At 37.2% G+C, this 115,343-nt stretch carries 99 protein-coding genes, 1 other RNA gene, 1 riboswitch and 1 other annotated feature (1 of these 102 running past the window's edge); of the genes, 90 read left to right on the forward strand and 10 right to left on the reverse strand.

What is annotated here, in order from left to right:
• Window positions 1-95: 95 nt before the first annotated feature.
• The 3 genes from J5J05_RS00265 to J5J05_RS00275 form a co-directional block, all read right to left on the reverse strand.
• Window positions 96-569 carry a universal stress protein gene (locus J5J05_RS00265; RefSeq protein WP_208558656.1) on the reverse strand — a complete coding sequence of 158 codons (474 nt, stop codon included), beginning with the start codon at window positions 567-569 and terminating at the stop codon, window positions 96-98.
• A 145-nt stretch (window positions 570-714) separates the two neighbouring features.
• Window positions 715-904: non-coding RNA, 6S RNA (ssrS, locus tag J5J05_RS00270), on the reverse strand.
• Window positions 905-1,010: 106 nt separating this feature from the next.
• Window positions 1,011-2,270, reverse strand: a complete 1,260-nt coding sequence (locus tag J5J05_RS00275) for a replication-associated recombination protein A (protein ID WP_208558657.1) — start codon at window positions 2,268-2,270, stop codon at window positions 1,011-1,013.
• Between the two features lie 185 nt (window positions 2,271-2,455).
• Between J5J05_RS00275 and gshAB the strand changes: the two genes are divergently transcribed.
• The 5 genes from gshAB to recD2 all read left to right on the forward strand — a co-directional run bounded on the left by gshAB (window position 2,456) and on the right by recD2 (window position 10,180).
• Window positions 2,456-4,738, forward strand: a complete 2,283-nt coding sequence (gshAB, locus tag J5J05_RS00280) for a bifunctional glutamate--cysteine ligase GshA/glutathione synthetase GshB (RefSeq protein WP_208558658.1) — start codon at window positions 2,456-2,458, stop codon at window positions 4,736-4,738.
• A 40-nt stretch (window positions 4,739-4,778) separates the two neighbouring features.
• On the forward strand, window positions 4,779-5,918 hold the full coding sequence (locus J5J05_RS00285) for a cysteine desulfurase family protein (protein ID WP_208558659.1): 1,140 nt from the start codon (window positions 4,779-4,781) through the stop codon (window positions 5,916-5,918).
• Window positions 5,919-5,951: 33 nt separating this feature from the next.
• Window positions 5,952-6,293 (forward strand): hypothetical protein, encoded by a 342-nt coding sequence (locus J5J05_RS00290; RefSeq protein ID WP_208558660.1) that lies wholly within the window; start codon window positions 5,952-5,954, stop codon window positions 6,291-6,293.
• 146 nt (window positions 6,294-6,439) lie between these two features.
• Window positions 6,440-7,564, forward strand: a complete 1,125-nt coding sequence (mnmA, locus tag J5J05_RS00295) for a tRNA 2-thiouridine(34) synthase MnmA (protein WP_208558661.1) — start codon at window positions 6,440-6,442, stop codon at window positions 7,562-7,564.
• A gap of 126 nt (window positions 7,565-7,690) precedes the next feature.
• Window positions 7,691-10,180, forward strand: a complete 2,490-nt coding sequence (recD2, locus tag J5J05_RS00300; RefSeq protein ID WP_208558662.1) for an SF1B family DNA helicase RecD2 — start codon at window positions 7,691-7,693, stop codon at window positions 10,178-10,180.
• 56 nt (window positions 10,181-10,236) lie between these two features.
• Here recD2 and J5J05_RS00305 read toward each other — a convergent pair whose 3' ends face one another.
• On the reverse strand, window positions 10,237-11,148 hold the full coding sequence (locus tag J5J05_RS00305; RefSeq protein WP_208558663.1) for a diacylglycerol/lipid kinase family protein: 912 nt from the start codon (window positions 11,146-11,148) through the stop codon (window positions 10,237-10,239).
• A gap of 157 nt (window positions 11,149-11,305) precedes the next feature.
• Here J5J05_RS00305 and J5J05_RS00310 point away from each other — a divergent pair, with 157 nt between their 5' ends.
• From J5J05_RS00310 to J5J05_RS00360, 11 genes are all read left to right on the forward strand, one after another.
• Window positions 11,306-12,187: a YitT family protein gene (locus J5J05_RS00310; RefSeq protein ID WP_208558664.1), complete on the forward strand. Its 882-nt coding sequence runs from the start codon at window positions 11,306-11,308 to the stop codon at window positions 12,185-12,187.
• A gap of 337 nt (window positions 12,188-12,524) precedes the next feature.
• Window positions 12,525-15,170 carry an alanine--tRNA ligase gene (gene alaS / locus J5J05_RS00315; RefSeq protein ID WP_208558665.1) on the forward strand — a complete coding sequence of 882 codons (2,646 nt, stop codon included), beginning with the start codon at window positions 12,525-12,527 and terminating at the stop codon, window positions 15,168-15,170.
• A 202-nt stretch (window positions 15,171-15,372) separates the two neighbouring features.
• Window positions 15,373-15,630 carry an IreB family regulatory phosphoprotein gene (locus J5J05_RS00320; protein ID WP_208558666.1) on the forward strand — a complete coding sequence of 86 codons (258 nt, stop codon included), beginning with the start codon at window positions 15,373-15,375 and terminating at the stop codon, window positions 15,628-15,630.
• 2 nt (window positions 15,631-15,632) lie between these two features.
• Entirely contained in the window at window positions 15,633-16,058 is a 426-nt protein-coding gene (gene ruvX / locus J5J05_RS00325; RefSeq protein WP_208558667.1) for a Holliday junction resolvase RuvX, read from the forward strand.
• A 20-nt stretch (window positions 16,059-16,078) separates the two neighbouring features.
• Window positions 16,079-16,423: a DUF1292 domain-containing protein gene (locus J5J05_RS00330; protein ID WP_208558668.1), complete on the forward strand. Its 345-nt coding sequence runs from the start codon at window positions 16,079-16,081 to the stop codon at window positions 16,421-16,423.
• A 194-nt stretch (window positions 16,424-16,617) separates the two neighbouring features.
• On the forward strand, window positions 16,618-17,700 hold the full coding sequence (gene mltG / locus J5J05_RS00335; RefSeq protein ID WP_208558669.1) for an endolytic transglycosylase MltG: 1,083 nt from the start codon (window positions 16,618-16,620) through the stop codon (window positions 17,698-17,700).
• Window positions 17,701-17,788: 88 nt separating this feature from the next.
• On the forward strand, window positions 17,789-18,424 hold the full coding sequence (gene udk / locus J5J05_RS00340; RefSeq protein ID WP_208558670.1) for a uridine kinase: 636 nt from the start codon (window positions 17,789-17,791) through the stop codon (window positions 18,422-18,424).
• A 182-nt stretch (window positions 18,425-18,606) separates the two neighbouring features.
• Window positions 18,607-19,080, forward strand: coding sequence for a transcription elongation factor GreA (gene greA, locus J5J05_RS00345; protein WP_208558671.1), 474 nt, complete (start codon window positions 18,607-18,609; stop codon window positions 19,078-19,080).
• A 149-nt stretch (window positions 19,081-19,229) separates the two neighbouring features.
• Entirely contained in the window at window positions 19,230-19,967 is a 738-nt protein-coding gene (gene liaF, locus J5J05_RS00350; RefSeq protein ID WP_208558672.1) for a cell wall-active antibiotics response protein LiaF, read from the forward strand.
• A 197-nt stretch (window positions 19,968-20,164) separates the two neighbouring features.
• Window positions 20,165-21,022 carry a sensor histidine kinase gene (locus J5J05_RS00355; protein WP_244244540.1) on the forward strand — a complete coding sequence of 286 codons (858 nt, stop codon included), beginning with the start codon at window positions 20,165-20,167 and terminating at the stop codon, window positions 21,020-21,022.
• The gene (locus tag J5J05_RS00360) at window positions 21,019-21,651 is read left to right on the forward strand and encodes a response regulator transcription factor (protein WP_208558674.1); all 633 of its coding nucleotides are present in this window, start codon (window positions 21,019-21,021) and stop codon (window positions 21,649-21,651) included. Before J5J05_RS00355 ends, J5J05_RS00360 begins: the two co-directional genes overlap by 4 nt.
• A gap of 69 nt (window positions 21,652-21,720) precedes the next feature.
• Here J5J05_RS00360 and rnjA read toward each other — a convergent pair whose 3' ends face one another.
• On the reverse strand, window positions 21,721-23,391 hold the full coding sequence (gene rnjA, locus J5J05_RS00365; protein ID WP_208558675.1) for a ribonuclease J1: 1,671 nt from the start codon (window positions 23,389-23,391) through the stop codon (window positions 21,721-21,723).
• A 401-nt stretch (window positions 23,392-23,792) separates the two neighbouring features.
• Between rnjA and J5J05_RS00370 the strand changes: the two genes are divergently transcribed.
• Together J5J05_RS00370 and J5J05_RS00375 are read left to right on the forward strand one after the other, a co-directional pair.
• On the forward strand, window positions 23,793-24,572 hold the full coding sequence (locus J5J05_RS00370; RefSeq protein WP_208558676.1) for a Cof-type HAD-IIB family hydrolase: 780 nt from the start codon (window positions 23,793-23,795) through the stop codon (window positions 24,570-24,572).
• 187 nt (window positions 24,573-24,759) lie between these two features.
• Entirely contained in the window at window positions 24,760-26,094 is a 1,335-nt protein-coding gene (locus J5J05_RS00375) for a DUF1576 domain-containing protein (RefSeq protein ID WP_208558677.1), read from the forward strand.
• 72 nt (window positions 26,095-26,166) lie between these two features.
• Here the strand turns inward: J5J05_RS00375 and def are convergent, their stop codons facing one another.
• Window positions 26,167-26,736 carry a peptide deformylase gene (gene def, locus J5J05_RS00380; protein WP_208558678.1) on the reverse strand — a complete coding sequence of 190 codons (570 nt, stop codon included), beginning with the start codon at window positions 26,734-26,736 and terminating at the stop codon, window positions 26,167-26,169.
• A 475-nt stretch (window positions 26,737-27,211) separates the two neighbouring features.
• Between def and pdhA the strand changes: the two genes are divergently transcribed.
• The 27 genes from pdhA (at window position 27,212) to pnp (ending at window position 58,554) form a co-directional block, all read left to right on the forward strand.
• Window positions 27,212-28,318, forward strand: a complete 1,107-nt coding sequence (gene pdhA, locus J5J05_RS00385) for a pyruvate dehydrogenase (acetyl-transferring) E1 component subunit alpha (protein WP_208558679.1) — start codon at window positions 27,212-27,214, stop codon at window positions 28,316-28,318.
• 2 nt (window positions 28,319-28,320) lie between these two features.
• Entirely contained in the window at window positions 28,321-29,298 is a 978-nt protein-coding gene (locus tag J5J05_RS00390; RefSeq protein WP_208558680.1) for an alpha-ketoacid dehydrogenase subunit beta, read from the forward strand.
• A gap of 181 nt (window positions 29,299-29,479) precedes the next feature.
• Window positions 29,480-31,159, forward strand: coding sequence for a 2-oxo acid dehydrogenase subunit E2 (locus J5J05_RS00395; RefSeq protein WP_208558681.1), 1,680 nt, complete (start codon window positions 29,480-29,482; stop codon window positions 31,157-31,159).
• A gap of 12 nt (window positions 31,160-31,171) precedes the next feature.
• Window positions 31,172-32,578, forward strand: coding sequence for a dihydrolipoyl dehydrogenase (gene lpdA / locus J5J05_RS00400; protein ID WP_208558682.1), 1,407 nt, complete (start codon window positions 31,172-31,174; stop codon window positions 32,576-32,578).
• Between the two features lie 146 nt (window positions 32,579-32,724).
• A complete protein-coding gene (locus tag J5J05_RS00405; RefSeq protein WP_208558683.1) occupies window positions 32,725-33,498 on the forward strand; it encodes an inositol monophosphatase family protein in 774 nt (257 codons plus the stop codon).
• A gap of 254 nt (window positions 33,499-33,752) precedes the next feature.
• Window positions 33,753-35,582 (forward strand): translational GTPase TypA, encoded by a 1,830-nt coding sequence (gene typA / locus J5J05_RS00410; RefSeq protein WP_208558684.1) that lies wholly within the window; start codon window positions 33,753-33,755, stop codon window positions 35,580-35,582.
• A 137-nt stretch (window positions 35,583-35,719) separates the two neighbouring features.
• Window positions 35,720-35,983 (forward strand): DUF1507 family protein, encoded by a 264-nt coding sequence (locus J5J05_RS00415; RefSeq protein ID WP_208558685.1) that lies wholly within the window; start codon window positions 35,720-35,722, stop codon window positions 35,981-35,983.
• A 97-nt stretch (window positions 35,984-36,080) separates the two neighbouring features.
• Window positions 36,081-36,416 carry a YlbG family protein gene (locus J5J05_RS00420; protein WP_208558686.1) on the forward strand — a complete coding sequence of 112 codons (336 nt, stop codon included), beginning with the start codon at window positions 36,081-36,083 and terminating at the stop codon, window positions 36,414-36,416.
• 8 nt (window positions 36,417-36,424) lie between these two features.
• The gene (rsmD, locus tag J5J05_RS00425; RefSeq protein ID WP_208558687.1) at window positions 36,425-36,982 is read left to right on the forward strand and encodes a 16S rRNA (guanine(966)-N(2))-methyltransferase RsmD; all 558 of its coding nucleotides are present in this window, start codon (window positions 36,425-36,427) and stop codon (window positions 36,980-36,982) included.
• Complete coding sequence (gene coaD / locus J5J05_RS00430) at window positions 36,979-37,485, forward strand: pantetheine-phosphate adenylyltransferase (protein ID WP_208558688.1); 507 nt, start codon at window positions 36,979-36,981, stop codon at window positions 37,483-37,485. The genes rsmD and coaD overlap by 4 nt, the downstream gene beginning before the upstream one ends.
• 5 nt (window positions 37,486-37,490) lie before the next feature.
• Window positions 37,491-38,579: a SepM family pheromone-processing serine protease gene (locus J5J05_RS00435; protein ID WP_208558689.1), complete on the forward strand. Its 1,089-nt coding sequence runs from the start codon at window positions 37,491-37,493 to the stop codon at window positions 38,577-38,579.
• A gap of 104 nt (window positions 38,580-38,683) precedes the next feature.
• Complete coding sequence (locus tag J5J05_RS00440) at window positions 38,684-39,334, forward strand: helix-hairpin-helix domain-containing protein (RefSeq protein ID WP_208558690.1); 651 nt, start codon at window positions 38,684-38,686, stop codon at window positions 39,332-39,334.
• A 98-nt stretch (window positions 39,335-39,432) separates the two neighbouring features.
• Window positions 39,433-39,930 carry a ComE operon protein 2 gene (locus J5J05_RS00445; protein WP_208558691.1) on the forward strand — a complete coding sequence of 166 codons (498 nt, stop codon included), beginning with the start codon at window positions 39,433-39,435 and terminating at the stop codon, window positions 39,928-39,930.
• A 58-nt stretch (window positions 39,931-39,988) separates the two neighbouring features.
• Window positions 39,989-42,292, forward strand: a complete 2,304-nt coding sequence (locus tag J5J05_RS00450; RefSeq protein WP_279633258.1) for a DNA internalization-related competence protein ComEC/Rec2 — start codon at window positions 39,989-39,991, stop codon at window positions 42,290-42,292.
• 31 nt (window positions 42,293-42,323) lie between these two features.
• Window positions 42,324-43,370: a DNA polymerase III subunit delta gene (holA, locus tag J5J05_RS00455; protein WP_208558693.1), complete on the forward strand. Its 1,047-nt coding sequence runs from the start codon at window positions 42,324-42,326 to the stop codon at window positions 43,368-43,370.
• A 172-nt stretch (window positions 43,371-43,542) separates the two neighbouring features.
• Window positions 43,543-43,794, forward strand: coding sequence for a 30S ribosomal protein S20 (gene rpsT / locus J5J05_RS00460; protein ID WP_208558694.1), 252 nt, complete (start codon window positions 43,543-43,545; stop codon window positions 43,792-43,794).
• 119 nt (window positions 43,795-43,913) lie between these two features.
• Window positions 43,914-45,899, forward strand: a complete 1,986-nt coding sequence (uvrB, locus tag J5J05_RS00465; protein ID WP_208558695.1) for an excinuclease ABC subunit UvrB — start codon at window positions 43,914-43,916, stop codon at window positions 45,897-45,899.
• 305 nt (window positions 45,900-46,204) lie between these two features.
• On the forward strand, window positions 46,205-46,750 hold the full coding sequence (pyrR, locus tag J5J05_RS00470; protein WP_208558696.1) for a bifunctional pyr operon transcriptional regulator/uracil phosphoribosyltransferase PyrR: 546 nt from the start codon (window positions 46,205-46,207) through the stop codon (window positions 46,748-46,750).
• Between the two features lie 200 nt (window positions 46,751-46,950).
• A complete protein-coding gene (locus tag J5J05_RS00475; protein WP_208558697.1) occupies window positions 46,951-47,871 on the forward strand; it encodes an aspartate carbamoyltransferase catalytic subunit in 921 nt (306 codons plus the stop codon).
• 9 nt (window positions 47,872-47,880) lie between these two features.
• Window positions 47,881-49,155: a dihydroorotase gene (locus J5J05_RS00480; RefSeq protein ID WP_208558698.1), complete on the forward strand. Its 1,275-nt coding sequence runs from the start codon at window positions 47,881-47,883 to the stop codon at window positions 49,153-49,155.
• A gap of 12 nt (window positions 49,156-49,167) precedes the next feature.
• Window positions 49,168-50,247 carry a carbamoyl phosphate synthase small subunit gene (locus J5J05_RS00485; protein WP_208558790.1) on the forward strand — a complete coding sequence of 360 codons (1,080 nt, stop codon included), beginning with the start codon at window positions 49,168-49,170 and terminating at the stop codon, window positions 50,245-50,247.
• Entirely contained in the window at window positions 50,240-53,422 is a 3,183-nt protein-coding gene (gene carB, locus J5J05_RS00490; protein WP_208558699.1) for a carbamoyl-phosphate synthase large subunit, read from the forward strand. Before J5J05_RS00485 ends, carB begins: the two co-directional genes overlap by 8 nt.
• Window positions 53,423-53,445: 23 nt before the next feature.
• The gene (locus J5J05_RS00495; RefSeq protein ID WP_208558700.1) at window positions 53,446-54,372 is read left to right on the forward strand and encodes a dihydroorotate dehydrogenase; all 927 of its coding nucleotides are present in this window, start codon (window positions 53,446-53,448) and stop codon (window positions 54,370-54,372) included.
• The gene (gene pyrF, locus J5J05_RS00500) at window positions 54,365-55,075 is read left to right on the forward strand and encodes an orotidine-5'-phosphate decarboxylase (protein ID WP_208558701.1); all 711 of its coding nucleotides are present in this window, start codon (window positions 54,365-54,367) and stop codon (window positions 55,073-55,075) included. The genes J5J05_RS00495 and pyrF overlap by 8 nt, the downstream gene beginning before the upstream one ends.
• 1 nt (window position 55,076) lies before the next feature.
• Complete coding sequence (pyrE, locus tag J5J05_RS00505) at window positions 55,077-55,703, forward strand: orotate phosphoribosyltransferase (RefSeq protein WP_208558702.1); 627 nt, start codon at window positions 55,077-55,079, stop codon at window positions 55,701-55,703.
• A gap of 168 nt (window positions 55,704-55,871) precedes the next feature.
• Window positions 55,872-56,141: a 30S ribosomal protein S15 gene (gene rpsO, locus J5J05_RS00510; RefSeq protein WP_208558703.1), complete on the forward strand. Its 270-nt coding sequence runs from the start codon at window positions 55,872-55,874 to the stop codon at window positions 56,139-56,141.
• Window positions 56,142-56,424: 283 nt separating this feature from the next.
• Complete coding sequence (gene pnp / locus J5J05_RS00515; RefSeq protein WP_208558704.1) at window positions 56,425-58,554, forward strand: polyribonucleotide nucleotidyltransferase; 2,130 nt, start codon at window positions 56,425-56,427, stop codon at window positions 58,552-58,554.
• A gap of 64 nt (window positions 58,555-58,618) precedes the next feature.
• On the opposite strand, the gene J5J05_RS00520 is transcribed toward pnp, so the two are convergent.
• The gene (locus J5J05_RS00520) at window positions 58,619-59,605 is read right to left on the reverse strand and encodes a biotin--[acetyl-CoA-carboxylase] ligase (RefSeq protein ID WP_208558705.1); all 987 of its coding nucleotides are present in this window, start codon (window positions 59,603-59,605) and stop codon (window positions 58,619-58,621) included.
• A gap of 220 nt (window positions 59,606-59,825) precedes the next feature.
• On the opposite strand from J5J05_RS00520, the gene J5J05_RS00525 reads away from it, so the two are divergent.
• From J5J05_RS00525 to cls, 3 genes are all read left to right on the forward strand, one after another.
• The gene (locus J5J05_RS00525; RefSeq protein ID WP_208558706.1) at window positions 59,826-61,505 is read left to right on the forward strand and encodes a ribonuclease J; all 1,680 of its coding nucleotides are present in this window, start codon (window positions 59,826-59,828) and stop codon (window positions 61,503-61,505) included.
• Between the two features lie 17 nt (window positions 61,506-61,522).
• A riboswitch (TPP riboswitch) is annotated at window positions 61,523-61,628 on the forward strand.
• A 90-nt stretch (window positions 61,629-61,718) separates the two neighbouring features.
• Window positions 61,719-62,288: an energy-coupled thiamine transporter ThiT gene (gene thiT / locus J5J05_RS00530; RefSeq protein ID WP_208558707.1), complete on the forward strand. Its 570-nt coding sequence runs from the start codon at window positions 61,719-61,721 to the stop codon at window positions 62,286-62,288.
• Between the two features lie 202 nt (window positions 62,289-62,490).
• Entirely contained in the window at window positions 62,491-63,945 is a 1,455-nt protein-coding gene (gene cls, locus J5J05_RS00535) for a cardiolipin synthase (RefSeq protein WP_208558708.1), read from the forward strand.
• A 148-nt stretch (window positions 63,946-64,093) separates the two neighbouring features.
• Here the strand turns inward: cls and J5J05_RS00540 are convergent, their stop codons facing one another.
• The gene (locus J5J05_RS00540; protein WP_208558709.1) at window positions 64,094-64,411 is read right to left on the reverse strand and encodes a hypothetical protein; all 318 of its coding nucleotides are present in this window, start codon (window positions 64,409-64,411) and stop codon (window positions 64,094-64,096) included.
• A gap of 622 nt (window positions 64,412-65,033) precedes the next feature.
• Window positions 65,034-65,080: a sequence feature (sodium ion sensor (DUF1646 type); this cis-regulatory element may regulate processes involved in with the transportation of sodium ions), on the forward strand.
• Between the two features lie 40 nt (window positions 65,081-65,120).
• Here J5J05_RS00540 and J5J05_RS00545 point away from each other — a divergent pair.
• The 23 genes from J5J05_RS00545 (at window position 65,121) to J5J05_RS00655 (ending at window position 88,462) form a co-directional block, all read left to right on the forward strand.
• Window positions 65,121-65,447, forward strand: coding sequence for a hypothetical protein (locus tag J5J05_RS00545; RefSeq protein WP_208558710.1), 327 nt, complete (start codon window positions 65,121-65,123; stop codon window positions 65,445-65,447).
• The gene (locus tag J5J05_RS00550) at window positions 65,434-67,389 is read left to right on the forward strand and encodes a V-type ATP synthase subunit I (RefSeq protein ID WP_208558711.1); all 1,956 of its coding nucleotides are present in this window, start codon (window positions 65,434-65,436) and stop codon (window positions 67,387-67,389) included. The genes J5J05_RS00545 and J5J05_RS00550 overlap by 14 nt, the downstream gene beginning before the upstream one ends.
• Before the next feature lie 29 nt (window positions 67,390-67,418).
• The gene (locus J5J05_RS00555) at window positions 67,419-67,892 is read left to right on the forward strand and encodes a V-type ATP synthase subunit K (protein ID WP_208558712.1); all 474 of its coding nucleotides are present in this window, start codon (window positions 67,419-67,421) and stop codon (window positions 67,890-67,892) included.
• 81 nt (window positions 67,893-67,973) lie between these two features.
• Complete coding sequence (locus tag J5J05_RS00560; RefSeq protein WP_208558713.1) at window positions 67,974-68,555, forward strand: V-type ATP synthase subunit E; 582 nt, start codon at window positions 67,974-67,976, stop codon at window positions 68,553-68,555.
• A gap of 13 nt (window positions 68,556-68,568) precedes the next feature.
• Entirely contained in the window at window positions 68,569-69,570 is a 1,002-nt protein-coding gene (locus J5J05_RS00565; protein ID WP_208558714.1) for a V-type ATP synthase subunit C, read from the forward strand.
• Complete coding sequence (locus J5J05_RS00570) at window positions 69,563-69,874, forward strand: V-type ATP synthase subunit F (protein WP_208558715.1); 312 nt, start codon at window positions 69,563-69,565, stop codon at window positions 69,872-69,874. The genes J5J05_RS00565 and J5J05_RS00570 overlap by 8 nt, the downstream gene beginning before the upstream one ends.
• Before the next feature lie 12 nt (window positions 69,875-69,886).
• The gene (locus J5J05_RS00575; protein ID WP_208558716.1) at window positions 69,887-71,671 is read left to right on the forward strand and encodes a V-type ATP synthase subunit A; all 1,785 of its coding nucleotides are present in this window, start codon (window positions 69,887-69,889) and stop codon (window positions 71,669-71,671) included.
• Entirely contained in the window at window positions 71,664-73,040 is a 1,377-nt protein-coding gene (locus J5J05_RS00580; protein WP_208558717.1) for a V-type ATP synthase subunit B, read from the forward strand. Before J5J05_RS00575 ends, J5J05_RS00580 begins: the two co-directional genes overlap by 8 nt.
• A 5-nt stretch (window positions 73,041-73,045) precedes the next feature.
• On the forward strand, window positions 73,046-73,675 hold the full coding sequence (locus J5J05_RS00585) for a V-type ATP synthase subunit D (protein ID WP_208558718.1): 630 nt from the start codon (window positions 73,046-73,048) through the stop codon (window positions 73,673-73,675).
• Between the two features lie 125 nt (window positions 73,676-73,800).
• The gene (locus J5J05_RS00590) at window positions 73,801-75,153 is read left to right on the forward strand and encodes a patatin-like phospholipase family protein (protein ID WP_208558719.1); all 1,353 of its coding nucleotides are present in this window, start codon (window positions 73,801-73,803) and stop codon (window positions 75,151-75,153) included.
• Window positions 75,154-75,249: 96 nt separating this feature from the next.
• Window positions 75,250-75,867, forward strand: coding sequence for a guanylate kinase (gene gmk, locus J5J05_RS00595; protein WP_208558720.1), 618 nt, complete (start codon window positions 75,250-75,252; stop codon window positions 75,865-75,867).
• A 1-nt stretch (window position 75,868) separates the two neighbouring features.
• Entirely contained in the window at window positions 75,869-76,081 is a 213-nt protein-coding gene (rpoZ, locus tag J5J05_RS00600) for a DNA-directed RNA polymerase subunit omega (RefSeq protein ID WP_208558721.1), read from the forward strand.
• Between the two features lie 201 nt (window positions 76,082-76,282).
• Window positions 76,283-77,476, forward strand: coding sequence for a bifunctional phosphopantothenoylcysteine decarboxylase/phosphopantothenate--cysteine ligase CoaBC (gene coaBC / locus J5J05_RS00605; protein ID WP_208558722.1), 1,194 nt, complete (start codon window positions 76,283-76,285; stop codon window positions 77,474-77,476).
• 13 nt (window positions 77,477-77,489) lie between these two features.
• Window positions 77,490-79,907, forward strand: a complete 2,418-nt coding sequence (gene priA, locus J5J05_RS00610) for a primosomal protein N' (protein WP_208558723.1) — start codon at window positions 77,490-77,492, stop codon at window positions 79,905-79,907.
• 24 nt (window positions 79,908-79,931) lie between these two features.
• Window positions 79,932-80,879: a methionyl-tRNA formyltransferase gene (gene fmt, locus J5J05_RS00615; protein WP_208558724.1), complete on the forward strand. Its 948-nt coding sequence runs from the start codon at window positions 79,932-79,934 to the stop codon at window positions 80,877-80,879.
• Window positions 80,869-82,224, forward strand: a complete 1,356-nt coding sequence (gene rsmB / locus J5J05_RS00620; protein ID WP_279633259.1) for a 16S rRNA (cytosine(967)-C(5))-methyltransferase RsmB — start codon at window positions 80,869-80,871, stop codon at window positions 82,222-82,224. The genes fmt and rsmB overlap by 11 nt, the downstream gene beginning before the upstream one ends.
• A 139-nt stretch (window positions 82,225-82,363) precedes the next feature.
• Entirely contained in the window at window positions 82,364-83,134 is a 771-nt protein-coding gene (locus tag J5J05_RS00625; RefSeq protein WP_341868488.1) for a Stp1/IreP family PP2C-type Ser/Thr phosphatase, read from the forward strand.
• Window positions 83,121-85,133 carry a Stk1 family PASTA domain-containing Ser/Thr kinase gene (pknB, locus tag J5J05_RS00630; protein WP_208558725.1) on the forward strand — a complete coding sequence of 671 codons (2,013 nt, stop codon included), beginning with the start codon at window positions 83,121-83,123 and terminating at the stop codon, window positions 85,131-85,133. Before J5J05_RS00625 ends, pknB begins: the two co-directional genes overlap by 14 nt.
• Window positions 85,134-85,159: 26 nt before the next feature.
• Window positions 85,160-86,074, forward strand: coding sequence for a ribosome small subunit-dependent GTPase A (rsgA, locus tag J5J05_RS00635; RefSeq protein WP_208558726.1), 915 nt, complete (start codon window positions 85,160-85,162; stop codon window positions 86,072-86,074).
• The gene (rpe, locus tag J5J05_RS00640) at window positions 86,074-86,724 is read left to right on the forward strand and encodes a ribulose-phosphate 3-epimerase (RefSeq protein ID WP_208558727.1); all 651 of its coding nucleotides are present in this window, start codon (window positions 86,074-86,076) and stop codon (window positions 86,722-86,724) included. Before rsgA ends, rpe begins: the two co-directional genes overlap by 1 nt.
• Window positions 86,725-87,375: a thiamine diphosphokinase gene (locus tag J5J05_RS00645; RefSeq protein ID WP_208558728.1), complete on the forward strand. Its 651-nt coding sequence runs from the start codon at window positions 86,725-86,727 to the stop codon at window positions 87,373-87,375.
• Between the two features lie 147 nt (window positions 87,376-87,522).
• Complete coding sequence (locus J5J05_RS00650; RefSeq protein WP_208558729.1) at window positions 87,523-87,888, forward strand: hypothetical protein; 366 nt, start codon at window positions 87,523-87,525, stop codon at window positions 87,886-87,888.
• 193 nt (window positions 87,889-88,081) lie between these two features.
• Window positions 88,082-88,462, forward strand: coding sequence for a PilZ domain-containing protein (locus J5J05_RS00655; RefSeq protein ID WP_208558730.1), 381 nt, complete (start codon window positions 88,082-88,084; stop codon window positions 88,460-88,462).
• 123 nt (window positions 88,463-88,585) lie between these two features.
• Here J5J05_RS00655 and rpmB read toward each other — a convergent pair whose 3' ends face one another.
• Window positions 88,586-88,774, reverse strand: coding sequence for a 50S ribosomal protein L28 (rpmB, locus tag J5J05_RS00660; protein ID WP_208558731.1), 189 nt, complete (start codon window positions 88,772-88,774; stop codon window positions 88,586-88,588).
• 294 nt (window positions 88,775-89,068) lie between these two features.
• On the opposite strand from rpmB, the gene J5J05_RS00665 reads away from it, so the two are divergent.
• The 13 genes from J5J05_RS00665 (at window position 89,069) to J5J05_RS00725 (ending at window position 104,309) form a co-directional block, all read left to right on the forward strand.
• Window positions 89,069-89,422, forward strand: coding sequence for an Asp23/Gls24 family envelope stress response protein (locus J5J05_RS00665; RefSeq protein ID WP_208558732.1), 354 nt, complete (start codon window positions 89,069-89,071; stop codon window positions 89,420-89,422).
• 53 nt (window positions 89,423-89,475) lie between these two features.
• Window positions 89,476-91,128 carry a DAK2 domain-containing protein gene (locus J5J05_RS00670; RefSeq protein ID WP_208558733.1) on the forward strand — a complete coding sequence of 551 codons (1,653 nt, stop codon included), beginning with the start codon at window positions 89,476-89,478 and terminating at the stop codon, window positions 91,126-91,128.
• A gap of 120 nt (window positions 91,129-91,248) precedes the next feature.
• A complete protein-coding gene (gene recG / locus J5J05_RS00675; RefSeq protein ID WP_279633260.1) occupies window positions 91,249-93,303 on the forward strand; it encodes an ATP-dependent DNA helicase RecG in 2,055 nt (684 codons plus the stop codon).
• A gap of 34 nt (window positions 93,304-93,337) precedes the next feature.
• The gene (plsX, locus tag J5J05_RS00680; RefSeq protein WP_208558734.1) at window positions 93,338-94,342 is read left to right on the forward strand and encodes a phosphate acyltransferase PlsX; all 1,005 of its coding nucleotides are present in this window, start codon (window positions 93,338-93,340) and stop codon (window positions 94,340-94,342) included.
• Between the two features lie 222 nt (window positions 94,343-94,564).
• A complete protein-coding gene (acpP, locus tag J5J05_RS00685; protein ID WP_208558735.1) occupies window positions 94,565-94,804 on the forward strand; it encodes an acyl carrier protein in 240 nt (79 codons plus the stop codon).
• 239 nt (window positions 94,805-95,043) lie between these two features.
• Window positions 95,044-96,045, forward strand: a complete 1,002-nt coding sequence (locus J5J05_RS00690; RefSeq protein ID WP_208558736.1) for an ABC transporter ATP-binding protein — start codon at window positions 95,044-95,046, stop codon at window positions 96,043-96,045.
• 2 nt (window positions 96,046-96,047) lie between these two features.
• Window positions 96,048-97,040: an ATP-binding cassette domain-containing protein gene (locus J5J05_RS00695; protein WP_208558737.1), complete on the forward strand. Its 993-nt coding sequence runs from the start codon at window positions 96,048-96,050 to the stop codon at window positions 97,038-97,040.
• Between the two features lie 3 nt (window positions 97,041-97,043).
• Window positions 97,044-98,003, forward strand: coding sequence for an ABC transporter permease (locus tag J5J05_RS00700; RefSeq protein ID WP_208558738.1), 960 nt, complete (start codon window positions 97,044-97,046; stop codon window positions 98,001-98,003).
• A gap of 32 nt (window positions 98,004-98,035) precedes the next feature.
• Window positions 98,036-98,983 (forward strand): ABC transporter permease, encoded by a 948-nt coding sequence (locus tag J5J05_RS00705; protein ID WP_279633261.1) that lies wholly within the window; start codon window positions 98,036-98,038, stop codon window positions 98,981-98,983.
• Between the two features lie 19 nt (window positions 98,984-99,002).
• Window positions 99,003-100,856 (forward strand): oligopeptide ABC transporter substrate-binding protein, encoded by a 1,854-nt coding sequence (locus J5J05_RS00710; RefSeq protein ID WP_208558739.1) that lies wholly within the window; start codon window positions 99,003-99,005, stop codon window positions 100,854-100,856.
• Between the two features lie 168 nt (window positions 100,857-101,024).
• Window positions 101,025-102,116, forward strand: a complete 1,092-nt coding sequence (locus J5J05_RS00715; protein ID WP_208558740.1) for an ABC transporter permease — start codon at window positions 101,025-101,027, stop codon at window positions 102,114-102,116.
• 10 nt (window positions 102,117-102,126) lie between these two features.
• Complete coding sequence (locus J5J05_RS00720) at window positions 102,127-102,804, forward strand: ABC transporter ATP-binding protein (protein ID WP_208558741.1); 678 nt, start codon at window positions 102,127-102,129, stop codon at window positions 102,802-102,804.
• Window positions 102,805-102,818: 14 nt separating this feature from the next.
• Window positions 102,819-104,309 carry a phytoene desaturase family protein gene (locus J5J05_RS00725; protein WP_208558742.1) on the forward strand — a complete coding sequence of 497 codons (1,491 nt, stop codon included), beginning with the start codon at window positions 102,819-102,821 and terminating at the stop codon, window positions 104,307-104,309.
• Window positions 104,310-104,363: 54 nt separating this feature from the next.
• Here the strand turns inward: J5J05_RS00725 and J5J05_RS00730 are convergent, their stop codons facing one another.
• On the reverse strand, window positions 104,364-105,176 hold the full coding sequence (locus J5J05_RS00730; RefSeq protein ID WP_208558743.1) for a Cof-type HAD-IIB family hydrolase: 813 nt from the start codon (window positions 105,174-105,176) through the stop codon (window positions 104,364-104,366).
• 136 nt (window positions 105,177-105,312) lie between these two features.
• Here J5J05_RS00730 and J5J05_RS00735 point away from each other — a divergent pair, with 136 nt between their 5' ends.
• The 6 genes from J5J05_RS00735 to pyk form a co-directional block, all read left to right on the forward strand.
• Window positions 105,313-106,080 (forward strand): dienelactone hydrolase family protein, encoded by a 768-nt coding sequence (locus J5J05_RS00735; RefSeq protein WP_208558744.1) that lies wholly within the window; start codon window positions 105,313-105,315, stop codon window positions 106,078-106,080.
• 61 nt (window positions 106,081-106,141) lie between these two features.
• Window positions 106,142-106,483 (forward strand): metal-sulfur cluster assembly factor, encoded by a 342-nt coding sequence (locus J5J05_RS00740; RefSeq protein WP_208558745.1) that lies wholly within the window; start codon window positions 106,142-106,144, stop codon window positions 106,481-106,483.
• An 87-nt stretch (window positions 106,484-106,570) separates the two neighbouring features.
• On the forward strand, window positions 106,571-109,180 hold the full coding sequence (locus tag J5J05_RS00745) for an ATP-dependent Clp protease ATP-binding subunit (RefSeq protein ID WP_208558746.1): 2,610 nt from the start codon (window positions 106,571-106,573) through the stop codon (window positions 109,178-109,180).
• Between the two features lie 56 nt (window positions 109,181-109,236).
• Window positions 109,237-112,545, forward strand: a complete 3,309-nt coding sequence (dnaE, locus tag J5J05_RS00750; protein ID WP_341868486.1) for a DNA polymerase III subunit alpha — start codon at window positions 109,237-109,239, stop codon at window positions 112,543-112,545.
• Between the two features lie 236 nt (window positions 112,546-112,781).
• Window positions 112,782-113,744 carry a 6-phosphofructokinase gene (pfkA, locus tag J5J05_RS00755; protein WP_208558747.1) on the forward strand — a complete coding sequence of 321 codons (963 nt, stop codon included), beginning with the start codon at window positions 112,782-112,784 and terminating at the stop codon, window positions 113,742-113,744.
• A 104-nt stretch (window positions 113,745-113,848) separates the two neighbouring features.
• Window positions 113,849-115,343: the 5' portion of a pyruvate kinase gene (gene pyk / locus J5J05_RS00760; protein ID WP_208558748.1), read on the forward strand. The gene runs 263 nt beyond the window's last position; only the first 1,495 of its 1,758 coding nucleotides appear in the window; its start codon is at window positions 113,849-113,851; its stop codon lies off the right edge, out of view.

Consider the following 115,343-nt stretch of genomic DNA (forward strand, 5'->3'; position numbering starts at 1 on the left):
TTACGCAAGGTATTGAACCGCCGTGTACGGAACCGTACGCACGGTGGTGTGAGAGGACGGTAAATCAACTAATGATTTACCTCCTACTCGATTTTTTATTCATTAAAAGATTGAATGGTTTTATTTTTTAAGTCTGTTCTAACAACTAACACATCACATTCTGCATGTCTGATGACATATTCAGAAACAGAACCCACAAAGATTCTTTCGACAGCGTTTAGACCAGTAGCACCAAGTAAAATCAAATCTATTTCATGTGACTCAGGAATTTGTTTAGCTACCATGATTTTTGGAGATCCATATTCAAGCACGACAGTTACATCTTTTACGCCTTCTTTTTCGGCCTCGCTTTTATAATCTTGAAGCGTAGTTTCTGCTTCTTCTCGGGCATTATCTGCAATTGACCCATCAAAAGTGGAAAAAGACTGATACGCACGTGTATCAATAACATGTGCTAAAACGAGTGACGCATTATTCCGCTTCGCGACCGCAACTGCCTTTTTGAAGGCCTTTTCGGCGGATTTGGAACCATCGACTGCAACGAGTATTTTACTGTATTCTTGTAACATAGAAAATCCTCTCCTTTATGGTAAAGTATTTTATACCTTATTATACAAGAAAATCGAAAATAACCATAGTATTAGAAGTATCTAATTGATATAAAGACAAAATAAAAACCACCCTCAAAAATGGGGTGGTTTAATAGCTAAGTATAAGAAATCCGATGGTGCCGGTAGATTGTCGTATTTGGTTGAACCCGCAATATAAGCAGGTGGGCTTCACCAGCGAAATGTCTGACTACCAAGTGATAAGGCATGTCATAAATTCCTCTTTCAGAATCCCGGTTTTTAAAGAATATGTTCGGTCAACACATTAGCCGACAACGCGTACACCTCAGAAATCTTATATTTATAATAGCACCGATTAGATAAATTGTCAATAACATTAAACGATTGGTTAAAACAAATTGAGCGTGAATGTGCCATGTAATCGTTCGTATGATTTAAATTTTAATTAAATTTTTCGTACTGTTTAGCTAAAGCTTGTTCAAACTTACTACTTGCGTTTGGTTCGTAATAAGTCGCATTTTTTAAGTTGTCTGGCAGATATTGTTGCTCGACCCATCCATCAGGATATGCGTGAGGATACTTGTACGTCACACCGCGATTTAGTTCTTTTGCACCTTTGTAGTGACTATCTTTTAAATGGTTAGGAACGAAGCCGCTTTTTCCATTGCGCACATCGCTGAGTGCTTGATCAATTGCAGATATAGCAGAATTTGATTTTGGAGATAAAGCTAATTCGATCACAGCAGTGGCTAAAGGAATTCTGGCCTCTGGAAAACCTAATTTTTCTGCAGATTGTACAGATGTTACAGCTCTAGCTGCGCCAGCAGGATTTGCTAAACCTATATCTTCGTAGGCGATAACCATCAATCTTCTGCAGATAACTTGTAATTCTCCTGCTTCCACTAATCGAGCCATGTAGTGTAAAGCTGCATGAACATCACTACCTCTGATTGATTTTTGAAAGGCTGAGATAACATCATAATGTGCATCACCGTCTTTGTCATGAGTGAGTACTTTTCTTTGTAAACACTCTTCTGCTATAGACATAGTGATCGTTGTGTTACCTTCGCTGTCTTTGGTGGTAGATTCCGCGGCTAATTCCAATGCATTTAAAGCACTTCTTAAATCACCATTCGTTGCTCTTGCAAAGTGAGTAAGGGCTTGATTCTCTACAGTTAATTTTAAATTTCCTAAACCTTTTTCTTTGTCTTTTATAGCCCGTTCGAGTGCTGACTTGATTTGCTCTTCTGATAACGGCTGTAGTTCAAAAATTTGTGAACGACTTCTAATAGCAGGATGGATAGATATATAGGGATTCTCGGTAGTTGCACCAATCAATATAATACGCCCATTTTCTAAATGAGGTAGCAAAAAATCCTGTTTTGGTTTATCTAAACGATGAACCTCATCTAACAAAAGAATAACGGTACCGCTCATTTTGGCTTCTTCAGCAACGATTTGTAGATCTTTTTTTGAATCAGTTGCTGCATTCAACATGCGAAAAGCGTACTTAGTAGAACCAGCAATTGCGCTTGCAATACTTGTTTTACCTATACCAGGAGGGCCATATAAAATCATTGAAGAGAGGCGTTTTGCTTCGACCATTCGCCAGATGATTTTTTCTTTACCTACCAAATGTTCCTGACCGACGATCATTTCTATAGAAGTGGGTCGCATTCTATAAGCTAACGGTTGACTCAAACTAGCATCTCCTTCCAGTTTTCAATAAGGCTAGTATAACATGCACCTACAAGAATCTCTATTTACAATGAACGCTCGTTTGTATTTGCGGAAAACTCTTGCAATCTTCTACTGTCTCGATGCTACACTTTGTGATACTATGTATAGTGAATTAGTTCCAAAAAGGGAATAAAAGAGGGCATACTATGATGAATGTAAAAGAAATAATTAACGAAAACCTGCTAAACAAAATTGTTATGCAAGGTTCTTTTGGTATTGAAAAAGAAGGAATACGAGTAGATGAGCATGAGCATTTATCGTTGACAGATCATCCAGCTAGTTTCGGAGATCGATCGTATCATCCTTATATACAAACGGACTTCAGTGAAGCACAACTTGAGATTGTAACGCCACCAATGACATCTCTAACGGAGGCTTTCAAATGGATGAGCGCATTAAATGATGTGACTCAACGTACGATTAAAGACGAAGAATATATCTGGCCTTTTAGTATGCCGGCTGTTTTACCGGACACTGAACAGATTCCAATTATTAGAGTGAAAGATCAAAATGAAATAGCTTATAGAGAAAAACTTGCGGTCAAATATGGAAAGAAAAAGCAACTGATTAGTGGTGTTCACTACAATTTTGCTTTTTCAGAAGACTTTATTTCTAAATTGTATGAACAACAAAATGAATATGCTTCTAAACAAGCTGTTAAAGACGAATTGCACTTGAAATTAGCGAGAAATTTTTTGAGGTATCAATGGCTATTAACTTATCTATTTGGTGCAGCGCCTTTTGCGCATGATTCTTTCTTTGAAGAAGAAAAGGGAGAAGTCATTCTAAAAGATCCGATTCGTAGTGTGCGAAATAGTCGATTTGGTTATCATAATACAAATGATATTGTTGTTCGTTATGATGAAATCGATCATTACGTCGATGATATTGAGGCAATGGTCGGCAAAGGAATCCTCAGTGAAGAAAGAGAGTTTTACGGAGCCGCACGTTTAAGAGGTAAAACAAAAAAAATCAATCAGATGAAAACATCTGGAATAGAATATGTCGAATTCAGACCTTTTGATCTGAATCCCTATAGTAGTCAGGGAATAACGATGTCACAAGCGAAATTCATTCATTTATTTTTCATCTTGATGATATGGATTGAAGATTCGAAAGAAAGTTCGTTTATTGAAGAAGGTAACTTGAAGAATGAAACAGTTGCTGCTGAACATCCATTCAATAAAACGCAGTACCATGAAGAAGGTCTTGCGTTACTCACTAACATGTTAGCGATGGCTAAGGTGCTTGATGTAGATGTGGAGTACATGACTGTAGTCAATGATGCCTTGAATCAACTAGAAAATCCTGAACAAACATTGTCAGCTAGGTTAACAAAGGAAATGGCGTCTGCTGATCAGTATCTTGAAGTGGGTAGAAAACTGGGACAATCATATAAAAAAGAGGCAAATGATAAGCCCTACTTGTTGCGAGGATTCGAGACGATGGAAATGTCTTCTCAATTACTGATTTTCGATACGCTACAAAAAGGAATCAAATTAGAAGTGTTGGATGAAGTAGACCAGTTCTTGAAACTCACGCATAAAGGACATGAGGAATACGTAAAAAATGGGAATATGACAGCGAAAGATTCCTATATCTCACACTGGATCATGGAGAATAAAACCGTTACGAAAAAAATACTTGCTAGTAAAGGTTTTAATGTTCCAGGAGGAGAAGAATACCAGACAAAAAAAGAAGCAGTAGAAGCATTTTACAAATATGATAATCGTTCCATCGTGGTTAAACCAAAGTCTACCAATTACGGTTTAGGCATTACGGTATTCAAACAAGCGCCAAGTTTAGATGATTTTGAAGAAGCCCTAGATATTGCATTCAGCGAAGATACTTCAGTTCTTGTGGAAGAGTTTGCTGAAGGAACAGAGTATCGCTTCTTTGTTCTCAACGGAAAAGTAAAAGCTGTATTGCTGAGAGTGCCTGCAAATGTCACTGGAGATGGGGAACATTCTATTCGCGTATTGATCGAGCGAAAGAATCAAGATCCGCTCAGAGGAAGAAAACACAGAGCACCACTTGAAAAAATACAAATGGGTAATATCGAAAAACTTACGCTTAAAGAGCAAGGATATGACTTAGAAAGTGTGCCAGAAAAAGGTGAAATCGTCTATCTTAGAGTAAATTCGAATATTTCAACGGGTGGAGATTCAATTGATTTCACAGATGAGATGGACGAGAGCTACAAGAAATTGGCAGAGGAAATGGCGGTACCGTTAGAGGTGAAAGTTACGGGTGTGGATTTGATCATACCGGATTACACCAAACCAAGTACTGAAAATGAACCGGGTTATACTGTGATAGAAGCGAACTTTAATCCGGCAATGCATATGCACGCGTTTGTATCTGAAGGCAAAGGAAGAAGACTGACTGTAGAAATTCTCAAGATGCTCTTTCCAGAGTTATACAAATAGACGACCGTAAACTGAAGGAAAAAAGAAAGAACGTGAAAAAATGACTGAAGGAATTTATTTAGATAATGCAGCGACTAGCCCAATGTATCCTGAAGTAATTGACGTAATGATAGATGCTTTGCGTCATGATTATGGCAATGCTTCTAGTACGCACCGCTTTGGTAGAAGAAGTAGGGGATTGTTGGATGAAGCTAGAATGATTCTCGCAAAAAGTATTCAAGCTAAACCAAATGAAATCATCATAACAAGTGGTGGAACAGAAAGCGATAATACGGCCATACTGAAAAGTGCTGAGAAAATGAAAGATATTGGAAAGCACATCATCACAACAAATATTGAACATCAAGCAGTTTTACAACCCATGAAGTATTTGGAAGAGCATGGGTACGAGGTCACCTATCTACCCGTAGATCAAAAGGGTATTGTTAGTCCAAATCAAGTCCAAGAAGCCATCAGAGAAGACACCATTTTAGTCTCGATTATGTATGGAAATAATGAAGTAGGATCAATCATGCCGATAGCAGAAATCGGCAAATTATTAAAAGAACGAGATCCGAAAATTCTTTTTCATACAGATGCTGTTCAAGCGTATGGCACGGTCAAGCTGGATGTTGAAGACTTAAATGTTGATTTGCTTTCAGTGTCTGCTCATAAGATTGGTGGCCCTAAAGGTATTGGATTTCTATATTCTAAAGCAGGTACGGGGCTACCCAGTCTGTTGATGGGCGGCGAACAAGAAACAAAGAAAAGAGCTGGAACAGAAAATATTCCTGCTATCGTAGGCTTTAAAAAAGCAGTTGAAATGATGATGGATAACCTAGAAGAGCGTGTGCGTAACTATCAGCAGTTGAAAACCACTTTAATTGATCAACTGACATCAGAACGTATTGATTATCAAGTTAATGGATCATTGCAGCAGTCATTACCTCAAATTGTTAGTTTACATTTGGAAGGGTTGAGTGCAGAGAGGCTGTTAGTTAAACTGGACATCGCAGGCATCGCAGTCTCTGCTGGATCAGCCTGTACAGCTGGCACGATCGATCCTAGTCATGTATTGACTGCTATGTATCAAAAAGATCATCCAGCAATCAGCGAGACGATTAGAGTCAGTATGGGACATGAAACAACGGAGCAAGATATTTTAGCCTTAGTAAACCTGTTAAAGCTACAAACTAAATAAAAAAATCTAGTCAATGTAGAAAGGAAGAAAATGATGGCGACAAAATCGACAGACCAACTATTAGGCAGTAAAGACCAATACAAGGTTAATTCTGAAGCAAAAAGATATACCCTTAAAGATCATGGCTTTATCGAAAATAAGAAGGGTTCTTTCCAATATGAAAGAACCCTCAGTAGTACTGTATCTGATACTACTGCTCCCAAGTTGAAACTCACGATATCAAAAGACCTTAAAGAACTAAAGTTAGTAACCGTTACAGCTAATGGCTTAAAGAAGGTTGATATCTATAAAGATTCAGAAATGTCAAAAGCTCAAGCTATGGTTGAGAATATCCTTGCAACATTTGTTGAAGAATCAGTGCTAGAAAAAGTCTAAATAGACACATAACTTTCAATAGCCAATTAAAATACTTTTAGATATCTTGATTTCTTTCTTTAAGTAAGTATAATGATAAAGACTGAAACTGACGAACCTTCAATTCGTGTATAGTTCAGAATCTAAACTGAAATGATGGTGATTTTATGACTGACAACTCTAAAACAAGAGTCGTCGTCGGAATGAGCGGAGGAGTGGATTCTTCTGTAACAGCCTTGCTACTTAAAGAGCAAGGGTATGAAGTTATAGGAGTATTCATGAAAAATTGGGATGATACAGATGAATTTGGCGTATGTACGGCAACGGAAGATTATAAAGACGTTGCTTTAGTTGCGAACAAAATCGGAATCCCTTATTATTCAATTAATTTCGAGAAAGAATACTGGGATAAAGTGTTTACGTACTTTTTAAATGAGTATAAAAAAGGTAGAACACCAAATCCCGATGTAATGTGTAATAAAGAAATCAAATTCAAAGCCTTTCTTGATTATGCGATGGAACTAGGTGCGGATTATGTTGCGACAGGACACTACGCACGCGTAAGACGCGATGAAAATAACGTGACGCACCTACTCAGAGGGCTAGATAATAATAAAGATCAAACGTACTTTTTGAATCAACTTTCGCAAGAACAATTAGCTAAAGTGATGTTCCCACTTGGGGGAATGGATAAAAAAGAAGTCCGTAGAATTGCAGAAGAAGCAGATCTTGCAACGGCTAAAAAGAAAGATTCAACAGGTATCTGCTTTATCGGTGAAAAAGACTTCAAACAATTTTTGATGAACTATCTGCCTGCGCAACCTGGTAATATAGTGACGCTCGATGGTGAAGTTGTAAAACAACACGATGGGTTGATGTACTATACGATCGGTCAAAGAAAAGGTTTGGGCATTGGCGGAAACGGTACGTCAAATGAACCATGGTTTGTCATTGGAAAAGACCTTGAGAAAAATGAATTGTATGTTGGTCAAGGTTACGAACATCCAACACTTTATGCAACACATTTGGATGCAAGTGATTTTTCATTTACCAATGGAGACGAAAAACCGGAAACTTTCCACTGTACTGCTAAATTTAGATATAGACAAACAGATGTAGGCGTTACTGTTCACTTGGATAAAGAAAACGGGACAGCTCAAATTGAATTTGACGAACCAGCGCGCGCAATTACACCTGGTCAAGCGATTGTTCTTTATGATGGAGAAGAGTGTATCGGTGGCGGTCTGATCGATGCTGCATATAGTAAAGAAACAGAATTACAATACGTGTAAATTGATTGAAAGGATTGTTGGTCAACCAACAATCCTTTTTTTGACGTTAGAATCTTTCGATGAAGGTACTAGAAAAGTGGACTTGAATTCGATAGAATGGTAAAAGCGAAAACAAGGAGGGTCGATATGGAAGAGAACATACTTCAGTCAGAAGAACAACAAGAAAAATATGTGAACGGAGAGGTAGTCGCTATCTATTTTTCCAGTTCTTCTAACTTTTTTAAAGTGATGTTGGTGTCTGTGTCAGAAACAAATACAACGTATGATAGTACCCAAATTGTTGTTACCGGTAGTTTTGGGCAAGTACATGAAGGTGAGAGTTACCAATTTTTCGGAAAATTGACCGATCATCCAAAATATGGACTACAATTCCTAGCAGACCGATATGCTAAAGAGCAGCCTTCAAGTGGTCAGGCTGTCATTTCATACTTATCAAGTAGTCGTTTCAAAGGAATAGGAAAGAAAACAGCAGAGAGTGTTGTAGAGACACTGGGTGAGGGTGTATTAGATCTTATTTTAGATGATCCCGATCAACTGGACAAAGTCCCAGGATTAAATGACACAAAAAAACAAATGATTATGGACGTTTTGGAAAAAGAACAAGGAATGCAAAGAGTCGTATTGGCTTTAAACAAATACGGCTTAGGTAATCAACTAGCTTACAAAGTTTATCAAAAGTATGAGGGTAAAACATTAGCAGTTATCCAAGAAAATCCCTATCAACTCATTAAAGAGATAGAAGGGATTGGATTTAATCGAGCGGATTTGATTGCTGAAGAAATAGGGATTCAATCAGATGCTCCCGCAAGAATACAAGCGAGTATTTTATATTCCATCCAAGAATTGACACTGAGTGATGGTGACACTTATGCTTTAGGAAAGCCACTTTTGAAAAGATGTATTCAGGTCTTAGAAGAAAGCAGACCCTTTATTATCGATCCAGAATTAGCTGCGGATAATATTATTGAACTTGTACAAACACAAGAAATCATTCAAGATGATGATCGTTTTTATATTCCGTCTCTTTACGCTTCGGAGTGGGGAATTGCACATTCAGTCGAGCGACTCATTGAACATGCGAGTGATATCCCACACTCTATAAAAAAAATAAGTAAGAAATTAGCTAAACTTGAAAAGACATCGGGGATTACGTATGGTGAATCTCAAAAAGAAGCCATCCAAGACGCTTTGAAATCCCCAGTTTTTTTATTGACCGGTGGACCAGGTACTGGTAAAACAACTGTGTTGAATGGTATCGTTACACTTTTTGCAGAGTTAAATGATTTATCATTAGATCCTACAGATTATAAAGACGAAGCCTACCCCATTTTATTAGCTGCTCCGACGGGAAGGGCAGCTAAACGAATGAAAGAAACGACCGGTCTCCCAGCTTCAACCATTCACCGATTACTCGGATTGACGGCAACAGATGATGAAGAAGAGCTAGGAGAACATGATCGTAGTCTCAAAGGGAAATTGCTAGTGATAGATGAAATGTCTATGGTTGATACATGGTTAGCCTATCAATTGTTTAAAGCTGTGCCGAGCGATATGCAAGTGATTATGGTAGGAGACAAAGACCAACTGCCTTCTGTAGGACCAGGCCAAGTGCTTAGAGATTTTTTGGAAAGTGATGTCGTTCCGCAAAAGGAATTGAAAGATATCTATAGACAGGGGAATGATTCTTCAATTATTCCGTTAGCACATAGTATTAAAGAAAATCAGTTACCTAGCGATTTTCGAGAAAAGAAAATTGATAGAAGTTTCTTTCCGTGCTCAACGGGTAAAGTACTGGATATTATTACCCAGGTCGTTTCACGTGCGATTGAGAAAGGCTTTACTGCTCAAGATATACAAGTTTTGGCACCTATGTACAAAGGACCTGCCGGAATCAACACCTTGAATAAACATCTACAAGATTTGTTTAATCCCAATGAACATGGTGAAAAAAAAGAAATGAAATTTGTAGACAATGTTTATCGCATAGGAGATAAAGTGCTTCAACTCGTTAACGATCCTGAAAGAAATGTCTTTAATGGGGATATGGGCATGATTACAGGCATCATCCCAGCTAAAGAATCTGAAACTAAAACTGACAATCTCGTTATCGACTTCGAAGGTAATGAAGTAACATACCTTAGAAATGAATGGAACAAAATTACATTAGCTTATTGTTGTTCTATCCATAAAGCACAAGGTAGTGAATACAAGATGGTTATCTTGCCGATGGTCAATGGATACCGAAGAATGCTCAAGAAAGATTTGCTATATACCGCAATCACGCGAGCAAGCCAGTTTTTGATTTTATGCGGGGAAGAAGAAGCTTATAGAAATAGTCTCCATTCAACTAGTATGTTGCGAAAAACGACACTGAAAGAACGTCTATTGGCGGATACTGATTTCGATGTCGAAGAAGTCGTAGAAAATAAAAAGGAAACAGAAGAAATCGTAACTAAAACACCGATAGTGAAACCGGTCAAACAGGAAAAAGAAACGATAGCGGAAGAAAAATTGATCGATCACAGTCAGCCCAAGTATCTTACACCATTAATGGTGGAAAAGGATCAAGTGGACCCGCTTATCGGAATGGTTGATGTTACACCTTATAGTCAGTGAAAAAGCACACAGTATCGGTTTTCGATTACTGTGTGCTTTAGTTTGCACGCGTATAATTATGGCATCCAGAAATTTCTTTTTATTGTGCTGATCGCATAATCACCATGAATGTCTAACAATTCGCCATCTTTCTGACCGTGTTGAGTTGAATAGAATGTTAGTTGAGCATTTGGCAAGCGAAAGGCATGCATTTTTTTATGAGATAAGTGATTCTGTTTAGTGAGTACCTTAAACAATAAAGTGAGTAATTCTAAAAAAGTTACTTTTTCAGCTAGTACAATTTCTAGCAAGCTATCTGTTGGGTCAGCAGTAGGATGTATTGGAATACCGCCACCAAAAAATTTATGATTCACACATGCGACTAGTAATAAGTTAGAATAGCTTTTATCGGTTTCGGCAGACTCGATGTTCAAAGAAAATGTTCGTTGTTTGAAATAGGCAGCGATGATTGAAATGAAATAAGCAGCATGACCCGTTAGCCTTTTTAATTTAGATTTGGATAGTTGGTAATTAACCATTCCATCTATTCCGGCACCAAAACTATTCACTGCATAGAAATAACCGTCTTCGTGTTTGACCTTTATGATGTCTAATTGCTTAGAAGCACCAAGTGATAAGATCTCATCAAGAATGGCTTCGATTCCTATCATCCACTTGTGAGAACGTGCAAAATCGTTACCTGATCCGGTAGGGATATAGCCAATGGGTACACGTATATGATGCTTTTCTAAAGCATTGACTACTTCATTAAGTGTCCCATCTCCGCCAACAACCACCAGTCGTTCGTTTTCTAATAAAGCATCGCCAGCTAGCTTAGCTAATGCCGTAGCATGCTCCGAATATTCTGTGAGATGTATATGATAATCAACTGTATTTTTTAAACAATAGCGTTTAATGTCGTTTAAAGCTGTTCGTCCATTTCGAGAATGCTCATTTAAGATAAAGATAAGTTTATTTACTGGATTCATATCTTAGCTCCATTCAGTTAGTAAAATCAGTATACGTTATATCTTTTGGAAGTAAATAGACAATGATAAATTACTCATGAATCCGCCAACAGGGTTGAGAAAAGGGATTATATAATGATAGAATGACTCGAGCTACAATTAACTGAGGAGGCATTATATGTTAAAAATGGCAAGACGCTTTACCTTAAGTGCAATGGATTACGTTTATATTGTAATCGGATGCTTAATTACAGCAGTGGCATTTCAAGTGTTTTTATTGCCAAACGATATCGTATCTGGAGGAATAACAGGACTGTCAATCATTGCGAATAATCTATATGGATGGACACCTGCGATTTTTCAATATGCTGTTAATATTCCGTTATTAATTTTATGTTTCGTATTACTAGGGAAAGCAGCTGGTTATAAAACAATACTTGGAAGTATGTTACTGCCATTTTATCTGTTTTTCCTAGGAGACCTAACCCCTTTAACGACTGATCCGTTATTAGCGGCTTTATTTGGAGGGATATTTACTGGATTAGGTCTAGGGATTGTTTTTCGTGCGAAGGCAACTACTGGTGGAACAAGTATTATCGTTCAGATTCTTTATCAGTACGCACGCCTTCAATTTGGACTCAGCACGGTACTAGTTGATGGCACGGTTATTTTTCTAGCCTTGATTGTATTTGATCCAGAGACAGTCATGTATTCATTGATTTCTCTATTTATTATTTCTAGAACGATCGACTTGGTTCAACTTGGCTTTAATCGAAATAAAAATATCTTCATCATTTCAGATAATCCAAAAGAAATCAGAGAAGAAGTGTTGCATACCCTTCAAAGAGGCGTTACCAATCTTGGTGTACGTGGAGGATATGGAAATACAGAAAAAGACATGTTAATGGTTGTTATTCAAGAAAGAGAATTTACATTATTGAAAGAAGCGGTCTTAGAAGTTGATCCAGATGCCTTTGTTGTAGCGATGAGTGCTAGTGAGGTACTGGGGAGAGGATTCTCTTTACACAAACAATTTAACACGGACGATACAATCCGGTAAAATGATTGTTTAACTGAAAGGCTGATAGGTATTGACTGATGATAAAAACTAAGCTATACTCAGTCTGAATAAACTTTAGGATATAGTTCATGAACCAAGCTATTCAAGAGAGATTCTTGCAAAGGTGAAAAAGAATCATAGCACATCATCAACTGCTCCCTAATGGATTGTATGAGAAATCATGCCGTTTCTTGGCGTTAACAAGACTAAAGAGGTAATGACAGACTGAATAGAGTCATTGCAAACAAGGTGGTACCGCGCGTAGACGTCCTTGTAGCAATGAACTCTATTCAGTTTTTTTGTTGAAAAATTTATGAGATTGAAAGGATTGATCACTTTGAAAAAAGTAAATAGTGCCGAATTAAGACAACTGTATCTTGATTTTTTTGAAGAAAAAAATCATAAAATTGAAAAAAGTGCATCACTTGTTCCGATTGAAGACCCCTCACTACTTTGGGTGAACTCAGGTGTAGCAACCATGAAAAAATATTTTGATGGTACCGTAAAACCGAGTAACCCTAGAATCGCAAGTTCTCAAAAAAGTATTCGTACGAATGATATTGAGAATGTTGGAAGAACAGCAAGACACCATACATTATTTGAAATGCTTGGGAATTTTTCTATCGGAGATTATTTCAAGAAAGAAGCCATTCAATGGGCTTGGGAATTTTTGACTGATGAAAAGTGGATGGCTATGGATCCAGAGAAACTTTACGTTACTGTCTATCCGGAAGATAAAGAAGCACATAAAATCTGGAGAGACGAAGTAGGGCTAAGTGAAGATCATATTGTTGAAGAAGAGGGAAACTTCTGGGACATCGGAGAAGGCCCGTGTGGTCCGAACTCAGAGATCTTTTATGACAGAGGCCCTGAATATAATGATTTGACAGAAGATGATCCTGAGAGTTACCCAGGTGGAGAAAATGAAAGATGGTTAGAGATCTGGAATTTAGTTTTTTCACAATTCAACCATAAACCAGATAATACCTATGATCCTCTTCCAAATAAAAACATTGATACGGGCATGGGTCTTGAAAGAATGTTGTCAGTTATTCAAGATGTACCGACTAATTTTGAAACAGACCTGTTTATGCCAATCATTGAGCAAGTAGAAGAAATCTCTGGAAAACATTATCTTGAAGCACCAGAAAAAGGTATGAGTTTCAAAGTGATCGCTGATCATGTACGTGCAATTACTTTCGCTATTGGAGACGGTGCTTTGCCTTCTAATGAAGGCCGTGGCTATGTCTTAAGAAGATTATTAAGACGTGCAATCATGCATGGACGTAAGCTTGGAATTGAAAAACCATTCTTAGCGCAACTGGTTCCAGTGGTTGGAGACATCATGAAAGCACATTACCCTGAAGTAACTGAAAAAGAAGATTTTATAGCTAAAGTTATTCTAAATGAAGAAGAACGATTCCATGAAACACTTGCTGAAGGCTTAGGTAGATTGAATGAAATAACTGAGCAAATTGTTAGTGATAAAGGTACTGTGATTAATGGTTCAGATGCCTTCCAATTATATGATACATTTGGTTTTCCGATTGAATTAACAGAAGAGGTTGCGAGCGAAAAAGGATTAACAGTTGATCTTGATGGTTTCCAAGTTGAAATGGAAAAACAAAGAGAACGTGCGCGCTCTGCTCGTAGCGATGAAGGTTCAATGTCAGTCCAAAGTGATCTTTTAACAGCATTAGACAAAGAGAGTGAATTTATTGGGTATGGACAAGTTGTAGCGGATGGAACACTTGAAACGATTCTTTCAGATGAATCATTTAAACAGTCCATTGAAAAAGGTCAAGTAGCGAAATTGATTTTTGATGAGACACCTTTCTATGCTGAAAAAGGTGGACAAATTGGAGATACTGGCGTTATTAAAGACGAAAATGGAGAAGTCGTCGCGAATATTACGGGTGTGAAATCCGCTCCTGCTGGACAACCATTGCATGAAGCTGAAATTGTTGGGACGCTAAAAACTGGCCAAAGCTATAGCCTGGAAGTGCATCGCAGTCGTCGCCATTTAATTGAAAGAAATCATACGGCAACGCACTTGTTGCACCAAGCACTTAAAGATGTTCTGGGAGATCACGCTAACCAAGCAGGGTCACTTGTAACGCCTGAGCAGTTGCGATTCGACTTTACTCACTTTGGACAAGTGACACCAGAAGAGTTGAAAAATATGGAAGAAATCGTGAATCAAAAAATATTTGCATCTATTCCTGTTTCAACAGTTGTGACATCTATTGAAGAAGCTAAAAAATTAGGCGCAATGGCGTTGTTTGGCGAAAAATATGGTGATAAAGTACGTGTTGTCATGATTGGAGAATATTCTAAAGAATTTTGTGGTGGGACGCATGTCTCAAATACATCAGACATCGGTTTATTTAAAATCATATCTGAATCAGGTATTGGTGCTGGAACAAGAAGAATTATCGCAAAAACGAGTGAAGGTTACTATAGATGGATGGAAAATCAATTAGCATTACTTCAAGATACAAGCGGGCTTGTTAAAGCACAGACAATTGAAGAAGTGCCTAATAAAGTATCACAATTGTTAGCTGATTTAAAATCAGTAAATCAAGAAAACGAATCGTTAAATGCTAAACTAGCAAACGCGCAAGCGGATGATGTTTTCAAACAAATAGAGGAAGTATCAGGCACAACCTATATCGCGCAAGAAGTTCAAGTTAAAGATATGAACCAATTGCGTCAGTTAGCAGATAAATGGAAACAGGAAGCTTTTTCTGATGTACTGGTATTAGGATTGAAAAATGACGATAAAGTAAATCTAATTGTATCGATGAGCGATCGAGCAATAAAAGCTGGATTGAAAGCTGGAGATTTGATTAAAGCTATTGCACCGAAAGTTGGCGGCGGCGGCGGTGGTCGTCCGGATATGGCGCAAGCTGGTGGAAAGAATCCAGAAGGTTTAGCAGATGCGTTAGCGTCTGTCAGCGATTGGATTTCTGAAAAACAATAATTTCCTAAATGAGAAGAAGTAAGTGAGGTCCCTTATTATATAAAGTTTTCTTCTAGGGACCTGACAATACTTGAAAAGATAAAAGAATAAACCGCGTGAAAGGTCATTGTGCTTTCTACTAATTTCTTGTAAAATAATAACACATAAGCTTTATCCAAAGACAAAATTAAAGACTTTGCTTATGAAGTACGGAGGGAGATCAATGACTTCAAACGATCATACAGTACGCTTTAGTGTAGATAATAATCAAGAACACAATGTAGAAGATACACTCAAAATGGTGTATAAGGCACTTGAAGAGAAAGGGTATAATCCAATTAATCAAATCGTGGGTTATTTACTTTCTGGAGATCCAGCTTATATACCAAGACACAACGATGCTAGAAATCTGATCAAGCGACATGAAAGAGATGAGATTTTAGAAGAGTTAATGACAAAGTATCTGGAAAGTGATAAATAAGCATGCGTATAATGGGATTAGATGTCGGTTCTAGAACGATCGGCATTGCTGTGAGTGATCCACTGGGTTGGACAGCACAAGGGATAGAAATCATCAAAATCAATGAAGATAAAGGTGATTATGGTATTGAACGCATGAAAGAACTGGCTACGACGTATGAAGTCGAGCGATTCATTGTAGGCTTACCAAAAAATATGGATAGTTCGATAGGTCCGAGGGCAGAAGCGTCATTTCAATATGGTAAACTACTTGAAGAGACCTTTGGACTTCCAGTAGAATATCAAGACGAGCGTCTGACGACAATGCAAGCCAATCGTATGTTGATTGAAGAAGGAAATGCGTCTCGAAAAAAACGAAAGCAAGTAATCGATAAGCTAGCAGCAGTGATGATTCTGCAAGGCTATCTAGATCGACTAGCAAACAACTAATACTAAGGAGATGTTAAAAAATGGCACACGACCATAACCACGACCATGACCACGAACACGAACATGACCACGAACACGAACATGAACACGGTCACGAACATATTACACTGATTGATGAAGAGGGTAATGAAGAATTATTCGAAATTTTATTTACGTTTGATTCGGATGATTTTGAAAAATCATATGTACTTGTATACCCAGCAGGCACAAACGAAGGGGAAGAAGTAGAATTATCTGCTTTCTCCTATACAGAAGCTGACGGTGGACTTGAAGGAACATTGAGTTCTATCGATTCTGATGAAGAATGGGAAATGATTGAAGAAGTCCTAAATACTTTCATCGAAGAAGAAGACGAAGAAGCATAATAAATAAGAAAATAGCCATGAGAAATGATTAGTATGATTTCACATGGCTATTTTACTATATACATATGTAGTTACTGAAAATCTCATTAAAGATTTCCAGTAAAACGGAACGATTAGAAAATAACCTTTAATCTAAAGTGTGTATTGTGTATAATAAAACAGATATAAACATTTTGAAAAGGAATGGGTCAAATATGCCAGACCAGGAGTCAACACATACTGTACGTAAAATCGTACTGAGTATTGTAGCAATTCTGATCGTGTTACTTATCGTATTGGGCTTTTCGAGTTATCACTACTATACTTCTTCTCTAGAACCTTTAGATCCAGATAGTAATGAAGAGATACCTGTTGAAATTCCTATTGGTTCGTCCCGAACAGATATTGCCAGAATATTGGAAGAAAAAGGTATCATAAATAGTGCCTTTGTGTTTAATTATCATCTTAGATTTAATGGTGAGCAAGGATTTCAGGCAGGATATTACCTGTTTTCTCCAGCGCTGTCTTCTGACGAAATCGTTCAGAGTTTAAAAGAAGGCGGATCTCCAATAACTGAAGAATCAGCGGGTAGACTAACGATACCTGAAGGGTATACGGTTGAACAAATTGCTGTTGTGATGGATGATCAAACTGACTTTACTGAAGACGAGTTTTTCGATCTGATCAAAAGTGAATCATTTTTGAAAGAAAAGGTAGATGAGTTTCCTGATTTATTGACCAGTGCTTATGAGGCTAGGGAAGAAACGATCTATGCGTTAGAAGGATATTTATATCCGGCAACTTATGAGTTTAACGATGATACAACACTGGAGGAAGTTGTTACACAAATGATCTCCAGAATGGATCAAGTTATGGAACCTTATTATGCAGATATTCAAGACAAAGAGACGACCGTTCACGCTATCTTGACAATGGCATCTTTCATTGAAAGAGAAGGGATAACGTTTGAAGACCGAGAGATTATCTCTGGTGTATTTTATAATCGATTAGCGATTGATATGCCTTTGCAAACGGATGTCAGTGTGACATATGCGCTTGGTGAACATCAAGAGAGGATTACTTATGATGATCTTGAAACGGATTCTCCATACAATCTTTATCAGCATAGAGGCTTAGGGCCGGGACCGGTAAATAGTCCAGCAGAAGATTCTATTAAAGCGAGTGTCAATCCAGCTGAGACAGACTATTATTACTTTATTGCTGATCTATCTACAAAAGAAGTATACTTTTCTGAAACGTACCAGCAACATTTAGAATTACAAAATGAATTAAATTAAAGCATTGAGCCTTAATGGCTCAGTGCTTTTATTGAGAAAATCGAATCAACTCTGTCGTATGAGTGTTCACTTGAGAGGAAAATTAAATATGAAGAAAACTAAACCAATTGTAATAGGCGTAACAGGTGGATCAGGAAGCGGTAAAACGAGTGTAAGTCAGGCGATTTATAATCATTTCCCAGGGCGTTCTATTATGATGTTAGAACAAGATTCTTATTATAAAAACCAGGATCATCTTGAATTTGAAGAAAGATTAAATACAAATTATGATCATCCATTTGCATTTGACATAGATTTACTCATTCAACATTTAAATAAATTAGTGAATTACGAAAAGATTGAAAAGCCTGTTTACGATTATACTAAGCACACTAGAAGCGATGAAATTGTCGTGCAAGACCCTAAAGAAGTTATCATCCTTGAAGGGATTCTTATTCTTGAAGATGCTCGGTTAAGAGACATGATGGACATTAAAGTTTACGTGGATACGGATGATGATATTAGAATTATTCGAAGAATTAAACGCGATATTGAAGAACGTGCACGAACATTAGACCATGTAATCGAGCAATATCTTACAGTAGTCAAACCAATGCATACACAATTTATTGAACCGACTAAAAAACATGCAGACATCATCATACCTGAAGGTGGAAGAAATCAAGTTGCCATAGATTTAATGACGACAAAAATTGATACGATTTTCAAAAACCGTTCTCTTTAATTGAAAAATGCTTGTTATTTATTTCATAAAAAAACGCTTTACAAGATGTTAAGTTCGTGGTATCTTGATTCCATTGAGATTCTGATCTCGTGTTTGAATCGATATAGCAAAGTATAGTATACTAATCAGAATACATGTTTGATCAGGTTTATAACGAAATATATTATGGGGTGAAGCACGTGATGACAGAAAAAGTATATCCAATGACTTTAGAAGGTAAAGAAAATTTGGAGAAAGAATTAGAAGAATTAAAAACAGTAAAAAGAAAAGAAGTTGTAGAGCGTATCAAGATTGCGCGTGGTTTTGGTGATTTATCCGAGAACTCTGAGTATGAATCAGCAAAAGATGAACAAGCATTTATCGAAGGACGAATCAGCACTGTTGAGAACATGTTAGCAAATGCTGAAATTATCGATAATTCTAAAGCTAAGACAGATGAAGTTTCTCTTGGACGTTCTGTAATCTTTAAAGAATTACCAGATGGCATCGATGAAGAGTATACAATCGTTGGAAAAGCAGAAGCAGATCCATTTTCTGGAAAAATTTCTAATGAATCTCCTATCGCCCAAGCGCTTCTTGGTAAAAAAGTAGGGGAAAAGGTCGAAATCAGTACACCAGGTGGTTCGATGACTGTCCAAATCACGAAAGTATTTTAATAGAAAACTTATCAAGGAACAAAAGACAATAATCTTTTGTTCCTTTTTTTAATAACTCATACTTAAGGCTGATTTTTCTCAAACAGTAGTGCGGTAAGTACGATTATCGATTATACTATAGATACAATCAATCTTAAGGGGTATGTAAAATGAATCGTCCACTATTTAAATTAGTTATGGGCCTACTAGGAATATGGCTTTTATATGATATTTTTTCAAGTGCTTCTATACTTGTTTTGTTTGGATTAGGAATCATATTGATGGTATTTCCTGAAAAACTATTTAAAACGAGTCATAAGCAAGGAAATATATTTTGGCTGGGCCTAATACTGTTTGTATTGTCCATCCTTTTTACATCTGCAGCGTGGGTGATTTTAATCGTACTATTAATTTTTAAATTCGGTGAAGATCATAAGATGTTTAAAACGGTTAAAGATCCTTTGACAAAAAAACAGCCTAAATGGAGAGAAAAAGATTACGTTTCTGTTCAATTTAAAGAAGATCAAGAAGAGACACTTCAATTGCATAGAAAGAAATGGTTTGGCGACGATTCGATAGGATACGATATTTACGAGTGGAACGATATTAATTTTTCTAAAGCAATGGGAGATACAGTCATAGACTTAGGAAATACGATCCTTCCAAAACAAGAAAATATTGTCATGATCCGTAAAGGACTTGGCGATACAAAATTGCTTATACCAGAAGAAGTTGGCGTATCTTTAGATCTTTCATTGTTGATTGGAAAAGTGCGAATTGGTGAAGACCTGTTGGACTTGAAGAATGAAACGCTTAAATGGCAATCACCCGCTTATCAGGAAAGTTCTAGAAAAATAAAAGTAGTACTCAATGCCTTGATAGGAGAAGTTGAGGTGATTTTTATATGAAACAAAATGCCAAAGAATTTGCCAAATACTTCTTCTTGTTTTTCGCCATGATTTTTTTGTTCACCTTATTTATATGTTTTACTTACACAAATGAAGAATGGTTTTATATGATTTTTCAGTATACTTTTTCAGGATTCCCACTTATTATTTACCTAATTTCTTTTTCAGTTTTTTTAACCTTTACGATGCTAGCTTATATGAAATCATTTGAGAGAAAAAAGTTAAAAAAAGTAGAAGAAGGGTTGAAAATGATGTCTAAAGGACATTATTCAGCTTCAATTTTTCTAGATATGTACTCTTTGGATACCCCTTTACAAGTGAATAAAGAAATTGATAGACAGTTTATAAAATTACATGAAAAACTGATGCGGATGGCAGAAGAAGCGATTATAGCAAGTCAAAGATCCACTCAGATGAGTAATGAAACTAAAATTGAGATCTTAGAAAATGAGCGGCATCGTATTGCGCGTGAGTTGCACGATTCTGTTAGTCAACAGTTGTTTGCAGCTTCTATGATGTTGAGTGCTGTAAATCAACAGTCTGATGAACTGGATGAAAAATTTAGTATACAACTTAACTTAATTGAAAAAATCATCAATGATTCTCAGACAGAAATGCGCGCATTGCTACTGCATTTGAGACCGGTTAAATTAGATGGAAAAACGCTTAAACAAGGTGTTGAACAATTGCTGAAAGAATTATGTACAAAAATTAATACAGATATACGCTTTGAAATAGAAGATATTCGATTGGCTCATGGTGTGGAAGATCACTTATTTAGAATTGTTCAGGAGTTACTGTCTAATGTGCTAAGACATGCCAAAGCAGATGAATTGGAAGTTTATCTAAAAAGAGCACATGAAACAGTATTGCTTAGAATGATTGATGATGGTGTAGGATTTGATATGAACAAGAAAAAATCGGGTAGTTATGGATTGGAAAATATCAGAGAAAGAATTAATGGAATTGGTGGAGATGTGAAAATAATCTCTTTCCCTGAAAAAGGTACGAGTATTGAAATCAGCATACCAATTGTAGCAGGAGGAGAAAAATGATACGACTATTGTTAATTGATGATCACCAAATGGTTAGGTTAGGGTTATCATCCTATTTTTCAATTCAAGATGATATGACTGTTATTGGAGAAGCCGAAGATGGTCTTAAAGGTTACGAGATTGCATTGGAAGAAAAACCAGATATTATTTTAATGGATTTAGTGATGGAAGTAATGGATGGTATAGAGTCTACACAAAAAATTCTTGAAGAATGGCCAGAAGCAAAAATTATTATCCTAACAAGTTTTATAGATGATGAAAAAGTGTTTCCTGCCATGGAAGCTGGAGCATCAGGTTATCTTCTTAAAACATCTTCAGCTAAAGAAATAGCAGAAGCTATTCGTTCTACATATAATGGAGATCCGTATTTTGAGACAGAAGTTACTGAGAAACTAATCGAACACGAAAATAGTAAAGAACAAATTATCTTGCATGACGAATTAACTAATCGAGAAAAAGAAGTACTTCAGCTGATTTCACAAGGTTATTCTAATCAAGAAATTGCAGATGCATTATTTATCACATTGAAAACAGTTAAAACACATGTATCCAATATTTTATCTAAACTTCAAGTTGATGACCGGACTCAAGCGGCTATCTACGCCTTTAGACATGATTTAGTCGAATAAGAGTAGCATCAGCTTTTAAGAAAATAGACAAAAAACGCCAATTAGCATGAGCTAATTGGCGTTTTTTTATTATTTAGTTAAAATTACAGGCAAGATGATCGGTTTACGTTCTGTTTCAGCAAATAAGAACTGTTTGATATCTTCAATCAAGTCATTACGCATTTTATATTCGTTGACTTGTTTGAATTCAAATGAACGTTGGATACTCTCGAAAGCAACTTTTTGAGCACTTTGGATCAGTTTTTCAGACTCTCTCATGTAAATGAAACCACGAGAGATGATATCTGGTCCAGCCAAGACTGTACGCTTCTCAGTATCAATCGTTGCAACGACGACGACAAGACCATTATCTGAAAGTAATTTACGGTCTTTCAATACAACATTACCGATGTCACCAATACCAGATCCATCTATATAAACGTCTTGTGCGTTAAATTCACCAGCACGTCTAGCAGAGTCTTCGGTGAAAGCGACAATTTGACCATTATCAAGAATAAAACAATGATCTTCTGGAACACCTGTCTTCTGAGCTAATCCAGCGTGGATTCTTTGCATGCGGTGTTCACCGTGAATCGGTACGAAGAATTTTGGTTTCATCAAACGTAACATCAATTTTTGTTCTTCTTGTCCACCGTGTCCTGAAGTATGGACGTTATTGACTTTACCGTGGATAACATTTGCGCCAGCTTCTAATAGTTGGTTAATTACTCGATTAACGCTCACTGTATTACCAGGAATGGGTGAGCTTGAAAAGACCACTGAATCTCCAGGTTGAATCGTAATTTGGCGGTGTGTACCGTTGGCTACGCGACTTAAAGCGGCCATTGGTTCTCCTTGAGAACCTGTACATAAAATGAGGACTTCATTATCTTTATAGCGTTTCAGTTCATTTGGATGAATGAACGTACCTTCCTCAGCTTCGATATAACCTAGCTCTTGACCAGTTTCTAGAGAGGTTACCATGCTACGACCGAATACAGCGATTTTTCGACCTGTTTCATTAGCTGCTTTAACAACTTGTTGAACACGAGAAATATTCGATGCAAAGGTAGCGAATATAATTCTACCATCAATTTTTTTCAATAAACTTTGAATGGATTCTCCGACAACTTGTTCTGATTTGGTGAAGTTTGGAACTTCAGCATTTGTACTATCAGATAAGAGCGCTAGTACGCCTTCTTCACCAATTTTAGCCATTTTATGCAAATCTGCAGGTTCTCCAACAGGTGTGAAATCAAATTTGAAATCTCCTGTCTGAACAATATTACCGTTAGGTGTTTTTACAACAATACCGTAAGATTCAGGAACACTATGAGTCGTACGGAAGAATGATACAGAAGTTTTTCTGAATTTAATAACAGTATCTTCGTTGATCTCATTCAGCTCAGCAGAACGTAATAATTGATGCTCGTTTAATTTATTACGAATAAGTGCCAGCGCAAGTTTACCTGCATAAATCGGGATATTCAGTTGTTTTAGCAAGAAAGGAATACCACCTACGTGATCTTCATGACCATGGGTGATAAAAAGTCCTTGGATTTTATCTTTATTTTCAATGATGTATGAGTAATCAGGTATAACATAGTCAATACCTAGTAGATCATCTTCTGGGAATTTAATACCTGCATCAATCAGGATGATTTCATCCTGGAATTGAACACCATATGTGTTTTTACCAATTTCATTTAAGCCACCTAAAGCGAAAATTGCCGCTTCATTGTTTTTAATATTCGGTTTCATCATAAATCTCCTTTTAAAATTGTTTTCATTCAGATTGTATAGTTAGCGTTCATCCTATTCAGAACAAACTAATACAGCAAAGACTCGAATCTCCGTCTTTTTGTATAATATGAAAAAAAGCCACTTGGATGAGTGTCAATCATGACTTGGCTCGAATTTTCATTTTTCACTTTTAATATCCGTCCGATGAATTGGCCTATTTCAGCCAATGATTAGTATAATTTTACCATACTAGTATCAATAAGTATAGAAGAAGCGAATGACTGAAAATTACATTCTTACTAAACCACACTTATATAAAGAGATTTAATTAAATACATCAATTTACGGTTGTATGGAATGGATTACACGGGGTACACTAAGACTGTAAATAAAATCAGCATTTGATTAGGAGATTAACAATGAATAAAAAAATGATTTTTTTCGATATAGATGGCACCTTATTGACTGATGAAAAAACGATATTAGAAAGTACTAGAGAAGCGATTGCTACTTTACAAAAAAATGGTCATGAAGTTGCTATTGCGACAGGACGAAACGCTTTAATGGCTAAAGAATTGATAGATGAATTGAACATTCCTAATTATATCGTGTGTAATGGTGCAGCGGGATTCTTTCATCATGAGGAAATTTATGCTAACCCGTTAAATAAAGAAGCGATTGATCGACTGATCAATATTGCAGACAAACATAATCACCAAATCATTTACGAAACAGCAACAGATCTTAAAAGACGTAGCGAAACGATTAATGATGAAGTTGCTTTAGGAATGAAGCATGTAGGGTTTCCAGTTCCTGAAGTAAACCATCACTTCCATGAAAAAGAAACACTAACACAGATGTTGATTTTTTATACAGAGGAAGATAAACACTTATATGAAAATGGACAATTTCCTGAATTTAGATTTGTTAGATGGTACGAAGCAGGCATGGATATTTTACCTGCAGATGGTTCGAAGTATGAAACGATTGCCAAATTGACCTCGATGAAAGGTTTTGAAAAACAAGATGTCATTGCATTCGGTGATGGATTAAATGACTATGAAATGATTGCCAATGTGGGTCTAGGCATTGCGATGGGTAATGGAGAAACGATTGTGAAAGAAGTGGCGGATATGGTCACTGCTACGAATAATGAAGATGGTATTTTCAAAGCTTTAAAAGAATTAAAGTTGATTTGATTCTTTTTCACTAATTGAAGATACATTGCTGAAATAACTAATTTTTTCTGGATACACTTTGCTAAAAACATTCATGTTTTAGGATATTGCAACTAGGATAACCTTTAGATATAATTAAAGTTAAATCAACAATCGATATAACGGATTATAAAATGATAAATAGAATGATTTAGGAAGGGAGATGTTCATGGAAAAAAAGAAAACGATAAGCAAAACACTTGATAACCAACTCTCTCAAATTGAGAAATATTGGATGTTGGTAGGATTCAGCTTGTTTTTGATCGGGGTATCTTTTTTACTCGATTCACCTTCGGAAATTTTCAAAGGGCAAGGGATCATTTTAACGACTGCTTCCAATCTAACCACTGATTATTTTGAACTGACGAGTGTGGGAGCAACTTTCTTTAATTCGGGTATTCTCACGCTACACGCACTGGTGTTGATTAAGTTAACTAAAGCTGAAATCAATGGACCGTTGATTGCAGCGATATTCACAGTTGCTGCCTTTTCTTTTTTCGGGAAAAATCTATATAACTCTACGCCAATCGTTATAGGTGCCTTTACATATGCATGGGCCACAAAGGTGCCGACAGAAAAGTCGCTACTAGCAGCACTGTTTGGTACGGCCTTGGGACCGATTGTCAATGAAATCACTTTTAATATTGGACTACCTTTTGGATATGGACTGTTGATGGGATGTAGTGCTGGATTTATCGTTGGCTTTATTCTGCCGCCTTTGGCCCATCATTTTGTCGCATTCACTAAAGGATTCAGCCTATATAATATCGGGTTTACAAGCGGTGTAATCGGAACGATTGCTACATCCATCTTAAGAGCGATGGGCGTCAACATAGAGCCTGTCTCTATGATTTCTCAAGGGAATAATACACCGATGTCACTGGTTTTTTTTCCACTATTCGCTGGTATGCTACTTTATGGGGTATATCTAAACGGTTGGTCCTTTAAAGGATACAACCGCCTATTAAGAAATTCGGGTCAACTTTCCACTGATTTCATCAAAAGAAATGGGTTTAGCTTGACCTTGATTAACATGGCTGGTTTAGGATTTATTTCTCTCTTCTTTGTCTTGATTTTAGGGGGAGAACTCAATGGCCCTGTTATTGGCGGTGTGTTGACTGTGGTAGGATTTGGTGCATTTGGTAAACATATAAAAAACGTTATTCCTGTTTTGATTGGTGTAACGCTTATCGGTTATATTAATCATTATGATATGAGTGATACATCTGTGATTATGGCTGGTTTATTTGGGACGACAATTGCGCCTATAGCAGGTCGCTATGGGACGTTGATGGGGATAGTGGCTGGTGGACTACACTTGACTGTAGTCAGCAATACTAGTTATTTGCACGGAGGCATCAATTTGTACAATAATGGATTTGCGGGCGGATTTGTCGCAGCGATGATGATTCCATTATTAGAGGCTGTCCATTATCATAGAGAACAAAGAAGAGAACTCAGAGAACCCATTGATCCTGCTGAATCAATCGAGGTTAAAAAATAAAAGCTGAACACGATGTTTGAAGTCAGACAAATTGTCTACTTGATAACATCGCGTTCAGCTTTTTTTATGGTCTTAATTGGCCCCTAAAATATCTATACCATCTGGAAGTGCCAATGGATTTTCGGGATCGATTCTATCGTAAAACATGACGCCATTCAAATGATCGATTTCATGTTGAACAACAATTGCTGGAAAACCACGCAATCTTTCTTTATGACTATGACCATTTAGATCAACGTATTCAACAGTAATTCGTTTGTGCCGCGGCACAAACCCTTCTACTTCTCTATCGACGGATAAACAACCTTCTCCATCAGGAAGGCAAGTTTGTTGCACAGAGTGACTGATAATCCGGGGATTAACCATAATCACGCTGTATTCAGGCTCATCATCTTCTTCATCTTGAGAGGGAAGATGTACAGCGAGAAGTTGTTTTGAAACATTCACTTGTGGAGCAGCAATACCCACGCCTGCTCTAAGTGCGTGTCTTTCAGCAATCTCTGGATCTTGGCTATTAATGAGAAACTGTAGCATTTCTTCGCCAAGCTGTTTCATTTCTTCTGGCACAGGTATCGTAATCGCTTCAGCAATCTCGCGTAAAGTAGGATGACCTTCGCGGATAACATCGTCCATTGTAATCAATAGTAAGCACTCCTTGTATATTAAATTCTACTATTATACTATTCAACTTCATAAGTTTATCAGGTTTAATCCAGAAATGCACGTTTAGATAAGCATTCCTTAGGGGATTTTAAAGCATAATAAATAAAATCAGATAGTGAAATTAGTCACAACTTATTATTTAATAGCATGTTGAAAAACACAGTTTTCATTTATAGGTATATTATATAACAGTTCAAAAGACTGTATTACTATTTTTTTTGATTACTGCATAGGACCATCATTTTTTGATAGATACACACCGAAAGTGTTTTACTTCACAATTAGTGCTGCAACCTTATTCTATCAATGTTTTAGAGCTTGTTCCGAAACTTTAATGCTTGCAAAATAAGGAGATGCGTGGTAAATTTAACAAGGAATCGAGAAAAATGATACAGTTATTTTCAGCTGTTTCAACTAATAAAACTTTTAATTAAAAGAGAGGAATGGGTAGTCTATGGCAAAGCAACCAGTTGATTACGAAGCATTACTAAGTTCAATCGAAGCTTCGTTTCCGATGGTTCAGATTCTTGATAAAGATGGTAAGGTCGTAAATGAAGACATTATGCCTGATTTATCAGATGACGAGTTAGTAGAATTAATGGAAAGAATGGTGTGGTCACGTGTGTTACATGATCGCTCTATGGCATTAGCACGTCAAGGACGTCTAGGTTTTTACGCGCCAACTATGGGACAAGAAGCTTCTCAATTAGCAAGTCACTTCGCATTCAAAAAACAAGATTGGCTATATCCAGGTTACCGTGATGTTCCACAATTGATTCAACACGGTTTACCATTATCAAAAGCATTCTTGTGGTCAAGAGGTAATGTTGAAGGAAATAATTACCCAGAAGACCTTAACGCAATTCCACCTCAAATCATCATTGGAGCGCAATACATCCAAGCGATGGGTAATGCAGTTGGACAAAAATTCTCTGGTAAACAAGATGAAGTTACGTTCACTTACACTGGTGATGGTGGTTCTTCACAAGGTGATGTTTATGAAGGTATGAACTTTGCTGGACGTTACAAAGCGCCTGTCGTTTTCTACATCCAAAACAATGGCTATGCTATCTCTACACCACGTGAAAAACAATCTGCAGCAAATGCACTAGCTCAAAAAGCAGCAGCAGCAGGAATTCCTGGTATCCAAGTTGACGGAATGGATCCGTTAGCAGTATACGCTGTATCTAAACAAGCACGTGACTGGGCAGCGGCTGGTAATGGTCCTGTTCTTATTGAAACGATTACTTCACGTTTCGGACCTCACTCAACTTCTGGTGATGATCCAACACGTTACCGTGAACAAGAATCATTCGATTACTGGGAACAACGCGATCCACTAATCCGTTTCCGTAACTTCTTAACTGAAAAAGGTCTTTGGACTGAAGAACGTGAAGAAGAATTGATTGAAAAAACTAGAGAAGAAGTTAAACAAGCTGCTAAAGAAGCAGATCAAGCTCCAAAAATGAAAGTCTCTAAATTCTTAGAAAGTATGTTTGATGCACCAGGTCAAAACATTACTGAACAGATTGAGAAATACCAAGCAAAGGAGAGTAAATAAGCATGGCGAATCTAACAATGATTCAAGCGATCACTGAAGCTTTAGATCAAGAATTAGCTCGTGATGAAAAAGTCTTGATTTTCGGAGAAGACGTTGGTAAAAACGGAGGAGTATTCCGTGCGACTCAAGGTCTTTTCGATACACATGGTGAAGAAAGAGTAAACGATACGCCTCTTGCTGAGTCAGGTATCGGTGGTATGGCATTTGGTTTAGCTGTACAAGGTTTCCGTCCAGTAATGGAAATTCAATTCTTCGGTTTCGTATTCGAAGTAATGGATTCAGTTGTAGGACAAATCGCTCGTACACGTTACCGTATGGGTGGAAACATGAACATGCCAGTAGTTGTTCGTTCTCCATTCGGTGGAGGAGTTCACACTCCTGAAATGCATGCTGATTCACTTGAAGGATTGATGGCTCAATCTCCTGGATTGAAAGTTGTTATCCCTTCTAACCCTTACGATGCAAAAGGATTATTAACTTCAGCTATTCGTGAAAACGATCCTGTTGTATTCCTTGAGCACATGAAACTATATCGTTCATTCCGTGATGAAGTACCTGAAGAACAGTATACTGTACCAATCGGTAAAGCTGCTGTTGCTAAAGAAGGTTCTGACGTAACGGTTGTAGCTTATGGTTACATGGTTCGTGAAGCACTTAAAGCAGCAGAAAAACTTGAAAAAGATGGCGTTTCTGTAGAAGTAGTAGATCTACGTACAGTTTCACCAATCGATTACGAAACAATCGTTGCATCAGTTGAGAAAACTGGTCGTATGGTTATGGTACAAGAAGCACAGCGTCAAGCAGGTGTTGGTAATACTGTAATCTCTGAAGTTTCTCAACGTTCTGTACTTTCACTTGAAGCACCAATCGGATTCGTATCTGCACCAGACACGATTTATCCATTTGGTCAAGCTGAAAACACTTGGTTACCAAGTGCAGACGATATCACTGAAGCAATCAATACAGCTGTAAACTTTTAATTAAAACACTAAGATCTTTAAGCTAGTAAGCTAACTATTGGTCTTTCAACAAAAGGGGAAAAACTAGTTCAGTATCTCGAGTATCTGTATTGGTTTTTCTTCCTATTGTTGTATGTATTGATTGGCCTAGCTATAAAACAGATGATTGAACAATCATAAACGAGAAGGGAAGAGCGCAAACATGGCTTTTACATTTAAACTCCCTGATGTAGGGGAAGGAATGGCAGAAGGCGAGATCGTCAGCTGGTTAGTTTCTGAAGGAGACACAGTAGAAGAAGGCGACTCAATTGCTGAGATTCAAAATGATAAATCAGTAGAAGAATTAGCATCACCAGTAGATGGAACAATCAAGAAATTCTTAGTTGAACCAGGTACTGTAGCAGCAGTTGGCGATCCAATTGTTGAAATCGATGCTGAAGGACACGAATCTGAGGAATCTGAAGCTTCAGCACCTGCTGAAGAAAAAGCTGAAGAAAAACCAGCTGAAACTAAGTCTGAATCTAAAGGTTCTACAGGTACTTTCACATTCAAACTTCCAGACGTTGGAGAAGGAATGGCAGAAGGCGAGATCGTTAGCTGGTTAGTTTCTGAAGGAGACACAGTAGAAGAAGGCGACTCAATCGCTGAAATCCAAAACGACAAATCAGTAGAAGAACTAGCATCACCAGTAGATGGAACAATCAAGAAATTCTTAGTTGAACCAGGTACTGTAGCAGCAGTTGGCGATCCAATCGTTGAAATCGCTGCTGAGGGACACGAATCTGAAGATTCTTCAGAATCAAGTGCTACTTCAACTGAATCAGCTTCTGAAAAAACAGATGCAGCTGGCTCTGAATCAACAACTTCAGGATCAGTAGTTAAAAATTCCAATCCTAACAAACGTGTTTTGGCTATGCCATCAGTTCGTCAATATGCACGTGAAAAAGATGTTGATATCAGTGCTGTAGAAGCAACTGGTAAAGGCGGACGTACAACTCGTGAAGACATTGATGCATTTGTATCAGGTGGCGGATCTGTTGCGAAATCTGAAGATACTTCATCTTCTAAAGAAGAAGCAACTCAATCTACTTCAGATAATGCTTCATCAGCTTCTAAATCTACAGGATCATCTAAAACTGTTTCAGCTGATGCTAAACCGTTCAAATCTGGTCGTGGAGATCAAGAAACACGCGAGAAAATGAGTACAACTCGTAAAGCAATCGCTAAAGCAATGGTTAACAGCACGTTAACAATTCCTTCAGTAGCATTGTTTGACGAAGTGGACTTCACTAAAGTGATTGCTCACCGTACTAAATTTAAAGCAATCGCAGCTGAAAGAGGAACTAAATTAACATTCTTACCATATGTTGTTAAAGCCTTGATTTCAGTTATGAAAAAATACCCAGCACTAAATGCATCAATTGATGATACTACTGATGAAGTTGTTTACAAAAACTACTTTAACATTGGTATTGCTGCTGATACAGACCAAGGTTTATATGTACCAGTTGTTCAAGATGCGAATACTAAATCAGTATTTGATATCGCTGACGAAATCAATGATTTAGCTGCTAAAGCGCAAGAAGGAAAACTTAAAGGTAGCGATATGTCAGATGGATCAATCTCTATCTCTAATATCGGTTCTGTAAATGGTCAATTCTTCACACCAATTATTAACCACCCAGAAGTGGCTATTTTAGGTGTAGGACGCTCATTCAAGAAACCTATCGTTAACGCTGAAGGTGAAATCGTAGCGGCTCCAATGCTTCCATTGTCACTTGTGTTCGATCACCGTATTATTGATGGTGCGACAGGTCAAGCTGCAATGAACGAATTGAAAAAATTATTGGCAGACCCAGATTTACTATTAATGGAAGGCTAAGGTGAAATTTAAATGGTTGTAGGAGATTTCGCAATTGAGTTAGACACAGTTGTAATCGGTGCTGGACCTGGTGGCTACGTAGCTGCCATCCGCGCTGCTCAAATGGGACAAAAAGTTGCCATTGTAGAAAAAGAATTTATTGGTGGAGTTTGCTTGAACGTTGGATGTATTCCTTCTAAAGCACTAATCTCTGCTGGACACAAATATCAAGATTCATTAGATTCTCAAGCTTTCGGTATTACTACTGAAAACGTAACCCTTGATTTTGCAAAAACTCAAGAATGGAAAAAAACTCAAGTTGTTGACAAATTAACTAAAGGTGTAGAAATGCTCCTTAAAAAGAATAAAGTTGAAATCCTTTATGGAGAAGCTTTCTTCAACGATGAGCATACTTTACGCGTAATGGGTGAAGACAGTGCTCAAACTTATTCATTCAACAATGCGATTATTGCTACTGGTAGCCGTCCTGTACAAATCCCTGGTTTCAAATTCAGCGATCGTGTACTAGATTCTACTGGAGCTTTGAGCCTTACTGAAGTGCCTAAGAAAATGGCAATTGTTGGTGGTGGTTACATCGGTTCTGAATTAGCGGGTGTTTATGCTAACTTAGGTACTGAAATCACTATTCTTGAAGGTCTTCCTTCAATTCTTAATGGTTTTGACAAAGACATGGTTAAATTAGTTGAGAAAAACTTCAAAAACCGTGGCGTTAAAATCGTTACTAAAGCAATGGCTAAAGAAGCCGTTAAAAACGATGATGGTGTAACTGTTAAATATGAAGTTGACGGAAAAGAAGAATCATTAGACGTTGATTATGTATTAGTAACTGTTGGCCGTCGTCCAAATACAGACGAATTAGGTCTAGAACAAGCTGGCGTAAACGTTAGTGATCGTGGCTTGATTGAAGTAGATAACCAAGGACGTTCAAACATCGAAAGCATCTTTGCTATTGGTGACGTTGTTCCTGGTCCTGCACTAGCTCATAAAGCTAGTTATGAAGCTAAAATTGCCGCTGAAGCAATTGCAGGAAAAAAAGTTGCTGTTGATTATCGTGCTTTACCAGCAGTAGCGTTTACTGATCCTGAAATTGCATCTGTTGGTTTAACTGAAGCAGAAGCTAAAGATCAAGGTCTAGATACTAAATCGACTAAATTCACATTCGCTGGAAATGGTCGTGCATTATCTCTTAATGATACTGAAGGTTTCGTACGTTTAGTAACAACTAAAGAAGATAACGTAATCGTCGGAGCTCAAGTTGCTGGACACAGCGCTTCAGATCTAATTGCTGAACTTGGATTAGCAGTGGAAAGTGGTATGAATGCGGAAGATATCGCAATGACTATCCACGGACACCCTTCTCTAGGAGAAGCAGTAATGGATGCAGCAGAAGCTGCTCTAGGATTACCAATCCACATGTAAGAATGAATTAAGACGAATCGAGTGAAGATTTACTTCACTCGATTTTTTCTTTTACATAGGCTCATATCGGTAAAATACCGATATACTTTGATAGAATACTTCAAAACTTATATAATAGAATTAGATAAAAGAAAAGAGGAATCGTGATGTCTGAAATCAATAAGAGAGATCAACTCATTAAGCAGTGGATAAAAGAAACAGCTGAAATGATTGAAGATGCAAAAGAGGAAAGTTTAAAAGTAGAAGAGAAGTCTGCTAGAAATGATCTTGTTACTAACATGGACAAACAAATTGAAGAAGCCCTTACAAATAAAATTAGATCGAATTTTCCTGAAGACCGTATCTGCGGAGAAGAAGGATTTGGAGATAATTTAGAAGATTTAAATGGAACTGTCTGGTTCATTGACCCCATTGACGGTACGCTTAACTTTGTTTTACAACAAGAGAACTTTGCAGTAATGATTGCAGTTTATGAAGAAGGTAAAGGCGTTCAAGGGTATATATATGATGTCACTTCAAAAAAACTTTATCACGGAATAAAAGGACAAGGCGTTTTCTGTAATGATAAACCACTAAGTGCGCCAGAGAATAAAGGTTTATCAGAAGGCTTGATGGCAACGAACAGTCAATTGATGACACAAGATGCATTCAGTGAATACAGAGTGATCGCGGGTAAATCAATGGGAGTCAGAATGTTAGGGTCAGCCGGATTAGAAGTCATTGAATTAATCAAAGGAAATGTGATTGCTTATGTGGCGACTAAACTTAGCCCATGGGACATCGCACCTGGAAAAATCATGCTAGAAGAGTTTGGCTACAAAATCTCTAATTTTTCGGGAGAACCGGTTAATTTATTGAAAACGAACCAAACAATTTTCTCAACAGCACGTGCCTTCGACGAAATTGTGACAAATAAATAAAAATACTTTTAAAAAAGCTTGTTCTTTTCTGAAAATTACTGTTATAATAAGAAGTGGAAAAAAAGGTCCAATGACTTAAGCATTTATTCTTGCGTTGAAGTCACACCAAGAGTGAGTGTTTTTTTTGTGTGAAAATCTAATATAATCTCATTCATGAGAATCATTTAACCTGATCATGATTATCTGGATTTTGAAGATCTGAAGTATAAATTTGATAAAGCCTCACCGTAGTAATTAAGGAGTGAATTGATTAAATGGAATTAAGAAATGATATTCGTAACATTGCAATTATTGCCCACGTCGACCACGGTAAAACGACACTGGTTGATGAACTATTGAAACAATCTGATACATTAGACGCTCGTAACAAGCTTGATGAACGTGCAATGGATTCAAATGATATTGAAAAAGAACGTGGAATCACGATTCTAGCTAAGAACACAGCTGTTAAGTATCAAGATACGCACATTAACATCTTGGATACACCTGGTCACGCCGATTTCGGTGGTGAAGTAGAGCGTATCATGAAAATGGTTGATGGTGTTATTTTGGTAGTGGATGCTTATGAAGGTACGATGCCTCAAACACGTTTCGTATTGAAAAAAGCACTAGAACAAAAATTACGCCCAATCGTTGTTGTAAATAAAATCGATAAACCTACGGCACGTCCTAAAGAAGTATTGGACGAGGTATTAGATCTATTGATTGAATTAGATGCAGACGAAGAACAATTAGAATTTCCAGTTATCTATGCATCAGCATTGAATGGAACAAGTAGTTTCTCTGATAACCCTGATGATCAAAAAGGAACAATGGATCCTGTTTTTGAAACAATCCTTTCTGAAATTCCTGCACCAGTGGACAATAGTGATAAGCCTTTACAATTCCAAGTATCTTTATTGGATTACAACGATTATGTTGGACGTATCGGTATTGGACGTGTTTTCCGTGGTACGATCAAAGTTGGAGATAACGTAACCTTAAGTAAATTAGACGGATCGACTAAAAACTTCCGTGTAACAAAATTATTTGGTTTCTTCGGCTTACAACGTGATGAAATTCAATCAGCAAAAGCTGGTGACTTGATCGCAGTTTCAGGTTTCGAGGATATCTTCGTTGGAGAGACAGTTACACCTGTTGATCACGTAGATCCATTACCAATCTTGCGTATTGATGAGCCAACACTACAAATGACTTTCTTAGTTAATAACTCACCTTTCGCTGGTCGTGAAGGTAAATGGGTTACTTCTAGCAAGTTGAACGAAAGATTGAACATGGAATTACAGACAGACGTTTCTTTAAGAATCGATCCAACTGAATCTCCAGATGCATGGATTGTTTCAGGACGTGGAGAGTTACATTTATCTATCCTGATTGAAAACTTGCGTCGTGAAGGTTATGAGTTACAAGTATCTCGTCCAGAAGTTATCATTCGAGAAATCAATGGTAAAAAACACGAGCCATTTGAACTTGTTCAAATCGATACGCCTGAAGAATATATGGGATCAGTTATCGAGAACCTTGGACAACGTAAAGCTGAAATGAAAGATATGATTCATACTGGAAACGGTCAAGTTCGTTTGATCTTCCTTGCACCTGCTCGTGGATTGATAGGATTTACAAATGAATTCCTTTCAATGACGCGTGGTTATGGTATCTTGAATCATACATTTGATCAATATCTTCCAGTAGTTGCTGGTGGTGCTGGAGAACGTCGTAACGGTGCACTTGTATCTATGGAAAATGGAGCAGCGACAACTTATGGTATCATGAACATTGAAGACCGTGGTGTTATCTTTGTTGAACCGACTACTGAAGTATACGCTGGTATGATCGTTGGTATGCATAACCGTGATAATGATCTTTCTGTTAACGTAACTAGAGAGAAACAGAAAACAAATATCCGTTCTGCAAATAAAGATCAGACAAATGTTATCAAACGTCCTCGTATCATGACGCTTGAAGAATCACTAGAATTCTTAGCTGAAGATGAGTACTGTGAAGTAACACCTGAATCGATTCGTTTACGTAAAAAAATTCTAGACAAAAACTTACGTGAAAAAGCAGGCAAAAAATCTAAATAAGTTTCTCTAAGCCAATAGCATTTGCTATTGGCTTTTTATTTACCATCAGATTGAACGTGCTAATAATAATTCCCTCCTTGTCTAGAAGCGCTTTTATGATATACTATTAGTGACTTAAAGTTAAGGGGGCCTGCAAAGTGGATCATCTGAGAAACGCGCTTGCTAAGGACATACTGATGGAAGATGCGACTAAAATATCTACGTTGATAGAAAACCAGAAACACTTATGTGTGGCTTGTCCTGCTTTTGAAGAGGTCATAGATACCCAAATGTTTGGATTTTCAAAGAAAATTGAATTCGCTACTTCTATGGGAATATTGGAAGAAGAAGAAGGCCATCTAATGTTAAGTGAGTTAGAAAAACACTTAAATGACCTAATAAATGAAGCGTATGATGAATGAAAGGGTTAATCAAACTAGATAAATAAAAAATCCTCTCATATAGAGTGGATTTTTTTGTTATAATGAATGAAATTGCATGGATCAAGGAGAGAGACAAATGTTAGAGTCCCAAAATGAAAGGACAAGTCTTGTTGTATGGGTTTATACAACAAAGTATATTAATAAATTAAAACGTTATGGGTTAGTCCATTACGTATCAAAAAAAATGAATTATGCTATCTTGTATATTGATAAAAAAGACAAAGAATCTGTTCAACAAAATCTTACAAAACAACACTTTGTTAAAAAAGTTGAAGAATCTCACCAATGTGATATGCCGAAAACGTTTGACGGTGTACTAGATGAAGTTAGAGTACTGGCTGCACAAAGAATCAAAGAAGAAGAAAGTAAAGAAATATCAATCTTCAATCAACTTTCTTCTGGTTGGAACTGAGGAATCATATGAGAGTAATATCTGGAGAGTATGGAGGACGGCCCTTGAAGGCGGTGCCGGGGACAACGACACGACCAACTACTGATAAAATAAAAGAATCTGTTTTCCATATGATTGGGCCTTATTTTGATGGTGGTAGAGTATTGGATCTTTATGCGGGTAGTGGATCACTAGGTATTGAGGCTGTTTCTCGGGGCATGGATAGTGCGGTTTTAGTGGATTCAAACTTTAAAGCCATCAATATTATTCAAGAAAATGTTAGCATGACAAAAGAACCTGAAAAATTCATAGTTTATAAGAAAAAAGATCGTCAAGCTATTGTAGAATTAGAATCAAAGCATAGTGTATTTAACTTAGTTATATTAGATCCGCCTTATGCTTTGCAGGAAATTGAATCGATTATTAAAAGTCTTGAAACGAGTCATTTAATTAATGAACATTCGATGATTCTCTGCGAAACGGATAAAGATACGATTCTTCCCAACTCCGTTGGATTATTCTCGGTCACAAAAGAGAAGGTCTACGGAATGACTCGTATCACTGTATATAAAGGAGAAGTGTTATGAAAGTAGCGGCTTTATATGCTGGGAGCTTTGACCCATTTACAAATGGCCACCTTGATATTGTCTCGCGTGCCGCAACACTATTTGACGAAGTGATTATCGCTGTAAGTGAAAATATATCAAAAAAAGCGATGTTCAGCGCAGAAGATCGCATGAAAATGATTGAGACTTCTCTAAAAGATAGTAATCTGAGTGGTCGAGTTCGAGTGGTCAAACACGCTGGTGGTTTAACCATAGATATGGCTGAGGAGTTAAGTGTCAAAGCAATGGTTAGAGGCCTACGATCAATTAAAGATATGGAATACGAAATGGATATTGCTTCTATGAATCATTTCCAAAATAGCCAGATTGAAACAGTTTTTTTAATGTCGAGTGAAAAATATCGATTCGTTAGCTCTTCCCTGATTAAAGAAGTAGCTAAATTCAATGGGGATATTCAGGGTCTCGTCCCTGACAATATAAAAAAAGAAATGACTGATCGATTGGGTCAGGAAGAAAGCAGGTAGCGTGATTGAAAAAAATACCATTATGGTTAAAAGTAGTCCTATTGATTGGTTTAGTTTATTTAGTCTTTTTGAGACCAATTCCTTATTACATTGAGAGACCCGGTGCAGCACTGGATCTTAATCCAGTTATCGAAGTTGGTGGTGAAAAATCGGATGAATCTGGGAAGTACATGATGACTACTGTCGAAATTCTCCAAGCTACACCATTTTCTTATTTCTTTCAATTTTTACCTTATAACGATGTTGTAACGGAAGCTGAATTATTTGGAGACATTGATGATTATGAAGCTTACAATCGACTACAAAAGTATTATATGGACAGTTCAATTCATTCAGCAATCGTGGCTGCTTTTGATGCGGCAGATAAGCCTTACGAGTTAACCTATAATGGGGTATATGTCATGAGTGTTGCAGATAATTCTAATTTTAAGTCATCTCTTCAAATGGGTGATACCATCACATCGGTTGATGATTTATTGTTTGAAAATACGGAAGAGTTTATGGATTATATCAAGTCACAAGAAATTGGTAAGAATATTACAGTACATTATGAGCGAGATGGCGTGGAATCTGTATCAGAAGGTCAATTAGTCGAGTTAGAAGAGACAGGTGAACCTGGTATTGGTATTTCGTTAGTTGACCAGTCTACGGTCGTCACAGACCCTGAGGTAACGATTGATGCGGGTCAGATCGGTGGACCATCAGCAGGACTAATGTATTCACTTCAAATTTATTCAATGATTACAGATAACAATCTCAGAGATGGACAAACAATCGCTGGTACAGGAACAATCTCTGATGATGGCACCGTTGGACCTATTGGCGGAATCGACAAAAAAGTAGTAGCCGCTGACGAAGAAGGCGCAACCGTCTTTTTTGCGCCTAATGATGAACTGACCGATGAACAAAAAGAAGATTTTCCAGATTACAAAACGAATTACGAAATAGCAGTAGAAGCAGCGAAAGATATCGATACAGATATGGAAATCGTACCAGTTAAAACCTTTAATGACGCGATTGAGTATCTTGAAAGTTTAAGTCCAGTTGCTGAAACATCGAGCCAGAGTCAAGGCGATTTTCTATTCGTTGCCTAACAAAAAAGGATTGGTCTTAGACCAGTCCTTTTTTTTTCGTTATTTTTTATTTTTTTAAGCAATATATATAGCGTAAGCATTAATCAAAAAAGGGGAGATGATATATGCAAGAACTGATTGATTGGATAAGACAGTTAAAAGTAAAAAAAATTTATATTATTGGTATGTTAATCATTATGGTAATCGTCTACTTTTCCCTGCTAATCAATTTAAAAAGACCAGAAGAAAGTGAAATACCCGAGGAAGATATTTTTAGGAGTAGTAATGATACGATAGAAGAAGCAGATGAAGCGGGTGCTATTTCTTCTATAGAAACTGAAAATAAAGATGTGATGATTGAACTAAAAGGCCAAGTTGAACAACCAGGCGTTTATAAAGTAGAAGAAAACGATAGATTAATCGATGCGGTGAAGCTTGCTGGAGGGCTTACCGATAATGCGGATGACCGATCAATTAATATGGCTTTAAAGATAAGTGACCAAATGATGATATACATTCCTTTCGTGGGGGAGGAAGGTGTGGAAGAAACTGAAGATGAAAGTGTTGAAAATCAAGCAAATCATAAAATTAATATCAATAGTGCTGAGCTACAATTGTTAACTGAATTAAATGGAATCGGTAATGCAAGAGCGCAGTCGATTATTGAATACCGGGAAGAAAAGGGACGTTTTAAAGAAATAGAAGAAATTAAGAACATTTCGGGTATCGGAGAAAAGATTTTTGAATCAATTAAAGATGAGATTATGGTAGATTAAGCGATGAGTGATTGCTATGCAAAAAGCTGTCTTGTATACTGTATAACGAAGTAATAATAGATCGATGATGAGTCGGTTGAGAATGTGAGGGAAAATAAATGACAGATAGAATTCCATGGAATCAATATTTTATGTCTCAAAGTATGTTACTAGCTATGAGAAGTACGTGTTCAAGACTATCGGTAGGGGCTACGATTGTTAGAGAAAAACGAGTAATATCAGGTGGATATAATGGATCTGTTAGTGGAGATGTCCATTGTATTGATCATGGGTGTTACGTTGTAGATGGTCATTGTGTCAGAACAGTTCATGCCGAAATTAATGCTATTTTGCAGTGTTCAAAATTTGGTGTCAAGACTGAAGGGTCTGATATTTATGTGACTCATTTCCCATGTTTACAGTGTACAAAAACCATTATTCAAGCAGGTATACAAAAAATTTACTACTTAAGTGATTACCATAATAATGAATATGCAATGAAACTTTTGGATCATGCAAAAATCGAAGTAGAGCAAGTAATGGTTCCAAAAGATTTATTTGAAAATATCGGTCATTTTTATAATTCAGATCTTACTCCTGATAATCGTCTCTCTTAATTAGTTATTGAAGGGTGCTTTAATATTCCCGGCCATCTTTTCTTTATTATTGTCCATTATGATTTTAGAGAACTACACAGGGATTTCGGTCTGTTTAGTACTATTCATGCTTATTCGTATAGGGTTAACCAGAAATAAAAAAATTATCGTGAGCTCTCTGTCTGTAAGTTTAATAATAGGTTCGCTAATGATACTGCAAGCTTCTAAAAACACATCAAATCTCAATGGGAACGAACAGTACTTTGATTTAGTTGTGAAGGCTACTTCAGTTAAAATAGATGGCGACCGGTTACGTTTTGTAGGCAAGACGCTAACAAATGGGCAAAATTCTGAAAATCTAGTAATTACCTATAAAATTAAATCAAATGAAGAAAAAGAAAGGCTTATTTCTCATTCCTTTCCTAAGTTCCTTGCCTTGTCCGGTAATTTGACCCGTCCAGATGGAATGAGAAATATTAACCAGTTTGATTACAAAACCTACTTGATGAGAAATCAAACCCATTGGATTTTTGAAGTAGATGAGATAGAAGTAAATAAAGGATATAGCGGACACTATCCTATATCTTATAGAGTAGATCATCTTAGAGCAGACTTATTCAACGTGATTGATAGACGGATTCAGGGAAAAGCTGGAGATTATATAAAAGCCTTACTTTTTGCAGACAAAAGAAATATGTCTGATTCTACAATGGAAAATTATCGAGCCTTGGGAATTGTTCATTTACTTAGTATTTCAGGGTTGCACATACAATTCTTAATTAAATTAATAAAGAAAATATTACTCGAAATAGGGGTAACGAGAGAAACAGCAAATATGGTTTTACTGATTTTACTACCTGTTTATGCTTTATTAGCAGGATTAGGAATCAGTGTATTCCGCGCAGTTGTACAGACCTTATTGTCCATTTTATTCACTATATTAAATAAACTCTCGTCTTCTCTCGATAATTGGGCGATCACCTTACTATTGGCTTTGGCAATACAGCCTTATCATCTCTATTCAGCAGGATTTCAACTGAGTTATCTACTCAGCTTTACAATGATCTTACTATCTAGTCATCCGAATATCATTGGATTAACGAAGCTTAAACAAAGTTTGTATCTCAATTGTGCTATTTCTTTAGTGAGTTTACCGATTTTGAGTTATCACTTTTTTGAATTTACATGGATAGTTGTCTTACTAAATTTAATTTTTCTCCCATTATTTTCGTTCATCATTTTACCTATGTTGGTAGCAGTGCTTATAGTATCATTAATTTTTCCACAGACGGCACTGAGTAGTCTAACGATCACCACCTCAAATAATCTATTGAGGGTATTAGAAGAAGGGATCAGAACAATCAGTGAGGCTAGCCATTTCACCTTTGTTGTTGGGAGGCTTTCTGTTCTGGGAATGATTTTATTGTGTATCGGTATTATCATTATCCTTTTAGAAAGAGAAATGAAAGGTAAAAAATATCAGTATCGATTGCTTTTACTAGGCAGTATTTTTTTACTAAGTTCGCTGTTCTCTGAGCGATTCTCTCCCATAGGTAAGGTGATGATGATCGATGTTGGTCAAGGGGATGCTCTCATGATCAAAGAGCCATACGGTAGAGGAAACTATTTGATAGATACTGGTGGAGTAGTCGAATGGCAAGAAAAAGAAGAGTGGACCAAGCGAAACCAGCCTTATTCAGTAGGGGACGATATTGTATTGCCAGTTCTGAAATCTCAAGGAGTAGCGAGGATAAATCAAATCTATCTGACTCATGCTGATGCAGACCATGTGGGTGCACTTAAAGACATCGTTAATGGTATGAAGGTTGATGAAATCGTAGCTACGCCGTTAACGCTTGAAGATCAGAGTATAAGTCAATATCTCTCGTTATTTAAACAAAAAGAGATTACGTTACGTCCTATTTATGCTGAAGGAAATCGTTCAATTGGGCCCAACCTGATCCCACTTTATCCTAAAGAAAAAATGAGTAGGACAGCATCCAATAAAAACGAAGTTTCGTTAGTATTATATGGTAAAATTGGTAGATATCATTGGTTATTCACCGGCGATCTGGAAAGTGAAGGAGAAGAAGAGCTATTGGCTCTGTATCCAAACTTAAAGATAGATGTATTGAAAGTTGGTCACCATGGAAGTTTGACTTCTTCTCAAGAAAAATTTTTAGATGGAATAAAACCGAACATAGGATGGATATCTAGTGGGAAAAATAATATCTATGGACATCCTCATCCTGAAATTTTAAATCGTTTAAACAATAGAGAAATAAAAATTTATAGAACGGATCAAAAAGGATCCATTCTATATCAATATTATAAAAGACCATTTTCGAATCAAATACGCGATGAAATTTATCAAGTCAATTAAAAAAAGATATAAAATCAATAAGGAGTTCATCATGAGCGAAATTAATAAGCAAATCAGGTCGATTGAAAAAAAGAACTTCTCACCTGTATATCTTGTACAAGGGACAGAACAGTATCTAAGCGAAAAAGTCAGATTTGCTTTATTGAATGCAGTACTAGTTGAGGAAGTTTCCGAATTCAATTTTGGACAATTTGATATGAGAGAAACTACAATAGATGCTGCTCTTCAGGAAGCTGAGTCTTTTCCATTTTTCGGTGATAAGAGGCTCGTATTTGTTCAGCAACCCTATTTTTTAACAGGAAAAACAATGGCTAATGGCTTGGACCATGATATGAGTTATCTAGAATCGTATCTTCAGAATCCATCTGAGTTTTCTATTTTAGTCATATTTGCACCTTATGAAAAGCTGGATAAGCGTAAAAAGATAACGAAGACACTTTTAAAAAAGGCTGAATTGATTAATATCGAGCCAATGAATGAAAAAGGTATTTCAGATATAGTTAAATCAACTTCTGAACAAGCAGGCTATAGTATAGATACTAAGGCGTTAGAAAAATTGATTCAGTTAACAGATCGTAATTTATCGAAAAGTATGATGGAACTGGAAAAACTAATGATTTATCATCAAGAGGACAAGCAGATCAGTCTTTCCAGTGTTGAGGAACTCGTACCTAAAACGCTTGAGCAAAATATATTTGAGTTGAATGACTTAGTGCTCAGCAAAGAAGTACAACGATCGATTGAACTATATCAGGACCTATTGACTCAAAAAGAAGACCCGATTAAAATAATTGCATTAATGATTGGACAATTCAGACTATTGCTACAGGTGAAAATTTTACGAAGGAAAGGTTATCAACAAGCGGATATTGCAAAAATTTTAAAAGTCCATCCGTTTAGAGTGAAACTTGCCTTGCAAAAAGAAAAAAAATTCGAACAATCTGTTTTATCTAAAGCACATCATCAACTCATAGATGCAGATTATTTAATTAAGTCGGGTAGAGTTGATCCAGAGTTACAAGTTGAACTATTTATAATGAAATTTGCGGATGGTCATTCACAATTACAAATGAAATAAAGAAGTTTCTTTATTGAAATATTGCAAATAACTCAATTATCCTGTAGAATGGAGAATGTTGAAAATCAACTGAATAGAGAAGGTTTAAACCGCAAGAATCAAAGCAGAAATGAATTGATTTAGCAGACTAAACTGGATTTTAAAGAAATTCTTATAAAGGAGTGTTTTCAGAATGCCAAATATGGTACAAGCTATCAAACGTCAACGTCAAGATGTTAAAAAGAATGCTAACAACGTTGCGCAAGTTTCCGCTATGCGTAGTGCTAAAAAAAGATATCTAACTGCGGTTGAGAACGGACAAGATAATTCAACTGAATTATTCGAATCAGCTGTTAAAGCTATCGACCAAGCAGCATCTAAAGGATTAATTCACAAGAACAAAGCTGCTCGCGACAAGTCTCGTTTATCTAAAAAATTAGGTTAATGACCTTTCGTTCAATCATAAAGTTCTTCTTTCAGACACTAGTCTAAAGGAGAACTTTTTTTGACGTTTTGTGGTATCATTATATACGAATGTATGTTTAGGTTTAGGAGGAATACAGCATGTCTGAAAATAAATTTAAATTAAAATCAGTTTATGAGCCTAGTGGTGATCAACCGGAGGCCATTAAAAAACTAACTAAAGGGATTAGAGAAGGACAAAAAGAACAAACCTTACTTGGTGCAACAGGTACAGGTAAAACATTTACAATGTCTAATGTTATTCAAGAAGTTAACAAACCGACGTTAGTGATTGCGCATAATAAAACACTTGCGGGACAGTTGTATTCAGAATTTAAAGAGTTTTTCCCGGATAATGCTGTCGAATATTTTGTTAGTTATTATGATTATTATCAACCAGAGGCCTATGTACCTTCGACAGATACGTTTATTGAAAAAGATGCATCCGTTAATGATGAAATTGATAAGTTAAGACACTCCGCTACGAGCTCCTTGCTTGAAAGAAGAGATGTGATCGTAGTAGCATCAGTTTCATGTATCTATGGACTAGTAAACCCAAAAGATTATGAAGAACATGTTTTATCTTTAAGAGCTGGGATGGAAATCAGTCGCGATGCGGTTTTAAGAAGATTAGTCGATATGCAATTCGAAAGAAATGATATTGATTTCCAGCGTGGGCGTTTCCGTGCGCGTGGCGATATCGTCGAAATCTTTTTAGCTTCTAGAGAAAGTGAAGCGATTCGAGTAGAATTTTTCGGAGATGAGATTGAACGTATTAGAGAAGTAGATGTTTTGACAGGTGAAGTTAAAGCAGATCTCTCTCATGTTGCCGTTTTCCCTGCTACTCACTTTGTTTCAAACGATGAGCAAACAAGATCAGCGATCGAATCTATTAAATATGAACTAGATGATAGACTAAAAGAACTAAAAGAAGACAATAAGCTTTTAGAAGAGCAACGCTTAGAACAGAGAACGAATTATGATATCGAGATGCTGATGGAAATGGGATACTGCTCAGGTATCGAGAACTATTCACGCCATATGGATGGAAGAAAGCCTGGTCAATCGCCTTATACATTAATAGACTTCTTTCCTAAAGATTCTCTATTTATCGTAGATGAGTCTCATATCACGATGCCCCAAATTCGAGGAATGTATAATGGTGACCGTGCGAGAAAGCAGCAACTCGTGGATCACGGTTTCAGACTCCCAAGTGCGTTGGATAATAGACCTTTACGATTAGAGGAATTTGAAGAACGTGTTCCTCAAATCACTTATATATCGGCAACACCTGCAGACTACGAGATGGAACGCTCAACGCAAGTTGTCGAACAAATCATCAGACCAACAGGATTATTGGATCCAATCATTGAAGTACGACCGATAAAAGGTCAAATTGATGATCTGATTGAAGAAGTTAATGTACGAATAGAGAAAAACGAACGCGTCTTTATTACGACGTTGACGAAGAAAATGTCTGAAGACCTGACTGATTACTTGAAAGAAGTAGGGATAAAAGTTCAATATCTGCACAGTGATATTAAGACACTTGAACGAACGCAAATTATTAGAGATCTTAGAGTCGGAAAATATGATGTACTGATTGGGATCAACTTATTAAGAGAAGGACTCGATGTTCCAGAAGTTTCGATGGTCGCCATTTTAGATGCTGACAAAGAAGGTTTCTTGAGAAGTACGAGGTCACTGATTCAAACAATCGGACGTGCAGCACGTAATGAAAATGGACGGGTCATTATGTACGCCGATAAACGAACGGATTCTATGAATCGAGCAATTGAAGAAACGGAACGTAGACGTGAGATTCAAGAAGCGTATAACCTTGAACATGGAATTACACCGAAAACCATCAAGAAAGAAGTTAGAGACTTGATTAAGATCTCTACGATTATTGAAGATGGAGAAGATCTTACTGAAGATACATTCAAACAGTTGTCTAGAGAAGAAAGAAGAGAACTGATTGAAACAATGGAATTAGAAATGAAACAGGCGGCTAAAGAACTTGATTTTGAAAAAGCTGCTCAGTTACGGGATATCGTGTTAGAAATCAAAACCAATTTTTCAAAGTAAAAAATTGTATATTGACATTTTAAAATGAAACCTGTAAAGTTATTTTAAAGTTAATAGATATCCTTTAACAAGTAGTCCAGTGAGGCTAATAAGGAGCAGGACTTTCAATTTAAGCATGCAGTTAGACTTAAATTGAAGATTCAAGGGATGAAGTGTACCTTCATGTCTTTAAACCTAACCAATCATTAGGAAGCTCTCTTATCGCACATGGATAAGAGAGCTTTTTTTGTTTATTGGAACTCGTGTTAAGCTTCGATTCGGATCAATTAACTGAAATGGATAACTAAAAAACAGGGGGAACCAGTATGCAAAAGACTCAAGAAATAGAAGTCATTAATGAAGTCGCTATAAAAAGAGCTTTAACAAGAATTACTTATGAAATCATTGAGAAAAATAAAGGGATTGAACAATTGGTATTGCTCGGTGTAAAAACTAGAGGTGTCTTTCTTGCTCAAAGAATCGCACAAAGAATTGAACAGCTTGAGGGAAAGAAAATAGAAATTGGAGAATTAGATATTTCCAACTACCGAGATGATCAAAAAAACAATACTGAAAGAACTGTATCTACACCAGAAGTGACTACGTCGACCGAAGGAAAACAAGTCGTGATCGTTGATGATGTTTTATTCACAGGACGAACCATAAGAGCAGGATTAGATGCTGTCATTGATAGCGGTAGACCAAAAAAAATATACTTAGCTGTATTGATCGATAGAGGTCATAGAGAACTACCGATTCGTGCAGATTTTGTAGGAAAAAATATTCCTACAGCAAATGATGAATTGATTCAAGTTTCTTTGAAAGAGATTGACGGAAAAGATGCCGTTTCGATTGTTAAACCAACTCAATAAAAAGTGAATTTTAAAGGTAGCCCAGAGAGGCACAAAAGGTCACTGAAGAACCCTAAAAGGCAGCATTTATTTTTATAAGTATAGTGTTATACCTATAAAAATGGACAAAGGCTGGACAAGGGAACACTTCAGACCTGATGCGCAACTGGCTCAGGTCTTTTTTTCTGCGGTAGAACGAAAGTTTAGAGAGGAAGTTAAACATGATGAGTATCACTCAAAACTATACGAAACATTTTCTGACTTTAAATGAATTTGAAGATAAACAAATCAATGAAATGATTCAGCGTGCGTTACAATTTAAAGCTAAAAGAGCTAGCCTAGATCTTTCAAATCAATATGCAGTCAATCTTTTCTTTGAAGATAGCACGAGAACACACAAAAGCTTTGAAATGGCAGAGAGAAAATCGGGTATGCAAGTATTAGAATTTACACCTGAAACAAGTAGTTTGAAAAAAGGGGAGACCTTATACGATACAGTTAAAACATTTGAAGCGATAGGTGTTGATATGATCGTTGTCAGACATTCTCAAGAAGCTTTTTACAATGAACTACTCGAGCGTTCAGATTTAACTTGCTCCATCGTCAATGGTGGAGACGGTGCTGGTCAACATCCTAGCCAGTCGTTACTTGATTTAATGACCATTTATGAAGAATTCAATACATTCGAACAGTTAAAAATTGCGATTGCGGGAGATATTAGACATTCTAGAGTAGCAAAAAGTAATGCGATGATATTAACGCGGCTGGGTGCCGAAGTGATTTTTACTGGTCCAACAGAGTGGATGGACCCTTCACTTGAAGCATTTGGGACATACAAAGAAATAGATGAGTGTATAAAAGAAGTAGATGTATTTATGCTCCTACGGGTACAGCATGAACGTCATGAAAAAGGTGAAAAAAGTTATTCAAAACAAGCTTATTTAAAACAGTTTGGCTTAACTGCAGAAAGAGAGCAACAGATGGCTGATCATGCAATCGTGATGCATCCAGCCCCCGTGAATAGAGGAGTAGAGATTGCTACAGAATTGGTTGAATGTAATCGCTCAAGAATTTTTCAACAAATGGCCAATGGTGTTTATGCAAGAATGGCAATTATTGAATATGTGTTAAATAAATCCTAGGAGGACAAAATGAAGATAGTAATCAAGCATGCAACAATTCTTTCAGAAGAAGGTAAAACCAAAGATATATTGATTGATGAAGGAAAGATTCAATCAATTGAAGATGATTTATCTTCAGATGATGCGCATATTATTGATGTTGAAGGGAAGTTAGTTGTTCCTGGACTGATCGATGTACACGTCCACCTAAGAGAACCAGGATTTGAGTATAAGGAAACCATTGCTACTGGAACGGCTGCAGCTGCAAAAGGTGGGTTTACAACCATTTGTGCGATGCCAAATGTTAATCCAACACCTGATACGGCTGTAAAGATGAGGCAGATACAAACCCTAATCAAAAAAGATGCCCTTGTAAAAGTAAAACAGTATGCACCAATTACCGAATTATTGACCACCGACCAGTTAACAGATCAAGAATCATTGATAGAAGCGGGGGCTTTCGCATTTACGAATGATGGTGTTGGAGTGCAAACAGCTGCAACGATGTACAAAGCAATGGAACAAGCAGTCAAAAATAATAAGCCGATTGTAGCACACACCGAAGATGATTCTCTCTTGTTTGACGGCGGTGCAATGCACGAAGGTATCCGCAATAAAGCACTTGGCTTACCAGGGATGACACAACTGACAGAATCGACTCAAATTGCCAGAGATGTTTTGCTAGCAGAAGCAACCGGTGCACACTATCATATCTGTCATGTATCTGCCAAAGAGAGCGTACGAGTGATTAGAGATGCCAAGAGAGCGGGAATCAAGGTAACTGCAGAAGTGACACCCCATCACTTACTATTATCAGAGATGGACATTCCCAGTGACGATGCACTGTTTAAAATGAATCCACCTTTGAGAGGAAAAGAAGATCAAGCTGCACTATTAGAAGGATTACTTGATGGAACGATTGATATGATTGCAACCGATCATGCACCACATAGTGATAAAGAGAAATCAGGTTCAATGTTAGGCGCATCGTTTGGCATAATCGGAAGTGAAACAGCCTTTCCGCTCTTATATACTCACTTAGTGAAAACCAATAAAGTTACACTGAAGCAACTTGTTGACTGGATGACAGTAAAGCCAGCTGAGGTTTTCAACTTAACTGAAGGAAGATTAACCGTTGGTGCACCCGCAGATCTTGCTTGTTTCAATTTGGAAGCAGAGAAGGTTATTGACGAACAGTATATTCACTCGAAATCATCTAATACACCATTTATGGGATGGAATGTATATGGAAATACGTATATCACCATTGTAGATGGAAATGTCGTTTATCAGGAGGAAAAGTAATTGAAGAAAAGAATGTTGATTTTAGAAGATGGCAATTACTTTAAAGGATATGGTTTCGGATCAGATAAAGAAACGATTGGAGAAGTTGTATTTAATACGGGAATGACCGGTTACCAAGAATCTATAACAGATCATTCTTATAATGGACAATTACTGACATTTACGTATCCATTGATTGGAAATGCAGGCATCAATCGTGATGATCACGAATCAGTTTTTCCAACTACCAAAGCTGTTATCGTGAAGTCCTTTGCTAGAAGACCCTCTAACTGGCGAAGTCAAATGAACCTCGACGAGTTTTTAAAAGAAAAAGAGATTCCAGGTTTAACAGGTGTAGATACAAGAAGGTTAACAAAAGTGATTAGAGAACATGGAGCAATGAAAGCAATCTTAACGGATGAAACAGAAGATATCGAAACACTTCTCGAACGATTACGGAATACAGAACTAGACCATGACCAAGTGGCACAAGTCTCAACAACAAGACCCTACGTAAGTCCAGATAAAGGAAAGAAAGTTGTTGTCATCGATTTTGGTCTCAAGCACAGTATATTAAATGAGTTAAATAAACGTGCTTGTCATGTCACAGTCATGCCCTATGACACGAAAGCTGAAACGATTCTGAATCTTGATCCTGATGGTGTGATGCTGACAAATGGTCCAGGAGATCCAACCGATTTACCAGAGGTACTAAATATGATTAAAGAAATTCAGCAAAAAGTACCTGTTTTTGGTATTTGTTTAGGCCATCAGTTGATTGCTTTAGCAAATGGTGCGAAGACTTATAAGATGAATTTTGGACATAGAGGATTCAATCATCCTGTAAAAGAAATTGCCACGGGGAAAATTGCTTTTACCTCACAAAACCACGGATATGCTGTGGAAGCAGCATCTATAGATCCAGCATTTTTGCGCGTAACCCATACTGAAATCAATGACGGAACAGTAGAAGGATTAAGACACCGTGTACATCCAGTATTCAGTGTTCAGTATCATCCGGATGCAGCACCAGGTCCACATGACGCTGAAGACTTGTTTGACCAGTTTACAGAACTAATGGACTCATGGAAAGGAGGAAACCTTGATGCCTAAAAGAGAAGATATTAAGAAAATTTTAGTGATTGGATCAGGTCCAATCATTATTGGTCAAGCAGCTGAATTTGATTATGCAGGTGCTCAAGCTTGTTTAGCACTTCGCGAAGAAGGATACGAAGTCGTCTTGGTTAATTCTAATCCAGCGACAATCATGACTGACAAAGAAATTGCTGATAAAGTCTATCTTGAACCCTTGACACTTGAATTTGTCTCGAAAATCCTTAGAAAAGAACGTCCTGATGCGATTCTTCCCACACTAGGTGGCCAAATGGGACTGAATATGGCCATTGAGCTAGATAACAGTGGTATATTACAGGAATTAGAGATTGAACTACTTGGAACAACACTAGCTGCTATCAACAAAGCAGAAGATCGTGATCTATTCAGGTCATTGATGCATGAATTAAACGAGCCTGTTCCAGACAGCGATATTGTACATACCGTAGAAGAGGCGGTAGCATTTGCAGAGAAGATTGGGTACCCACTGATTGTGCGGCCTGCTTTTACAATGGGCGGTACCGGTGGCGGTCTGTGTGACAATGAGAATGAACTGAAAGAAATCGTAGGAAATGGTATCAAATTGTCTCCTGTTCACCAGTGTCTTGTTGAAAGAAGTATTGCAGGCTATAAGGAAATTGAGTATGAAGTCATGCGTGATCGAAATGATAATGCAATGGTAGTTTGTAACATGGAAAATTTTGATCCTGTCGGTATTCATACAGGAGACTCAATCGTTTTAGCACCAAGTCAGACTTTGACAGATAAAGAGTATCAGATGTTACGAGATGCTTCACTTAAAATTATAAGAGCGCTTGAGATTGAGGGTGGTTGTAACGTTCAATTAGCGCTTGATCCAGATAGCTTCAACTACTACATCATCGAGGTCAATCCGCGAGTGAGTCGTTCCTCAGCCCTCGCAAGTAAGGCTACTGGCTATCCTATAGCTAAATTAGCAGCAAAAATCGCTGTCGGTTTAACACTTGATGAAATGAAAAATCCTGTCACTGAAACAACCTATGCCCAATTCGAGCCTGCCTTAGATTACGTTGTCTCAAAAATACCAAGATGGCCCTTCGATAAATTCGAGTCAGGTGATCGTCGACTAACGACACAGATGAAAGCAACAGGAGAAGTCATGGCGATCGGTCGAACGATTGAAGAAAGCCTATTGAAAGCTGTACGTTCGCTAGAAATTGGTACTGACCATATTCAATTAGCAGAATGCACCGGCATTGATGATCAGCGACTGATTGATAAAATCGTAAAAGCAGAAGATGATCGCCTGTTTTATTTAGCAGAAGCCATCCGCAGAGATTATCCTATAGAAGAATTGGCACAGCTAACAAAAATAGACTTGTTTTTCTTAGACAAACTTTTACACATTGTTGAAATTGAAAATATGCTCAAAGAAAAACCATTCGACCGCGATCTCATCGAGTATGCAAAAAAATATGGTTTTTCTGATGTTATTATCGCTGAACTATGGAAGACAGACTGGGAAAAGGTATCAACATTCAGAAAAAAAGCACATATCCTACCAGTTTATAAAACTGTTGACACTTGTGCAGCGGAATTTGATTCTTCCACACCCTATTTTTATAGTACGTATGAAGAAGAACAAGAGAGTATCGTAACAGAAAAAGAGTCTATACTCGTTCTAGGATCAGGCCCTATTCGAATCGGACAAGGAGTAGAGTTCGATTACGCGACTGTTCATTCGGTGAAAGCCATTCAGCAAGCAGGGTACGAAGCCATCATTATGAATAACAACCCTGAGACGGTATCGACGGACTTTTCTATATCGGATAAACTATATTTTGAACCTTTAACATTAGAAGATGTCATGAATGTCATTGATCATGAGCAACCAAAAGGTGTCATTGTTCAATTTGGTGGACAAACGGCTATCAATTTAGCTGAACCACTAGAAAAATTAGGTGTTAAGATCTTAGGGACGACCGTCGCAGATCTCGATAGAGCAGAAAATAGAAATGAATTTGAAAAAGCATTAAAAAGTTTAGGCATACCACAACCAAAAGGTGATACAGCTCGGACAGAAGTAGAAGCACTGAAAATTGCAAAAGGGATTGGTTATCCCGTCCTCGTACGTCCTAGCTATGTTCTTGGTGGAAGAGGGATGCAAATTGTCGATAATGCAGAAGACTTGTCTATCTACATGAATAGTGCTGTCAAGCTCTCATCGGAACACCCTGTGCTGATCGACCGCTACTTGATCGGTAAAGAAGTTGAAGTCGATGCAATTTGTGATGGAGAATCAGTTTTAATACCGGGCATCATGGAGCATATCGAGCGTTCCGGTGTTCACTCGGGGGACTCAATGGCGGTCTACCCACCACAGTCGTTATCTCCTGAAATCAAACAAACGATTGTAGAATATACAGAGAAGCTAAGTAAAGGCTTGAATTGTTATGGACTGATGAATATCCAATTTGTTATTCATGAGAACCAGGTTTACGTTATTGAAGTAAACCCTAGAGCTAGTAGAACTGTCCCATTCTTGAGTAAAGTAACGGGTATCCCAATGGCTCAAGTAGCCACAAAAATCATTGTCGGCCAATCGTTGAAAGACCAAGGATATACTAGTGGGCTGTATAAAGAACCAGCAACTGTACACGTTAAAGCACCAGTATTCAGTTTCTCGAAATTACATCTTGTCGATGCCTCGTTAGGGCCTGAAATGAAATCAACTGGAGAAGTAATGGGTAGCGATCGAACACTAGAGAAGGCACTATACAAAGCATTTGAAGCAAGTAGTATGCATTTACCAGAGCATGGGAAAGTGTTGATGACATTAACGAATGAAGATAAAGAAGAAGGAATTGAATTAGCAAAACGGTTTAGAGAAACAGGGTATTCTATTATTGCGACAGCAGGAACTGCAGAGACGTTAAGAAAAGAGCATATACGCGTTGAAATAATCGACGATAAAAAATCGCTGCACACTGAAGAACCGGTATTAAAACTTATTTTGACCAATCAAGTAGATCTTGTTGTAAATACGATGGGTAAGAATATAGAAGCAATAACTGATGGGGTTTATATTCGAAAAGCTTCGATTGAAAAAGGGATTCCATTGATGACATCATTGGATACAGTTTCTGCCATTTTAAGTGTTTTAGAATCAAGATCTTTCTCAACGAATACACTATAAACAATTTAACGGGGGAATAATAAATGAATAAATTAGCTGTATCTTTACCAGGATTAGAAATGAAAAATCCAATCATGCCAGCAAGTGGAACTTTTGGGTTTGGGGACGTTTATCGTGACTTATATAATTATGATAAACTTGGCGCAATAGTCCTCAAAACAACGACCGAGGAAGCGAGAACAGGGAATGAGGATCCTAAATTTTATCCATTAAAAAATGGCGTTTTGAATGCTGTAGGACTACAAAATCCAGGAGTCGATAAAGTTCTTTCAGAAAAAATCCCTAAATTAGCACAATTTGATACGCCCGTAATAGCAAGTGTAGGTGGTAAAACTGTTGAAGAGTTCATTTTAGTAGCCAAAAAATTGAGTGAATCTGATGTTGTTAAAGCACTGGAAGTGAATGTTTCGTGTCCAAATGTACAAGAGGGTGGTTTAACATTCGGTACGGATCCTTTAAAAGTCAAAGAAATTACGGAAGGCGTCAAACGCGTAACGCATCTACCGGTCTATATTAAATTAACACCTAATGTTACTGATATCGTGGCCATTGCTCAGGCAGCTGAGGCAGGTGGTGCTGACGGAATCAGTATGATCAATACAGTTTTAAGTATGAACTTTAACGTGGTAACGAGAAAGCCAGTTTTGGGGAATGTAATGGGCGGACTTTCAGGTGAAAGTGTCTTTCCTATCGCGCTTCGAATGATCTATCAAGTATCGCAAGCAGTGAACCTACCTATTATAGGGATGGGCGGTGTACAATCAACAGATGATGTCATACAAATGTACTTAGCCGGTGCCTCAGCTGTAGCGATTGGTACTGCAACGTACAAGAATCCATTGATTATGAATCAAATTATTTCAGAATTACCTAAACGGTTAGATGAATTAGGAATTCAATCCATACAAGCGTTGATTGATGAAGTGAAAAAGGAGCGTGTTTATGGATAATAAACCAATCATCGCGCTGGACTTTTCAACGATTGAAGAAGTCCAAGGTCTTTTAAGACATTTTGGTCATGAGCGATTAAATGTCAAAGTAGGGATGGAACTTTTCTATCAAGAAGGTAAGAAAATCATTTATTATCTTAAAGAATCTGGACATGATGTCTTTTTAGATATTAAGCTACATGATATTCCTACAACAGTACAAAAAGCGATGAAGGGGTTAGCTGGTTTAGGTGTGGATATGATCAATGTGCATGCTGCAGGCGGGACACAAATGATTGAGGCAGCTAAAGAAGGTCTTTTATCTGGAACAGTACAAGGTGTCCAAACGCCAAGCTTAATAGCGGTCACACAATTGACGAGTACGACAGAAGAAATAATGCATCGGGAACAAAAAGTCACAGGAACTTTACAAGAAAGTGTGCTTAACTATGCTCAGATAACGTATCTAGCTGGAGCCGACGGCGTGGTCTGTTCAGTTCACGAGGCGAAAGAAGTAATGAACGTTACTGAACCAACATTTTTTCGAGTAACACCTGGTATACGGCTCTTGGGCGATGAGCACAATGATCAAAAAAGGATTGCCACACCAAAAGAAGCCGTAGGAAAGCAAGCGACTCATATCGTCGTGGGGCGCTCGATTACCCAAGCAATTGATCCTTATAAAACCTATAAAGATGTTTTAAAACAGTGGAATGGAGACTGACATGACAAATTCATCAAAAATTTCAGAAGATTTACTTAGTATCGGGGCGATTTCTGTACAGCCTAATGATCCCTTTACCTGGACGAGCGGAATGAAGAGTCCAATCTACTGTGACAACCGCATCACAATGAGCTATCCGGAAATCAGAAAACGAATCGTTGCAGCATTTGTCGAAATCATTCAAAAGAACTATCCTGATGTGGAAGTGATTGCAGGGACAGCAACTGCTGGTATTCCACATGCTGCTTGGATCGCCCAAAGTCTTGATTTGCCGATGGTTTATATTAGGAGTTCAGCAAAAAAGCACGGTAAAGGAAAGCAAATAGAAGGGACTTTCAGTCCAGGAGCTAAAATGGTCATCGTAGAAGATCTTGTTTCTACAGGGAGCAGTGTAATCAACGCCGCTCAAGAAGCGATAAATGAAGAAGCTGATGTAATCGGTGCTGTAGCGATTTTCACTTATGAATTAGCAGTTAGTGCGAATGCATTCAAAGAAATCGCTTTGCCGATTCACACCATTACTAGTTATTCAAATATGATACATGTTGCACTAGAGATAGGGAAGATAAATGAGAAAGACCAAATGAGTTTGATTCGGTGGAAAATTGATCCGGAAAATTGGCAGTGATACTTGATTTTTATAGTGGTGTACTGTAAAATTTATAAAGTGCTATCGTAGTGAAAGAAGATATCAACTTATTTCATAGCGATAAGACACAGACCATTACTTGGATAAGTGTTTCACCAACATTATCTCGGTAACTGGATTCAAAAAAAGAGGAAGAGGTGTAGTGAAATGGCAGTATCAAAAGAACAAAAAACACAAATCATGACTGAATATGCTCGTCACGAAGGAGATACAGGTTCTCCAGAAGTTCAAATCGCAGTTTTAACTGCTGATATCAACGAATTGAACGAGCACGCTAAAAGACACAAAAAAGATTTCCATTCTATGCGTGGACTTATGAAAAAAATCGGTCACCGTCGTAACTTGTTAGCTTATTTACGTAACAAAGACATCACACGTTACCGTGAACTAATCCAACGTTTAGGCTTACGTCGTTAATAAAAGGCTCTATAAACCGCGTAGTTATTAATGTTAGATGGGATTTGCGGGTAACTTTATAGTACCTTACCATCAATTTAATAACGATTCTGGATTTATGTGCTGGGATTTGTATATAAAAAAGCGGGATTCTTTTTGAATCTCGCTTTCTTTATAGTTTAAGATATAACTAAGCAGGAAATGTTCAGTGCTCTACTATGCAAATGTGATTTTTTTAAGGAAAAATGACATTTGTTTAGTAGAATGAACGACCTGTGAAAATAAAGATCAAAAGGAGAATATAATGTCAGAGAAAAAAGTATTTTCAACAGAAATTGGTGGAAGAACGCTAGTAGCTGAGATCGGCCAACTAGCGAAGCAAGCAAATGGTGCTGCATTACTGAGATATGAGGACACAGTGGTATTAACTGCTGCGGTTGCCAGTAATCATGCAAGCGATCGTGACTTCTTTCCATTAATGGTAAGTTATGAAGAAAAAATGTATGCCGTTGGTAAAATTCCTGGTGGATTTATTAAAAGAGAAGGACGTCCTTCTGAAAATGCAACATTGACAGCTCGTTTGATTGACAGACCTTTACGTCCAATGTTTGCAGAAGGTTTCCGAAACGAAGTACAAATTACCAATACAGTTATGTCAGTAGATCCTAATAACTCTCCTGAAATGACGGCTATGTTAGGTTCATCTTTAGCATTAAGTATCTCTAACATTCCATTTAACGGTCCCATTGCAGGTGTTAATGTTGGTCGTGTGGATGGAGAATTAGTCATCAATCCAACAGAAGAGCAGACAGCGAAATCAGATATTCATTTAACAGTTGCTGGAACAAAAGAAGCGATCAACATGGTTGAGAGTGGTGCAGAGCAAGTTTCTGAAGAAGATATGCTTGAAGCTTTGCTATTTGGTCACGAAGCCATTCAAAAATTAGTGGCTTTTCAAGAAGAGATCGTTGCAGCTATTGGACAGGAAAAAATGGAAATTACACTTTCTGTTCCTGATGAAGCATTAAAAGAAGAAATTACAACTGCTTACAACGATAAAATGAAAGCAGCTATACAAACATTCGACAAGCTAGAACGTGCAGAAAAAACTGAAGCAGTTAAACAAGAAATTGTTGAAGCATATGAGACTTCATTGGCAGATCACGAAGACAAAGACGCCATGATGAAAGATGTAAAAGCTATCGCTTCAGACATGGAAAAAGACGAAGTTCGTCGCTTGATCACACAAGAAGATATTAGACCTGATGGCCGTAAAGTAGACGAAATCCGTCCTTTAGAATCTGAAGTTTCTGTTTTACCACGTGTACATGGTTCTGGATTGTTTACGAGAGGGCAGACACAAGCACTTTCAATTGCAACGCTTGCGCCACTTAATGAACACCAGATTATCGATGGATTAGGTAGCGAAGATAGCAAGCGATTCATTCATCACTATAACTTCCCGCAATTCTCAGTAGGAAGCACTGGTCCTGTTCGAGGACCGGGTCGTCGTGAAATCGGTCACGGTGCTCTAGGAGAACGTGCACTTGCACAAGTGATTCCTAGCGAAGAAGAATTCCCTTATACCATTCGTTTGGTAGCTGAAGTGCTTGAATCGAACGGTTCTTCTTCACAAGCGAGTATTTGTGCTGGAACGCTTGCATTGATGGATGCTGGTGTACCTATTAAAGCACCTGTAGGCGGAATTGCCATGGGACTTGTTATGGAAGGCGACGATTATACAGTATTGACAGATATCCAAGGATTAGAAGATCACCTTGGAGACATGGACTTTAAAGTGGCTGGAACGAGAGACGGTATTACAGCTCTTCAAATGGATATCAAGATTGAAGGAATTACTAAAGAAATTTTAGAAGAAGCACTGACTTCTGCTAAAAAAGCACGTCTTGAAATCTTGGACAATCTTGAAGCTGCTATCAATGCCCCTCGTACTGAATTGAGTGCGTACGCACCGAAAATCGAGTCAATCAAAATCAAACCTGAACAAATCAAGGTAGTGATTGGTAAAGGTGGCGATACCATCAATGGTATAATTGCTGAAACAAATGTGAAGATTGATATCGACGAAGAAGGAACTGTTTCAATCTATGGTCAAGATGCAACAGCAATCAAACGTGCTATTGAGATTATCGAGCAATTGACTGAAGAAGTAGAAGTTGGAAGAATATACAAAGGTACCGTTAAACGAATCGAAAAATTCGGCGCTTTTGTAGAAGTGATCAAAGGAAAAGATGGATTGGTTCACGTATCGGAACTTTCTGATAAATACATCAAAAATGTTGAAGACGTGATTTCTGTTGGAGACGTAATGGATGTTAAAGTAACAGAAGTCGACAAAATGGGTAGAGTGAACTTATCGCGTAAAGCGGTTCTTGAAGCTGAAAACGCTGAAAAAGATTCAGAATCAAAATAATTAATATTCGTAAAAAAAGAGCACCTCGTGATACAGCAAACGCTGTTTCATGAGGTGCCCTTTTTTATAAATAACCAGTTTCACTACGGATTGAGTAATGAGTAGATTTCAAATGAACGGTTTCCAATGTATCCAAATAAGTAATCACTAATGCACCCTCTTTATCTAGACCATCAATAGAAGCCTTTCTTTTCTCTTTATCTGTCATTATCCAGAAATCTTGACCAATAAGTGCAGAGTGTTTGCGACAAATTTCGAGAAATGGTTCTGTGCGATGAGTTGTAATCCAATCTTGATAATCATGCTCAAAGTAATTTAAGAATCGAGAGATGATAAGGTTGGGATCAACCATTTGCGATAATATCTTTAAGGAACTGGCTTTATCCCTTATGTCTTCTGGAATGTTTTCATAGTCTAAATTAGTATTGATACCAATACCTAAAATAATACCTTCGAGTTGATTACCAGCATATTCTGCTTCAGTTAAAATACCAGATACTTTCCTTTTTTTAACAATAATATCATTAGGCCATTTGATCGTTGCTGCTACATAATGAGATAAAGCCTTGATCATAGATGCTGCCGCTAATTGAGTTAAAAGAGCATAATCTAATGTTTGATCAATAGGTTTAAGCAATAAGCTCATAGAAACGGTTTTACCAGCAGGTGAGGACCAGGCTCTACCCAATCGGCCTTTGCCAACTGTCTGTTCATGCGCTAATAGAAGAGAGCCGTGATTGAACTGATTCATATTTTCTTTAATGTGATCATTTGTAGAGGGTGTCGATTGTAAAAGTAAAATTTCTTGACCAAAATATTTTGTGTGTAAATTTGCTGAAATAGCTGATTTAGACATTATGGGGTTAGACAAACGACAAGTATTTTTGCTAAATTCTAGTGGCATACCGTCAGATATAATGGTATTTAATATGACTTGTGTGAATTCTTTAGAACAAGCACAGGCTTGACTCAACTCGTCGACAGTGACATATTGAGGAAACTGCTTATTCAGATAATCTAACAGTTTGCTTTTTAAAATAGATGAATGCACTTTTTTGACCACCTCTGTTTGATAAGATACAGTACTAAAGTATACAGATGCAAAAAGAGAAAGTCGACAGCTGTTCGAGCAGAACATTAGTAGGAAATAAAGAATTTCTATGCTATACTAAAATCAGTGTAGAGTGAACGGACGTAAGAAAAATAGGTGAAATAGACTATAATAACTAAGTTGAACTATACGTTAAATCAACTTTTAGAGGTGAAAAGAATTGAGTAATATCAAAATTATTCCTTTTGGAGGAGTAAGAGAAAATGGTAAAAATTTATATGTAATAGAATCAGGCGAAGATATATTTGTCTTGGATTGTGGATTAATGTACCCGGAAGATGATCTTTACGGTATTGACGCAGTCATTCCTGACTTCAGTTATTTACTGGAAAATAAAGAACGTATCGCAGGTGTGTTCTTATCACACGGACATGAGGACGCTATCGGTGCATTACCTTATTTCCTTGAATCTTTCAATGTACCTGTATTTGGTTCAGAATTAACGATTGAATTAGCTAAACTATTTGTTCAAGAATCAAGTTTAGGGGCTAATTTCGACGATTATCACGTTATTGATGAGCATACAGAGATAGATTTCCATGGGAATTTAGTGAAATTTTTCAGAACGACGCATACGATTCCTGATTCGATGGGAATTTCTGTCAAAACGGAAGATGGCAATATCGTCTACACAGGGAACTTTAAGTTTGATCAAAGTGCCAACGAAGGATACCGTACAGACTTTTCCCAAATTTCTGAGATTGGTAAAGAGGGCGTCTTAGCATTACTAAGTGATTCTAATGAGGCGGAGAGTACAGTCGAGAACGTTTCTGAAAAGAAAGTTCAAGAAGAAGTACTGGATACTTTCCAAGATACGAATAGTAGAATCATTGTAGCGGCAGTTGCAAGTAACATTCTCCGTATTCAGCAAGTTTTAAATGCGGCACATGCATCTGGTCGTAAAGTGTTTATTACAGGGCGTAACCTAGAAGCGATATTAGAAACCGCAATAGAATTAGATAAATTAACATTACCCGATGAGCATTTAATTGTACCAGTTGATAAAATTGATCAATATGATGACAACCAAATCATCGTTCTTGAAACAGGTGCCTCTGGTGAACCAATTAAAACATTAAGCCGAATGGCTACTGGAAATCATGGACAAGTAAATATAAAAGAAAATGATTTAATCTTTATTGCGACGAGTCCGTCTATTTCTATGGAAGTGACAGTTGCTGAAACAGAAAACTTGATTTATCGTGCAGGTGCTTCGGTTAAGCACATTTCTGATAATATGAAAGCGTCTGGTCATGCAACACCAAATGACTTGCAATTAATGATCAATTTACTTCAACCACAATACTTTATTCCAATTCAAGGAGAATATCGTATGCTTGCAGCGCATGCTGACCTAGCGAATGAAACTGGGATTGAGAATGCAAACATCTTTATTTTGAGTAATGGAGATGTCTTGAACTATCAAAATGGTAAAATGAATCAGACAGGACAAGTACAAGCAGAAAATACTCTGATAGACGGTATTGGTATCGGAGATATTGGGAACATTGTATTAAGAGATAGACGACTGCTTTCCGAAGATGGCATATTTGTAGCTGTAGTAACCATCGATCGTAAAAAGCGTAAAGTTGTTTCTGGCCCGCATATTGTTACAAGAGGTTTTGTATTCGTGAAAGAAAGCCAAGATTTAATAAACGAATCAAACGAAATCGTAACAGGTGTTGTGAAGAAAAACTTGGAACATAATGATTTTGACTGGGGTTCAATCAAACAAGATATTCGTGAAGAACTTGGAAATCATTTATTCAAAAAAACGCGTAGACGTCCGATCATTTTACCTGTTATAATGGAAGTGAACCAAAATCGACGATTTAAATAATCGCGATCAACATTAACTATATGTACTAGGGGAGCCAATCAATTGGCTGAGAGTGGACTATCAGTCCAGACCCTTTGAACCTGTACGTTCGTACGTGCGTAGGGAGAGTACCTAGAATCAGTCTGTATAAGTATAATTTATGCTTTTTTGACGTGATGATAACTTTCAAACTCCTCCTCTAGTATACATAGTATCTATAGGAGGAGTTTTTTTATGCAGAATCAAAAGTTGAGGATTTACCTTGAGGGTACACTGTTCGCTGCTATTGCAATGATATTGTCACTTATACCAGTAGGCATTGGATCTTCATACAGTATTTCACTTGGAACGATACCACTGACCTTTTATGCCATTAGAAGAGGAATGGGTCCTGGATTAATGTCTGGCTTTCTGTGGGGAATATTAGTTGTGTTGAGTGGTTCAGGATGGATATTAAATATCTATCAGTTTATCATTGAGTATACGATAGCATTTGCCTGTGTGGGATTTGCGGGATATTATAGTGAAAAAATCATCAATAATATTCAAAACAATAAATTATCAACAGCTAAAAGATATATTATTATCGCTACAATCATTGGATCAGTTGCAAAATGGTTCTGGCATTTTGTTGCGGGCGTTTTCTTCTTCAGTGAGTACGCAGTATGGGGACTTGGACCAATCGCTTTTTCACTCATTTTCAATGGTGCGAGTATGATTTCAACCATTGTGGTCACCGTGTTTGTATTAATCTTATTATTTAATCGTGCTTCAGCGATGTTTGTACCCAAAACAAAAAACTAGTTAAAAAAGTAGTCCTTTTAAAAAAATTGGGCTACTTTTTATATTTCTAGATGTAATTCATTCAAATAACTTTTATAAGGGTTGAAATCATCAGAAAATAAGTGGACGGTTAACTAATGAATAGTGTAAACTGATGAAGATATACTGAAAAGTAACTCAGAAATTATGGAATAGGATTTCTCAACGCGATGAGGAGAATAATATGGAAATTATTAGAATGATATTTTGGATTTTTATTTTGATAAACTCGGTTCTAGCATTTATTACAGTTTTTAGAGAAAGAGAAAGAGACATTGCTGCTATCTGGGCATGGTTATTAGTGATTACAATGTTGCCTGGATTTGGTTTTATCATTTACATGTTTCTAGGAAGAAAAATTTCAAAAGAAAATATATTTGATATTCGCTCTCAGAAAAGAATCGGGATGACGCAACTAGTAGAAGCACAAAAACAATTGATAGAATCAGAAAATCTGGATGTGCCAGAAGCTAAACATCTGGATACGACATTAGAACTCGTGTCTCTATTTTTGGAAAGCAATGAATCGATATTGACAAAAGGAAACCAAGTAGATATTATTACGGACGGAAAAGAAAAATTTGATAGATTAATAAAAGATATTAGTCAAGCCAAGCATCATGTACACGTAACCTATTACATCTTTAAAACAGATGGTATCGGCACAAGACTACTGAAGGCATTGGAAGAACGAGCAGAAAATGGTGTTGAAGTAAAAGTGCTTTATGATCCAATTGGTGCACGTGTAGTTGGTAGACATTTTTTTGAACGATTGAAATCACTTGGCGGACAAGCAGAACCCTTTTTTGGTTCTAAATTTGATTTGGTTAACTTCAGATTAAACTATAGAAACCATAGAAAAATCGTGGTGATTGATGGGAAAGTTGGGTATACAGGTGGATTCAATGTTGGTGACGATTATCTAGGTTTATATGAAAAAATGGGATATTGGAGAGATACTCACCTTAGAATACAAGGGAACGGTGTTTTACCACTTCAAACAAGATTTCTTATGGACTGGAATGCTTCTGCAAAAAAACAAACTGTCAGCTATAAAGAAAGTTATTTTCCTGTTTCATCTTTCGTGGGTTCTACAGACCTACAAATTGTTTCAAGTGGACCCGACAATGAAATGCATGCAATCAAAAAGGGTTTTCTAAAAATGATTAGTATGGCTAAACATACGGTTTATATCCAAACGCCTTACTTTATTCCAGATGAATCATTAATAGAAACACTCAAGATTGCTAGTTTATCAGGAATAGAAGTAAAACTGATGATTCCAAATAAACCCGATCATCCTTTTATATACCGTGCGACGCTTAGTTATGCTGAAGAAATGATTGCAAATGGCGTACACGTTTATATTTATGATGCTGGGTTCATCCATGCTAAAACGATTGTGATTGATGGAGAAATTTTATCAGTCGGAACAGCAAATTTTGATATCAGAAGTTTTAAATTAAACTTCGAGGTTAATACATTTATGTATGACCGCTCATTAGCGAAAAAACAAGTGGCCATTTTTAATAAAGATATTGAATCATCTTACGAACTAACCAAAGAAATAATCGATAACTATACTAAATGGGAATTATTCAAGCAACAATTCAGTCGTTTATTTTCTCCTATATTATAACAGGTATGATTGGATACAATATAAAAAGACAAAGTTTACTGGAATAAAAAAAAGAAGAACGCCCCGAGTCATCATGTAGACTCGGGGCGTTCTTATTTCTATCATCATTTCCAGCTATCGGAGCATTGGAATAGCAGCAGAATAGAGTCTAAGCGTTTGATAGTCTAATATGTCTAATCTGATCACTATTCACGAGGTGAACCGTATTACTATTAACACTCGTCAGAATGATTTGACTACTATAAGGTGAAAATGTTGCTATACCAGTACATTCTGATACTACAGGATATTGGTTAGTAGGATTGAGTTGTATCGTAATGATTTTTTGTTTTCGAACTGCTTGTTTAATAAAATGTCTCAGTTGTTGCAAAGGCATTTGCTTTTGTACTGCGAAATGACGTTTAGTAAGATAGTTTTCTTTGAAGTAGTGAATGATTGGATTTTTTTCAGCTGCAAATAATTCCATATGCTCATCTCCCGAACGTTTGTTTAAATATATTATACCGAACACGCATTCCGGTTGTCAACATAGTTTATAAATTTTATCTTTAAACGTAACTTTTTAAACTATAGTGTAAAAAATAATAGAACAGTCAATCAATGTTTGATAACCAATAAATTTAAAAAAGGGTGTCGCACAAAAAATAGTGCTAATAGCAAATCGAAAAAGAAAAAAGATTCTCTGAATTAGCAGATGAAGCATTGTATCTTTATTCGATTCTTTTCCATTATGATTGTTCGATGTAACATCAAATATGCGATATAAATCACTACAAGATAAGATATATTATAATAGAAGAAACTAACTTAAATTATGAATAAACAAGTGGCTTTTTTCACAATGTGTTGCAGAAAGAGAGGTTAAAAATAGACTATCTTATCAATGTTTAAGTTAAATAAACTTCATAATTTTAGGCTGTTGTTCACTAACATTGACACAATATATTTTTTGTAAAGAATATAAAGTTGCAAGTGCTAACAACCTTCGATTCTACAAAGGTTTTCTTCATTTATAGTGAGCATATAGAATTGAAATTTTATGGTACGTATGGTAACATATATCTCGTAGTCGAAATAAATAATAATGCGGTTGGGCGTGAGCTTTCAAGGAAAATTTCTTCTGGGGTGAGAAGAAGCTTGTTAGTTGCGCCCTTTTTGGCGGAAGGAGGCACGATATGAACCGTGAGGCAATTAATTATGTAAAAGACGCTGAAGCACGCGCTTCTCAATTACGGAAAGACGCTGATGACGAGATCAAGCAAATTGAAAAAGAAACTGCTGAAAAAGTAGAATCTATTCAAACTGAACTTGAAGCTGAGTTATCAGAATACAAGTCTGAACAAGAGAAAATTTACAGCAGTAAATTGGAAAAAGACAAAGCTGAAATGGATGAATCCGCTAGTAGAGAAGCAGAGCGGTTCGAAAAGGCTTATCAAGAGAACAAAGATGCTCTAGCCAATCGAATAGCAGAGGAGGTAGTGCGTCGATATGGCAATCGCTAAAATGAAAAAACTGACTTTGATGGCTGAGCAACAAAACAAGGAAACCTTGTTACGCTCTATTCAAGAGATGCAAAGCATCGAAGTCATATCACTGTCCGATGTTTTGGAACAAGATATATTGGATCAGTTTGAAGTAGCTGATGAATATAGCGAGTCTTCAGATTTTAGCTCAGAACTTCAAGATATAGAACATGCTTTATCATACTTGGCTCAGTATATTCCAGAGCCTGGAATGATCGAGAAGCTAAAATCAAAAAGAGAAGTTCTTTCCTTGGAAGAGTTAGAAACACACGTTTCTAAAACTGACGTAAGTGGTCTAATCGAACAAGTCCAAGAGAAAGAAAAAGAACTCAACCAGATTGATGAAAAAAAGAAAGAGTTACAAGATGAAGAATCATTCTTAAGAAAATGGCGTAGTATGAATTTTCTTCCTTCAGAAGTTTCAGGATTGAAGCTTTTGAACGTTCATGTAGGTACAATAGATAGTGAACATGCACCTCGATTGATCGAAGGTATTGACGAACTATCAACAGCTTACTATGAAGAGATCTTCAGCCGAAGTGATGAAATGGGCTACTTGATTATTCTTGCAAAAGAACAAGAAGAAGCCTTTAACAAAATGACGGCAGAGTTAAGCTTCAGAGAATTGAAGTATCCTTTTGGTCTTTTACCAGAAGATGCACTCTATTCTAATTTGAATAGTCAAAAAGCACTTCGTGAAAGAAAAGATGCTTTGAAAAAAGAAATGAAAGACTGGAATACAATTTCCAGAGACCTTCAACTAGCCGAAGAATATTATTATAATCTTGGTCAAAGAGAAGTCGCGAAAGAATTAGTGCTAAATAGTGAGCATTTATTCTTAGCCAGTGGTTGGATCGAAGATGAAAAACTCGAATCTATGAAGCAAGTCATCAATACTGACTTAGGAGAAGACGCTGTAGTGATTTTAACGGATGACGTTAAAATGGAAGAATTTGATCAAGTACCAATCGTTTTGAAAAATCATAAGTTGATTAGACCGTTTGAATTAATTACTGAGATGTTTAGTTATCCTAAATACAACGAAATGGACCCAACACCGTTGATGTTTCCATTTTTCTTAGTTTTCTTCGGAATGATCGCAGCCGACTTAGGTTATGGTTTGCTATTGTCGATTGCTACATTTGTAGGATTAAAATTCTTCAATCTTGATGCAGGAACGAAGCGTTTCGTAACCTTCTTGCATATTCTGTCTTATCCGACAATGGTCTTCGGATTGATTTTCGGAAGTTTCTTCGGTATAGAATTGCCGTTCGGAATTTTCTCATTACAATCTGACGTTATAGCAGTAATGGTACTGTCTGTGGTTCTTGGTTTGATTCAATTGCTGTTTGGATTGATATTGAACGGGATTATCAAAGGTCGTCAAGGACAAAAAGCATCAAGTTATGTCGATGGTTATGCATGGGCAATGATGCTTACTGGTGCGATTTTGTTCGTATTAGGACAAATGATTATAGACAATCAATTGGTTGCTCAAATCGGTATCGGTCTTGCGCTTGTTAATGTTGTTGGGATTCTTTTAGTTTCAGCCATTTCAAGTAAAAATAAAGCTTTAGGTTTTGGACTAGGTTTATACAACTTATATGGCGTCTCAGGTTATATCGGAGATATTGTAAGTTATACACGTCTAATGGCTCTAGCTGTAGCAAGTGCGAACATCGCAATGGCATTCAACTTGATTATTGGCTTCTTACCACCGATTATGAGATTCACCGTTGGTGTAGTCATTATTATTGCACTACAAGCACTGAATATCGCTTTATCTTTCCTAAGTGCGTATGTTCATACGTCTAGGTTACAATATGTTGAGTTCTTCGGTAAATTTTTCGAAGGTGGCGGTCGTCCATTAACTCCGCTTAAAACTTTAGAGAAACACATCGATCTTAAACAAAAAAATTAAATTAATTATACAAATGGAGGAAAATAAAAATGGATTTCGTACAAACACTTTTTGGTGACAACATGGGTCAAATTTTCGCAGCTGTAGGTATTGTATTAGCAGTTGTATTATCAGGTATCGGTTCTTCACGTGGGGTAGGTATCGCAGGGGAAGCAGCAGCAGCTTTAACGAAAGAACAACCAGAGAAATTTGGTCGTGCACTAGTACTACAAATGTTACCAGCTACACAGGGTCTTTACGGTTTCGTTATTGGACTTTTGATTTTACTTGAAATCTCTCCTGACATGGCTGTATCTCAAGGTTGGTATTTACTAATGGTAGGTTTACCAGTTGGTATTACTGGACTAAGTTCAGGTGGTAACCAAGGACGTGTATCTGTTGCAGGTATGCAAATCTTAGCTCAAAAACCAGAACACACTACTAAAGGGATCATCTACTCAGCAATGGTTGAGACTTATGCTATCTTAGGTTTCGTTGTTTCCTTGATCATGATTATCTTATAATAAAAATAGTTACTTTTTCTCCAGTCAAAAATGAATACTTTTGACTGGAGTTATTAAGAAGATAGATTAAGGAGGCTAAGTATGGCAGATTTGAAACTATTGACAGAACGAGTTGTTGAAAAAGAAAAAGCAGCTATCCGCGAGCGTGTTGAAGAAGCACGAAAAGATGCTGAAGATGAAATTCAAGCAGCACGTGCGAAACAAGAGCAAGACAAAATTGCACGCAAACAAGCGATAGATGAAGCAGCTCAAAATAATTATACAATCCGTAAAAATACGTTAGAAATTCAAAGAAGAAACGATGTCTTAGCTGCTAAGCAAGCCATTCTTTCTAGAGTCTTTGAAGATGTTAAAAAGGAAACAAATCATCTTGAAGAAGCTGATTATAAAGTATTCCTTACTAATGTATTATCACAATTCAAAGAAGAAAAACAAGTAACGCTTGTCAGTGGAGAGCACACGAAAGGTTTAGTTGATCAAGCTTGGCTTGATGCTACTACTGGACCTAGCTTTAAAGCGACGTTATCTAACGAAGTAGTAACGGATAATGCCGGCGTACTTGTTCAGAAAGATGGAATTGAATATAATTTTCTGTTTGACGCGTTGATTGAAGACGCTAAACCAGAATTGGTTCCAATCATAACAAAAGAACTATTTGTTTAAGGAGGAGAAAATTTTGAAAGATACCGCTTATGGTTCTAGTAATGTACTCATTCGTGTGTATGAAAATAACCTCCTGAATCGGGGACATTACGATCGTATGTTAGCCGCTGACTCTTTTGAGGATGCTGTTAATGTACTTCGTGAAACTCCGTATAGAAATGATGTTGATCAAATAAAAGAAGATAAAAATTATGATACGATGCTGATGAATGAATTGCATCAGACATTCGACGAGTTGTTTGAGATTAGTCCCAATAAAGCGTTGATTGAGCTTTTCGGACTTCGATACGCTTATCATAATTTGAAGGTTCTTTTTAAAGAAAAATTTACTGATCAGGATTTAGATCATTTATTCATTCCTATTGGTCGATATGACATATCTGAATTGAGACAAGCAGTAAGAACAGGTGTATCTGATGTATTGCCACAACACTACATGGATAGCATTCATGAAGTGCAAGAAGATCATGATCAATATCAAAAGGTGCAAGCTGTTGATATTATTTTAGATCGCCGCTTTTTCACGCATATGCGCGCACTTGCTGATGAAACGAATGAACCGAAAATTCCGGAAATGGTTGAAAACTTTATTGATTTTCAAAATCTTTCTACATTGATCCGTGCGATGAAACAAGATCGTACGCGTAACTTCTTGACTACGATTCTTTCTAGTTCAGGTTCTATTCCTAAAGAGGAATTAGTAGACATTGCGAGTAGAGATCTTAGTTCTGCGACTAGTACCTTACAAAATACTAAGTACAGATCTATCATTGAAGCTTCTGTCGATTCTGATACAAATGAAATTTCTCCAGTCAAGTTAGATTTTGAAACAGATAATGCCTATATGCTAATGATGCGTGATGCTAAGCTACAATCATTTGGTCCACTACCAATCGTGGCATATATTTATGCAAAAGAAACAGAAGTTAAGAATCTGCGTCTCATTCTTTCTGGTAAAGAAAACGGTGTTTCTGCCGATGGAATCAGAGAAAGGATGCGATTGAACTATGTCTAGTAAAATTGGTGTTGTCGGAGATAGAGAATCCGTACTAGCATTTAAAATGCTTGGATTTGATGTATATTTCGCTTCTGAAGCGAAAGAAACAAGACGTACGATCGACAAACTTGCCGAAGAAAATTATGGAGTTGTTTATCTGACAGAACAATTGGCAGAATTAATTCCAGATACGATAAGCCGATATGATGCGAAGTTAACACCTGCCATCATTTTGATCCCGAATCATGCTGGTTCACGCGGCATTGGGAAGAAACGTGTCCAAGAAAACGTCGAAAAAGCTGTGGGTCAAAATATTCTATAGGAGGGTACGAATTTGAGTAACGGAACAATTGTTAGTGTTTCAGGACCTTTAGTTACTGCAAAAGGTATGGAATCAGCTAATATACAAGATATTTGCCGTGTAGGTAAATTAGGACTAATTGGTGAAATCATTGAGATGCGAGGAGATGTCGCATCTATTCAGGTATATGAAGAAACTTCTATGGTTGGACCTGGCGAAGAAGTTGAAACTACGGGAGAACCTTTATCTGTAGAATTAGCTCCAGGAATGATTGCACAAATGTTCGATGGCATTCAACGTCCATTGGATGAATTTATGGATAAAACACAAAGTAACTTTTTAGAGCGTGGTATGGAAATCAAACCACTTAATAGAGATAAAGAATGGGACTTTACTGCGACAGTTGAAATTGGAACTGAAGTAATAGGTGGAGACATTTTAGGAACTGTTCAAGAGACTAGTGTATTAGAACACAGAATCATGGTACCTAACGGTGTCAGCGGAACAGTGAAATCTATTGCAAGTGGAACATATAAATTAACAGATACTTTATATGTGATTGAAACAGAAAATGGCGAAAAAGAATTTACAATGATTCAAAAATGGCCTGTTAGACGTAGTCGTCCAATTGAGCGTAAATTGAATCCTGTAGAACCATTGATTACTGGACAACGTGTTATTGATACACTTTTCCCAGTTGCTAAAGGTGGAGCAGCAGCAGTACCAGGACCATTTGGAGCTGGTAAAACGGTTGTTCAACACCAAATCGCTAAATGGGCTGATGTAGATTTAGTTGTTTATGTTGGTTGTGGTGAACGTGGAAATGAAATGACGGATGTTATCAACGAGTTCCCTGAACTGATTGATCCAAATACTGGTAAATCAATCATGGAAAGAACTGTTTTGATTGCAAACACTTCAAACATGCCCGTTGCTGCACGTGAAGCTTCAATTTATACAGGTATTACAATCGCTGAATACTTCCGTGATATGGGTTACTCTGTAGCAATCATGGCAGATTCAACTTCTCGTTGGGCAGAAGCACTTCGTGAAATGTCTGGTCGTCTAGAAGAGATGCCAGGGGATGAAGGTTATCCAGCTTATCTAGGTAGTCGTTTAGCTGAGTACTATGAACGTGCTGGTAAAGTTGTCTCATTGGGTTCAAAAGGACGCGAAGGTAGTATTACAGCTATCGGAGCGGTTTCACCTCCAGGTGGAGATACGTCTGAGCCGGTAACTCAAAATACACTACGTGTAGCGAAAGTATACTGGGGATTAGATTCATCTCTAGCTCAGAGACGTCACTTCCCATCTATTAACTGGTTAAGTTCATATTCATTGTATTCTAACGAAATGAATGAATTTGTTGGTAATAAATTGAATGTTGATTGGTCTTCTAAAGTAACAAGAGTTAAATCATTGTTACAAGACGAATCAGAACTTCAAGAGATTGTTCGACTAGTTGGTGTGGAGTCTCTTTCTGAAAAAGATAGACTTAAATTAATTGTCGCACGTATGATCCGAGAAGATTTCTTACAACAAAATGCATTTGATGATGTTGATACGTATACTTCACGTGAGAAACAATTTGAGATGGTAGAAACGATTCTTGATTTCCAAGATAAAGCACTACGTGCAATGGACTTAGGCGCTTATTACGATGAAATCAATGAAGGAACAGAAGAGATCCGTGAAAGAATCGGACGTTCTAAGTTTATTCCTGAAGAAGAAATTTCTCGATTTGCTGAAATCCGTAAGCAAACAGAAGATACAATTCAAAAGGTAATTGAAAAAGGTGGTGTAGAGTCCGATGCTTAAAGAATACAAAACAGTTTCCGAAATAGTAGGTCCTTTGATGACCGTAACTGGTGTTGAAGGTGTTAAGTACGATGAGCTCGTTGACATCGAGCTACAAGATGGTACTAGAAGACGTGGACAAGTACTTGAAATCGATGGCGAAAACGCTGTTGTTCAATTATTTGAAGGCTCAACTGGTATTAACCTTAAAGAAACGAAAGTTCGTTTCTTAGGTAGACCATTATCTTTAGATGTTTCTGAAGACATGATTGGTCGTACGTTTGATGGAATGGGACGCGTAAATGATGGCGGACCAGACCTTATTCCTGAAAAAAGTTTAGATATCAATGGTATTGCAATCAATCCGATTGCGCGTAACTACCCAGATGAATTTATTCAAACAGGTATTTCAACCATTGACCACTTGAACACATTAGTTCGTGGACAAAAACTTCCAGTATTCTCAGCTTCTGGTTTACCACATAAAGAGCTTGCAGCACAAATTGCTAGACAAGCAAGTGTAACAAATTCTGACGACAAATTTGCCGTAGTATTTGCTGCAATTGGTATTACTTTCGAGGAAGCCGAATTCTTTATGGAAGATTTCAAGAAAACTGGCGCGATCGACCGTTCAGTATTGTTTGTCAACTTGGCAGATGATCCTGCAATCGAACGTATCGCTACGCCTCGTATGGCACTTACAGCAGCAGAATATCTTGCGTTTGAAAAAGACATGCACGTTTTAGTTATCATGACTGATATGACTAACTATGCGGAAGCACTTCGTGAGATTTCAGCAGCTCGTCGTGAAGTACCAGGTCGTCGTGGATATCCTGGATATCTTTACACAAACTTGGCAACTCTTTATGAACGTGCTGGACGTTTGGAAGGATCAAAAGGTTCTGTTACACAGATTCCGATCCTAACAATGCCAGAGGAAGATATCACGCACCCAATTCCCGATTTAACTGGGTATATTACTGAGGGTCAAATCATCCTTTCTCGTGATCTTTATAACCAAGGATACCAACCACCAATCGACGTACTACCTTCACTTTCACGTTTGAAAGATAAAGGTACCGGAGAGGGTAAAACTCGTGAAGACCACTCTGCAACAATGAACCAGATTTTCTCTGCTTATGCACAAGGTAAAGAAGCAAAAGAATTATCTGCCGTTCTTGGGGAAGCAGCTTTGTCTAAGAGTGACCGTAAATATGTTGAATTTACGAATAAATTCGAAAAAGAATACGTAAATCAAGGTAACTACACGAATCGTTCAATTCAAGAAACATTAGACCTAGGTTGGGACTTACTGAAAGTCTTACCTCGTGGTGAGTTGAAACGTATTAAAGATGATATGCTGGATAAATATTTACCAAAAGGAGAGTGAGGTAAATGGCTAAATTAAACGTCAACCCCACTCGAATGGAACTATCAAACCTTAAAGATCGTCTTTCGTTAGCTTCTAGAGGACATAAGCTCCTTAAAGATAAGCAAGATGAACTGATGAGACGTTTCATTACGTTGATTCGCCAAAACAATGAGTTGCGTATAGAAGTGGAAGAAAAACTATCTAAGGCAATGCAATCTTTCGCTATGGCCAAATCATTAGTCCATGAAAACTTCATAGAAGAACTAATGGCTGTGCCAAGCCAAAGCGTTAATTTAAATATTGATCAAAAAAATATCATGAGTGTTCGAGTTCCTCAGATGCATTTCCAATATGGTGAAACTGCGGATGATCCTAAGGACTTGAGTTATGGATATTTGAATTCAAACGGTGAGTTGGATTTAACGTTTCAATATTTGATTGAAGTTATGCCAGATATGTTGGAATTAGCTGAAATCGAAAAAACTTGTCAATTAATGGCAGATGAAATCGAAAAAACAAGACGTCGTGTAAATGCATTAGAGTTCATGACGATTCCACAACTTGAAGAAACGATTTACTTTATTCAAATGAAACTTGACGAAGCTGAACGTGCTTCAATTACTCGTTTGATGAAAGTAAAAGATATGGGTTAATTTTAATAAGAGCATCGATACTTTTGTATCGATGCTCTTTTCGTTTAAAGGGATTAAAGTTGTCAAAAATCAAAGCAGATTGTACTATGGATGAGAGTGATCTGATCGATTAGGAGGCAGTACAATTGTCTAAAGATTTTTTTAAACTTAAGAGAAATGAAAAAAGTGCCTTAGTACTTGGCGGTGGTGGGGCTAGAGGATCTTTTGAGATTGGCGTTTGGAAAGCCTTGAAAGAACTGGATTTTGTCCCCAATATTATTACAGGGACATCTGTTGGTGCCCTAAATGGAGCTTTAATGCTCCAAGGGAAGGTAGAAGACGCTGAGACGATGTGGAAAGATATTGAAGGCTCTTCTATACTTGATTATGAGTTTCCAATGAGTATCGATAGTTTTAATGAATATCAACGAACATTAGGCTTTTTCTTTGTTAAGGCTATTGGGTCGAAAGGATTGAGTTCTAAACCGTTAAAAAATTTAATCAGTGAGTATATTACGGATGAAGCAGCTATACGGGAATCATCTATCGACTTTGGACTTTCCGTAACAAATGACGATACAGGTGAAATAGAATTTTTCTACTTGAAGGATATACCTGAGAATCGTTTAAAAGAGTACTTGTTGGCCAGCGCTTCGTTATATCCAGCAATGGAGAAAACAATTATTGATGGTACGCCTTATATGGATGGCGGTTATAAAAATAATATACCTTACGATATGGTCATAGAGCGTAAACCCGATAAAATGATTGTTGTAGACTTGCAAGGCCCAGGTCTCTTTAGTGTTGACCATCGAGTAGATACAGTTCCCACTGTGTGGATCAGAACACAATGGTCTCTGGGTGATCTACTGTTATTTAATAAAAAACGCACTTCTCTAAATATTAAACTGGGTTATTTAGAAACAATGAAACGTGCCAATCGGTACGAAGGCTTTTGGTATACATTTGATAAAGAAAGCATTAAGAGAGATTATCAAACTTTTTATCAATCGTTAAATAAATTGATGCAAAGTCAAGATTTGGATGGGCTTGAAAGGTTTCTTGAAGATGAAGAGTACCAGGTGAATATGATTGGGGAAATTTCAAACAAGTGGGGAAAAAATGTATCCTATAAATCACTTTCTTTAGCGGTAATGGAGTTAGCTGGAAAATGCTTTGGATTATTACCAGAAGAAGCGTATGAGGCAGAGCCTTTTCAAAAAGAAATTATAGCTAGAGTACAAAGATTAACGAATGAAGGTACTTTTAGTGAACTGGTGCCTGAGTTCCATTTAAGTGGAATAGAATGGGCAGAAAACATCAAAGAAAATGTTCCACTTTTATCAGATCGACAAATGACTTTATTTATCTACAATACAATTAAGAATACTTCGAATGATTTGTCAAATATATTATCTAAAATGGCTGCTTCAATCAAACCTTTCCCATTTATTCTCGCATTGTATATTCTTTATCTTGAAGATAAATACCATCTGTAAAAAATAACTTCAAAAAATTCCCAAAATGTTCCTATTATGTGGTAAAATTGAGGATAAGGGTTCAAGCGAGAGAAATGTTTTGGGAAGGAAGTAGTAATGACTGATCGAGGATTATTGATTGTTTTATCTGGGCCGTCAGGGGTAGGTAAAGGAACAGTTAGGAAAGCCATTTTTGACAATTATAATAATGATTTTGTATACTCTATTTCAATGACGACCAGAAAGCAACGAGAAGGCGAAGTAGACGGTGTTGATTATTATTTTCGCACCAAAGAGCAATTCGAACAATTGATTAAAGAAGACGGATTACTCGAATATGCAGAATACGTAGGAAATTATTACGGGACACCTTTGGAGTATGTGAACAAAACATTGGATGAAGGTAGAGATGTATTTCTTGAAATCGAAGTACAAGGTGCTTTAAAAGTGAGAGAAAAAATGCCAGAAGGTATCTTTGTATTCTTGTCACCTCCAGACCTTGAAGAGCTAAATTCACGCATTGTTAACCGTGGTACTGATAGTGATGAAATGATCAAAAAACGTATGACTAAAGCGGTTGAAGAATTAAAACTTATTCAATACTACGATTACGTGGTTGAGAATGATACAGTGAACAATGCAGCTAGAAAAATTAGAAATATTATTGAAAGTGAACACCTTAAGGTCACACGTAATCTAAAAGAATTTGCAGAAATTATAGAGGAGATGGAATAATATGTTATTATATCCTTCACAAGATAAATTATTAGACAAAATCGATTCAAAATACTCATTGGTTATTCTTGCGGCTAAACGAGCGAAAGAAATGCAACATAATCATAGCGTTGACTTACTTGATGAATACAAATCAATCAAAAATGTTGGTAGAGCGCTAGAAGAAATTGAATCAGGAGATATCGTATTAGATCCTGAAAGTATTCAAAACTAATACATGAAATAAGATAAAAACCTCTGCGGGTAAAGCGTTACTAGAGAAAAAGGCAACTTTTTCTCTAGTAGTCACTGGCAGAGGTTTTTTTATGAGAATGAAGCGTTAAGGTACTTTCATTGTTCCCCTTGAGGACTTAAAGACATTACAACAAATTCTTGGTAAAATGATTGTAAGAGATATGATGAGGAAGTGTAGCTAATGAAAAATTTAAAAGTAGCCTTTTACGTTACAGGTGGTATTGCTGTTTACAAGTCAGTCAACTTAATGAGAGAATTGATTAAGAGAGGCGCCGAGGTTAAGGTCGCGATGACTACTTCTGCGACAGAATTTGTTACGCCACTGACTTTTCAAGTTTTAAGCAAACATGCTGTTCACATTGACACGTTTTCAGAAGAAGATCCGCAATATGTCCAGCATATTCATCTTGCTGACTGGGCAGACATAGCCATTGTTGCCCCGGCTACAGCTAATACAATAGCTAAATTAGCGAACGGTATAGGAGATAATTTTGTAACATCGGCTCTTATGGCAACAACTTCACCGATTTTTTTAGTACCCGCAATGAATGAACATATGTTGGAACATCCTGCAACGCAACAAAATATTAGAACTTTAAAAAGTCGAAAAGCTTATGTTATGGAACCAGATACAGGATTTCTTGCAGAAGGCTACAGTGGTAAAGGTAGATTTCCAGAAAGTGAAATGATCATAGAAGAACTTGAAGGCTATTTATTGGCGTACAAGGGAGAACGTCCTTTGAAAGGGAAGAAAATTGTTGTCACTGCCGGGGGAACTAAAGAAAGAATTGACCCTGTAAGATTTATCTCAAATGATTCTTCTGGAAAAATGGGACATGCGCTTGCCGATGCTGCCTGGAAAAAAGGGGCTGAGGTCACACTAATTACAGCGAGTACTTTACCCACTCGCAAGCAAATCAAACGCGTTCAGGTAGATTCAGCTAAAGAAATGTATAACCACGTCAACGAATCATTTGAAACATTAGACGTATTGATCATGGCTGCAGCGGTGTCGGATTATGCTCCTTTAAACCAAGAAGAACATAAAATGAAGAAAAAAAATAATGTAACAATAGAATTGCAAAAAAATCCAGATATTTTAAAAGAGATGGGTCAGAAAAAAGTGAACCAATTTTTAGTAGGATTTGCTGCAGAAACTGAAAATATAGAAGCATACGCATTAAAAAAATTAAAAGAAAAGCATGCTGATTTAATTGTTGCGAATGATGTTGGAAAAAAAGATAGAGGCTTTAATACGAATGATAATGAAGTAACAATCTATTCTAACGTCGATCAGCCAGTGACCATTTCACTGACAAAAAAAGATGAGATCGCTGAAAATATTATTGATATCGTAATTGATCGTACTGAATGAAAGGAAGACAGTAATGCCCTATATCGCAGAAGTAATTGTTGATGTACCTGTTCTACAAACGAATAGACCGTTTCACTACAAAATACCAAGACAGTTTGACGAACGATTAGAATCTGGCATGCGTGTAGTCGTTCCTTTCGGTAAAGGTTCTCGATTGGTTCAAGGATTTGTGACGAATATTTTCAAATCAAGTGATTTCGAGGGTGAACTTAAAGAAATCGATGAATTAATGGATCTAGCGCCTGTGCTGAATCAAGAATTAATTGAACTCGGTGCGTATATGGCTAAAAGTACGTATAGCTTTCAGATCAGTTGTTATCAGACGATGCTTCCGGCAGTACTGAGAGCAAAGTATGAAAAAGTCGTTACAGTTGTTGATGACATTGATGAGGACACCTTTTTTGACTTATTCAAGGGTAAAAATACAATTACTTGGGAAGAAGTGATTGAACGAGATTTAGTTAAACAAATGCTCGATTTAAAAGCTGATGAAAAAGTCGAAGTAAATTATCTGGTTAAAGATAAACGAACCAAAAAGACAGTAAAAAAAATCAGACCAACTATTTCATTTGAACAATTAGAAGAAGCAAGAGAGTCTTTACGAAAGAATGCAAAAAAACAAATTGCCCTGTTAAATGTGCTTCAGTCCATGGATGCTACAGAATGGATCGATAAAAAGTGGCTTAAAGAAGAATATGGTATTTCACTTTCTTCTATTAAAGATGCAGAAGATAAGCAGTGGTTGGAAATAAAAGATATCGAAGTCTACCGTGATCCGTTCAAAGATATTACAATCGACAGAAGTGAGCATCTACAATTGAATCCAGATCAACAAATTGCTTACGATCAAATCGCTACTAAAATCGATGATCACGAGCATCAGGTCTTTCTTCTAAAAGGAATAACAGGTAGTGGGAAAACAGAAGTTTATTTGCAGACTATAGCAAGAGTCATGGAAAAAGGATTAGGCGCGCTTATGCTTGTACCAGAAATTGCTTTAACACCTCAAATGGTTTATCGGTTCAAGAGTCGCTTTGGAGAGAAAGTTGCTGTACTCCATAGTGGACTGTCAGAAGGTGAGAAGTACGATGAATGGCGCAAAATCAATAATGGGGAAGCATCTGTCGTTGTTGGTGCGCGCTCAAGTGTCTTTGCCCCCCTTAAATCAATTGGGTTAATCATTATAGACGAAGAACATGAAACGAGTTACAAGCAAGAGGAAAATCCACGTTATCATGCAAGAGATATCGCGATCTGGCGAGGTGCTTTTCATGATTGTCCAGTTATTCTTGGAAGTGCCACACCTTCTTTAGAATCAAGTGCTAGAGCAAGTAAACAAGTCTATACACTTTTAGAACTCAACGAACGTGCGAATCAAAAAGATCTTCCAGACGTTACGGTTGTAGATATGAGAGAAGAAGCGAAAAAAGGGAATAGAAGCGATTTTTCATTGGAATTACAAGCGGCTATTAAGGATCGACTCGAAAAAGGTGAGCAGTCTGTGTTAATGTTGAACCGAAGAGGCTATTCGTCGTTTGTCATGTGTCGTGATTGTGGTTTTGTACTCCAGTGTCCTAATTGTGATATCTCCCAGACGCTCCATATGGATACCAAGACGATGAAATGTCATTATTGTGGACATGAAGAAGGGATTCCTTCTATCTGTCCAAGTTGTCGAAGTAAAAGTATTCGTTATTTTGGTACTGGTACACAGAAGGTTCAAGAAGAACTTCAAGCGTTGTTTCCAGATGCAAGAATCATTAGAATGGATGTCGACACGACAAGAAGGAAAGGTGCCCATGAACGGTTGCTGAAAGATTTTGGTGACAAAAAAGCAGATATTCTCTTAGGTACACAAATGATTGCGAAAGGGCTAGATTTTCCCGATGTAACACTTGTGGGTGTCATTAATGCAGATACATCGCTAGGTTTACCAGACTTTAGGTCTTCGGAAAGAACTTTTCAGCTTCTGACTCAAGTGAGTGGTCGTGCTGGTCGTGCAGAAAAAACAGGGAAAGTATATGTTCAATCATTTAATCCTGAACATTATGCAATCCAGTATGCAAAACGACATGATTACGATGCCTTTTATAAAAGAGAAATGCATTTACGTCATTTGAGTGATTATAGCCCTTATTATTTTCTCGTTAGGATTTCTGTCAGTCATGAAAATGAAATGACTGCAGCCAAAAAAATTGGAGAATTTGTTCAGTTTATTCGTCCGGCATTAAGTGATAAAGCAATCGTATTAGGTCCTACGCCTAAATCAATCGCAAGAACGCACAATCGTTATCATTTTCAAGCCATTATTAAATATAAACAAGAAGCTGTGCTATCTGAAAAATTACACGAGCTATTATTGAATAGTCAAAAAGATCAGGCAAAAGGTCTTTTTGTATCCATTGATGCACAACCGATGAATTTCATTTAATCAATAGCCATAAAGGAGATAAATATGTATAAAGTTGTTTTTATGGGTACACCGCAGTTCTCTGTACCTATTCTCGAAGCTTTAGCAGCAGTTGAGAATGTTGAAATTATAGCTGTCGTGACTCAACCGGATAGAAAAGTCGGTAGAAAAAAAGTACTGACAGCACCACCAGTTAAAGAACAAGCACTAACCCTGAAATTACCTATCTTTCAACCAGAAAAACTTTCTGGTTCTGAAGAAATGAAGCAAATAGTAGAAATGGAACCGGATTTAATTGTAACAGCGGCGTATGGACAATATGTACCAACCAAATTGCTTTATACACCAACATTTAAGGCCATTAACGTTCATGCTTCTCTACTTCCAAAATACCGTGGAGCCGCACCTATTCATTCCGCTATTATCAATGGTGATAAAGAAACAGGTGTAACCATTATGTATATGGAAAAGGAAATGGATGCTGGCAATATCATCGCACAAAAGTCAATACCAATCACTGATCAAGACGATACCGGTACAATGTTTGACAAATTGAGTTTGGTGGGAAGAGATTTATTATTATCTGTACTCCCATCAGTATTTGACGGGACTAACCAATCGATTGAACAAAATACAGCAGAAGTCACTTACGCACCAATGATTCATTCCGAACAAGAAAAAATTGATTTTACCTTATCAGCTGAATCAATTGATAACAAAGTAAGAGGTCTAAGACCTTTTCCGGGAGCACATACTTATTTAGATGGACTAAGATTTAAGATTTGGGAAACCAATGTGCTTGAAGGGAAAGCGACAAGAGAGCCAGGAACAATCGAAGAGATCAAAAAAGAGGCTATTATTGTTGCCTGTGGAGATCAAACATTGCTAGCGCTGACGGAAATACAGCCTTCTGGTAAACAAAAAATGAGAACAAGAGACTATCTAGTCGGGGCTGGAAGTCAGTTGAAAGAGGGAATAAGCTTTGGCAAATAACACAATTAGAAAAAGCAGCCGATACTTGGCGATGACGATATTGGAAAAAGTCAATACTAAAGGTGCGTTCAGTAATATCGTTTTGAATCAAACAATTGAAAAAAATGCTTTATCAAGAGAAGAAAGCAACTTATTAACAGAACTCGTCTACGGGGTCATTCAAAGAAAAAGAACATTAGATTATACGTTGGAACCGCTATTAAATCCTAAGAAGAAGCTTGAAGATTGGGTACTTGAATTATTGAGACTATCTGTATACCAATTACACTACCTAGAAAGGGTACCTGATCATGCAGTATTAAATGAAGCAGTCAATATTGCAAAATCAAGAGGTCATAAGGGGATAGCAGGTCTAGTAAATGGTGTACTGAGAAATGTTCTGAGAAGTGAAAAACCTGATTTTAAAAAAATTACAGATCCAGTTAAACGATTAGGTATTCAATATAGCTTACCTGACTGGATGATTGAGACAACTATCCAGCAAATAGGAATTGAAGAGACAGAAAAATACGCTCAATCACTTTCTGAAAAATCTAAAGTGAGCTTGCGGATCAATCAGAAACAAATTTCAACAAAAGAAGCTATTGAACAATTGACCGCAGAAGGCTACGAAGTCTCTGAAAGTATTGTTTCACCACAAGGGTTGATTAGCGAGAGCGGTCTGCCAGCAAAGTCGGCATTATTTAAATCTGGAAAAATCACTATTCAAGATGAAAGTTCTATGCTGGTGGCACCTGCGCTTCAACTAGAAGTGGGGGATAAAGTACTCGATGCATGTGCTGCACCAGGAGGAAAGACAACTCATATTGCATCTTATTTAGATGCTGAACGTGGGGGTGAGGTTCTTGCACTCGACCTTCACGCACATAAAATCAAGTTGATTGAAGAAAATGCGAAAAGACAAAATGTTGATGGTGTAGTCAATGCAAAAAATATCGATGCACGCAAAATTAGTGAACAAGTATCAACAGAGTCTTTTGATAAAATATTAGTAGATGCTCCGTGTTCAGGTTTAGGCTTGATGAGAAGAAAACCGGAAATAAGATATTCTAAAACCACTGAAGATTTGAAATCACTTCAAAAAATTCAAATCGATATTCTTTCACATATGGCTCCTTTATTAAAAGCTAATGGCCGTTTGGTATATAGTACTTGTACGATTACACCTGAAGAAAATGAACAAGTAATTCAGGCATTTTTAGAAGAACATCCAGAATTTACTGTAGAACCGGTCTTTTTAGAAAACAAAAACTTGAAACTGGATGCAGATAACATGTTCAGACTATATCCGCATGAATTTCAGACAGATGGTTTCTTTATCTGTACGTTGGTCAAATCAAACTGATACTTGTACTAGGAAAAAAAATAAGAGATACTACTATATAATAGCGTCTATCTCCTTTAGAGAGCGGTCGTTAAAAATTGTTGATCAGCTATTTAATAACCAGAGGTGAATTAAACTGAACATTACAACAAAATCTCATATTGGTAAGAGAAATTCAAATCAAGACTATGTTTCGACCTTCGTCAATAATAGTAATCAGACCTTAGCCGTTCTTTGTGATGGAATGGGTGGTCATAATGCTGGAGATATTGCGAGTGAAATGGCTGTATTACAACTTGGAAATAGCTGGAGTCAGTCTGGATTTGAAAATGAAAATATTCAATCAGTCGAACAATGGTTTCAGAGCCATATCAACGAAGAGAATAAAAGAATCTACGATGCAGCAAACATCTTCAAAGATTTACAAGGGATGGGAACTACGCTAGTCGCAGCGGCTGTTTTCGAAGAAACGACTTTAGTAGCCAATGTTGGGGACAGTCGAGCTTATGTCGTTGAGGGTTCATCCATCACACGTATCACTGAGGATCATTCCTTTGCAAACGAATTGAAAATCAGTGGACAAATCACGGAAGAAGAAGCGATGACGCATGAGAAAAGAAATACGCTGACACGTTCCCTTGGTGTACAGTCATCAGTCAATATAGACTTCTTTTATTTTGATAACACGGGGAAAGATCTTTTACTACTCTGCTCAGATGGATTAACCAATGCATTAACAGAAAACGAGATTCTTTCAATATTATCCCAACCAATCAATGATACACGTAAAGCAGATGCATTGATTCAGCGGGCTCTTGAAAATGGTGCAACAGATAATATCACTGTTTGTCTGCTGGATATCAAATCACCATTTTCTAACAAAAAAGATCATTCAGAGACAGAAGGGGGGGATTTGAATGGAATCAGGTGAAAGAATTAATGGAAGATATAAAGTTATTAAAAGTATTGGCTCAGGTGGTATGGCGAAGGTTTACCTGGCAAAAGATCTGATACTAGAACGAGATGTGGCTGTTAAATTGATGGCATATAATTTTCATAATGATGAAAATAGTATCAGACGATTTAAGAGAGAAGCACTTGCTACAACTGAACTCGTTCATCCCAATATTGTGAATATTTACGATGTGGGTGAAGATGAAAATCCTTATATTGTAATGGAATATGTAGAAGGTGCCGATTTAAAACAGTACATCCATGATCATCATCCAATTCCCTACAAGAAATCTGTAGAAATCATGAGTCAGATTTTAGATGCTGTAAGATATGCACATCAGCACAATATTATTCATCGTGATATCAAACCGCAAAACATCTTGATCGATCATGATGGCTCTGTGAAAATAACAGACTTTGGTATTGCAGTGGCTCTTTCACAGAATTCCATTACCCAAACCAACTCATTACTGGGTTCTGTGCACTACCTGTCTCCTGAGCAAGCTAGAGGAAGCATGGCTACCAAACAATCAGACATCTATTCGCTTGGTATTTTATTATATGAATTACTAACAGGGGATGTCCCTTTTGATGGAGAATCGGCTGTGTCGATAGCATTGAAACATTTTCAAAATGATTTACCATCAATTAGAGATATAGATCACCGAATTCCCCAACCACTAGAGAATGTGGTCTTAAGAGCGACTACAAAGGAAGCGAGTCAACGATATCAAACGATTGATGAAATGAAAGCTGACTTGATGACTGCACTATCTCCAGAGAGAGCAAGTGAAGAGAAGTTTGTTCCTAAAGATACTGATCAAGAGGACACGATGGTGATTACACCAATTGCTGTTCCAGAAAAGAAAGCGGAAGATTCATTAGAGAAAAGTGAAGAAGTTTCTAAAAAGAAACCACCTACAGATTCAGATAATAAAAAACCTAAAAAGCGTAAACAGAGAAAATGGATTTGGTTGTTACTGATCCTATTGTTTTTGACAGTTCTTGTCGGGGCTATTGGATTCTTTTCAAGACCTCAAGAGGTAACCATTCCTGAACTTGAAGGTATGACGCAAGAAGAGGCTGAAGAAGCATTAGCTCAAAAGAACTTAGTAATAGGAAATGTGACTGAGCAAAATAGCGAAGATGTTGAGGAAGGTGTCGTCATCAAAAGTGATCCTACCTCGGGCGCTACGGTAAGAGAAGAATCAGCCGTAGATTTATTTGTCAGCATTGGCCAAGAAGCATATGAAATAGACAATTATGAAGGGGAAGTTTACGAGAGTATTCGGGCGGAGCTTACCTCATTAGGGTTTACCGTAGAGAGCGAACAGCAAAGTAGTAATACAATTGCGGAAGGTAACATTATTTCTCAAGATATTGAAGCTGGAGAAGAAGTGGTTCCTGGAAAGACAACCATTAAGTTTGTAGTTAGTACCGGACAGGCAGGATATACCTTAAGAGACCTTACGGGTTATTCAGAAGCTGGTGTATTAGATTATGCAGACGAATTAGGACTATCAATATCAAGTACGGATGAACCGAGTAATGACGTTCCCGCTAGACAAGTGAGTAGCCAATCTCCTGAAGCAGGAACAACCGTTTATTCAGGCAATAGAATTTCTGTGGTTTTTTCTACAGGGCCAGAAGCAGTTGAACGTCGATCATTTGATGAAGGTATCATTGTTCCTTACGAAGAACCTGAAGAGTTAGCGGATCAAGATGCTACGGACGATCAAGAAGAATCAACTGATACAGAAGAAACAGAAGTTCAAAATTCTGCTCCGGTACCAAATTTGATTAAAATATATATCGAAGACGCAGAGAATGCTTATGATAAAGTGTATAAAGAATATGAAATTACTAAAGATACACCGGAAATTCTGACGTTTATTGTAGAAGAAGGTCAATCTGCAAGATATAAAGTAGAACGTGATGGAGAAATCATTATGGAAGAATCCGGATTGACAGAATAGCATCATAATAGAAGGGATGGAACTATTTGCAAAGAGGACAGATAACGAAAGCACTTAGTGGATTTTATTACGTTACAGATGAATCGAATACGATTTATCAAACGAGAGCGAGAGGTGTCTTTCGAAAACAGAACTTAACACCATTAGTCGGAGATTATGTGGAATTTGAAAGTGGAAATATTTCAGAAGGGATCATTCAGAATCTGCTGGAAAGAAAAAATGAGCTGACGAGACCCCAAGTGGCTAATGTAGATGTAGGTATAGTGATTATGTCCGCAGTAGATCCAGACTTTTCTACACAACTGTTAGACCGGTTTCTTGTTATGCTGGAGTCCAAGCATATTGAGCCTGTGATTTTTATTACGAAAATGGACAAGTTAACTGAGGATCAACGACAAGAAATCGTTGCTTATCAAGCTGAGTATGTCGCGATTGGCTACCAAATCATATTGACTGAAAAAACAGTAGAGATGAAGAAGAAACAAGTAGAACAAATTTTCAAAGAGCAATTTGGTGGTAAACTGATTGTATTTATTGGGCAATCAGGTGCAGGAAAGTCGACCTTGCTCAATGTCATTGATTCTTCCTTGGCGTTGAAAACAGGAGAAACGTCAAAATCACTGGGTAGAGGGAAACACACCACGAGGCATGTTGAACTGATCCCATTGATGGATAGTCTAATTGCGGATACGCCCGGTTTTAGCTCTTTGAATTTTGACGATATTGAACAAGAAGAATTGACCGAATATTTTCCGGAAATGTGGGCTCGAAGAGGAGAATGTAAGTTTAGTGGATGTATCCATTTAGAAGAACCGAAATGTGCTGTCAAAAAGGCCGTTGAGGATCAAGTCATCCCTAAATATAGATATGATCATTATCTATTATTTTTAGAAGAAATTAGAAACAGAAAACCACGATACAAGAAAAAAGGAGCATTTTAATGAAAATAGCCCCATCGATTTTAAGTGCAGATTTTTCAAAATTAAAAGAGGAAATCGCGTTAGTAGAACAAGGTGGCGCAGATTGGATACATGTTGATGTAATGGATGGCCATTTTGTACCGAATATTACTTTTGGATACAATGTAGTAGAGGCAATTAGACCACACACATCACTGCCGCTCGATTGTCACTTGATGATCGAAAACCCAGAAGATTATATTCATTCATTTGCTAAAGCAGGTGCCGATTATATTTCTGTCCATGTTGAAAGTACACCTCATATCCATAGAGCAGTACAATTAATCAAAAATAATGACGTTAAAGCAGGAATCGTTATTAATCCTGGAACTCCAGTAGAAACCATCAAACCACTTTTGCATATGGTAGATATGATATTAGTAATGACAGTTAATCCAGGATTCGGTGGACAAAGCTTCATACCAGAGACCATTGACAAAATCGAATGGTTAAATGAATTTAGACAAGAGAAGGCATACTCCTATCTTATCGAAGTTGATGGCGGGATTGTACCTGAAACTGCAAAACAGTGCAAAGAGGCTGGTACCGACGTCTTTGTGGCCGGATCATATGTGTATGGATCTGAAAACCCTGTAGAAATGATCACGAATTTGAAGTACGCGGTGAGTTAAATGAGCATTGTTCATATTATGTTAGGGAGTCCAGACGAGCAAAGAGTCTGGCCTCCGCAGCGTCATTCGGATTATTATATCGGTGTAGATAGAGGAGCCTTTTATTTAACCGAGAAGGGGTATAAGCCAGATCTTGTTTTAGGCGATTTTGATTCTATATCTCAATCTGAAAAAATAGATATAAAACAGCAGGCTAAAGAATTTATGCAATTTGACCCTGATAAGGATGACACGGATGCGGAGCTTAGTTTGGTCTATGCTATGCAACGATTTAATCCTGAAAAAATCATTTTTTACGGATGGTCGGGTGGTCGATTAGATCACTTCATGAGTATACTGATGATTGCTCTACAGCCTAGATTTAAAGAGATTGTGCCAATGCTAGAACTAGTTGATCAAACAAACTCAGTTCGATATTTTTTACCTGGCTCATATGTCATTCATAAAGAGACTGATAAAAAATATTGTTCAGTGATCGGGATGACGCCAGTCAAGCGACTTACCCTAGACGAAGGGTTTAAATACACATTAAGTAGTGTAGATTATGACTATGCGATAGCATTGATCAGCAATGAATTTGAAAAAGAAAACGCACAATTGACTTTTGAGTCAGGAATCGTCGCCTTTATTCAAAGTAGAGATAAAGCGTAACCTGACTAAGTAAAAAGCAGATTTGATTGGAAATGTTTTAAGTCTATTCAGACTTTGCATAAACAAGTCAAATCTGATTTTTTGAGCATTAAAAAGATCTTTTTAGCGCAAGTGTTGTATGCTTAAAACAAAAAGGGATGAGTTGTTATGAAACTAACTGTAACTAAAGCATTTTTAGAGGAGATAATGGGGCAATATAGTAATGGACGCGCCTTTTGTGGTTATGCTGAGCAGTCCAAAATAATCGCTATACCCATTCCTAAATTTTATGTTATTGTTTTGGATCATACGACCTTGACCCTGGTGCAACTTGACTTGAAAATTCAAGAAAAAGCAGTAACCGTTATTCCGATAGAGTCGATTGAACAGCTAGACATCAGCGGATTGTATTTTAAAAAAATTGTACTCAAAACGAACCATCAAACATATAAATTAATCATTAGACCATATATCATTGGTATAAAAGAATATCAAAGGAATCTGATTTCAGCATTGGAGCGAATTCATAGATAAAAACAAAGTGGACCTTATTTCAATGAGTCTCTAAAATTTTTGATAGCGGGAAAAGAATAAGCTATATAACGTTACCATTTTTATGTTAAAATAGAATCACAAAAATACTGAAGTAATGATTTATATTTGAGTAAGTGTAAACCGAACGACTATGGCCAAGATATTCAGACCGAACGGAGGTGGAAAACAACTGATGGAGAATAGAAGAAAGTTTTTTAGAGTTAGAATCAAAGGGTTTAAGGATGCTACTATGATCCTTCCAGGAAAAAAACAAACTACATACGATATTACAATGGTAAATGTAAGTGGGAATGGACTATCTTTTATGAGTAGGGAAAAATTCCTTATATCAGAATTTTTAAAATATCACTTTCAGTTTGATCTAGCAGGTGAACAATTTAATTTAGTGGGTTGTATTATCAGAAAGTATGACGTGGACGAAGACCGATATATAAGGTACGGTGTGAAATTAGATTCAATGTCCAATAAAGAAGAATCTGAATTGATTAGAAGAATCAATAAATACCAAACGATACATTATCGAGATAATATCTTTGAAAGTGAAGAGGTATGAACATCGCGAGGAGCCTAGCCCAGTGCTGGTTTCTTTTTTTTGACATTATCTGAAAAAGTGGACAAACAAAAAGCCAGCAGGCACTGATTGATCAGTTCTGCTGGCTCTATGACTCTTTAAAATTTATACGCGTTCTACTTTACCTGATTTAAGGGCACGTGCAGAAACCCATACTTTTTTAGGTTGTCCATCTACCATAATACGTACTTTTTGCAAGTTTGCTGCAAAGCGACGTTTAGATTTATTGTTAGCGTGTGAGCGGTTATTTCCACTTTTAGCTTTACGTCCAGTTACGAAACATTCTTTAGTCATAATTAACTCTCCTCCTTTACGCAATAGCCTCTAAGGTAAGAAGCTAAATCATACTTATATAAGATACCATATAGAATACAAACAAGCAAGAAAATATTATCAATCTTTCAAGTGATCTACCTTGACAGTAAATGACATATAATGCTGTTAAACTTATAAAATAGGTATTGTCTTTCATTATAAAACGCGATATGCTAAAATATGTTTGAGTATTCAATATGTATATCATGAAAATAAGATGCAAGTTAACGATTGTGATCATGAGAAATTTGAATAGAGAGGGGAAAATCATTAATGACAGTTAATCTGAAAACTCAATTTGGCAACGTTGAAATTTCAAATGAGGTAATTGCTACTGTAGTTGGCGGTGCAGCGACAGAAAATTTCGGTATCGTAGGAATGGCAAGCCGAAAACAAGTACGTGATGGGCTCATTGAGATTTTGAATCGTGAAAATTATTCACGTGGGATAGTTGTGAGACAAGAAGATGAAGAAATCGTTATCGATGTTTACATTATCGTAAGTTATGGCACGAAGATTTCTGAAGTATCAAAAAACGTTCAGGAACATGTCATGTATCAGTTAGAAGCAAATCTTGGTATCAAAGCTAAATCGGTTAATGTGTTTGTACAAGGCGTGCGCGTATAAATTAGATATTACCATAGTCACAAATCCTTGTGACAAGGGAGGAACTCAATAAAGTGGAAGTATTAAACTTAACATCTGATGAATTTAAAAATATGGTCGCAGCCGGTAGGGCTAGACTTGACGAAAATACTGAGTACGTGAACTCATTAAACGTATTTCCTGTTCCAGATGGAGATACTGGTACAAATATGAATTTGTCTTTTACCAGTGGTGCAAAAGCGGTAAAGGAAACGGATAGTGATCATATTGGAGAAGTTGCACAAGCACTTGCCAAAGGTTTATTAATGGGCGCACGAGGAAACTCTGGCGTAATCCTTTCTCAACTATTTAGAGGATTTGGTAAAGAGATTCAACAGCATAAAACAATTAATGCAAAACAATTTGCTGCTGCATTCCAAAATGGTGTAGAGTCAGCTTACAATGCAGTGATGAAACCTGTAGAAGGAACGATTCTGACTGTAGCTAGAGAATCAGCAAAATCAGGTGTCAAAAAAGCGAATGATACAGATAATATTATAGAAGTAATGGAAAAAATCATCTCTTCTGCAAAAAAATCTCTTAAAAAGACGCCTGACTTACTACCAGTACTTAAAGAAGTTGGTGTAGTTGATAGTGGTGGTCAAGGGCTAGTATATGTTTATGAAGGATTTTTATCTTCATTGACAGGAGAAGCACCAGTAGAAGAAGCACCTGAATTGGATGAACTGGTTCGTGCTGAACATCACCGTAATGACGTTCACGAACATGTACACACTGAGGATATTACATTCGGTTATTGTACTGAGATCATGGTTCGTATCGGTGAAGGCGAAACTGTCGATAGTGAATTCGACTATGATGCGTTTCGTAATCATTTAGACAAGATGGGCGATTCACTTCTTGTTGTGGCAGATGATGAAGTAATCAAGGTTCATGTGCACACCGAACATCCTGGTGAAGTGATGAATTACGGCCAAAAATTTGGTTCTTTGATGAAAATCAAAGTTGATAATATGAGAGAACAGCACTCAGCACTCTCTTCAGAAGCACCGAAGAAAAAAGTTGAAGTAAAAGATATTGCAGTCTTAGCAGTAGCTGCTGGAGAAGGCATCAAGCAACTATTTGAAAGTTTAGGTGTAGACTATGTACTTCTAGGCGGACAAACAATGAACCCAAGTACAGAAGATATTATTAAAGCTATGGAAAATGTACCAGCAAAACAGTATATTATCTTGCCTAATAATAAAAATATCTTTATGGCTGCAGAACAAGCTGCTGAAGTTTCCGACGTAGACACGGTCGTTGTCGAATCAAAAACGATTCAACAAGGATTGACTTCTATGTTAGGTTTTAATGCAACACAAGATTTGGAGACAAATAAAGAGAACATGACAGCTGAACTCAAAGCAGTCATCTCTGGTCAAGTAACTTTTGCGGTTCGTGATACAGAAATCAATGGGATTGCCATCAAAAAAGATGACTTTATGGGGATTATCGATGGGGCCATTAAAGTATCCGCTAGCGACATCAAGCAAGTTACATTAGATACGATCGATCAAATGATTAATGAAGACAGCGAAATTTTAACCCTTCTTTACGGAGAAGATGGTTCTAGAGAAGTTGCTGAAGAAATTGGCCAAGCTGTTGAAAATAAATATGAGGATGTTGAAGTGGAAATTCACGAAGGTGGACAACCCGTTTATCCATACCTTATTTCAGTAGAGTAAACAGTCAACTAATTAAATAAGATTTGAATCTAAAGGGGGAATAGATGAAATAACGAAGGATATCTTTGTTGTTTTGTCTATTCTTTTCTGATTTAAGACGCTAAAGAAAGGAGGAGACGATTGACAAGTAAAAGTATAATGGATCCGGTAACTGTACTTTCTGGTGTCGGGCCAAAAAGAGTAGATGCACTTAAAGAATTAGGTATCGAGACAATTTACAATCTTTTGACTTATTATCCATTTAGATACGAAGATCTAACGGTCAAAGCGATTGATGAAATCGAAGATAAGGAAAAAGTCGTTTTAAAAGGTCCACTCATCTCAGATCCTGTTATCAATCATTTTGGTAGAGGAAAAAATCGATTATCATTTAGGCTAAATGTTGAACATGTGATTGTACCGGTAACCTTTTTTAATCAGCCTTATTTGAAGCAACAGCTTGCCGCAGGAGAAGATGCTATTATTTTTGGTAAATGGGATGCTTTAAAGATGCAACTAAGTGGTATAAAGGTGCTAAGTAGTACACTGAGTGACGATAAAGAAAATAGAGAGCCTGTTTACCATACTTCTAAGCATATTAAGCAAGCAACATTAGTCAAGCTTATACGTCAAGCTTGGCAGGAATATCAAGAACTCATACCTGAAATCGTTCCAGAAACGATTCGAAGTAAATATTATCTTGTCTCTCAAAAAGAATCTATACGCATGATGCATTTTCCTGAATCTGATGAAGAGAATGAGATGGCTAGAACCGCTATTATTTTTCACGAATTCTTTATTTATCAACTTCAAATGCAATGGTTGAGAAAACAGCTTAAAATGAATGGACAAGGGAATGCTGTTAACTACGATGTTCAGAAATTAAGAACGTTCTTCAGCTCTCTTCCCTTTGAATTGACAAAAGCACAAAAGCGAGTAGTCAATGAAATCTGTAAAGACCTCAAGCTGCCAACACAAATGTATCGGTTGCTACAAGGAGATGTTGGGAGTGGAAAAACAGTTGTAGCAGCAGCAGCTATATATGCTGCTTGGACAGCTGGACTTCAGTCGGCTTTAATGGCACCAACTGAGATATTGGCTACACAGCATATGGAAAGCTTGTCAGAGATGTTCGAATCGCTACCCATTCATGTTCGGTTGTTAACAGGATCAACAAAAGTAGCTGAACGCAGAGAAATCTTACAACAATTAGCGAATGGCGAGATTGATGCCCTTTTAGGGACTCATGCGTTGATTCAAGAAGGGGTCGATTTTCAGAAGTTAGGACTCGTGATCACGGATGAGCAACATAGATTCGGTGTGAACCAAAGAAAAGTACTAAGAGAAAAAGGCGATCATCCAGATGTACTATTCATGACAGCAACGCCTATACCGAGAACATTAGCTATCAGCACTTTTGGAGAGATGGATATATCAGTGATTGATGAACTTCCACCGGGAAGAGAGCCAGTAGCTACGCACTGGATCAGACCTAAACAGTTCACTCAAATGCTTCCTTTTGTGGAAAAAGAATTAGTGAACGGCTCTCAGATTTATGTAATTAGTCCATTGATTGAAGAATCTGAAATGATGGATTTGCAGAATGCAACTGATCTGTATCGAACTTACTCAGAAAAATTTGGGCCAAAGTACAAAGTAGGTCTTTTGCATGGAAAAATGTCTGCTGCCGATAAAGACACAATAATGGAACAGTTTAAGCGAAACGAGCTTCAGATACTCGTATCAACGACGGTAATCGAAGTAGGCGTGAACGTTCCAAATGCTACGTTAATGGTCATCCACGATGCAGATCGATTCGGATTAGCTCAGCTCCACCAGCTACGAGGACGTGTTGGTAGGGGGAGAAAGGAATCCCACTGTATACTCATTGCTGATCCTAAGGGAGAAACGGGCGCGCAAAGAATGGAAATTTTAACAGAGACTAACGATGGCTTTGTACTGAGTGAAAAAGATTTAGAAATGAGAGGTGCTGGAGAGATATTTGGGAAAAAACAATCTGGGCTACCTGAATTTAAAGTAGCCGACATTGTAGAGGACTTCCAAATTCTAGAAAGTGCTAGAAACGAAGCAGCCATTCTCTTAGGATCGGATGATTTCTTTAAAGCAGAGGTATACAATTCATTAAGAAAAGAAATTGGTATCGATGAAGAAGCAAGATATTCATTCCTAGATTAAATGGATGAAGATGATAGAGGAGGAATTTTTTAAAATGAGAATAGCAGTAGACGCAATGGGTGGAGATAATGCACCTCAAGCTTTAGTAGAAGGCAGTATGATGGCTGCAAAAGAATTTAAAGATATCACGATCGTATTGTATGGGAAAGAAGATATGATCAAAAAGTACATGAGTGAAGAACTTGAAAATATTGAAATTGTGCACACGGATGAGAAAATCAATAGTGATGATGATCCCGTACGTTCAATTAGAAGAAAAAAAGATGCTTCTATGGTTATGGCTGCCAGATCTGTTAAAGAGCAAGAAAATGATGCACTCTTCTCAGCCGGTAATACAGGCGCGCTACTTGCTTCAGGCACACTTATAATCGGTCGTGTTAAAGGGATAGATAGACCGGGGTTGTTAGCAACCTTACCTGTGATGAGCGATAATGCGGATGCCTTTAACCTTCTTGATGTTGGTGCGAATGCAGACAGTAAGCCAACTAACATTAATCAATATGCTACCTTAGGTACCTATTATGCGAAATTTGTTCGTGGTGTTGAAAATCCTAGAGTAGGCTTGTTAAATAATGGAACGGAAGAAAACAAAGGAAATGAAGTAACAAAAGAAGCATATAAATTATTGAAAGAAAATGATGCAATCAATTTTGTGGGTAATGTTGAATCAAGAGAATTACTCAATGGAGTAGCAGATGTTGTTGTAGCCGATGGGTTTACAGGGAATGCTGTTTTGAAAACGATTGAAGGTACAGCACTTTCTATGTCAAAACTCATTAAAAGTTCGATCATGAATAATGGTATAAAAGCAAAAATGGGAGGATTGCTATTAAAAGACAGTCTTTCAAATATGAAAGAAGTGATGGACTACTCTAAACATGGTGGTGCAGTGCTAGTCGGTCTTAAAGCACCCGTAGTGAAAACGCATGGATCCGCTACTGCGGAACCAGTCTATCAGACAATCAAGCAAATTAGAGAAATGCTTTCTTCTAATGTTGTCGGTGATCTTGTCGAGTATTATGAAAATATCGAACAATAATAAGTTTAGTAACGCTTTATTCTAAGAGGAATATTTTAAATAATCTGACAAATCATAGTATGGGTAGGGTTAATCTATTAATAAATATGGAAATATTTACGGATTTGGTCTACAATGGCTAATGTGAGTCAAGATTGAAAAACAATTAATGAGAAGACTAATGTATAACTATCTGAGTTATACTTATGTCTCTCAGAAAAAAACGCTGGAGGTATATAGTTTATGGATGAGCAAGAAATTTTTGATAAAGTAAAAGGGATTATTGTAGAAAGACTAGGTGTCGATGAGGATAAAATTAATAGAGATACGACATTCAAAGAAGATTTAGGTGCTGATTCACTTGATATTGTGGAGTTAGTGATGGAACTTGAAGATACATTCGGAAATGAAATTTCTGATGAAGATGCCGAGAATATTACGACAGTTGGAAAAGCAGTAGATTATATAAAAGCGAATCAGTGATTCGCTTTTTTTTTATATCATAAACTATTTACATAGAATGAAATAAATATAATTAGTAAAATGAGAATTTAACTTATTTTTTTAATATTCTGTTATAAAATGATAAATGAACTATTGAAATTAGAATTTAGAAAGTGTATAATTCATTTTATAATATTAAGCGATTGGTTATAAAATGATCCAATCATTTAATGTTCTTCTCATTTTTAATGTAGAAGAAATGCATAGGAGGTTAAACAGTGGCCGTCGAACAGAACTTATTGGAAGTTAACAACTTAAAAACTGGATTCCGGTTCGGTGAAGAATACCACAATGCAGTTGATGGGGTATCACTGACACTTAAAAAGAATGAAATTTTAGCAATCGTAGGAGAATCCGGCTGTGGCAAATCTACATTAGCTACTGCTATTATGGGGTTGCACGATCCTAACAATACAAAAATTAGTGGAGAAATCTTATACAAAGACTTAGATTTAACAGATTTGAATGAACGGTTATATAACCGTATACGTGGTAATGATATCGGAATGATTTTCCAAGATCCTTTGGGCTCATTAAACCCGCTCATGACGATTTACAATCAAATTGCTGAAGCGCTAATCTATCATACGGATTTTGATGATAAGCAAATCAGAGCAAGAGTACTAGAACTATTGAACCAAGTTGGGATACCAAGACCTGAACAAATCATGAAAGCTTACCCTCATGAATTATCTGGTGGGATGAGACAAAGAATCGTTATTGCGATTGCCTTAGCGAATAAGCCACCAATTATTATTGCAGATGAACCAACAACTGCGTTGGATGTTACGATTCAAGCACAGATTCTTGACTTGATGAGAGATATCCAAGCTGAAACGGGATCCGGTATTATCCTAATTACCCATGATCTTGGCGTAGTAGCTGAAACAGCTGATAGAGTTGCTGTTATGTACGCAGGACAAATTGTTGAAGAAGCACCTGTAGATGTCTTGTTCAAAGATCCTAAACATCCATATACACGATCACTACTAAATTCAATTCCTCACGAACTTGAAGAAGGCGAAGAATTACACGTTATTCACGGAACAGTTCCATCTCTTCAACACTTACCTCGTAAAGGGGATCGCTTCAGACCGAGAATTCCTTGGATTCCAGATGAAGCATTTGATGAGAATCCTGAGTTAACGGAAATTGCTCCGAACCACAAAGTAAGAGGAAATAGCTGGAAACATTTCCACTTTGAAGGGGAGGAAAAGTAACTATGGGATTTTTGGAAGTGAAAGACTTAAAAGTACATTATCCTGTTAGAGGTGGTGTCTTAAATACCATCCAAGATTACGTTCGAGCAGTTGATGGTGTAAATTTAACGATTGAAAGTGGAAAGACCTATGGTTTAGTTGGAGAATCTGGTTCTGGAAAGACGACGATTGGTAAAACGATCATCGGGCTAGAAAAAGCTACTTCAGGTAAAATATTATATGAAGGCGAAAATGTGACAAATAGAGCACGTAGTCGCAAGAAAAAATACGCGAATTATAACAAAGATGTCCAAATGATTTTTCAAGATTCTACATCTTCAATGAATCCTAAGAAGCGAATCATTGACGTAATGGGTGAACCGATGCACAACTACTTCGACTACACTCCGGATGAAATCAAAAGAAGAGTTGCCGAGTTATTGGACATAGTAGGGATGAATCCTGAAGCAATGTACAAATATCCACACGAATTTTCTGGTGGACAGCGTCAACGTATTGGTGTTGCTAGAGCTGTAGCCAGTGATCCAAAACTGATTATAGCAGATGAGCCGACTTCGGCACTGGATTTATCTGTTCAAGCGCAAGTACTTAACTTTATGCGTAGAATTCAAAAAGAATACAATTTGAGTTACTTATTTATTTCTCATGATTTGGGTGTTGTAAGACATATGTCAGATAACATTGCGATCATGCACAAGGGTCGTTTCGTTGAAAAGGGTCCTAAAGAGACCATCTACAACGATCCTCAACATATCTATACAAAGCGCTTATTATCAGCCATACCTGATATGGATCCTTCTACTCGAGAAGAGAAGAAGATTGAACGTCAGCGTGTTGAAGCTGAATATGACGCCCAAGAAACCGAATATTACGATCCAGATGGTCGAGTGTACGACCTTCAATCATATAAAGGTAATCACTTCGTTGCTACTAAACCAGAGGGATCAAATAGTTCCCTTCAAAATGAGTCAATAAATACAGGAGGGGAAGCATAAGCTATGTGGAAAACAATATTTAGAAGACTTTTACTGATGATTCCCCAAATTATCATTTTAAGTATATTGATCTTTATTATTGCTGAATTTATGCCTGGGGATCCATTCACTGGGATGATTGATCCAAACATTGATCCTGCACAACTAGATGCTATGCGTGAACGTTTTGGGCTAAATGATCCATTACCTGTAAAGTACATACGTTGGGTAGGGAATGCGCTTCAGGGAGATTTTGGTAGAAGTTTTAATTATAAAACGAGTGTCGTGAATGTTATTGGGGACAGATTAGGCAATACGGTTAGACTTTCTTTATTGTCTACTGTTTTGACCTATATGATTGGTCTTCCACTGGGGATTTTGTCTGGACGCTACAATGACTCGATTCTTGATAAATCAGTTATTATATACAACTTTGTGAGTTTTGCCGTACCTACGTTTGTTTTGGCTTTACTAATGGTTTATATTTTTGGATTTAATTTGGGCTGGTTCCCATCTCGTGGATCTATTGATGTTTCAGCTGTGACATTTTGGGAAAGAACTTGGAGTCGAATGTACCATTTGATTTTACCATCCATCACTACAGCAGTATTGGGTACCGTTAGTATCATACAATACCTTCGAACGGAAATCATTGATGCAAAAGTTTCTGATTATGTTAAAACAGCACGCTCAAAAGGAGTCCCCATTAACAAAGTTTATACAAAACATATTTTTCGTAACGCGTCGCTACCTATCGCATCAGGGTTTGGCTATACGATTGTAAACCTATTGACTGGTTCAATATTCATTGAGCAAATATTTAGTTACAGTGGTATGGGAAAATTATTCTTAGACTCGATCAATACGCGTGACTACAGTGTGATTTTTGTTTTAGTACTCCTATATGGAATACTAGGTCTAATTGGGACATTATTATCAGATTTAATATTAATGGCAGTAGACCCTCGTATTCGTATTGATTAGATATCTATTATTAGAAAGGAATGAATTTTCTTATGGCTACAAACCAAGATGCCGAAGCAACAGTCATGTCAGATGATGCTAGTGCTTCTTTACCACCGATGGGGTTTAAAGTGATTGTTAAAGAATTTGCTAAAGATAAGCTAGCACTTGCTTCTTTAATATTAATGGTTGCAATCCTTGTAACAGTTTATGTTGTCGCATTGTTGTTAGATCAGGATGTTGTCACCACAGTAAGCCTTTTTGATTCTTATCTACCGCCAATGTCTATGAGTACTGATCCTTTCTTTGAGGGAACGCAGTATCTTCTAGGTACTGATTCAGCAGGTCGAGATGTATTTGGCTTACTAATTATCGGTGCTAGAAACTCACTATCAATTGGCTTAGCTGTCACTGTAATCACAAGTATTCTTGGCGTGCTAATTGGTATTCTAGCCGCTTATTACGCAGGATTAGTTGACAATATTATTATGCGAATTATTGATTTCATCATGATTTTACCGCAATTAATGATTATCATTATCTTTGTGACATTAGTACCGAACTACGGTGTTGCAGCTTTTATCCTAATTATGAGTGCTTTTTTATGGGTAGGTCAGGCTAGATTCATTCGTGGGCGGGCACTAACTGTTGGTAAATTAGATTTCATTAGCGCGTCTAAAACAATGGGTACACCCACGTTATTGATCATACTTCGTGAAATGATGCCAAATATCAGTTCATTGATCATTGTAAATTTGACATTGAACTTTGCCGGTAATATCGGGCTTGAAACGGGGTTATCTTTCCTTGGATTTGGTTTACCACCAAATGTTCCAAGTTTAGGTTCACTCGTTTCAACAGCTCAAAACCCAGATGTTCTGGGGAATAAAGGATGGGTTTGGTTACCAGCTTCAATATTGATTTTAGTATTGGTGCTGTGTATAAACTATGTCGGTCGTGCACTACAACGTGCGGCAGATTCTAAACAAAGATTAGGTTAAAGAAAAGGGGAGAAAGAATATGTCAAATAAAAAAAGAAATAGCTTACTAGCTAGTTCAGCTGCTGTGGCATTACTATTAGCTGCTTGTGGGGGATCTTCAGATGATTCAAGTAATAATGGAGGAACGAATGATGGGGGAAATGATTCGGCTTCCGAAGGCGATGGCGAACCTGAGGTATTAACTTTTGACACTCAGATTGAAAATGAAGGGGAAGCTATTGATGGCGGAACGATGAGTATCGGTTACGTATCTGATTCTCCATTCACTGGAATTTTCAGTTGGGAACTTTATAGTGGTGACCCTGACGCTCAAGTAATGGCTTATACAATGGGGGAACTCTTCGGAGCTGATGAAAATTATCAGATTGATGATTCAGGTGCAGCTACTATGGAGCTTGATCAAGAAAATAATACGGTTACGATAACCGTTAAAGATGGTATAACATGGCATGACGGTGAACCGTTAACTGCCGATGACGTGCTATATGCACATGAAATCATTGCAGATCCTGATTATGCAGGTGTTCGCTATACTTCAGACTTACAAAATATTGTCGGCATTGACGAATATAAAAATGGTAATGCTGATTCGATTTCAGGGATGACACTTTCTGATGATAACATGACATTAACAATTCAATATCAAGAAGTCGGTGTGCAAATGTTACAAGCCGGCGGAGGAATTTGGGGTTATGCAGCACCACGTCATTATACGGGAGATATTCCTGTAGCTGATTTAGAATCTGCACCTGAGATTCGTGAAAAACCACTAGGTTACGGACCATTTAAAGTAGATAATATCGTTCCGGGCGAGTCTGTATCGTATTCACGTTATGATGAGTATTGGAGAGGTAAACCAGTTCTTGATGGTATCGAATTACAAACAGTTCCTACTTCTACAGCAGTAGCAGCTATGGAAAATGCTCAATTTGATTTATTCCTTAAAATGCCTACTGATCAATATGACACTTTTGCAGATCTTCCTGGCTATAAAATTGCCGGTCGTGATGAAAACTCATACACTTATATTGGTTTTAAATTAGGTGAATGGCAAGAAGGCGAAGGCGATGAGCCAGCTAAGAATGTTTATAACCCAGATGCTAAAATGGCAGATAAAAACTTACGTAAAGCTATGGCATATTCGATTGATAACGATGCAGTAGGATCTAACTTCTATCAAGGCTTACGTCGTCGTGCAACTTCTCCAATTATCCCTAACTTCTCAGACTATTACAATGAAGAGCTTGAAGGATATCCATATAATCTTGATGAAGCAAATAAAATCTTAGATGATGCTGGATATGAGTGGGATGAAAATGAAGAATATCGTTTAACACCAGAAGGTGAAGAGCTGGTAATCAATTTTGCATCTATGTCTGGATCAGATGTAGCTGAGCCAATCTCTGAATATTATATCCAATCTTGGAAACGTATTGGATTGAATGTTCAACTGCTTGAAGGTCGTCTACATGAATTTAACTCTTTCTACGACCGCGTAGAAGCTGATGATCCTAAGATCGATATTTATCAAGGCGCGTGGGGTACAGGTACTGATCCTACACCGGATGGTCTTTATGGAGAAACAGCACCCTTCAACTATACGCGTTGGGTTACTGATGAAAATAACGAATATATGGAACAGATGTTAAGCGCTGAAGGCTTTGACACTGAATGGCGTGCAGGAGTATTCAATGAATGGCAAGAATACTTCATGGAAGAATTACCAATTATTCCAACACTATTCCGTACAGAAGTTTTCCCAGTTAACAACCGTGTAGGTGCGTATGATATTACTGTAGGTGCTAATCCAGAAGATCCGGGCGTTGCTTATCACACTTGGTACTTGACTTCTGATACACGTGCAACTGAATAATATTTACTAATGGTTTTTTAAAAAAAGTTAGTCAGAATTTTTTCTGACTAGCTTTTTTTCTTTGATTCATTTTGCTAACTATTTTTGACAGATATATGATAATATGAACATTAGGCTCTGCAAACGCGTGTTATTTTAAATATTTTAGATAAGGAAGGAATGAAAAATATGTTTTTAGCTTGGAGAGAAATCAAACATTCTAAGACGAGGTTCGCCTTAATTATAGGTATTGTTGTGCTAGTCTCTTATCTTGTTTCGTTTTTAACCGGATTGGCCTATGGTCTTGCGCAAGAAAACCGTATGGCTGTCGATAAATGGGATGCAGATGGCATTGTCTTGACAAACGAGTCAAACTTGAACTTAGATAGTTCGATGTTTGATGAGGATATTTCTGATGATATCACTAGTCCGGAAATGGCTGAATTAACGGTTAGCTCAAATATTGTGCGTATAGAAGATTCAGAGGATACTGAAGATAATATCGATGTTACCTTATTTGGAATTGAAGAAGATGGATTTTTAAATCCTGAAATTTCCGAAGGCAATTCTTTTGCAGATGGGACAGTAGTAGCAGATCAATCTCTAAAGACAGAAGATGGTCTTGAAGTAGGAGATACGCTAAAAATATCTGGACAAGATCGCACCTTGGAGATTGCTGGATTCACAGAAAACGCGAAATTTAGAGTGGGACCTGTACTATATACCAATGTAGATACAGTGGAGTCTATAAAATATGATGACGACCAACTCTCGGAAAATACCGCTTATCCTATCAATAGTATCATTGTTAGAAGTGATGAGGATTTAGAAGATGTAGCTGTTGATAATGAAGATGTTGAGGTTTATCCAATTAGTGAATTCATTAATAATTTACCTGGTTACAATGCACAAGTATTAACGTTTGGCTTGATGATTGGTTTCCTTGTTGTGATTGCGGCTCTTGTAATTGGTATATTTATCTATGTTTTAACGCTGCAAAAAGCTTCTATGCTCGGTGTGATGAAAGCGCAAGGTATATCATCTGGTTATATTGCTAAATCCGTTATTGCTCAGACTTTCATTTTAGCTTTAATCGGTGTACTCATAGGATTTGGACTGACCATTGCAACTGGCTTATTCTTACCTACAGCCGTACCGTATCAGAACAACTATTTGTTCTTAATAGCTACGATGGTAGCTCTTATTTTATTCGCATTAATAGGAGCCGTGTTCTCTGTCAGGACAGTCGTGAAAATCGATCCGTTAGAAGCAATAGAATAGGAGGTAACGCATGAATTCAATTGAACTTAAACAAGTAAGTAAAAGTTTCAAAGATGGTAGTAAAACGATTGAAGCGCTAAAAGAAACGGATTTTTCTGTTCAACCAGGTGAATTTGTTGCCATCATTGGTCCAAGTGGTTCAGGTAAAAGTACCTTTTTGACCATTATTGGTGGATTACAACAACCCTCTGAAGGTAGCGTGTTTATAGCAGATCAACAGTTTAGTGAGCTCAAAGAAAAAGAAAGAGCTAAAAGAAGGTTTAAAGAAATTGGATTTATCCTTCAAGCATCTAATCTAGTCCCTTTCTTAACCGTCAAAGAACAATTGATGCTCGTCAATAAAGTGAAAAAGTCTAACATAGATCAAGAAAGAATCAAGAAATTGTTGAGTGAATTAGATATAATGGACTTAGCGGATAAATATCCTAGTGACTTATCCGGTGGAGAGCGACAGAGAGCAGCAATCGCGAGAGCGTTGTATCACGATCCAACCGTTATTTTGGCAGACGAACCTACAGCTAGTCTAGATACATCAAGAGCGTTTGAAGTAGTAGAAATTCTAGCGCGTGAAACAAAAAACAAGAAAAAAGCGACAATTATGGTCACACACGACGAAAGGTTGACGACATACTGCGATTCAGTTTATATTATGAAAGACGGTGTACTTGAAAAGAAACTTGAAGAATAGAAATGAGGAAAATAATGAAGAAAACAGTTAGTGTGATTGGAGCCGGAGCAGCCGGTTTAGCAAGTGCCATTCGATTACAGCATGCAGGGTATGATGTGACGCTTTATGAAAAAGAATCGATCCCCGGTGGAAAGATGAATCAGCTACAAAAAGATGGATTTACATTTGATATGGGACCAAGTTTAGTCATGATGCCAGATCTTTACAAAGAAGTTTTCGAACTTGCTGGAAGGAATCCTGATGATTATATTCCAATGCAGAGAGTCGATCCAATGTATTCCGCATTTTTTGGAGACGAAGAAATCAGTGTATCTTCAGATTTGACGAAAATAACCCAAGAGATGGAAAATATCAGTGACCAAGATATGGCTGGGTTTTTAGGCTATTTGAAAGATATTTATGAAAGATTTATCGTTGCGAAAGAGCATTTCATTCAAAGGCCTTTTAGAAATGCAAGTGACTTTTATAATCCTAAAATGATTCATCAAGCTCTAAAACTGAAAACATTTGACAGTGCCAACCATTCGATTGCTAAATACATTAGCGATAAAAGGCTGCAGCAAATCTTGAGCTTTCAAACCCTTTATATTGGTGTATCGCCTAATAACGGACCTTCTTTGTATACGATCATTCCGATGATTGAATACTTGTATGGTGTCTGGTTCATTAAAGGTGGTATGCATACAATGGCTACCGGTATGGAAAAATTATTCTTAGAACTAGGTGGTAAAGTCCATTATGATACACCAGTTGATGAGATCGTTATTGAAAAACAAGAAGCTAAAGGAATCAGAGTAAACAATGAAATGATTGCGTCTGATTATGTTATGTGTAATGCAGATTTCCCTTATGCCATTAAAAATTTGGTGCAAGATAAGAAATCTAAGGGGAAATATACAGATAAAAAAGTTGATAGTATGAAATATTCTTGTTCTTGTTTCATCATGTACTTGGGTATGGATAAAAAATACGATAAAATCAAAAATATGCACAACTTTGTGTTTTCTAAAGATTTAGATGAAAACTTAGATGATATTTTTGCAGGTGATGTTTTAACGGATCCTTCATTTTATGTTTATATGGGATCAAAAATGGATCCTTCACTCGCACCTGAAGGAAAAGATGGCTTGTATATATTAGTACCCGTATCTGATTTATCAACATCTAAATATGAATGGAACGAAGACACGATTCAATATTACCGTGACAGAGTGTTCATGAAACTGAAAACAATCGAAGGATTTGAAAATGTAGAAGATGAAATTATTTCAGAATCTTACATGACACCGATTGATTGGAGAGATAAGTTTAACGCATACAATGGTGCTTGTTTCGGATTGCAACCAACTTTGATGCAAAGTAATCACTTTAGACCGCAAGCTAAAGCGAAAAATTGTGAAAACTTGTACTTCACAGGTAGTAGCACGCATCCAGGAGCAGGTGTACCAATCGTGTTGACTTCAGCTAAAATTGCTGTCGATGAATTGATTTTAGACGATAAATAAAAAGAAGCTTTGAACGGAAGAGTTGATCCTTTCGTTCAAAGCTTTTTCTTTTGTCTATAATTTGAAATAGTTTGTCAGATAATCTGCTAAGCCATGTTCATGATTCGTTTTGCTTGTTAAATCATCCGCAACGACTTTTAATTTGTCATTTCCATTCTTCATGACAACACCATGTCCAGCATATTGGATCATTTCATAATCGTTTTCCTCGTCACCGAAGGCTAAAATATCCTTGCGGTCGATATTATAATAAGCTGCGATACGTTCAACACCCATAGCTTTTTGTACACCGGCTGCGACAACTTCAAGGCACGGCGCAAAACCACCCCAACTTCTGACTTCAACAGCATCACCATAGTGTTTGATGATTCGTTCTTCAATGATTGGTTGATTTGTTTGGGTATTAGTAAATACGCCAACAGATGTTGGGTCTATTAATAATGTTTCAGAAGTAAGTGGTTTGCTTACACCCACGCCATCTGGGAAAAAGTCAGGATATGGAATGAAATCACCATGAATGTAAATACCTTCTCTAGATTCTGCCGCAATTAGTTGAACATCTGGGTCATCTTTCAAAGAGAGCATAGACAATGCTAATTCTTTGCTCAATGATTTGTGATAGCCATGTGCCCAATCTTTATCTGAAGGGTTGTGACACCAAGCACCGTTAAAGTTAACGATAGGTGTTGTCATTTCTAGTTGTTTATAATAATAGTAACTATTTCTGAAAGGACGACCGGTCGCGATTGAAACGATGTGGCCTTGATCTCTCAATCTATCAAGTACTTTATGTGTTTCTGGTGTGATCTCTTGAACATCGTTCAGTGTCGTCCCGTCCAAGTCTAATGCAATCAATTTTCGGTTCATCTAATTACTCCTTTTAAACAATAAATATCATTGTAGCTAATATAAAAAAAATTCGATCTGTGATAAAATAATAGAGGATATCTATTTAAGTATAACAAACTGAAAATAAAAAGTATATGTCATTGGAGTGAGTGAGATGTTTCAAATCATCCAGAAAACAATCGGTGAGATTCCAGTTCTAGAAGTGGTGAAAGATGAATGGAAGAATGAATCGTTACCGACAGTCATTTTTTATCATGGGTGGACAAGTCATAAGGAATCTGTATTAGTCCAAGGTTATGAATTGGCCAAAAGAGGCATTCGAGCAATTTTACCAGAAGCATATATGCATGGTGAAAGAATGGATAATATGCAACAAAATCAAGACCCATCTTTATTCTGGAAAGTGATTACACAAAATCTAAAAGAAGTCTCGATGATTAGAGACTATTATTTATCAGAAAATTTATCACAACCCGAAAAATTCGGTATCAGTGGTCTTTCTATGGGGGGGATCACAACAAGCGCAATGTTGACACAATTTGATTGGATCCACTCGGCTGCTATACTAATGGGGAATCCTTCGCCGGTGGCTTTTTCTAAATGGCTACTGACTTCAAAGTGGTACGATGGATATGAAAATGTGGATGGTCTGATCACTGGAGAAGCAGAAAAACAGCTCAATCATATTTCATTAATCAAGCAACCTGAAAAGATTGCGGGTAAATCCGTTTATTTCTGGCACGGTACGAAAGATGAGCTTGTTCCTTTTGAACAGACAGAAGCCTTTATCCAAGGGATCAAAGATGAACCCTATGCAAAAAACATCTCTTTTTCTATTGGTTCTGGGCATGGACATAAAGTTCCTTACGAAATTGCTGTAGAGATGGCGGCGTTTTTCGAGAAAAGTTTCGCCGAAAATTAATTATTCTATGATTTAGAGTATGTTATGATGACTTAAAGATAGGAAATTAAGGAGGACCACGATGTCAGAAGAAAACACAGTTTGGTCTGAAGAAAAAATTGAGACTATTAAAAATCAAATTATGGAAGCTATGGAACAAGTTATTGATCCAGAGCTTGGTATCGATATCGTTAATCTTGGATTGATTTATGAAGTAAATGTCTTCAATGGAGGATACTGTGAAGTTAAAATCACTTTAACGACAATGGGTTGTCCTTTAGCAGATGTCATTACAGAAGATATTTTAAATGCAATGGAAGCTGTTCCAGAAATTACAGAGACAGACGTTAAATTAGTCTGGTATCCTGCATGGGATACGACTAGAATGAGTCGCTACGCACGTATTGCGTTAGGGATAAGATAATGAGGAGAAAAAGAATTGAGTTCGCTATCAAGCTCAGTTCTTTTTTAATAGAATAAATTAAATCATTGAGATGAAAAGGGGGATTTTATGGCTGAATATACTAAGGTCATGCAAGAATCTATTTCAAGTGCTCAAGAAATTGCGAAAGTCAGACATCACCAGCTTGTTGGCATCACACATTTGTGGCGGACATTTATGCAACCTGATCATTTAGCGTATCAATTATATGAAAAATGTTCGATTAATGTCGATGAATTGTTACAACAAGTTGAGAAGCAATTGGACGGTATTCCGGTTGTAGAAGGTGGCTCCGTCGCGCATGGTAGTCAAATCGATAGTGATCTTTACACATTACTTCAAAAAGCTGAACAAGTTGCGTATTCTATTGGCGATCAATATATTGCTGTGGACGTCGTATTGATTGCGCTTATGTCACAGCAGCATCCAATAAAGACTTATCTTGAATCCAAAGGTTTAACAGAAAAAGGCCTTACAGAAAAAATCTTAGAATGGAGAGGTGGAGAAACTGTGCAAAGTGCATCTCAAGAGTCTGCCTATCAAGCATTAGAGGCCTATTCAATTGACTTGATCAAGCAAGTTAAAGAGGGGAACCAAGATCCAATCATCGGAAGAGATGATGAAATTAGAGATGTCATCAGAATATTATCTAGGAAAACAAAGAATAACCCGATATTGATTGGAGAACCAGGTGTTGGGAAAACAGCGATCATAGAAGGATTGGCACAGAGAATCGTACGAAATGACGTGCCAGAAAATATTAAAAACAAACAACTCTATTCCTTAGATATGGGTGCTTTGATAGCCGGCGCAAAATATCGTGGAGAATTTGAAGAGAGACTGAAAGCTGTTTTAAAAGAAGTGAAGAAGAGTGAAGGAAATATCATTTTATTCATCGACGAAATTCATACGATTGTAGGAGCGGGCAAGACCGAAGGGAGTATGGATGCCGGGAATCTGCTAAAACCCATGCTGGCAAGGGGAGAACTACACTGCATCGGTGCAACAACGATCAACGAATATAAAAACTATATGGAAAAAGATAAAGCATTGGAAAGAAGATTTCAAAAGGTTATCGTTAATGAACCAACAATAGAAGAAGCAATCAGCATATTGAGAGGTTTGAAAGAGCGGTTCGAGATTCACCATGGCGTTAATATTCAAGATAATGCTTTGGTAGCAGCCGTTCAATTATCTAGTCGATATATGACTGAACGTTTTTTACCAGATAAGGCGATTGATTTGGTGGACGAAGCTTGTGCAAGTATACGAGTAGAAATGAATTCTATGCCGACAGAATTAGATCAGTTGATGAGAAGACAGATGCAATTAGAAATTGAAGAGCAAGCCCTTAAAGAAGAATCAGATGACAAAAGTAGAGCACGTCTTGGAATCATTCAAGAGGAACTTGCTTCTATTAGAGAAGAAGTTCAAGTGCTGACTTTGAGATGGAATAAGGAAAAAGTTTCCATGCAAGACATTCAAGATAAAAAAGCTGAAATTGAACAGGCTAAACGAAAACTGGAAGAGGCTGAATCGGACTATAATCTTGAAGAAGCTGCCAAGTTGCGTCATGGTATTATTCCGTCACTTGAAAAAGAACAAATTGAATTAGAAACGATCCATCAAGCTAGTCGATCATCAGAAAATAGATTAGTACAAGAAACGGTAACAGAAGATGAGATGGCAGAAGTTGTTGCAAGAATTACAGGTATACCAGTCACTCGACTTGTACAAACGGAAAGAGATAAACTACTAAACTTGAATGCAGCAATGAAAACCCAAGTGATTGGTCAGGATGAAGCCGTGAATGTTGTGACAGATGCCATTTTACGTGCAAGAGCAGGTATTCAAGATCCAAACCGTCCATTAGGATCGTTTTTATTTTTAGGTCCTACAGGTGTGGGTAAAACAGAGTTGGCAAGAACGCTTGCATTAAATTTATTTGACAGTAAAGATCAGATGGTTCGCTTAGACATGAGTGAATACATGGAGAAACATAGTGTTTCTAGACTGATTGGTTCACCTCCTGGATACGTGGGATATGATGAAGGCGGACAATTGACGGAAGCTGTACGAAATCATCCTTATACGATCTTACTGTTAGACGAAGTAGAAAAAGCCCATCCGGACGTCTTTAATATTCTCTTGCAAGTGTTAGACGAAGGACGATTAACAGATGCAAAAGGTCAGTTGATCGATTTTAAAAATACTGTGCTTATACTCACAAGTAATATCGGATCTGATCTTTTATTAGAAGAAACTTCTGAAGAGGGTGTTATTCAAGAAGTAACTGAAACAAAGGTTAGAAAACGATTGTTTGAATCCTTTAGACCAGAATTTTTGAATCGACTCGATGATATTGTATTATTTTCACCGATAACAAAAAAAGATATGGTCAAAATTGTAGAGAAACTGGTTGAAGATTTGAAAAATAGATTAACAAATAATGGCTTTAGCCTAGTATTATCGACGGAGGCTAAAAAATGGATCGCAGAAGAAGCTTATGATCCAGCATTTGGAGCGCGTCCAATCAAACGGTATTTGACCAATGAAATAGAGACACCAATCGCTAAGATGATCATTGCAAATGAGATTAAAACAGGCGAAGTAATCAACGTAAACGAAAAAGAAGGACAATTGGTTTTTGAAACAAGTAATGCGACAGAGTCAGCTTAAGGGACTATTTTATAGGAATGACCCTAATCGAGAATAAAAGGTAAGGAGACAAACACGTGCATACCAAACTTCATGTAATGAGTACGTATTCTCTGTTGAAGAGTACGACAACAATCGAACGGTTAGTCTCAAGCGCAAAAGAGCGAGGGTACACATCGTTGGCCCTGACAGACCATAATGTTCTCTATGGTGCAATAGGATTTTATGAGAAAGCAAAAGCTGCGGGTTTGAAACCGATTATAGGATTAAAACTAGATATTGAACCCATTTTTTTAGATCAACCTTGCCAGATCATATTATTGGCTAAAAACGAAAAAGGTTTTAGAAGATTGATTGAACTCTCTACCAAAGTCATGACAGATGAGCAACCAGTTCCTCTAAAAGTGATTCAATCCTCTACAGAAAATCTCATAGCCATTACACCGGGAATCACTGGCGAAGTAGAGACGCTTTTAGACATGGATCACAAAGACGATGCTATGAAAGTGCTAAATGCTTATGAGCAAACGTTCGAGACAATCTATATCGGCTACACAATGCATTCGTCTCTAGATGCTGTTAAAAAACAACTAGAACAATTAGCTCTAGATAGTAAGTTACAGTTGATTGCATCAGACGAGGTCGCGTATATTGACCGTTCAGATGCTTTTGCTACAAATGTATTAAAGACAATCGGTGCAAACGAGACGATTGATTTAGATAAAAAGGTGAATGACGATCAGTATTTACTTTCTGCACATGAAACTGAAGAACTGTATCGCTCAGCTGGTTATACAGCCGTACTGGAAAGAGCGGATGAAGTGGCCGATCAAATCAATATTGAGATCACACTTGGTCAGCCAGTATTACCGAAATTTCCACTACCTGAGAATAGAGAAACAGATGAATATCTTTATGAATTGTGCAAAAATGCACTCAACAAAAAAATCAATACCGTTACACAAGTTTATTTAGATCGCTTAGACAAAGAATTAGGGATTATCTCTAAAATGGGTTTTTCGGATTATTTTTTGATTGTCTGGGATTTAATGAAATACGCACACAGTAAAAATATCGTGACTGGCTCAGGAAGGGGCTCAGCTGTAGGTTCGCTTGTTTCATACGTTTTAAATATTACAGACGTTGATCCGATTGCTTATGGTCTACTTTTTGAACGTTTCCTAAATGAAGAACGGTATTCGATGCCCGATATTGATTTGGACTTCCCAGATAATAAACGAGAACAGATCTTGCTTTATGTAAATCAAAAATATGGCAATCAACATGTGGCACAAATTGCAACGTTTGGTACCTTTGCCGCTAAAATGGCGCTTAGAGATTCCGGTAGAGTGTTTGGTCTGACTACTCAAGAACTAAAAAAATGGTCAGATGCAGTTCCGTCGAGTCTTGGGATGACTTTGAAAAAAGCGATAAAAGAATCTTCGAAGTTGCAGCTAATGGTTAAAGAATCTGATCAAAATAAACTGATCTATGATACAGCTACAAAACTTGAAGGTTTACCTAGACATGTTTCTACCCATGCAGCGGGTGTCGTTATTTCCGACAAACCCCTAACGCAATCTGTCCCGCTACAAAACGGGAATAGCGCACTATCTTTGACGCAATTTGCAATGGGCGATGTTGAAAAAGTGGGTCTTCTCAAAATGGATTTTTTAGGACTCAAGAACTTGACTATATTATCCGATTGTTTGCAATTTGCCAAGAAACAAACAGGCAATGATTTTACGTTTTCCGATATCCCATTGAACGATGAAAAGACTCTAAAACTATTTAGAAATGGCGAGACAAACGGTATTTTTCAATTTGAATCTCCAGGCATTAAGCGTGTTCTTCGAAAATTAGGACCAACAGACATTGAAGATATCGTAGCGGTCAATGCTTTATATAGACCAGGTCCCATGGAACAGATTGATACCTTTATAGCTAGGAAAAAAGGACAAGAAGAAATTAGGTATCCGCATAATGACCTTGAAAGTATATTGGATGTTACCTATGGGATTATGGTTTATCAAGAACAAGTAATGAAAGTAGCTTCTCAATTGGCAGGTTATTCCTTAGCAGAAGCCGATATCTTAAGAAGAGCCATCTCGAAAAAAATCAGTTCACAGATTGACTCTGGCCGAAAACAGTTTATTCAAGGTGCTTTAAATAAAGGATATGAAGAAGAAACAGCAGCGCAGGTCTACCACTATATTGAGCAGTTTTCAAACTATGGCTTTAATCGATCTCACGCTGTTGCTTATTCGATGGTTGCTTATCAGTTAGCTTACTTTAAGGCACATTATCCAGCTGCTTTTTATGCTGCACTGATGAAAGCTTCTTCTAACAATAAAACGAAATTACAAGAATATGTCTTAGAAGCACGTAAACGGCAAGTTTATTTGAATGGTCCGGACATTAACAAAAGTCATTATTCATTTTCTTTGAATGACAATACCATTCAGTTTGGTTTGGATGTCATCAAGGGATTAAGAAGAGATCTAGTTTACGCCATTTACAGAGAAAGACAAGATCATGGGCAATATACAGACTTAGTCAATTTCATCAGTAGACTGGATAAAAAGTGGCGAAAAGAGACGTATATTGAACCGCTTATACTTGCCGGTGCGTTCGATGCGCTAAGTTATAATAGAGGTACGCTTATCTATTCGATAGAGGGCATTATCAATAGTGTGCAGATGAGTGATGGAAATATGGAACTTTTTGAATCACTAGCCCCTAGGATAGAAGAAAAAGAAGATATCGATGATGAAACAAAACTGGACCAAGAATTTGAAGTAACAGGGTTTTATTTCTCAGAACATCCTAGTGAAAGATACAACAAATTCCGAAAACCTTATAAAATCGATTACATTGCCGATGCTAAAATCGGTAAAATCATGCGCTTTCTTGGTATAATAAAATCGGTTAAGACAATTCAGACAAAACGTGGAGAGCCGATGTCATTTGTTGAGTTAACTGATCAAACGGCAACTTGCTCACTAACCTTGTTTCCGGAACAACATAGGAAATTCATCAAAACGCTAAAAAAAGATACACCGGTACTCGTTGAAGGAAAGGTCGAAAGTGATAAAGAACGACATAAATTGTTGGTTAGAAAAGTTGAATTAGCTGATGCGTTAAAAGAGAAAGAGTCTCAGAAAACACTCTATCTCAAAATTGACTCATTAGAAAACAATGTAGAGCTGTTTCAAACTGTACAAGCACTTTTGCGCGAACATGCTGGTGAAACGCCAGTACTTGTTTACGATTCACATACTGGGAAAAAACAATTATTAAAGAGCACCTTTTTCATAGAAGAAACAGAAAAATTGTTAAGCGGAATCAAGAAGATTTTAGGGTCAGAAAACGTTGTTCTACGTTGATTTCGGAAAAAACTGAGATTGTTGCCATTTTTATGAGACATCATTAGCAAAAAGTGATAGAATGTTACTTGTATGGAAACTAGATGAATGAATGAGAAAAAAATTTTGAATTTCTTTTTGAAAGATCATTCTCATTATACCGTTATCCTAAATCATACTAACGAATGAATTCATCATAGGTAATTTAATTAATTGTTTTAGATGATCAAAATTTGTATTAGAGGTGAAAGGTTGATATGAAACGTATTGGAGTTTTAACAAGTGGGGGAGACGCTCCCGGCATGAACGCAGCTGTTCGTGCAGTCGTAAGAAAAGCTCTATATGAAGGTATGGAAGTTTATGGAATCAACTATGGATTTGCTGGTCTTGTGGCTGGGGATATTCGCAAATTGACTCGTAGAGATGTAGGAGATATCATCCAACGTGGTGGTACATTCTTATATTCAGCTCGTTATCCTCAGTTTGCTACTGAAGAAGGACAGCTTAAAGGGATCGAACAGTTAAATCGTTTTGGTATTGAAGGATTGGTAGTTGTTGGTGGAGATGGATCATACCGCGGCGCTTATGCTCTTACAAAACGTGGTTATCCATGTATTGGTCTGCCTGGAACAATCGATAATGATATTCCTGGAACAGATTACACGATTGGGTTTGATACGACCATCAACACTGTATTAGATGCTTTGGATAGAATCAGAGATACTGCAACGTCTCACGTAAGAACATTCGTTATCGAAGTAATGGGACGTGATGCTGGAGATATCGCTTTATGGGCTGGTGTAGCTAGTGGTGCTGAACAAATCATCATTCCTGAAAAAGGATTCGATATTACAGCTGTTGCAGATAATATCCGTGAAGGTAGAGAAAAAGGTAAGAAACACACGATCATCGTTTTAGCTGAAGGCGTAATGGACGGACAAGAGTTTGCTGAAAAATTAGATGCAATCGATAACTTCCATGTACGTGTAACGGTTCTTGGTCACGTTCAGCGTGGAGGATCACCTACAGCAAGAGATCGCGTTTTAGCAAGCCGTTTTGGTGCTAGTGCAGTAGAATACCTTAAAGAAGATCGTGGTGGATTAGCACTTGGTTTGAGAAATGAACAAATCGTTGCACATGATATTGTCGATACTTTGGATAATATGAAACATGAACCAAATCTAGACCTTTATAAACTCAACGAAGAAATTTCGAACTAATCAAATCAATCTAGATAAAATTACTGAGTATGGTTGAATCGTGTTTAACTATACTCAGTGTAAATAAAAAACAAAAACAGAGACGAAAGTGGGAGTTATTTTTTATGAAGAAGACAAAAATTGTTTGTACCATTGGCCCTGCAAGTGAATCAGTAGATACATTAACTAAATTGATGGAAGCTGGAATGAACGTTGCTCGTTTAAACTTTTCACACGGCGATCATGAAGAACACTTAGCACGTATCAAAAACATCCGTGAAGCAGCAGAAAAAACAAATAAACTGGTTGCGATCATGTTAGATACTAAGGGACCAGAAATCAGAACACAAAACATGGTAGACGGTCGAATTGAAATTCTTAAAGGAAGCACTATTCGTATTTCAATGACTGAAGTTGAAGGAACAACAGAAAAATTCTCAGTTACTTACGAAGATTTGATCAATGATGTAACGCCTGGATCAAGTATCTTGTTGGATGATGGTTTAATCAACTTACAAGTAACAGATATCGATCATGAAAATGGCGAGATCGTTACAACAGCACAAAACACAGGTATTCTTAAAAATAAAAAAGGTGTTAACGTTCCTGGCGTTTCAGTAAATCTTCCTGGTTTAACGGATAAAGATAAGAGCGATATTCTTTTCGGACTAGAAAATAATATTGACTATATCGCTGCTTCATTTGTACGTCGTCCATCTGACGTTCTTGAGATCACTGAATTATTAGAAAAAAATGACAAAACACACGTACAAATCATTCCTAAAATCGAAAACCAAGAAGGTGTCGATAACTTAGAAGAAATTCTTAAAATCGCTGATGGTTTGATGGTTGCTCGTGGAGATTTAGGGGTAGAAATCCCAGCTGAAGAAGTACCAATCGTACAAAAACACATGATTCGTATGTGTAATGCTGCTGGTAAACCAGTTATCACTGCTACACAGATGCTTGATTCTATGCAAGCTAACCCACGTCCTACACGTGCTGAAGCTTCCGATGTTGCGAATGCAATCTTTGATGGTTCAGATGCCATTATGCTTTCTGGAGAAACTGCTGCAGGAGATTACCCAGTAGAATCAGTACAAACAATGTATAACATCGCTGTCCGTACAGAGGCTGCTTTATTAAACCAAGACGCATATGCGCTTAAAGCATATGACCAAACAGATATGACTGAAGCGATTGGTCAAGCGGTTGGACACACAGCTCGCAACTTGAACATCAACACAATTGTTGCAGCTACTGAATCAGGTCACACTGCACGTATGATCTCTAAATTCCGTCCTAAAGCAGACATTCTTGCAATTACGTTCTCAGAAGAAACAGCTCGTGGATTATCATTACAATGGGGCGTTATTCCGACATTGTCTGAAAAACCAACCTCTACTGATGATATGTTTAACTTGGCAACACAAACGACTATGGAAAAAGGTTATGCTAAAGAAGGCGACCTTATCATCATTACTGCTGGTGTACCAGTTGGCGAGCGTGGAACAACTAACGTTATGAAGATTCAATTAATTGGTTCTAAACTTGTTAGTGGGCAAGGTGTTGGATCTGAATCTGTCATCGGTAAAGCAATCGTTGCGACATCTGCTGATG

It is taken from the genome of Marinilactibacillus kalidii (assembly GCF_017599325.1).
In the GTDB taxonomy this organism is placed as follows: Bacteria; Bacillota; Bacilli; order Lactobacillales; family Carnobacteriaceae_A; genus Marinilactibacillus; species Marinilactibacillus kalidii.

Excerpts from the sequence above, each read along its gene's own strand:
- coaBC (WP_208558722.1), top strand. The coding sequence starts at position 76,283 with ATGAAAAATTTAAAAGTAGCCTTTTACGTTACAGGTGGTATTGCTGTT.
- ruvX (WP_208558667.1), top strand. The coding sequence starts at position 15,633 with ATGCGTATAATGGGATTAGATGTCGGTTCTAGAACGATCGGCATTGCT.
- coaD (WP_208558688.1), top strand. The coding sequence starts at position 36,979 with ATGAAAGTAGCGGCTTTATATGCTGGGAGCTTTGACCCATTTACAAAT.
- J5J05_RS00570 (WP_208558715.1), top strand. The coding sequence starts at position 69,563 with ATGTCTAGTAAAATTGGTGTTGTCGGAGATAGAGAATCCGTACTAGCA.
- J5J05_RS00705 (WP_279633261.1), top strand. The coding sequence starts at position 98,036 with ATGGCTACAAACCAAGATGCCGAAGCAACAGTCATGTCAGATGATGCT.
- holA (WP_208558693.1), top strand. The coding sequence starts at position 42,324 with ATGAGCGAAATTAATAAGCAAATCAGGTCGATTGAAAAAAAGAACTTC.
- J5J05_RS00560 (WP_208558713.1), top strand. The coding sequence starts at position 67,974 with ATGGCAGATTTGAAACTATTGACAGAACGAGTTGTTGAAAAAGAAAAA.
- J5J05_RS00370 (WP_208558676.1), top strand. The coding sequence starts at position 23,793 with ATGAATAAAAAAATGATTTTTTTCGATATAGATGGCACCTTATTGACT.
- J5J05_RS00740 (WP_208558745.1), top strand. The coding sequence starts at position 106,142 with ATGTCAGAAGAAAACACAGTTTGGTCTGAAGAAAAAATTGAGACTATT.
- J5J05_RS00320 (WP_208558666.1), top strand. The coding sequence starts at position 15,373 with ATGACTTCAAACGATCATACAGTACGCTTTAGTGTAGATAATAATCAA.
- thiT (WP_208558707.1), top strand. The coding sequence starts at position 61,719 with ATGCAGAATCAAAAGTTGAGGATTTACCTTGAGGGTACACTGTTCGCT.
- mnmA (WP_208558661.1), top strand. The coding sequence starts at position 6,440 with ATGACTGACAACTCTAAAACAAGAGTCGTCGTCGGAATGAGCGGAGGA.
- J5J05_RS00585 (WP_208558718.1), top strand. The coding sequence starts at position 73,046 with ATGGCTAAATTAAACGTCAACCCCACTCGAATGGAACTATCAAACCTT.
- J5J05_RS00495 (WP_208558700.1), top strand. The coding sequence starts at position 53,446 with ATGAATAAATTAGCTGTATCTTTACCAGGATTAGAAATGAAAAATCCA.
- J5J05_RS00360 (WP_208558674.1), top strand. The coding sequence starts at position 21,019 with ATGATACGACTATTGTTAATTGATGATCACCAAATGGTTAGGTTAGGG.
- plsX (WP_208558734.1), top strand. The coding sequence starts at position 93,338 with ATGAGAATAGCAGTAGACGCAATGGGTGGAGATAATGCACCTCAAGCT.
- pyrE (WP_208558702.1), top strand. The coding sequence starts at position 55,077 with ATGACAAATTCATCAAAAATTTCAGAAGATTTACTTAGTATCGGGGCG.
- J5J05_RS00715 (WP_208558740.1), top strand. The coding sequence starts at position 101,025 with ATGTTTTTAGCTTGGAGAGAAATCAAACATTCTAAGACGAGGTTCGCC.
- greA (WP_208558671.1), top strand. The coding sequence starts at position 18,607 with ATGACAGAAAAAGTATATCCAATGACTTTAGAAGGTAAAGAAAATTTG.
- J5J05_RS00580 (WP_208558717.1), top strand. The coding sequence starts at position 71,664 with ATGCTTAAAGAATACAAAACAGTTTCCGAAATAGTAGGTCCTTTGATG.
- J5J05_RS00450 (WP_279633258.1), top strand. The coding sequence starts at position 39,989 with ATGATTTTAGAGAACTACACAGGGATTTCGGTCTGTTTAGTACTATTC.
- rpe (WP_208558727.1), top strand. The coding sequence starts at position 86,074 with ATGAAAATAGCCCCATCGATTTTAAGTGCAGATTTTTCAAAATTAAAA.
- J5J05_RS00545 (WP_208558710.1), top strand. The coding sequence starts at position 65,121 with ATGAACCGTGAGGCAATTAATTATGTAAAAGACGCTGAAGCACGCGCT.
- rsmD (WP_208558687.1), top strand. The coding sequence starts at position 36,425 with ATGAGAGTAATATCTGGAGAGTATGGAGGACGGCCCTTGAAGGCGGTG.
- J5J05_RS00285 (WP_208558659.1), top strand. The coding sequence starts at position 4,779 with ATGACTGAAGGAATTTATTTAGATAATGCAGCGACTAGCCCAATGTAT.
- recD2 (WP_208558662.1), top strand. The coding sequence starts at position 7,691 with ATGGAAGAGAACATACTTCAGTCAGAAGAACAACAAGAAAAATATGTG.
- J5J05_RS00475 (WP_208558697.1), top strand. The coding sequence starts at position 46,951 with ATGATGAGTATCACTCAAAACTATACGAAACATTTTCTGACTTTAAAT.
- J5J05_RS00745 (WP_208558746.1), top strand. The coding sequence starts at position 106,571 with ATGGCTGAATATACTAAGGTCATGCAAGAATCTATTTCAAGTGCTCAA.
- J5J05_RS00265 (WP_208558656.1), bottom strand. The coding sequence starts at position 569 with ATGTTACAAGAATACAGTAAAATACTCGTTGCAGTCGATGGTTCCAAA.
- J5J05_RS00405 (WP_208558683.1), top strand. The coding sequence starts at position 32,725 with ATGTCTGAAATCAATAAGAGAGATCAACTCATTAAGCAGTGGATAAAA.
- pyrR (WP_208558696.1), top strand. The coding sequence starts at position 46,205 with ATGCAAAAGACTCAAGAAATAGAAGTCATTAATGAAGTCGCTATAAAA.
- gmk (WP_208558720.1), top strand. The coding sequence starts at position 75,250 with ATGACTGATCGAGGATTATTGATTGTTTTATCTGGGCCGTCAGGGGTA.
- mltG (WP_208558669.1), top strand. The coding sequence starts at position 16,618 with ATGCCAGACCAGGAGTCAACACATACTGTACGTAAAATCGTACTGAGT.
- J5J05_RS00550 (WP_208558711.1), top strand. The coding sequence starts at position 65,434 with ATGGCAATCGCTAAAATGAAAAAACTGACTTTGATGGCTGAGCAACAA.
- J5J05_RS00485 (WP_208558790.1), top strand. The coding sequence starts at position 49,168 with ATGTTGATTTTAGAAGATGGCAATTACTTTAAAGGATATGGTTTCGGA.
- J5J05_RS00555 (WP_208558712.1), top strand. The coding sequence starts at position 67,419 with ATGGATTTCGTACAAACACTTTTTGGTGACAACATGGGTCAAATTTTC.
- pyrF (WP_208558701.1), top strand. The coding sequence starts at position 54,365 with ATGGATAATAAACCAATCATCGCGCTGGACTTTTCAACGATTGAAGAA.
- J5J05_RS00710 (WP_208558739.1), top strand. The coding sequence starts at position 99,003 with ATGTCAAATAAAAAAAGAAATAGCTTACTAGCTAGTTCAGCTGCTGTG.
- J5J05_RS00310 (WP_208558664.1), top strand. The coding sequence starts at position 11,306 with ATGTTAAAAATGGCAAGACGCTTTACCTTAAGTGCAATGGATTACGTT.
- J5J05_RS00445 (WP_208558691.1), top strand. The coding sequence starts at position 39,433 with ATGACAGATAGAATTCCATGGAATCAATATTTTATGTCTCAAAGTATG.
- J5J05_RS00645 (WP_208558728.1), top strand. The coding sequence starts at position 86,725 with ATGAGCATTGTTCATATTATGTTAGGGAGTCCAGACGAGCAAAGAGTC.
- pknB (WP_208558725.1), top strand. The coding sequence starts at position 83,121 with ATGGAATCAGGTGAAAGAATTAATGGAAGATATAAAGTTATTAAAAGT.
- J5J05_RS00655 (WP_208558730.1), top strand. The coding sequence starts at position 88,082 with ATGGAGAATAGAAGAAAGTTTTTTAGAGTTAGAATCAAAGGGTTTAAG.
- J5J05_RS00650 (WP_208558729.1), top strand. The coding sequence starts at position 87,523 with ATGAAACTAACTGTAACTAAAGCATTTTTAGAGGAGATAATGGGGCAA.
- priA (WP_208558723.1), top strand. The coding sequence starts at position 77,490 with ATGCCCTATATCGCAGAAGTAATTGTTGATGTACCTGTTCTACAAACG.
- carB (WP_208558699.1), top strand. The coding sequence starts at position 50,240 with ATGCCTAAAAGAGAAGATATTAAGAAAATTTTAGTGATTGGATCAGGT.
- J5J05_RS00540 (WP_208558709.1), bottom strand. The coding sequence starts at position 64,411 with ATGGAATTATTTGCAGCTGAAAAAAATCCAATCATTCACTACTTCAAA.
- J5J05_RS00720 (WP_208558741.1), top strand. The coding sequence starts at position 102,127 with ATGAATTCAATTGAACTTAAACAAGTAAGTAAAAGTTTCAAAGATGGT.
- J5J05_RS00725 (WP_208558742.1), top strand. The coding sequence starts at position 102,819 with ATGAAGAAAACAGTTAGTGTGATTGGAGCCGGAGCAGCCGGTTTAGCA.
- rpsT (WP_208558694.1), top strand. The coding sequence starts at position 43,543 with ATGCCAAATATGGTACAAGCTATCAAACGTCAACGTCAAGATGTTAAA.
- J5J05_RS00375 (WP_208558677.1), top strand. The coding sequence starts at position 24,760 with ATGGAAAAAAAGAAAACGATAAGCAAAACACTTGATAACCAACTCTCT.
- rpoZ (WP_208558721.1), top strand. The coding sequence starts at position 75,869 with ATGTTATTATATCCTTCACAAGATAAATTATTAGACAAAATCGATTCA.
- J5J05_RS00735 (WP_208558744.1), top strand. The coding sequence starts at position 105,313 with ATGTTTCAAATCATCCAGAAAACAATCGGTGAGATTCCAGTTCTAGAA.
- J5J05_RS00665 (WP_208558732.1), top strand. The coding sequence starts at position 89,069 with ATGACAGTTAATCTGAAAACTCAATTTGGCAACGTTGAAATTTCAAAT.
- rpsO (WP_208558703.1), top strand. The coding sequence starts at position 55,872 with ATGGCAGTATCAAAAGAACAAAAAACACAAATCATGACTGAATATGCT.
- rnjA (WP_208558675.1), bottom strand. The coding sequence starts at position 23,391 with ATGAAACCGAATATTAAAAACAATGAAGCGGCAATTTTCGCTTTAGGT.
- rpmB (WP_208558731.1), bottom strand. The coding sequence starts at position 88,774 with ATGACTAAAGAATGTTTCGTAACTGGACGTAAAGCTAAAAGTGGAAAT.
- J5J05_RS00440 (WP_208558690.1), top strand. The coding sequence starts at position 38,684 with ATGCAAGAACTGATTGATTGGATAAGACAGTTAAAAGTAAAAAAAATT.
- pfkA (WP_208558747.1), top strand. The coding sequence starts at position 112,782 with ATGAAACGTATTGGAGTTTTAACAAGTGGGGGAGACGCTCCCGGCATG.
- udk (WP_208558670.1), top strand. The coding sequence starts at position 17,789 with ATGAAGAAAACTAAACCAATTGTAATAGGCGTAACAGGTGGATCAGGA.
- J5J05_RS00390 (WP_208558680.1), top strand. The coding sequence starts at position 28,321 with ATGGCGAATCTAACAATGATTCAAGCGATCACTGAAGCTTTAGATCAA.
- gshAB (WP_208558658.1), top strand. The coding sequence starts at position 2,456 with ATGATGAATGTAAAAGAAATAATTAACGAAAACCTGCTAAACAAAATT.
- acpP (WP_208558735.1), top strand. The coding sequence starts at position 94,565 with ATGGATGAGCAAGAAATTTTTGATAAAGTAAAAGGGATTATTGTAGAA.
- J5J05_RS00355 (WP_244244540.1), top strand. The coding sequence starts at position 20,165 with ATGAAATCATTTGAGAGAAAAAAGTTAAAAAAAGTAGAAGAAGGGTTG.
- J5J05_RS00695 (WP_208558737.1), top strand. The coding sequence starts at position 96,048 with ATGGGATTTTTGGAAGTGAAAGACTTAAAAGTACATTATCCTGTTAGA.
- liaF (WP_208558672.1), top strand. The coding sequence starts at position 19,230 with ATGAATCGTCCACTATTTAAATTAGTTATGGGCCTACTAGGAATATGG.
- J5J05_RS00330 (WP_208558668.1), top strand. The coding sequence starts at position 16,079 with ATGGCACACGACCATAACCACGACCATGACCACGAACACGAACATGAC.
- J5J05_RS00420 (WP_208558686.1), top strand. The coding sequence starts at position 36,081 with ATGTTAGAGTCCCAAAATGAAAGGACAAGTCTTGTTGTATGGGTTTAT.
- lpdA (WP_208558682.1), top strand. The coding sequence starts at position 31,172 with ATGGTTGTAGGAGATTTCGCAATTGAGTTAGACACAGTTGTAATCGGT.
- J5J05_RS00730 (WP_208558743.1), bottom strand. The coding sequence starts at position 105,176 with ATGAACCGAAAATTGATTGCATTAGACTTGGACGGGACGACACTGAAC.
- J5J05_RS00305 (WP_208558663.1), bottom strand. The coding sequence starts at position 11,148 with ATGAATCCAGTAAATAAACTTATCTTTATCTTAAATGAGCATTCTCGA.
- typA (WP_208558684.1), top strand. The coding sequence starts at position 33,753 with ATGGAATTAAGAAATGATATTCGTAACATTGCAATTATTGCCCACGTC.
- pdhA (WP_208558679.1), top strand. The coding sequence starts at position 27,212 with ATGGCAAAGCAACCAGTTGATTACGAAGCATTACTAAGTTCAATCGAA.
- J5J05_RS00480 (WP_208558698.1), top strand. The coding sequence starts at position 47,881 with ATGAAGATAGTAATCAAGCATGCAACAATTCTTTCAGAAGAAGGTAAA.
- J5J05_RS00700 (WP_208558738.1), top strand. The coding sequence starts at position 97,044 with ATGTGGAAAACAATATTTAGAAGACTTTTACTGATGATTCCCCAAATT.
- J5J05_RS00290 (WP_208558660.1), top strand. The coding sequence starts at position 5,952 with ATGGCGACAAAATCGACAGACCAACTATTAGGCAGTAAAGACCAATAC.
- uvrB (WP_208558695.1), top strand. The coding sequence starts at position 43,914 with ATGTCTGAAAATAAATTTAAATTAAAATCAGTTTATGAGCCTAGTGGT.
- J5J05_RS00395 (WP_208558681.1), top strand. The coding sequence starts at position 29,480 with ATGGCTTTTACATTTAAACTCCCTGATGTAGGGGAAGGAATGGCAGAA.
- cls (WP_208558708.1), top strand. The coding sequence starts at position 62,491 with ATGGAAATTATTAGAATGATATTTTGGATTTTTATTTTGATAAACTCG.
- fmt (WP_208558724.1), top strand. The coding sequence starts at position 79,932 with ATGTATAAAGTTGTTTTTATGGGTACACCGCAGTTCTCTGTACCTATT.
- pnp (WP_208558704.1), top strand. The coding sequence starts at position 56,425 with ATGTCAGAGAAAAAAGTATTTTCAACAGAAATTGGTGGAAGAACGCTA.